Origin of the sequence: Marinobacter nanhaiticus D15-8W (assembly GCF_036511935.1) — a bacterium.
GTDB classification, from domain to species: domain Bacteria; phylum Pseudomonadota; class Gammaproteobacteria; order Pseudomonadales; family Oleiphilaceae; genus Marinobacter_A; species Marinobacter_A nanhaiticus.
The window spans coordinates 3568254-3681809 of sequence record NZ_AP028878.1 but is presented as its reverse complement, the minus strand read 5'-3'; the positions used below and the strand labels follow the sequence as shown (position 1 = coordinate 3681809).

The 113556-nt window shown below is 58.8% G+C and carries 106 protein-coding genes and 1 pseudogene (2 of these 107 running past the window's edge); 48 read left to right on the top strand and 59 right to left on the bottom strand.

The annotated features are described in order from the left end of the window. Positions 1-4411: the 5' portion of an EAL domain-containing protein gene (locus RE428_RS16505; protein ID WP_004583040.1), read on the bottom strand. The gene continues 404 nt to the left of window position 1, outside the view; only the first 4411 of its 4815 coding nucleotides appear in the window; the start codon lies at positions 4409-4411; the stop codon falls past the left edge of the window. 430 nt (positions 4412-4841) lie between these two features. Here RE428_RS16505 and RE428_RS16500 point away from each other — a divergent pair, with 430 nt between their 5' ends. From RE428_RS16500 to RE428_RS16490, 3 genes are all read left to right on the top strand, one after another. Beyond that, on the top strand, positions 4842-5480 hold the full coding sequence (locus tag RE428_RS16500; protein ID WP_004583039.1) for an SDR family oxidoreductase: 639 nt from the start codon (positions 4842-4844) through the stop codon (positions 5478-5480). Between the two features lie 35 nt (positions 5481-5515). Then, positions 5516-6580 carry a Gfo/Idh/MocA family oxidoreductase gene (locus tag RE428_RS16495; RefSeq protein WP_004583038.1) on the top strand — a complete coding sequence of 355 codons (1065 nt, stop codon included), beginning with the start codon at positions 5516-5518 and terminating at the stop codon, positions 6578-6580. Between the two features lie 202 nt (positions 6581-6782). Continuing rightward, entirely contained in the window at positions 6783-7844 is a 1062-nt protein-coding gene (locus RE428_RS16490; protein WP_004583037.1) for an endonuclease/exonuclease/phosphatase family protein, read from the top strand. 78 nt (positions 7845-7922) lie between these two features. Here RE428_RS16490 and RE428_RS16485 read toward each other — a convergent pair whose 3' ends face one another. Continuing rightward, the gene (locus RE428_RS16485; RefSeq protein WP_004583036.1) at positions 7923-9599 is read right to left on the bottom strand and encodes a methyl-accepting chemotaxis protein; all 1677 of its coding nucleotides are present in this window, start codon (positions 9597-9599) and stop codon (positions 7923-7925) included. A gap of 542 nt (positions 9600-10141) precedes the next feature. On the opposite strand from RE428_RS16485, the gene RE428_RS16480 reads away from it, so the two are divergent. Then, entirely contained in the window at positions 10142-10498 is a 357-nt protein-coding gene (locus tag RE428_RS16480) for a DUF488 domain-containing protein (RefSeq protein WP_004583035.1), read from the top strand. 93 nt (positions 10499-10591) lie between these two features. On the opposite strand, the gene RE428_RS16475 is transcribed toward RE428_RS16480, so the two are convergent. The 4 genes from RE428_RS16475 to RE428_RS16460 all read right to left on the bottom strand — a co-directional run bounded on the left by RE428_RS16475 (position 10592) and on the right by RE428_RS16460 (position 14277). After that, the gene (locus RE428_RS16475) at positions 10592-10918 is read right to left on the bottom strand and encodes a rhodanese-like domain-containing protein (RefSeq protein ID WP_004583034.1); all 327 of its coding nucleotides are present in this window, start codon (positions 10916-10918) and stop codon (positions 10592-10594) included. Between the two features lie 297 nt (positions 10919-11215). Continuing rightward, complete coding sequence (locus RE428_RS16470) at positions 11216-12244, bottom strand: ArsA family ATPase (protein ID WP_004583033.1); 1029 nt, start codon at positions 12242-12244, stop codon at positions 11216-11218. A 7-nt stretch (positions 12245-12251) separates the two neighbouring features. Beyond that, entirely contained in the window at positions 12252-12530 is a 279-nt protein-coding gene (locus RE428_RS16465; RefSeq protein WP_004583032.1) for a cory-CC-star protein, read from the bottom strand. Between the two features lie 67 nt (positions 12531-12597). Then, a complete protein-coding gene (locus RE428_RS16460; protein ID WP_004583031.1) occupies positions 12598-14277 on the bottom strand; it encodes a carbon starvation CstA family protein in 1680 nt (559 codons plus the stop codon). 463 nt (positions 14278-14740) lie between these two features. Here RE428_RS16460 and RE428_RS16455 point away from each other — a divergent pair, with 463 nt between their 5' ends. Continuing rightward, positions 14741-15556: a hypothetical protein gene (locus tag RE428_RS16455; protein ID WP_004583030.1), complete on the top strand. Its 816-nt coding sequence runs from the start codon at positions 14741-14743 to the stop codon at positions 15554-15556. A gap of 1 nt (position 15557) precedes the next feature. Here RE428_RS16455 and RE428_RS16450 read toward each other — a convergent pair whose 3' ends face one another. Beyond that, a complete protein-coding gene (locus RE428_RS16450; RefSeq protein WP_004583029.1) occupies positions 15558-16640 on the bottom strand; it encodes a GGDEF domain-containing protein in 1083 nt (360 codons plus the stop codon). 239 nt (positions 16641-16879) lie between these two features. Then, on the bottom strand, positions 16880-17845 hold the full coding sequence (locus RE428_RS16445; RefSeq protein ID WP_004583028.1) for a calcium/sodium antiporter: 966 nt from the start codon (positions 17843-17845) through the stop codon (positions 16880-16882). Between the two features lie 418 nt (positions 17846-18263). On the opposite strand from RE428_RS16445, the gene RE428_RS16440 reads away from it, so the two are divergent. Further along, a complete protein-coding gene (locus RE428_RS16440) occupies positions 18264-18671 on the top strand; it encodes a VOC family protein (RefSeq protein ID WP_004583027.1) in 408 nt (135 codons plus the stop codon). A 48-nt stretch (positions 18672-18719) separates the two neighbouring features. Here RE428_RS16440 and RE428_RS16435 read toward each other — a convergent pair whose 3' ends face one another. Further along, positions 18720-20000, bottom strand: coding sequence for an O-acetylhomoserine aminocarboxypropyltransferase/cysteine synthase family protein (locus RE428_RS16435; RefSeq protein WP_004583026.1), 1281 nt, complete (start codon positions 19998-20000; stop codon positions 18720-18722). A gap of 464 nt (positions 20001-20464) precedes the next feature. Between RE428_RS16435 and RE428_RS16430 the strand changes: the two genes are divergently transcribed. Next, a complete protein-coding gene (locus RE428_RS16430) occupies positions 20465-20986 on the top strand; it encodes a hemerythrin domain-containing protein (RefSeq protein ID WP_004583025.1) in 522 nt (173 codons plus the stop codon). A gap of 129 nt (positions 20987-21115) precedes the next feature. Here the strand turns inward: RE428_RS16430 and RE428_RS16425 are convergent, their stop codons facing one another. After that, positions 21116-21538: a CBS domain-containing protein gene (locus RE428_RS16425; RefSeq protein ID WP_004583024.1), complete on the bottom strand. Its 423-nt coding sequence runs from the start codon at positions 21536-21538 to the stop codon at positions 21116-21118. Positions 21539-22158: 620 nt separating this feature from the next. Between RE428_RS16425 and RE428_RS16420 the strand changes: the two genes are divergently transcribed. Next, positions 22159-23613 carry a sigma-54-dependent transcriptional regulator gene (locus tag RE428_RS16420; protein WP_004583023.1) on the top strand — a complete coding sequence of 485 codons (1455 nt, stop codon included), beginning with the start codon at positions 22159-22161 and terminating at the stop codon, positions 23611-23613. 19 nt (positions 23614-23632) lie between these two features. Here RE428_RS16420 and RE428_RS16415 read toward each other — a convergent pair whose 3' ends face one another. Next, complete coding sequence (locus RE428_RS16415; protein ID WP_004583022.1) at positions 23633-24526, bottom strand: SDR family oxidoreductase; 894 nt, start codon at positions 24524-24526, stop codon at positions 23633-23635. Between the two features lie 276 nt (positions 24527-24802). Between RE428_RS16415 and RE428_RS16410 the strand changes: the two genes are divergently transcribed. Continuing rightward, complete coding sequence (locus tag RE428_RS16410) at positions 24803-25363, top strand: peroxiredoxin (RefSeq protein WP_004583021.1); 561 nt, start codon at positions 24803-24805, stop codon at positions 25361-25363. A 104-nt stretch (positions 25364-25467) separates the two neighbouring features. Here RE428_RS16410 and RE428_RS16405 read toward each other — a convergent pair whose 3' ends face one another. From RE428_RS16405 to RE428_RS16380, 6 genes are all read right to left on the bottom strand, one after another. Further along, a complete protein-coding gene (locus RE428_RS16405; RefSeq protein WP_004583020.1) occupies positions 25468-26520 on the bottom strand; it encodes a carboxysome shell carbonic anhydrase domain-containg protein in 1053 nt (350 codons plus the stop codon). 133 nt (positions 26521-26653) lie between these two features. Then, positions 26654-27334, bottom strand: coding sequence for a PEP-CTERM sorting domain-containing protein (locus tag RE428_RS16400; RefSeq protein WP_004583019.1), 681 nt, complete (start codon positions 27332-27334; stop codon positions 26654-26656). 810 nt (positions 27335-28144) lie between these two features. After that, positions 28145-29668: a tripartite tricarboxylate transporter permease gene (locus tag RE428_RS16395; RefSeq protein WP_004583018.1), complete on the bottom strand. Its 1524-nt coding sequence runs from the start codon at positions 29666-29668 to the stop codon at positions 28145-28147. Beyond that, positions 29668-30123, bottom strand: a complete 456-nt coding sequence (locus RE428_RS16390) for a tripartite tricarboxylate transporter TctB family protein (protein ID WP_004583017.1) — start codon at positions 30121-30123, stop codon at positions 29668-29670. The genes RE428_RS16395 and RE428_RS16390 overlap by 1 nt, the downstream gene beginning before the upstream one ends. Then, positions 30123-31100: a Bug family tripartite tricarboxylate transporter substrate binding protein gene (locus tag RE428_RS16385; protein ID WP_004583016.1), complete on the bottom strand. Its 978-nt coding sequence runs from the start codon at positions 31098-31100 to the stop codon at positions 30123-30125. Before RE428_RS16385 ends, RE428_RS16390 begins: the two co-directional genes overlap by 1 nt. A gap of 61 nt (positions 31101-31161) precedes the next feature. Beyond that, on the bottom strand, positions 31162-31353 hold the full coding sequence (locus tag RE428_RS16380; RefSeq protein ID WP_154660782.1) for a hypothetical protein: 192 nt from the start codon (positions 31351-31353) through the stop codon (positions 31162-31164). On the opposite strand from RE428_RS16380, the gene RE428_RS16375 reads away from it, so the two are divergent. The 6 genes from RE428_RS16375 to RE428_RS16350 all read left to right on the top strand — a co-directional run bounded on the left by RE428_RS16375 (position 31352) and on the right by RE428_RS16350 (position 39425). Then, the gene (locus RE428_RS16375; protein WP_040883862.1) at positions 31352-33004 is read left to right on the top strand and encodes an ATP-binding protein; all 1653 of its coding nucleotides are present in this window, start codon (positions 31352-31354) and stop codon (positions 33002-33004) included. The genes RE428_RS16380 and RE428_RS16375 overlap by 2 nt on opposite strands. Continuing rightward, positions 33001-33684 (top strand): response regulator, encoded by a 684-nt coding sequence (locus RE428_RS16370; protein ID WP_004583014.1) that lies wholly within the window; start codon positions 33001-33003, stop codon positions 33682-33684. The genes RE428_RS16375 and RE428_RS16370 overlap by 4 nt, the downstream gene beginning before the upstream one ends. A 1050-nt stretch (positions 33685-34734) precedes the next feature. Beyond that, positions 34735-36306: an IS1182 family transposase gene (locus RE428_RS16365; protein WP_004579270.1), complete on the top strand. Its 1572-nt coding sequence runs from the start codon at positions 34735-34737 to the stop codon at positions 36304-36306. A 211-nt stretch (positions 36307-36517) separates the two neighbouring features. Continuing rightward, on the top strand, positions 36518-37243 hold the full coding sequence (locus RE428_RS16360) for a TRADD-N-associated membrane domain-containing protein (RefSeq protein ID WP_004583011.1): 726 nt from the start codon (positions 36518-36520) through the stop codon (positions 37241-37243). Between the two features lie 143 nt (positions 37244-37386). After that, a complete protein-coding gene (locus RE428_RS16355; protein ID WP_004583010.1) occupies positions 37387-38958 on the top strand; it encodes an IS1182 family transposase in 1572 nt (523 codons plus the stop codon). Positions 38959-39185: 227 nt separating this feature from the next. After that, positions 39186-39425, top strand: a complete 240-nt coding sequence (locus RE428_RS16350; protein ID WP_154660781.1) for a hypothetical protein — start codon at positions 39186-39188, stop codon at positions 39423-39425. A 252-nt stretch (positions 39426-39677) separates the two neighbouring features. On the opposite strand, the gene RE428_RS16345 is transcribed toward RE428_RS16350, so the two are convergent. Genes RE428_RS16345 through RE428_RS16335 form a run of 3 tightly spaced genes read right to left on the bottom strand, consistent with a single transcriptional unit; the run spans position 39678 to position 40241 of the window. After that, positions 39678-39845, bottom strand: coding sequence for a CcdB family protein (locus RE428_RS16345; protein ID WP_004583009.1), 168 nt, complete (start codon positions 39843-39845; stop codon positions 39678-39680). Continuing rightward, positions 39820-39996 carry a CcdB family protein gene (locus tag RE428_RS16340; protein WP_264673123.1) on the bottom strand — a complete coding sequence of 59 codons (177 nt, stop codon included), beginning with the start codon at positions 39994-39996 and terminating at the stop codon, positions 39820-39822. Before RE428_RS16340 ends, RE428_RS16345 begins: the two co-directional genes overlap by 26 nt. Beyond that, positions 39996-40241 (bottom strand): type II toxin-antitoxin system CcdA family antitoxin, encoded by a 246-nt coding sequence (locus tag RE428_RS16335; protein ID WP_004583008.1) that lies wholly within the window; start codon positions 40239-40241, stop codon positions 39996-39998. The genes RE428_RS16340 and RE428_RS16335 overlap by 1 nt, the downstream gene beginning before the upstream one ends. A gap of 218 nt (positions 40242-40459) precedes the next feature. Here RE428_RS16335 and RE428_RS16330 point away from each other — a divergent pair, with 218 nt between their 5' ends. From RE428_RS16330 to RE428_RS16290, 9 genes are all read left to right on the top strand, one after another. Further along, a complete protein-coding gene (locus RE428_RS16330) occupies positions 40460-41383 on the top strand; it encodes a M14 family metallopeptidase (protein ID WP_004583007.1) in 924 nt (307 codons plus the stop codon). A gap of 461 nt (positions 41384-41844) precedes the next feature. Further along, positions 41845-42591, top strand: coding sequence for a glycosyltransferase family 2 protein (locus tag RE428_RS16325; RefSeq protein ID WP_004583006.1), 747 nt, complete (start codon positions 41845-41847; stop codon positions 42589-42591). 1 nt (position 42592) lies between these two features. Next, complete coding sequence (locus RE428_RS16320) at positions 42593-43261, top strand: TVP38/TMEM64 family protein (protein ID WP_004583005.1); 669 nt, start codon at positions 42593-42595, stop codon at positions 43259-43261. Positions 43262-43265: 4 nt separating this feature from the next. Continuing rightward, positions 43266-45023, top strand: coding sequence for an ArnT family glycosyltransferase (locus RE428_RS16315; protein ID WP_004583004.1), 1758 nt, complete (start codon positions 43266-43268; stop codon positions 45021-45023). 353 nt (positions 45024-45376) lie between these two features. After that, a complete protein-coding gene (locus tag RE428_RS16310; protein WP_004583003.1) occupies positions 45377-45775 on the top strand; it encodes a GtrA family protein in 399 nt (132 codons plus the stop codon). Between the two features lie 11 nt (positions 45776-45786). Beyond that, positions 45787-46815, top strand: a complete 1029-nt coding sequence (locus RE428_RS16305) for a glycosyltransferase family 2 protein (RefSeq protein WP_004583002.1) — start codon at positions 45787-45789, stop codon at positions 46813-46815. Next, entirely contained in the window at positions 46799-48274 is a 1476-nt protein-coding gene (locus RE428_RS16300; RefSeq protein ID WP_004583001.1) for an ArnT family glycosyltransferase, read from the top strand. The genes RE428_RS16305 and RE428_RS16300 overlap by 17 nt, the downstream gene beginning before the upstream one ends. A gap of 4 nt (positions 48275-48278) precedes the next feature. Next, positions 48279-49016 (top strand): response regulator transcription factor, encoded by a 738-nt coding sequence (locus RE428_RS16295; protein ID WP_004583000.1) that lies wholly within the window; start codon positions 48279-48281, stop codon positions 49014-49016. After that, positions 49013-50284: a sensor histidine kinase gene (locus tag RE428_RS16290; RefSeq protein WP_004582999.1), complete on the top strand. Its 1272-nt coding sequence runs from the start codon at positions 49013-49015 to the stop codon at positions 50282-50284. Before RE428_RS16295 ends, RE428_RS16290 begins: the two co-directional genes overlap by 4 nt. 92 nt (positions 50285-50376) lie before the next feature. Here the strand turns inward: RE428_RS16290 and RE428_RS16285 are convergent, their stop codons facing one another. After that, positions 50377-50628 carry a YkoF family thiamine/hydroxymethylpyrimidine-binding protein gene (locus RE428_RS16285; protein WP_004582998.1) on the bottom strand — a complete coding sequence of 84 codons (252 nt, stop codon included), beginning with the start codon at positions 50626-50628 and terminating at the stop codon, positions 50377-50379. 167 nt (positions 50629-50795) lie between these two features. Here RE428_RS16285 and RE428_RS16280 point away from each other — a divergent pair, with 167 nt between their 5' ends. From RE428_RS16280 to RE428_RS16270, 3 genes are all read left to right on the top strand, one after another. After that, positions 50796-51485, top strand: coding sequence for an MgtC/SapB family protein (locus tag RE428_RS16280; protein ID WP_004582997.1), 690 nt, complete (start codon positions 50796-50798; stop codon positions 51483-51485). A 68-nt stretch (positions 51486-51553) separates the two neighbouring features. Continuing rightward, positions 51554-53161: an alkaline phosphatase family protein gene (locus tag RE428_RS16275; RefSeq protein ID WP_040883779.1), complete on the top strand. Its 1608-nt coding sequence runs from the start codon at positions 51554-51556 to the stop codon at positions 53159-53161. 40 nt (positions 53162-53201) lie between these two features. Next, on the top strand, positions 53202-54941 hold the full coding sequence (locus tag RE428_RS16270) for a DUF3592 domain-containing protein (RefSeq protein ID WP_004582995.1): 1740 nt from the start codon (positions 53202-53204) through the stop codon (positions 54939-54941). Positions 54942-54959: 18 nt separating this feature from the next. Here RE428_RS16270 and thpR read toward each other — a convergent pair whose 3' ends face one another. Continuing rightward, complete coding sequence (gene thpR, locus RE428_RS16265; RefSeq protein WP_004582994.1) at positions 54960-55556, bottom strand: RNA 2',3'-cyclic phosphodiesterase; 597 nt, start codon at positions 55554-55556, stop codon at positions 54960-54962. A 286-nt stretch (positions 55557-55842) separates the two neighbouring features. Between thpR and RE428_RS16260 the strand changes: the two genes are divergently transcribed. Then, positions 55843-56415 (top strand): outer membrane beta-barrel protein, encoded by a 573-nt coding sequence (locus RE428_RS16260; RefSeq protein ID WP_040883852.1) that lies wholly within the window; start codon positions 55843-55845, stop codon positions 56413-56415. Positions 56416-56690: 275 nt separating this feature from the next. Continuing rightward, the gene (locus RE428_RS16255) at positions 56691-57272 is read left to right on the top strand and encodes a CAP domain-containing protein (RefSeq protein ID WP_004582992.1); all 582 of its coding nucleotides are present in this window, start codon (positions 56691-56693) and stop codon (positions 57270-57272) included. Here RE428_RS16255 and RE428_RS16250 read toward each other — a convergent pair. The 11 genes from RE428_RS16250 to RE428_RS16200 all read right to left on the bottom strand — a co-directional run bounded on the left by RE428_RS16250 (position 57269) and on the right by RE428_RS16200 (position 67784). Next, complete coding sequence (locus RE428_RS16250; protein ID WP_004582990.1) at positions 57269-58681, bottom strand: NADH-quinone oxidoreductase subunit N; 1413 nt, start codon at positions 58679-58681, stop codon at positions 57269-57271. The two genes, RE428_RS16255 and RE428_RS16250, sit on opposite strands and share 4 nt — an antisense overlap. Continuing rightward, a complete protein-coding gene (locus RE428_RS16245) occupies positions 58681-60168 on the bottom strand; it encodes a complex I subunit 4 family protein (protein WP_004582989.1) in 1488 nt (495 codons plus the stop codon). The genes RE428_RS16250 and RE428_RS16245 overlap by 1 nt, the downstream gene beginning before the upstream one ends. Next, entirely contained in the window at positions 60165-62036 is a 1872-nt protein-coding gene (locus RE428_RS16240) for an NADH-quinone oxidoreductase subunit 5 family protein (protein WP_004582988.1), read from the bottom strand. Before RE428_RS16240 ends, RE428_RS16245 begins: the two co-directional genes overlap by 4 nt. Further along, positions 62036-62341 carry an NADH-quinone oxidoreductase subunit NuoK gene (nuoK, locus tag RE428_RS16235; protein ID WP_004582987.1) on the bottom strand — a complete coding sequence of 102 codons (306 nt, stop codon included), beginning with the start codon at positions 62339-62341 and terminating at the stop codon, positions 62036-62038. Before nuoK ends, RE428_RS16240 begins: the two co-directional genes overlap by 1 nt. Positions 62342-62386: 45 nt before the next feature. Beyond that, positions 62387-62995 (bottom strand): NADH-quinone oxidoreductase subunit J family protein, encoded by a 609-nt coding sequence (locus RE428_RS16230; RefSeq protein ID WP_004582986.1) that lies wholly within the window; start codon positions 62993-62995, stop codon positions 62387-62389. Next, positions 62992-63672 (bottom strand): complex I subunit 1 family protein, encoded by a 681-nt coding sequence (locus tag RE428_RS16225; RefSeq protein WP_338381151.1) that lies wholly within the window; start codon positions 63670-63672, stop codon positions 62992-62994. The genes RE428_RS16230 and RE428_RS16225 overlap by 4 nt, the downstream gene beginning before the upstream one ends. Beyond that, positions 63627-63917, bottom strand: a complete 291-nt coding sequence (locus RE428_RS16220; protein ID WP_338381150.1) for a hypothetical protein — start codon at positions 63915-63917, stop codon at positions 63627-63629. The genes RE428_RS16225 and RE428_RS16220 overlap by 46 nt, the downstream gene beginning before the upstream one ends. After that, a complete protein-coding gene (locus RE428_RS16215) occupies positions 63914-65215 on the bottom strand; it encodes a hypothetical protein (protein WP_004582984.1) in 1302 nt (433 codons plus the stop codon). Before RE428_RS16215 ends, RE428_RS16220 begins: the two co-directional genes overlap by 4 nt. Continuing rightward, positions 65206-65562: an NADH-quinone oxidoreductase subunit A gene (locus tag RE428_RS16210; RefSeq protein WP_004582983.1), complete on the bottom strand. Its 357-nt coding sequence runs from the start codon at positions 65560-65562 to the stop codon at positions 65206-65208. The genes RE428_RS16215 and RE428_RS16210 overlap by 10 nt, the downstream gene beginning before the upstream one ends. A gap of 199 nt (positions 65563-65761) precedes the next feature. Beyond that, the gene (locus RE428_RS16205) at positions 65762-67132 is read right to left on the bottom strand and encodes a sensor histidine kinase (protein ID WP_004582982.1); all 1371 of its coding nucleotides are present in this window, start codon (positions 67130-67132) and stop codon (positions 65762-65764) included. Next, positions 67119-67784, bottom strand: coding sequence for a response regulator (locus RE428_RS16200; RefSeq protein WP_004582981.1), 666 nt, complete (start codon positions 67782-67784; stop codon positions 67119-67121). The genes RE428_RS16205 and RE428_RS16200 overlap by 14 nt, the downstream gene beginning before the upstream one ends. Positions 67785-68005: 221 nt before the next feature. Between RE428_RS16200 and RE428_RS16195 the strand changes: the two genes are divergently transcribed. From RE428_RS16195 to RE428_RS16180, 4 genes are all read left to right on the top strand, one after another. Then, complete coding sequence (locus tag RE428_RS16195) at positions 68006-68560, top strand: cupredoxin domain-containing protein (RefSeq protein WP_004582980.1); 555 nt, start codon at positions 68006-68008, stop codon at positions 68558-68560. Between the two features lie 57 nt (positions 68561-68617). Further along, the gene (locus tag RE428_RS16190) at positions 68618-70516 is read left to right on the top strand and encodes a copper resistance system multicopper oxidase (RefSeq protein ID WP_004582979.1); all 1899 of its coding nucleotides are present in this window, start codon (positions 68618-68620) and stop codon (positions 70514-70516) included. Continuing rightward, positions 70513-71247: a copper resistance protein B gene (locus tag RE428_RS16185; RefSeq protein WP_004582978.1), complete on the top strand. Its 735-nt coding sequence runs from the start codon at positions 70513-70515 to the stop codon at positions 71245-71247. Before RE428_RS16190 ends, RE428_RS16185 begins: the two co-directional genes overlap by 4 nt. An 80-nt stretch (positions 71248-71327) precedes the next feature. Next, entirely contained in the window at positions 71328-72062 is a 735-nt protein-coding gene (locus RE428_RS16180) for a c-type cytochrome (protein WP_004582977.1), read from the top strand. Positions 72063-72070: 8 nt separating this feature from the next. Here RE428_RS16180 and RE428_RS16175 read toward each other — a convergent pair whose 3' ends face one another. The 3 genes from RE428_RS16175 to RE428_RS16165 all read right to left on the bottom strand — a co-directional run bounded on the left by RE428_RS16175 (position 72071) and on the right by RE428_RS16165 (position 75571). Continuing rightward, a complete protein-coding gene (locus RE428_RS16175; RefSeq protein WP_004582976.1) occupies positions 72071-72694 on the bottom strand; it encodes a transglycosylase SLT domain-containing protein in 624 nt (207 codons plus the stop codon). A gap of 146 nt (positions 72695-72840) precedes the next feature. After that, on the bottom strand, positions 72841-73836 hold the full coding sequence (locus RE428_RS16170; RefSeq protein WP_004582975.1) for an aldo/keto reductase: 996 nt from the start codon (positions 73834-73836) through the stop codon (positions 72841-72843). Between the two features lie 325 nt (positions 73837-74161). Continuing rightward, positions 74162-75571, bottom strand: coding sequence for an SPFH domain-containing protein (locus RE428_RS16165; protein WP_004582974.1), 1410 nt, complete (start codon positions 75569-75571; stop codon positions 74162-74164). Positions 75572-75895: 324 nt separating this feature from the next. On the opposite strand from RE428_RS16165, the gene RE428_RS16160 reads away from it, so the two are divergent. Together RE428_RS16160 and RE428_RS16155 are read left to right on the top strand one after the other, a co-directional pair. Beyond that, on the top strand, positions 75896-77320 hold the full coding sequence (locus tag RE428_RS16160) for a YjgN family protein (RefSeq protein WP_004582973.1): 1425 nt from the start codon (positions 75896-75898) through the stop codon (positions 77318-77320). After that, entirely contained in the window at positions 77307-78392 is a 1086-nt protein-coding gene (locus RE428_RS16155; RefSeq protein WP_227500304.1) for a M48 family metallopeptidase, read from the top strand. The genes RE428_RS16160 and RE428_RS16155 overlap by 14 nt, the downstream gene beginning before the upstream one ends. A 101-nt stretch (positions 78393-78493) precedes the next feature. Here RE428_RS16155 and RE428_RS24475 read toward each other — a convergent pair whose 3' ends face one another. The 5 genes from RE428_RS24475 to RE428_RS16135 all read right to left on the bottom strand — a co-directional run bounded on the left by RE428_RS24475 (position 78494) and on the right by RE428_RS16135 (position 83010). Continuing rightward, positions 78494-78664: a PEP-CTERM sorting domain-containing protein gene (locus RE428_RS24475; RefSeq protein WP_081614661.1), complete on the bottom strand. Its 171-nt coding sequence runs from the start codon at positions 78662-78664 to the stop codon at positions 78494-78496. 219 nt (positions 78665-78883) lie between these two features. Further along, positions 78884-80167 (bottom strand): MgtC/SapB family protein, encoded by a 1284-nt coding sequence (locus RE428_RS16150; protein WP_004582971.1) that lies wholly within the window; start codon positions 80165-80167, stop codon positions 78884-78886. 113 nt (positions 80168-80280) lie between these two features. Continuing rightward, on the bottom strand, positions 80281-80634 hold the full coding sequence (locus RE428_RS16145) for an FHA domain-containing protein (RefSeq protein ID WP_004582970.1): 354 nt from the start codon (positions 80632-80634) through the stop codon (positions 80281-80283). Position 80635: 1 nt separating this feature from the next. After that, positions 80636-81382, bottom strand: coding sequence for a PP2C family protein-serine/threonine phosphatase (locus RE428_RS16140; protein WP_004582969.1), 747 nt, complete (start codon positions 81380-81382; stop codon positions 80636-80638). Beyond that, a complete protein-coding gene (locus RE428_RS16135) occupies positions 81382-83010 on the bottom strand; it encodes a serine/threonine-protein kinase (RefSeq protein ID WP_040883776.1) in 1629 nt (542 codons plus the stop codon). The genes RE428_RS16140 and RE428_RS16135 overlap by 1 nt, the downstream gene beginning before the upstream one ends. Positions 83011-83284: 274 nt before the next feature. On the opposite strand from RE428_RS16135, the pseudogene RE428_RS24470 reads away from it, so the two are divergent. Further along, positions 83285-83480: pseudogene (locus tag RE428_RS24470) on the top strand (TetR/AcrR family transcriptional regulator); the annotation flags it as partial. 388 nt (positions 83481-83868) lie between these two features. On the opposite strand, the gene RE428_RS16125 reads toward RE428_RS24470, so the two are convergent. Further along, on the bottom strand, positions 83869-85236 hold the full coding sequence (locus RE428_RS16125) for a substrate-binding domain-containing protein (RefSeq protein ID WP_227500303.1): 1368 nt from the start codon (positions 85234-85236) through the stop codon (positions 83869-83871). A gap of 372 nt (positions 85237-85608) precedes the next feature. On the opposite strand from RE428_RS16125, the gene RE428_RS16120 reads away from it, so the two are divergent. Further along, a complete protein-coding gene (locus tag RE428_RS16120) occupies positions 85609-86583 on the top strand; it encodes an acyl-ACP desaturase (RefSeq protein WP_115840362.1) in 975 nt (324 codons plus the stop codon). A 175-nt stretch (positions 86584-86758) separates the two neighbouring features. After that, entirely contained in the window at positions 86759-87808 is a 1050-nt protein-coding gene (locus RE428_RS16115; RefSeq protein ID WP_040883843.1) for an NAD(P)H-dependent flavin oxidoreductase, read from the top strand. Here the strand turns inward: RE428_RS16115 and RE428_RS16110 are convergent. Continuing rightward, positions 87795-88670, bottom strand: a complete 876-nt coding sequence (locus tag RE428_RS16110; protein WP_004582961.1) for a LysR substrate-binding domain-containing protein — start codon at positions 88668-88670, stop codon at positions 87795-87797. The genes RE428_RS16115 and RE428_RS16110 overlap by 14 nt on opposite strands. A gap of 104 nt (positions 88671-88774) precedes the next feature. On the opposite strand from RE428_RS16110, the gene RE428_RS16105 reads away from it, so the two are divergent. Beyond that, positions 88775-90004, top strand: coding sequence for an MFS transporter (locus RE428_RS16105; RefSeq protein ID WP_004582960.1), 1230 nt, complete (start codon positions 88775-88777; stop codon positions 90002-90004). A gap of 167 nt (positions 90005-90171) precedes the next feature. Here RE428_RS16105 and RE428_RS16100 read toward each other — a convergent pair whose 3' ends face one another. Beyond that, entirely contained in the window at positions 90172-91353 is a 1182-nt protein-coding gene (locus RE428_RS16100) for a BaiN/RdsA family NAD(P)/FAD-dependent oxidoreductase (RefSeq protein ID WP_004582959.1), read from the bottom strand. A 231-nt stretch (positions 91354-91584) separates the two neighbouring features. Between RE428_RS16100 and RE428_RS16095 the strand changes: the two genes are divergently transcribed. The 3 genes from RE428_RS16095 to RE428_RS16085 all read left to right on the top strand — a co-directional run bounded on the left by RE428_RS16095 (position 91585) and on the right by RE428_RS16085 (position 95564). Further along, on the top strand, positions 91585-92547 hold the full coding sequence (locus RE428_RS16095; RefSeq protein WP_004582958.1) for a pirin family protein: 963 nt from the start codon (positions 91585-91587) through the stop codon (positions 92545-92547). Positions 92548-92703: 156 nt separating this feature from the next. Continuing rightward, entirely contained in the window at positions 92704-93789 is a 1086-nt protein-coding gene (locus RE428_RS16090) for an ABC transporter substrate-binding protein (RefSeq protein WP_004582957.1), read from the top strand. Then, positions 93789-95564 (top strand): sensor domain-containing diguanylate cyclase, encoded by a 1776-nt coding sequence (locus tag RE428_RS16085; RefSeq protein WP_004582956.1) that lies wholly within the window; start codon positions 93789-93791, stop codon positions 95562-95564. The genes RE428_RS16090 and RE428_RS16085 overlap by 1 nt, the downstream gene beginning before the upstream one ends. A 28-nt stretch (positions 95565-95592) precedes the next feature. Here the strand turns inward: RE428_RS16085 and RE428_RS16080 are convergent, their stop codons facing one another. Together RE428_RS16080 and RE428_RS16075 are read right to left on the bottom strand one after the other, a co-directional pair. Next, positions 95593-96648, bottom strand: a complete 1056-nt coding sequence (locus RE428_RS16080; protein ID WP_004582955.1) for an NAD(P)-dependent alcohol dehydrogenase — start codon at positions 96646-96648, stop codon at positions 95593-95595. Between the two features lie 41 nt (positions 96649-96689). Continuing rightward, the gene (locus tag RE428_RS16075; protein WP_264673122.1) at positions 96690-96815 is read right to left on the bottom strand and encodes a hypothetical protein; all 126 of its coding nucleotides are present in this window, start codon (positions 96813-96815) and stop codon (positions 96690-96692) included. An 86-nt stretch (positions 96816-96901) separates the two neighbouring features. Here RE428_RS16075 and RE428_RS16070 point away from each other — a divergent pair, with 86 nt between their 5' ends. After that, positions 96902-97837 carry an AraC family transcriptional regulator gene (locus tag RE428_RS16070; RefSeq protein WP_004582954.1) on the top strand — a complete coding sequence of 312 codons (936 nt, stop codon included), beginning with the start codon at positions 96902-96904 and terminating at the stop codon, positions 97835-97837. Between the two features lie 7 nt (positions 97838-97844). Here the strand turns inward: RE428_RS16070 and RE428_RS16065 are convergent, their stop codons facing one another. Next, entirely contained in the window at positions 97845-98669 is an 825-nt protein-coding gene (locus tag RE428_RS16065) for a PhzF family phenazine biosynthesis protein (RefSeq protein WP_004582953.1), read from the bottom strand. Further along, the gene (locus RE428_RS16060) at positions 98666-98965 is read right to left on the bottom strand and encodes a nucleotidyltransferase family protein (protein WP_004582952.1); all 300 of its coding nucleotides are present in this window, start codon (positions 98963-98965) and stop codon (positions 98666-98668) included. Before RE428_RS16060 ends, RE428_RS16065 begins: the two co-directional genes overlap by 4 nt. 238 nt (positions 98966-99203) lie before the next feature. Here RE428_RS16060 and RE428_RS16055 point away from each other — a divergent pair, with 238 nt between their 5' ends. Both RE428_RS16055 and RE428_RS16050 read left to right on the top strand, forming a co-directional pair. Further along, the gene (locus RE428_RS16055; protein ID WP_040883835.1) at positions 99204-100619 is read left to right on the top strand and encodes an aminotransferase-like domain-containing protein; all 1416 of its coding nucleotides are present in this window, start codon (positions 99204-99206) and stop codon (positions 100617-100619) included. A gap of 117 nt (positions 100620-100736) precedes the next feature. Then, entirely contained in the window at positions 100737-102365 is a 1629-nt protein-coding gene (locus tag RE428_RS16050; protein WP_004582950.1) for an acyl-CoA synthetase, read from the top strand. A 21-nt stretch (positions 102366-102386) separates the two neighbouring features. Here the strand turns inward: RE428_RS16050 and RE428_RS16045 are convergent, their stop codons facing one another. Beyond that, positions 102387-103094, bottom strand: a complete 708-nt coding sequence (locus RE428_RS16045; protein WP_040883774.1) for an SGNH/GDSL hydrolase family protein — start codon at positions 103092-103094, stop codon at positions 102387-102389. 290 nt (positions 103095-103384) lie between these two features. Between RE428_RS16045 and RE428_RS16040 the strand changes: the two genes are divergently transcribed. The 3 genes from RE428_RS16040 (at position 103385) to RE428_RS16030 (ending at position 106140) form a co-directional block, all read left to right on the top strand. Next, entirely contained in the window at positions 103385-104236 is an 852-nt protein-coding gene (locus RE428_RS16040; RefSeq protein ID WP_004582947.1) for a metal-dependent hydrolase, read from the top strand. Positions 104237-104445: 209 nt separating this feature from the next. Beyond that, positions 104446-105477, top strand: coding sequence for a hypothetical protein (locus RE428_RS16035; RefSeq protein ID WP_004582946.1), 1032 nt, complete (start codon positions 104446-104448; stop codon positions 105475-105477). A gap of 9 nt (positions 105478-105486) precedes the next feature. After that, entirely contained in the window at positions 105487-106140 is a 654-nt protein-coding gene (locus RE428_RS16030) for a LysE family translocator (protein ID WP_004582945.1), read from the top strand. 348 nt (positions 106141-106488) lie between these two features. On the opposite strand, the gene fdxA is transcribed toward RE428_RS16030, so the two are convergent. From fdxA to RE428_RS15980, 10 genes are all read right to left on the bottom strand, one after another. Next, positions 106489-106812 (bottom strand): ferredoxin FdxA, encoded by a 324-nt coding sequence (fdxA, locus tag RE428_RS16025; RefSeq protein WP_004582944.1) that lies wholly within the window; start codon positions 106810-106812, stop codon positions 106489-106491. Positions 106813-107034: 222 nt separating this feature from the next. Further along, positions 107035-109650: a DNA mismatch repair protein MutS gene (gene mutS / locus RE428_RS16020; RefSeq protein ID WP_338381149.1), complete on the bottom strand. Its 2616-nt coding sequence runs from the start codon at positions 109648-109650 to the stop codon at positions 107035-107037. Continuing rightward, the gene (locus tag RE428_RS16015) at positions 109647-110909 is read right to left on the bottom strand and encodes a site-specific integrase (RefSeq protein ID WP_004582937.1); all 1263 of its coding nucleotides are present in this window, start codon (positions 110907-110909) and stop codon (positions 109647-109649) included. Before RE428_RS16015 ends, mutS begins: the two co-directional genes overlap by 4 nt. Continuing rightward, positions 110882-111067 carry an excisionase family protein gene (xisR, locus tag RE428_RS16010; RefSeq protein ID WP_004582936.1) on the bottom strand — a complete coding sequence of 62 codons (186 nt, stop codon included), beginning with the start codon at positions 111065-111067 and terminating at the stop codon, positions 110882-110884. Before xisR ends, RE428_RS16015 begins: the two co-directional genes overlap by 28 nt. A 2-nt stretch (positions 111068-111069) precedes the next feature. After that, positions 111070-111375, bottom strand: a complete 306-nt coding sequence (locus RE428_RS16005; protein ID WP_004582935.1) for a hypothetical protein — start codon at positions 111373-111375, stop codon at positions 111070-111072. Further along, positions 111368-111526, bottom strand: a complete 159-nt coding sequence (locus RE428_RS16000; protein WP_154660780.1) for a hypothetical protein — start codon at positions 111524-111526, stop codon at positions 111368-111370. The genes RE428_RS16005 and RE428_RS16000 overlap by 8 nt, the downstream gene beginning before the upstream one ends. A gap of 1 nt (position 111527) precedes the next feature. Further along, a complete protein-coding gene (locus tag RE428_RS15995) occupies positions 111528-112229 on the bottom strand; it encodes a hypothetical protein (RefSeq protein WP_004582934.1) in 702 nt (233 codons plus the stop codon). Positions 112230-112245: 16 nt separating this feature from the next. Beyond that, the gene (locus RE428_RS15990) at positions 112246-112863 is read right to left on the bottom strand and encodes a J domain-containing protein (protein WP_004582933.1); all 618 of its coding nucleotides are present in this window, start codon (positions 112861-112863) and stop codon (positions 112246-112248) included. Beyond that, a complete protein-coding gene (locus tag RE428_RS15985) occupies positions 112860-113132 on the bottom strand; it encodes a DUF3850 domain-containing protein (RefSeq protein ID WP_004582932.1) in 273 nt (90 codons plus the stop codon). Before RE428_RS15985 ends, RE428_RS15990 begins: the two co-directional genes overlap by 4 nt. Positions 113133-113169: 37 nt before the next feature. Further along, a protein-coding gene (locus tag RE428_RS15980) for an HNH endonuclease (RefSeq protein WP_004582931.1) crosses the window boundary here: on the bottom strand, positions 113170-113556 show its 3' portion. It continues 183 nt past the right edge of the window; the window shows 387 of its 570 coding nt (coding positions 184-570); its start codon lies beyond the right edge, outside the window; its stop codon occupies positions 113170-113172.

The following is a 113556-nucleotide window of genomic DNA, read 5'->3' as shown; positions in this document are numbered from 1 at the left end:
CCATGGTTTCGGTGATCTCGAAGCACACCTTGTGACTGGGCACGTGGTATTGCTTGCGCAGGTCGTTGAGGAAATCCGGGAATCGATCGTCGCCCAGGGTGCTCACCGACAGGTTGATCGAACAGATATCCAGCGACTCTATGATGGCCGGATTCTCCGAAAGCCATTGGAACACCTTCCGCACCACGTGGCGGTCCAGGCGTGGCATCAGGTTGTAGCGCTCGGCCGCGTTGATGAACTTGGAGGGCGGGATGGTTTCCCCCTCGTCGCCCTTGAGGCGTGACAGGACCTCGAAGTGATTGCCCCGGGTCTGCCCATCCTCCAGCGCCACGATCGGCTGGGCGACGAGCTCGATATCGTCATCCTCGAGCGCCTGGGACACCTTGGTCACCCAATACATGTAGGTTTTATGGTGCAGGTCGTCCTCGTTTTCCTGATTGAAGATATAGGCTCGGTCCCGGCCACCTTCCTTGGCCATGTAACAGGCGTTGTCGGCGTTATGGACCACTTGCCGTACCGATGCGGCGTGCTCGTCGATCAGGGCAATACCGATGCTCATGCCCACCTGGAATGTCTTGTCCTCCCAGGTGAAACGGAAGTTGTGCATGAAGGCCAGCATATCGTCCGCGACACGGAAGACCTGCTCGGCATTGCAGTTTTCCAGGATCAGTGCGAACTCGTCGCCACCCATCCGTGCCAGGGTATCCCGCTGGCGGACATGGACTTGCAGTTCCCCCGCGATTTGCCGGAGCAGTTCGTCCCCGGCCAGATGGCCGCAGGTATCGTTGACAATCTTGAAGCGGTCCAGGTCCATGAACAGCAGGGCGTGTACCTTGCCATCGTCCCGGGCGCTGGCGACGACCGTGGCCAGGCGGTTCTCGAATTCACCGCGATTGACCAGTCCGGTGAGGTCGTCGTGGCAGGCCCGGTGGCGAACCCGCTTGGTGAGTTCCCGTGCATAGCTGACATCGAAGAATACGGCGACGGCGCCCAGCAGGTCGCCCTTGTTGTTGTAGACCGGTGACACGGAGGCATCGACGTGGATACTCGCCCCGTCCTTACGAACCAGCAGGGCGGGTTCGGGAACGGCGACGGTCCGGTTCTCCACCAGCGCTGTGGACACAGGTTCTTCCAGACGCTCATCGGTATCTTCGTTGCGGAGCTCCAGGACCTCGTTGATGTCCCGATTTAACGATTCGCTCGCAGAGTGCCCGGTGAGACGTTCGGCAACCGGGTTCATACTGGTAACCCGACCGTGGATATCCGTAGTGATGAGGGCTTCGCCAATGGACATCAGGGTCACGTGAGCCAGTTCTTTTTCCGCCTGTAGCTGCTGGGTCCGCTGGCGCACCTGTTTTTCCAGCTCTTCCTGGGCGCGTTGGACCGCATGGGCGGATTGGACCCGCTCGGACACGTCACGTACCACGCCAAGCATCGTTTCGTTCTCGCCGCGCTGGATCTCCCACTCAAGCCAGTGGTAACTGCCATCCCGAGCGCAGAATCTTGCCGGCGTATTCGCGGATTCCCTATTATCGCGCACGGCCTTGAGGTCGGCCCTGAAGTTTTCCAGGTCTTCGGCATGGATGAAGTCGAGGTACGGACGCTCGTACAACTCGTTGAGATGCCAATTGAAGATACGGCTCCATGCTGGGTTCAGGCGCGAGAAATAGCCGTCGTCCCCCATCACGAAGAACGGCACCGCTGAAAGCTCGAAGAAGACATCCCGTTCACGGACGGCCTTTTCCTGTTCCCGAAGGTGTTCCCGAGCTTCCTGCGTCTGTTCCTCTACGCGCCGTTCGAGCGTCTGTGCCATTTCGCTCAGTTCGCCCTGGGCGTTTTTCAAGCGGGTGATATCGGTATAGGTGATAACGACTCCGTCGATCCGGTCTTCGTGCGTGCGGTAGGGTGATATCCGCCGAAGGTGCCAATAATTGCCGTTTGCCGTGACTTCGCTTTCGAGCGATTCAAGCGTTTCCAGGCAGGTGGCGGCATCCTGGAGAAGGTAGTCATCCTGGACCTTGAACTTGATCTCATCCAACGGCCGACCGACATCGGTATCCACCAGGTTGAACAGCTGTTTGCAGTTGGGGGTAAACAGGCGGATATGGAAAGACGAGTCGATAAAGAGTGTGGCCGAGGTAATGCTGCGTAGCAGGTTATCCAGGTCGCCATAGGCCTGGTCGAGCTGGTCCACCTTGGCCTGCAACTCGGTATTGACCGTGGACATTTCCTCGTTGAGCGACTGGAGTTCCTCCTTCGAGGTCTCCAGTTCCTCGTTGGTGCTTTGCAGTTCCTCGTTCATGGACACGGCTTCCTCGTGGGAAACCTTCAGGTCCTGATTCGAGGATTCCAGATCGTCGATGGTGGCCTGCAGTTCGGCGCGGGTGGCGTGTAGCTCTTCCTCGAGATGTTCGATCAGCGCCGACTCGGCCTCTTTGCCTGTAGTCGCCGGATGCTCGGCGCGGGGTTCCGCCGCCCCCGGCGATTCGCGATGGGGCTCGAATGCGATCAGGTAGTGGGTGGCTTCGTTGATCTTCAGCGGCGTAATCGCCAGCTTCAGTTGCTTGGCCGGGGACGAGCTGCCGATGAAGAAGGGCGCAGACTCAACATGGCTCTGCTGCTCGACGGCTGTGCGAAAGAGGCTGCGAAGCTTGTTCTTGACGTTGTCCCGGGCGAGATCGAACAGTCGGTGGCTTGGTTCGCCCGATGGGTGTCTCAGGTAGTTCGATGTTTCGCCAACGAAATAGAGTGCTTCGCCATCCTTGCTCACGAGCACTGCCGGGGGCGCGTACCGACCCAACATCAGGTGCTGTACGCGGTCGCCCATCCGTGTGCGATAGGGGCGGCGTTGGCTGCGCGTCGTCAGGGATGGCGTCGACACCGGAACCTGGGTGGTTACATTGGTTGGCCGACCTTCGGAGAAGGGGAGGTTGATGCCCTGGCGGTCATTGGGCTTGCGCCGGTAAATGCGATGGCGGCGATCGACAAGGTGGAACAGGTCGTCCTTGCGGCCGACGGTTTCCGACGTACCCAAAAACAGGACGCCCTCGTCTTTCAACGCAAAATGAAACAGGCCCATGAGCTGGTTCTGCACATCGATCTTGAGATAGATCAACAGGTTGCGGCAGGTTATCAGGTCGAGCTGGGAAAAGGGCGCACTGGTGATGACGTTCTGGTAGGCGAAGACGATCTCTTCGCGGATTTCCTTGATCACGCGGTAGTAGTCGCCTTCGCGACGGAAATAGCGTTTTAGCAGCTCGCTGGATAACGTGCTCTTGATACTGTCGGGATAGAGCCCGCTGCGGGCAATGCGCAAGGCATCCTCGTCGATATCCGTGGCGAAGATCTGGAGTTTCGCCCGCTTGCCGCTCTCCCGCATGCGCTCATGGAGCATAATGGCCAGGGTGTAGGCTTCCTCCCCGGTTGCACAGCCTGGTACCCAGGCCCGGATCGACTGATCGGGTTCCGAGCTGTCGACCAGCGGCTTCAGTATCTGTTGGTCGAGTTTTGCCATGCTGGCTTCGTCACGGAAAAAGCCGGTGACGGAGATAAGCATGTCCCGGTAGAGCAGGTTGCGCTCCTCCTCGGATTGTTCCAGCAGCTTGAGGTAGGCGTCCTCATTGTCCGCCTGGCTCATACCCATGCGGCGAAATATCCGGCGGGCGAGGGTCTTTTCCTTGTACCGGGTAAAATCGTTGGGGCTATTGTGGGAAATCAGTTCGATGATCTTACGGATCGTGTTGGGTAGCGGGCGATCCGTGCTGTCTTCACGCTCACTGGGAAATCTCGACTGGCGTGCGATAAAGTCCAGGAGGGCTGCAGGCATCTGTTCGGCCCGCACGATGGCATCGCTTGCGCCGGCATGGATAGCGGCAGCCGGCATACCGTCGAACTCGGCCTCGTCGGGGTCCTGGGTGAGCACCAGCCCGCCGGCTTCCCGGATGTCCCGGGCCCCTTCTGCGCCGTCGGTGCCCGCACCGGAGAGGATTACCCCAAAAGATCGCTCACCTTGCTGCTGTGCCAGCGAGGTGAAGAATTCGTTGATAATCAGGTCTGGGTGTCGGGCTTCGAGGGTCTGCATCCTGAAGACGGAACCGTCGAGTTGAAGGCTGGCGTTCGGCGGTAAGACATAAACCCGGTCCGCCTCGACACTCATGCCGTCGGTAATGGCCTCGACAGGCATGACGGAAAAATTCGTGGGTATTTCGGTGAGTGCACTGTCCCCGCTGGGAGGCAAGTGCTGTATCACAACGAAGGCAAGACCCATATCCCCCGTACACTTGGAGATAAAGGTTTGCAGCGGCTCGATGCCTCCTGCTGAGGCGCCTATCGCAACGATGGGGATGGTGGGCTGGGCTTCGGATTCGTTTGCGGAGGATCGAACATCCTGCTTTTGTGTTTGGTCGTCCATAATCGCGCTATAACTCGCTTGGCTTCCCGTTATTTAATGTGCTGCGCTCCAGCGCCTGACGTTACTCCTGACGAGGATGCCTTAACAGACAGATACTTGCGCGGGGCTTGACGCGTTTACAAGCACTTATGTTGATTAGACCGGGAGCTTCAGCGGTATGGGCTGGCGGGGTGCCCTGGTCCGCCATGGTGGCCTGCCGTGTATTCAGTAAAGAGATATTGAGACTGGCCCAAGGCTCCTAGAGCGTCTCACGTCTGCCTCGGTATGTCAGGGGTTTCGACGTATCTGACCAAAGTTTCATTTAAACCTCCGCTCGAAGGGATGACACGGGACGCACGCGACTTGTAGGTTTGTAGGTTAGATAGGGAGCCAGCATCCAGGTCAGGTTGTTGGTCGCCAAATCAGGTACTGGAACAAGGGAGACTGGACTATGCGCGTATTGATCGCCGGGGCCAACGGTAAGATTGGCCAACATCTGATCAAGAAAATGGCCCACAGTCCCCACGAGGCGGTGGCGATGGTCCGCGACCCCGACCAGGCAGAAAAACTGCGCGAGCTGGGAGCGCCGAAGACCGTATTGGGCGATCTCGAACGCGATTGCACCGAGCAGTTGAAGGGCTGCGATGCGGTGGTGTTTACCGCCGGTTCCGGTCCCCACACCGGACCCGAAAAGACCATCGACGTAGATCAGGATGGCGCGATTCGGCTGATCGACAGCGCCAAGGCGGCAGGTGTGAAGCGCTTCATCATGGTCAGCGCCATGCGGGCGGAGGAGCCCGACAAGGGGCCGGAAAAGATTCGCCACTATCTGCGCGCCAAACACCGGGCCGATGAGCATTTGCGGGCCGGAGGTATCAGCTACACCATTGTACGCCCTGGACCGCTGACCCAGTCTGCGGGTGCTGGAAAGGTCGAGATCAGCGAAAAGCTGGATCGTACCGGTGACATTTCGCGGGAGGACGTCGCCGAGGTATTGCTGAAGGTCCTTGATGCACCGAATGCAGAGAACCGTACGCTGGATGTGTTGTCCGGAGATGCATCCATCGATGAGGCGGTGAAAGGTTTTTAAACCGGGTCGAAATGAGTCCTGAGGAAAAGGGATCGATGTCTGAAAACAACGAAGTCAGGGTAGGGATCATTGGCTACGGGTTGGCCGGTTCCGTGTTCCATGCACCGCTGATCGATGCCGCGCGAGGTTTGCGGTTATCGGCGATCGTCACCTCCAATCCCGACCGGGCTGGGGAGGCGAAACAGGCCTACCCGAACGCTACCCTTTACGACACCGCGGGCCAGCTCTGGCACGATGCCGACAAGCTGGACCTGGTCGTTATCGCGTCTCCCAACCGGACCCACAAACCGTTGGCCATGGCGGCGCTCCATGCCGGGTTGGGTGTGGTGGTCGACAAGCCCCTTGCTGCCCACGCGGACGATGCCCGTGAGCTCGCTGACGAAGCCGAACGGCTGGGGCTGTTCCTCACCGTGTTCCAGAACCGTCGTTGGGACAGCGACTTCCTGACCCTGCAACAGTTGATGGTTGACGGCGAGCTCGGCGAGGTGCGCCGCTTCGAGTCTCGCTTCGAGCGCTGGCGGCCCGAACCAAAACCGGGCTGGCGACAGTCCGGAGCGCCGGAGGAAGCCGGCGGCGTACTATACGACCTGGGTGCTCACCTGATCGACCAGGCGCTGGTGCTGTTCGGCCCGGTGAAGTCGGTCTACGCGGAGCTGGAGCATCGGTACCCGGATGCCGAGGTCGACGACGATTCTTTCGTCGCCCTGACCCATCACAATGGCGTGCGCTCACACCTCTGGATGAGTAGCGTGGCGGCGCAGTGCGGTCCGCGAATGCGGGTCCTCGGCAGCCGGGCAGCCTATACCAGCTTCGGCCTGGATGGACAGGAAAACGCCCTGAAGGCCGGGGCTCGGCCCGATCAGTCCGATTGGCTCGACAATGTCGAGGATGGCCAGGGTTACCTGACGGCGGGCAGCGAAGAGCGTGCGATCCAGAACGTGCCAGGTGGATACTTGCGCTTTTACGAACGGGTTGCCGAGACCTTTCGCAAGGGCGAGAAACCGCCTGTCGATCCTCGGGAGGCGATCGCCGGACTCGAAATCGTGGCCGCGGCCCAGCATGCTTCAGCCGAACGTCGGGTTATCGAATTGCCGGAATAGCGCGTCGCCTGAAAACATGAAGCCAGGGGCTCGGGGAAAAGGTGTCGGCTGCAAGAAAGCCGTTCCCAAACGTCTAAAATCAACGTGTGTTTTTTGCAGTCCATCCTTGTCGCTGGCAAGCTAAGCCCAAGCCTTCGGATGGTATGGAATCCGGATTACGAATGGACAAAGGGTGTCATGCCGCTGACTGGAGCATGAATTGTTGAGTATCGGTCTTTTCATCGCCTCGCTCGTGGTTACGACACTCACGGTATTCGCGCGCTTACCGTTCTATGATTGGTGGATTCGGGCTTGCGACTTCCCGCGCCTGCAGATCGCCGCCATCGCGCTACTCATCCTGCTGCTTTCCCCCCTGGCCGCCCCGCCGCTGTTATGGCCTACCGTTATCCTTTCTGCTGCCGTCCTGGGTTGGCAAACCTACCGGATCCTTCCGTATACCCGGTTGTGGCCAAAACAGGTCAAAGATGCGCAGGACGGCTTCGAGGAGCGCTGTGTCAGTCTACTGGTTGCAAACGTGCTCACGCCCAACCGCAATGCCGAAGGACTGACCCGGCAAATCCTGCAACACAAGCCGGATGTCGTGCTCACGCTCGAGAGTGACCAGTGGTGGGGGGATGCGCTGGATTCAGCGTTAGGGGAAGACTATCCATACGCGGTCAGGATCCCGCTGGACAACCTCTACGGCATGCACCTTTATTCCCGGCTCAAGCTCGAGGATACCGATGTGTCGTGGCTGATCCAGAAGGATATTCCATCCGTCCACACGTGGTTGCGTCTCGCCAACGGCTCCAGGGTGCGTCTGCATGCGCTTCATCCGCGTCCACCCGCGCCAAGCGAGAGTGATGAATCCCTGTGGCGTGACGCCGAGTTGTTGCTGGTCGGCAAGGGAATCCACCGGGACGGCGACCCGACGCTGGTGGCCGGCGACCTGAACGATGTCGCCTGGTCACGCACCACACGGATGTTCTGTCGCGTCAGTGGCATGCTGGACCCACGGCGGGGAAGAGGCATGTTCAGTACCTTCCACGCCAACTACCGTCTAATGCGTTGGCCACTGGACCATATCTTCGTAAGCGAGGAATTTACGCTCAGGAACATGAGCCGGCTGGAGGCCTTTGGTTCCGATCATTTCCCGATCCTGGCAACGTTCTGTTTCCGTCCCAGTCGGGCCGATGAGCACGAGAACCCCGAGGCGGACGAAGAGGATTGGGAGCAGGCCGAGGATGCGATCGAGGAGGCCAGGTCCCGGGACCAGGACGGATAGAAACGGGATCGCCGCAGGAACGGAACGGAGCGGAAACGAAGCAGCAACGGCGAGCCGGCCATCCCTGGCCGGACTCGGTTAGACCTGGAACTGTGCGACCAGACCGCGTAGATCGGACGCCATACGTGTCAGGTCCCGGCTGGCGTTTGCCGTCTCCTCGGCGCCCTGGGCGGTCTGGTAAGTCATCTCGTTGATCCGGGCGATATTGGTATTGATCTCTTCCGCGACGCCCACCTGTTCTTCTGATGCACTGGCAATCTGTGTGGCCATATCGTTGATGCGGGCCATCGCCTGATCTATGGTCCTCAAAGCCTGCCCGGCCTGACCCGCCAACGTCACCGTGGCTCCTACCTGGGTCTTGTTGCTCATCATCGATTCGACAGCCTTATGCGAAACCGTCTGCAGCTTGGAGATCATGTCGTTGATCTCGTTGGTCGAATGCTGTGTCCGGCTCGCCAGTGCCCGCACTTCGTCGGCGACGACCGCAAAGCCCCGTCCCTGGTCACCGGCGCGAGCCGCCTCGATGGCAGCGTTCAACGCCAGCAGGTTGGTCTGTTCGGCGATGGCCTGGATGACCTCGATCACTGTGCTGATAGTTTTGCTGTATTCCTCTACCTCGCTGATGGCCTTTGCAGATGCATCGACATCATGAGCCAGCGTTTGGATCTGGTCGATCGTGTCCTGGACCGTCCGACTGCCCTGGTTGGAATGCTCGCTTGCCTCCGTGACCGCAGTTGCCGTCTGGTTGACGCTGATGGCGATTTCCTGGGCGGTGGCGGACATTTCGTTCATGGCAGTGGCTACCTGCTCGGTCTCCGAACGCTGCTCGTCGATCGTGCGGCTGGTCTGGTCGGTGACCACTGACATTTCTTCCGACGCGGCCGCCAGTTGCGCTGTCGTGCCGGAGATCTGCGAAATCATGTTCAGCAGCTTCTGACGCAGTCCGTTCATGGCCCCGAGCAGTTCACCGATCTCGTCGCTGCTATCCACCTGGATCTCCTGGGTAAGGTCGCCTGATGCGGTTACGATGGCTCGTTTGACGCCGCGAACGATGGACCGGGAGACGTACCAACTGACCAGCAGGCCGAACAGGGTACTTACCGTGACGACTGTGACGATTACGGACAAGGCGTCCTGTTCGTGCTCGAGAGCAGTCATGGCGCTGGCTTCGGTAAAGGTGCCGATATCGTCGAGCAGGGCGGTCAGGCTTTGGTCCAGTTCATCGGCTTCGCGTTTGACCTGAGCCACCAGGGTGTCGATATTCCCGGCACGGCCTTCGGACAACGCGGAGAAAACACGTTGAGCCTGGTTGGCGAATTCCTCATGGGCGACATCGATCTGTTTCAACCGACGAGCAACGGCGCTGAACTCCCGCTGTGTACGTTCGTCCGTTGACTGCAAACTATCGATTACCTTGCCCGCGGAGCGAAGCTGCTGGTCGACGAGCTCACCCTCCTTGTCGAATCTGGCTATAGCGTCCTGGAATTCGCGGCGAGCGCCATTGTCCTGCGGAATATCGGAGCTGAAGCGCAGCGCGCGTTCGAACTCGATGGTCTGTCTGAGCTGGTGGGCGGTAATGGCAGCTACGTGTTCGGTGAGAGGAATATCCCGCTTCGAGACTGTAGTGAGTTCCCGCTCGATGCTGTTCATGGCATACACGGTATAGCCGGCGCACAGGACAAATAGCGACAGGAGAACGACAGCGTTGCCAATGATCTTGGTGCCCAGGGACAACCGGTTGAGTACTGCGTTCATGCTCTTAACTCCGTTGGTTCAGTGATTGCTCGGGTTTGGATTCCCTCCCGGTTGGGTCAGAGACTGAACCAACAGATCGCACCCTTCCTCGAGTGCACCTGTAACGACGAGCCCGGCGTTTGCGTAGGGGGCAAAGGACGTCCGGTCGTTAGCCGCATTTCATAGTTATAGATTAAAAGTTACGTGAGTTTTGTCTAATAAGTGTTTGTAGCAATTATTTGTAAAATCAAATTTTACGTTGTTGCTACAAGCTTTTCTGTGCGCCAGGCGATCTCCCAGCAGATCCCGACCAATCCAGGGTGCCACCCGGGTTGTGGGCGCTGCTTGATGTGGATCAACAGATAGCGCATGAACTGTTAAATAGTTTTAAATGCGAAGTAGTTGTTTGCTGAGGCAATCCTAATGCTTCGTATGGCTTTGGCTATGCCACGAACGGGGTATTAACATGGTTCTTTAGTAGCCTGTTTAGTCGAGCACGTTTCACAGTTGGTTGATTCAGAATCGAACGGACACACGTCTACGTTTACAACAGGAGGTGCCCAATGACGCTCGCCCTAAAACGTGCCTATGACTCTCCATCCAGTGAGGACGGCGATCGCATTCTCGTCGACCGTATGTGGCCGCGAGGCGTATCGAAAGAAAAGCTTGAGATCCGGGAATGGCTCAAGGATGTGGCACCTTCGAACGAATTGCGGAAGGCCTTCCATGCGGGGGAGGTGACCTGGAGTGAGTTCCGTAAATCCTATCTGAGCGAGCTCAAACCGTATCGGGATACGCTTCGGCGCATCGCGCAAGATTCACGGGACCATACAGTCACGTTGGTGTTCAGTGCGTCGGAAAAGGAACGGAATAATGCCGTAGTGCTAAAACAGTACTTGAAGATGCTGGGCGGGAAATAGGCTGTTCCGGTAAGCCCGGTATGCTATCGGTAAAGGTTAAACGAAGTATGAAGAAAAGGAGGGGCATCGCCCCTCCGCCTGCGCGAGCGGCTGTCAGGCTGCCTGCTTCTTCTCGAACCAGTCCTTGGTGCCGCCCTCATAATCGAACACCCGGGTAAAGCCGGCATCCTCCAATTCCTTGGCGGCTTTCGGTGAGGCAGGGCAATCGAAACTCGCGCAGTAGACCACGACCTTGCGGTCCTTGCTGCCGACCACCTCTTTCACCCTCCTGGTAAAGTCGTCGTCACCGACCGGTATGTTGATCGATGTGCGAATGTGCTGTTCGTTGAATGCTTCGGGATCGAGCACGTTGATCAGGACAAAGTCCTCATGCTCGGTTTCGTTCATGGTTTTCAGTTCGTCACGGCTAATCGGTTTCATAATGTGCCTCCTTGGCATTGCACGCTGAATGGCACGACTGAAAACTGCGTCGCTTTTAGTTCCTAAGAATACGAATAGGGTTAATTCGCTTGGTCGACTGCCGGAAAGCCCAAGTCTCTTAAAGACCTATCCGGCCCTACTATTGAGCTGCAGCCAGGAGATCCTGATTTCAACCGTCAATAAACTAGCCGCATTTGAGTGACCGACGTTTGGAAAGAAGACCGCCGAAGGGGAAGGGCATTTTTGGCGGTAACCACGGTTCGCGTTTGTGTCGTACCTGTCGATGGCCTGGACTTACTAGGGCTTGGACATGAGGTGCCGTGAAAACGCCAGGAGGTTATCCAGCCCCTGGATATCGTCTTCGAGCAACGGTAAGCGCAGCTGGGGCATAGTGCCCAGGCGCTGGTCGATATCGTCGAGATGCCGCTGTTGGCGCTCCCGACGATGGGCCCAGAAACGGCTGTCTTCATTGTCCGGCAATAGCCGGTTGACGATGGCGCCGGCGACCGGAACCGAGGCGCCCCTGAGAGAATTCACCGCCCGCTCCGTTTCCAGGATGGGCAGCCGCTCCGGCGTTAAGACGAACAGGAAGGCCGTGTGTTCGGCGTTGTTGAGTACCCGACGTGTCCGCTGGAACAGCCGCTGGCGGGCCAGCAGGGTTTCTGTCAGTTCCCGGCTGCGCGGATCCATGTCTTCCAGGGCATGCTCCTTGGGATCGGTCAGCGGGTTGTCGACGCTACGTCCCGGCGTCAGGTGAGCCAGGGCCTTGCCCAGTTTTTCCGACCGCTTGTTGTGCTTGAGCAGGCCATCCGTCCATGCCGCCATAACCTCCGGCAGGCTCAGCAATCTGAGCGTGTGACCGGTGGGTGCGGTGTCGAAGATCAGTAGATCGTAATCCTTTTCGCTTTCGCCGATGAGACGGGACATGCGCTCAAGCAGGGCGGCTTCCTGGGCGCCGGGGGATTGGCTGCTAAGGCGGAGTTGGCGCTGAAGTTCGTTGACCTGGTCCGGGCCAACGTAGCGGCGCATCTGGCCAAATACCCGTTCCAGGTAGGCGTCCACTTCCGTATCCGGGTCGAGCTCCAGGGCGGTCAGGTTGGGCCAGAGCGTGGTGGGCATGCCGCCGATAGCACGGTCGAATGCATCCGCCAGACTATGGGCAGGATCGGTGGAGACCAACAGCACTCGCCGACCGGCCTCGGCCGCAGCCACAGCCAACGCAGCGGAAACCGTGGTCTTGCCGACTCCGCCTTTCCCGCCAACCATCAACAGGCGTTTGCTGCCTATCAGTTTCTGGATATCGAGTAATCGTTGGGTATCGAGCATGCGACCCTCAGCAGCAGCGCATGTTGTCCAGCGGCGAGCGTTCCATGCCCATACGCTTGTGCCAGTCGTGGAAACGTTCGAGCAGCAGTGGCTGCAGTTCCAGGGTGTACCAGCTGGCAGGATTGGGAATGCCCATCATCTCGCCGAAGACCAGTAACATGAACAGGTCGTCCTCATCACGCTTGGCGCGGGCAATGGCGGCACGGTAGGGCGCATTGTAGTATTCCGCTCCGGCAGCGCTGGCGCGCTGGTACCAGTATTTCAGGCGGGTCAGGGTGTCTTTCATTATGATCTCCCGGGCGCCACGACCTCGCGACAAACCTGACGACGAGGAGCGTGGCGCCGGTTCAGTTTCAGGATGCGCCGGACTGCTGGCGCTCCTGCTTGAGACGACGCAACGAAGCAATACATTCCAGACTCACCAGGATCGCCGCCACCAATACGACCAGATCGAGCGTCAACAGGAACCAGTCGCCCTTGGTGTAGAAACCCTTGAGTTGGATCAGCAGCGCATAGAGCGTCATCACCAGTAGGAAGATGAGCGGCACTACGGTGTAGATCGTGGGTGTGCCGCGACGAACCAGCATGACGGTCACGACCAGCAAGGTCAGCCCAGCCAGCAACTGGTTGGAGGTGCCGAACAGCGGCCAGATCAGCAGACCGCCGGAGCCGTCTGCGCCGCCAGCGCCGAAGGCCAGCAGCAGGCAGGTCCCGACAGACAGCAGGGTGGCCGGCGCGGCCTTGGACATCCACTTGACGTTATAGATCTCGCCCCATTCCTGAAAGATATAGCGCTGCAGGCGCAGGCCGGTGTCCATGGTGGTGCCGGCAAAAAGCGCGGCCATGACCGTTAGCATGGTGCCGGCGACTTCGGCATCCAGGCCGGTACCCTGGCTGAGGATGGTTGCGCCCCCGTTGACGAAAGCCAGTACGCCGCCCTGGCCAAAGGAGGTGTAGACCGCCTGCCAGTCGGCAAGGGAAGCAAAACCCGCAGTCGCTGCAATGATGGCCGCCAACGCCAGTGCACCTTCCCCGGTGGCACCGAAATAGCCGACGAAACGGGCGTCGGGCTCACGGCGCAGCTGTTTGGACGTTGTCCCGGAGGCCACCAGGCCATGAAAGCCCGAAATCGCGCCGCAGGCGATGGTGACGAACAGTAGGGGAATCATCGATGGCGTTCCGGCAGGAACGTCCTGGTTGATCATCGGTGCGACGACCGTCGGGTTGCCGATGAGAACTGCGGCATACAGAGCAATCAAACCCACGAAAAGCTGCAGCCCATTGATGTAATCCCGGGGCTGCAGCAGCACCCAGACCGGCAGCAACGAGGCAATCGCCGCATAGCCGAACAGGATCAGGATCCAGGCGGCATTATCCGACAGGCCACCGACCTGCTCGGGCAGTGAAACCGGTACCGACGGCCCGATATAGATGAGGAAGTAGAGGGCCACAACGCCGACCAGGGACACCAACGGCAGACTCATCTTGCCCCGGTAGATCAACTGGCCGATAACCAGCGCCACAGCGATAGCGCCCCAAACCGGAACTACCGAGCCGGGATTGTTGATCAGCAGTCTGGCGATGACCACGCCGAATACCGCGTTCACCATCAGCAGGACCAGGAAGATAACGATGGTAAAGATCGACCGGGCGCGGGTACCGACGACCTCGCCGGTCAGCGTGCCGATCGACTTGGCCTTATTGCGCACGCTGGCCCAGATTGCGCCGAAGTCGTGGACGCCAGCAAAGAAGATGGTGCCGATGGTCACCCAGAGGAAGGCGGGCAGCCAGCCCCAGATAACGGCAATCGCCGGCCCGACAATCGGCGCAGCGCCGGCGACAGACGTGAAGTGGTGGCCCCAGAGTACGAACTTGTTGGTGGGTACGAAATCAACGCCATCCTCGAATTCGTTGGCCGGCGTGCGGAAGTTCTCATCGACCTTGTAGATGACCTTCGCAATAAAGCGGGAGTAGAGGAAATAGCCCAGAGCCATTCCACCCAGCCCCAGTACAAGCAGCAATATGGCACTCATCGTCAGTTCCTGATTTCTGGCTTGTTTTATGACCGATTGTCCATGAACCTCTGACAAGTCTGTCAGCGATGCTGCCGAAGGCCGCGGCGGTGATACGCCTTGGATGGCCGGGAATGCCAGAACCGCTGACGGACGTCCCCCGGAGTCATACCGCGGACAAACAGAGGAACCTTAATGGTCGGCCGTCAGTCTTTGATTTTCAATAGACTTTCTGCTCCCTGATCAATTCAGGCCCCGGCTATCGCGTTTTTAGCTTGACTGGCGTGCAAATGTGAGAATTATGAATTCTTCTTCACTCTAATGTTAATGGTGGCGCCTCTGGAGCCGTCTACACTGGTGATATGACGCCCTTGAAAAGTCTTTTTGACATGGACCTAGGGGGCGTTGGGTGCTGTTGCGACTTTGAGTCGTGTTCCCGCTCTTGGTTAGGCAGCCCGTTTTCTGAACAATAAGGTGGTGAATCATGGGTAGTAGTAGTCGGGGTTTCGTATCTTGGGGTTTGGTGGGTTTGAGCATCGTTGCCCTCGCGGGTTGCGGAGGCGGCGGTGGAGGCGGTAGCGACGATGGGGACGGAGGTTCCGATTCGGCTACCGAGATAAAGGCCGGCGCTTTCAATACGACGATTACTTATCCGGACTCCGACAACGAAGTTGCTGGTGTAGCTTTCGTCAGTCCGACTGGTCGATTTGCTTCTGTCGTTGTTCGAACGTCTGTCTATTCAGGTGGCCAGCTGAATTTCGACTCATCGGGTAAAGTATCTGGTCCGGTTCAGGACGTTGCATATAGCACCGGTGAGAAGAAGTGGGTTACGAATACGGGTTCGCTTGAGGGGCAGGTGAATAGCAGTTCGAACATGGTGCTCACTGGTCGGGGCGTGGAATTCGAATCGCAGATTGAGTTTAAGCGCGAATCTTACTTGAGTGACCGCGGTGTCAAGTTCTCCCAGATGGCCGGAGTTTATTCAATGGCCGAGACGACCGGTGGCACGGTTACGCTGACGGTCTACGAAGATGGGGAATTGGATGGGTCCGACGAAACAAAATGCCAATTTAACGGTCAAGTGACGATACCAAACACCTCCGTCAACTCGTATGAAGTCGATTTCACTGTGACACAGTGCCAAGACGACAGTAGAGGTGTGAAAGGCAGCCTTCGCAACGGTACATACAGTGGTGTGGGGTCGCTTATCCCGGACGATGCCGGGGGCACACTTAGCTTTGGCAGCAGTGACGGTGAAGTCGCTTTGATCTTCGTCGGTGGCCGCGGCACCAACAACTAATTTAGGTGTCGAGCATTGCCGGCGGTGCGGGCCGTTCATCTGCAACGGCCGGCTGCTCGGGTCCGACGACCCGGTTCCGGCCCATCGCCTTCGCCTCATAAAGTCGATGGTCGGCGCTAGCTAACAAAGCCCGCAGGGTGCGGCCATCCGCACCCAGTTCCGCGATCCCTAGACTCATGGTGAGCGGTATTTCGATGCTGCCCACCCTGAGGGGATGACCTTCCAGCGCGGCGCGCAAATCCTCGCAGAGTGAATAGGCCTGCCTGCTGTCGGTCGATGGCAGCAGGATCCCAAACTCCTCACCTCCCAAGCGGCAGCCCAGGTCGGTTTTGCGTAACCGCTTGCGAATCAGTTCCGCAACGAAGATCAGCGCCTGGTCGCCGACGTCGTGACCGTGCTGGTCGTTCACATCCTTGAAATGATCCAGGTCCAACACGACCACCGCTAACGGCGTGGCTTCCCGTCGGGCGCGGGCCTCTTCCCTTTCGAAAACATCCTGCAGCATGGCGCGATTGTTCAGCCCGGTCAGCACATCGGTATTGGCCATGTGTAACAGCTTGAGTTCCGAGCGTTCCCGGCTGACCTCATAGACATGGGAGAAAGTTACCAGGCACAGGGTGAGAATCACCATGTTCAATATGGGCGCAGGTTGCATCAACGCCGGTGCGTCATGGTACTTGACGAGGAAGATGGTCGCTGCGACCCCCACATAGAACACCGAGATGGCCAATCCCATACGCCGGCCGTGGAGCAGGTGCGAGAGCAGCGGAATCAGCAGTACCCAGCCAAACACCGTGATCGTGGCCCGTTCGGTGGTCAGGGCAAACATCATCGTGGTGAAGAACGGGATGGAGTAAGCGTAGATCCAGCGTTGGAGAACGGCAGTGCGACGAACCCGGGCCAACAGGAAGAGGGAATAAGCCGACATGGCAAGTTCCGCCAGGGCCAGGGGCATATTGGCGCGCTGGAGATTTACGATGCCGAAGAGAATGCCGGAAATGGCAGTAATGCAAAGCAAGGCAACCAGCACCGCCTTGCGATGGGGTTGGGCCAACTTTCGCCGGGTTTCTCGCGTGTTATGCATCGCAGATCGTTAACGTGTACAAGAATTGTTCAGGAGAGCGGTTTTGAACCCTATCGGACGGCGGGCGCAAAAACAACAAAAACTGCGATCTGAATTGTCATAAGTTGTTGAAAGGCGCGATCATACGGCCACGTTTCACAACGCTCAGGGGCGAAGCAACCGCTAACAGGTCAGGCTTTGAACCCGGGCTGCACGCTATAGCTGCGAATGCAGCCCGTCACTCCTTGCACCTGTCGATGCTAGAACGCCGTCGTTACCAGGTATGCGGTATAGGCAATGTAGGCGGCGATCAGCGCGGCGCCCTCGAAACGGTTGACCCGGCCCTGCCCACGGAAGCCGTAGCCGATTACGAACAGCGAGAGGGTCAGCGCCGCCATCACCATGATGTCGCGCCAGAACACTTCCGGTCCGACGGACATGGGGTGGATGACGCCGGCGATGCCCACCACGGCCAGGGTGTTGAACAGGTTGGAACCGAGCACGTTGCCGAGGGCCAGGTCATGTTCGCCCTTGCGGGTTGCGATGATCGAGGACGCCAACTCCGGCAATGACGTGCCCACCGCAATAATCGTGAGGCCGATGATCAGGTCTGTCACCCCGAATCCGCGGGCGATTTCCACCGCGCCCCAGACGAGGATGCGGGAGCTGATGATCAGCAGTACCAATCCCACGATAAGCCAGAGCAGGGAGCGGTTCAGCGGCATGGGGCTGGCGTTTAGCTCCTGCTCCATCTCGCTGCCGAGAGGGTCGTCCTTCTGACGCATCCCCTGCACGATAGTCCAGCCCATTAGCCCGGCAAACACGACCAGCAGGATAATCGCTTCCAACCGCGTCACTGTGCCGTCCCAGAGTTGCCAGGCTGCGAGCACCGTCACCAGGGTAAGTAGCGGCAGTTCCTTGCGTAGGATCTGTGAGTGCACGGCGATGGGCGCAATGACTGCTGTCAGCCCCAGGATCAGTGCGATATTGGTGATGTTCGAACCATAGGCGTTCCCCAGGGCAATGCCCGGGTTGCCTTGTGAGGCTGCCAGGGCAGAAACCACCATCTCCGGCGCCGAGGTACCGAAGCCCACGACGACCATGCCGATCAGCAGCGCCGGCATACCGAAGTGTCGCGCGGTTGCGGCTGCGCCATCCACAAAACGATCGGCGCTCCACACAAGAAGCGCCAGTCCTGCAATAACAGCGATGAAAGCGAGGGTCATAAACCGGGTCCAGTTCCTGTTTTGTTAATGAAGTAATTTTTGGTGAAACGGTTATTCATGAAATGGCTTTCAGAGGAATAGTTGGCGATTGAAGGGTGGCCGATCAAACCGTTATTGATCAAACCGTTATCGATCAAACCATGGTGCCATCGAATCCGGAATGATGAGAGCAAGTTCGCCTCTTGGGCTATCGAGCCCGGCAAGGTGCGACTTTAGCGATGTACGGTAAAAATTCCATAGCTGTTTTCGAATCCTGTCGATTTTCATCCCTGCTGTTCGATCAGATCAAACCAGCCGACTGGAAAGTGGGTTTGAGTGCTTTTCCGTTTCGATACAACGTCCCTGCAATGACAGCTTGCAGGAGAGACAGTTTATAGACCCTGTTGTTCATACAACGACGCAAATTGGAGACTCCCGTATGTCCAGTGCCATCTTCGTCAACATGACCGTGTCGGATCTCAAGCAGTCCATGGGCTTCTTCGAGGCCCTGGGTTATCGCTTCAATCCCCAGTTCACCAATGACGAGGCCGCGTCCCTCGTCATTTCGGATACGATCTACGCCATGCTGCACACACCCGACAGTATTCGGCGCTTCACGCAGAAAGAAATTGTCGACGCCCATAAAGCAACGGAAGTGCTGCTCGCGTTACAGGAAGATAGCCGGGAGGCCGTCGATGCGCTGACCGAAAAGGCGCTGGCGGCCGGCGGAAAGATCGCACGGGAGACGGAGGACCATGGCTTCATGTACTGCCGGTCGTTCGAGGATCTGGATGGCCACATCTGGGAGATATTCTGGATGGATCCCAGTCAGATGCCTTCGGCCTAGGCCGATTCCGGCGCCTGCCGACCTGTGCAGCGAGCGCCGGATAAAAATTTACTTCCCGCAGGCGGTTTCGAGGGCCTGTTCGATATCCTCGATAATATCGTCCACATGCTCGATACCGATGGACAGGCGCACCAGGTCTTCGCTGACCCCGGCGCTCTTGAGTTCTTCGGCATTGAGCTGGCGGTGGGTGGTGGAGGCCGGGTGACACGCCAGTGACTTGGCGTCGCCGATGTTCACCAGGCGGTAGATCAGCTTGAGCGCGTCGATAAAGCGGGCACCGGCCTCAAACCCACCCTGGATGCCGAAACTGAGGATGCCCGATGCTTTCCCACCGCAGATCTTCTCGCAGGTTTCGTTGTACGGGCTGCTTCTCAGGGCGGCGTAATTGACCCATTCCACTTTTGGATGTTGCTCCAGGAACGCGGCCACCTTTTCGGCATTCTCGCAGTGACGCTCCATGCGCAGTGCCAGGGTTTCCAGTCCCTGCATGATCAGGAAAGCATTGAACGGCGACAGCGCCGCCCCGGTATTGCGCAGGGGCACGACACGGCAGCGGCCGATAAACGCGGCCTCGCCCAGGGCCTCGGTGTAGATCACGCCGTGATAGGACGGATCGGGCTCGTTGAGCATGGGGAACTTCGCGGCGTTGGCTTTCCAGTCGAAGATGCCCGAATCCACGATTACACCCGCGACGGTCGTACCGTGACCGCCAATGTACTTGGTCAGCGAGTGAATCACGATATCCGCCCCGTGCTCGAACGGACGACACAGGAAAGGCGTGGCCACCGTATTGTCGACGATCAGCGGGATGCCGTGGCTATGGGCGATCTCCGCCCAGCGCTCGATATCCACCACGTTGCCGGCCGGATTGCCGATGGATTCGCAGAAAAGGGCGCGGGTGTTGTCGTCGATGGCCTTTTCCACCGCATCGAAATCATCGTGCTGGGTAAAGCGGGTTTCGATGCCCTGGTTGGGTAGCGAGTGCGCAAACAGGTTATAGGTGCCGCCGTAGAGTTGGCTGGTGCTGACGATATTGTGACCGACGCGGCAAATGGTTTGCAGCGCGTAGGTGATCGCGGCCATGCCTGAAGCTACGGCCAGCGCGCCAACCCCGCCTTCGAGTTTGGCCATGCGCTCTTCCAGTACGGCATTGGTGGGATTCATGATCCGCGTATAGATGTTGCCCTGGACCTTGAGGTCAAACAGGTCGGCGCCGTGCTGGGTGTCGTCGAATGTGTACGAGGTGGTCTGATAGATCGGTGTCGTGGCTGCATGGGTCGTCGGATCGCCGCTGAACCCTGCGTGGAGTGCCAGTGTTTCTGGTTTCATCGTTATGCTTCCATTCTTTGCGTCTTTTTATAGGTTAACTGTCTGGTGTCTTTATCGGCCGAAATGAATTTCGAGAGGCCTCAAGGAACCTGAGTATAGACCGGGGCTGCGAAGGTCGTCATTGCCTATGATCAGTCGTAACGACCTTCTTCCCTCAATGTGTCCTCGTCGATGGGCCGAACCTTGATCGTGCCGATTCGCCGATAGCAGCTCCCGGCGATCTTCATAGCCTGCTCGAAGTCCTCCGCTTCGATCAGGACGTAGCCGCCGATCTGCTGGTTTCACTATAGTTCATAGCTGATCACACTTTTATTGCGGCTTTGTCGGTCTGACGATTTGAGACGCCGGCGCCCGCCTGTTCATCGACGCACTGTGCCCGGATCGGGAGTTGGCGTGTCTCTTGCTGCGTTAAGGGGAGTAACAGGTATTCAAAGCGCGGAACAATGGCGAAGCGAGGGCATGCAATGGGATATGCCTCAGGCAAGGCGGCTATCCAGGGAAAAACCATCCATCCGATGGATGCGATGAGTCAATTACAGGCTGAACACCGGCACATCCGGCGCTTGTTCGATCGTATTGGCCATCACCAGCAGCAGAACGATTTGACCGTCCTGCTACAGGCCATCTGTGACCAGCTCACGATCTACCTGGTCCTGAAGGAGGAGGTCTTCTATCCGGGGATGCGGACCGCCGCGACACCCGGCCAGCGGGCGCAACTCGATGAGTCGCTTGTTGAGCATTACACCCTCAAGGTAATCATGGACACGCTCGACGGCCAGGCCCCTGGCGACCCGTTATTTGGCGCCAAAGTGAAGACCCTCCAACGGCATTTCACGCAACAGGCAAACTACGAGGAGGAGATCCTGTTCCCTGAGTTGCAGGCCCTGACGACAGTGGATTTTAGCCAGCGGCTGTACGATCGTCGTCGCGAACTGGTGGAAGACATGCGAGAGCATCGCCTCGACGAAACCAGCGGTATCCGTTAGATACGTCCCTTCTGCCGTCCGGAGCGTGATGTTTTCCTGTTTCCAATCCCTTATGTTTTCCTTTCTTCCATAAGAAAGCCCGGCTGGGAGCCGGGCTTTGACTTCGTGTTCCCCTGCCAAGGATGTCTATCAGGCCGCCTTGCTGTGGGCGGTGATCCCGGCGAACACGTTCTTGCAGGTGTCGGCTTGCAGGTGTGGCACCATGTCGCCAATACTGACGATGCCGACGAGGCGCTTGTCCGCGTCGACCACTGGCATGCGGCGCACCTGCTTCTCGCCCATATTCTTGGCCACGGCTTCCACATCGGTGTCGTCGAAACAGTAGAGCACGTTATCCGTCATGATGTCTGCGACGGTGGTAACACTGACATCGAGACCCTGGGCGACGCCACGGAGCGCAATGTCCCGGTCGGTAATGGTTCCGGCCAGCTTATCTTCACCGATCGGCAAGAAGCCGATACCGCGCTGTGCCATCTGTGCTGCGGCGTCCTTGAGCGTGGTGGACGGCGTGACCAATTTTACGTCTGCATTCATGATTTCCCTGATATCCATAGCAACGCTCCTTCTCTGCTTGGTTGTGGATCATTCACCTGAGGACGATTGGCGTCCTCGACACTAAGAGCAGACTTCACTTTTAGTAGAAGCGAAGACTGGGCCAGGTCGTAATCCCATGAACGTGTTTTTAGATACCCGGCCGGTAAATGCCGCCAACGGCCGGGTTGCGCGGAGCAAGATGTTAGCTCTGTTTAATCCTGATGCGGACGTACGGTCGCAGTGGTCGTCCACCCGAGGCGTTTTACTGCCAGGGCAGCGCCCCGGCATGGTTTTCGGTCGGTAAATCCTACAAGTCGTGTTGCAAAGTTTGCCGTTGGAGCGCTATCGGTTGTTAGGTACAGAGAATGGGGGTGGACCTATCGAACCCTCCCCAACGGATCCGTTAAAGAGGCTTCAACCTGGGTTAATGCGGGACTGGAAGCGGGCGCTATAGGGTAGAGGTGAAGTCTTTACCTCGCGGCCAATCGGTGCTCTTAAGTCACGAAAAAAGGTTGGTCGAAGGTGTTTCAAGGATCGAAAACTACATTCTCCACCATAAAGCAGTTTCGTTTGACCGCCTCGTTTTCAGTCGAATGAAACCCGCCGTCAGTTGAATGTGACTGCAAGGAGCGTGAAGGATGAGCGTGATAGAGGATTCAAAAACCTCCTGTTCCGCCGGATACCCTTCCGACGACGCGCCTCCCGTCGCCGCGAACCACATGCTGGTTCTGGGCCATGCCGATACCTCCCTCAACCTGTCCGAAATACCCGATACGCGTAACTGCACGGCCACCTTTACGCAGAATGCAGGCTATGCATTGCAGGTACTACGGGAGCTAAAACCGGGCCTGGCCGTGCTGGACGTGGGGCGCGGAACGGCAAGCGATCTGTCGCTGGTCGAAGAAGCTGCGAAGCAGGGGGCCAGGGTCGTGGTCATCGGCCAGGACGAGCGAGGTCTGTTTGCCCAGCAGGCGAGGGCTCGCGGCGCCTCGGCTTATCTGGAGAATCCGGTTCGCACCGAACATCTCTGGGCGACCCTGCGCGGGCCAGCGCATGAGGAACAATCGACTCGGCTCGACCCCGAAACCGAGCCTTCGGATAGCCGTCATCCACGTAATACCGAGGCCGACGAACCCGAAGCCAGCGCCTGGGATCTGGTGCTGAGCGATTCCCCAACCATGCGGTCCATCGCCGAACAGATCCGCCGGGTAGCGCCTACGTCCGCAGCGGTGCTCGTTACGGGCGATAGCGGAACGGGTAAAGAAGTGGTGGCGCGCGCCATCCATGAACAGAGTAACCGCAGGGACAAGCCGTTCCTGCCGGTCAATTGCGGGGCGATCTCCCCGCAGCTTATCGAGAGCGAACTGTTTGGCCATGACAAGGGCAGCTTTACCGGCGCCGTAAAGGATCATCAGGGTGTGTTCGAACGCGCCCATGGCGGCACCCTGTTCCTGGACGAAATTACCGAGATGCCCCTGGAGCTTCAGGTGAAACTGCTTCGCGTGCTGGAAACCCACGAGTTCGTGCGCGTCGGGAGCAGCCGTGCCCAGCAGGCGGATGTGCGGGTCGTTTGTGCCTCCAACAGGATGCCGGAACAGGAAGTCGAAGCCGGCAATTTGCGCGCGGACCTGCTCTACCGTATCCAGGTTTTTCCCATCAGGCTGCCGCCGCTTCGTGAGCGTGAAGGGGATATCCCGTTACTGGCGGCCCGATTCCTTGAAGAGTTGAATGCCGAGGCGGACTGCAATACCCAGCTCGCTCCTGAAGCATTAAGGGTGCTTGAAGACTACCACTGGCCGGGCAATCTGCGGGAACTCCGGAACGTCATCCAGCGTGCCCACATCATGGCGGATGGCACTATCCGAATAGACGACCTGCCGGCCGAGATCCGTGAACCCGCGAGTACACACGGCGAGAGTGGCCCGAGTCTGACCGTCAATATCGGCACCTCGGTGGCAGAAATGGAGAAGAACCTCATCCTGGCGACGCTGAAGGAAACCGGTGGTCGCAAGGATCGCGCAGCACAGGTGCTCGGGGTCAGCCTGAAGACCCTCTACAACCGGCTGCGCGATTACGAGCGGGAAGACGCATAGCGTCTCCCGCGCTGGACGCCTAGAGCTGCTTGCTGCCGCCAGTGACGCCGTAAATCTCGCCAGCTACGAAACTGGCAGCGGGAGAGGCGAGGAAGACATACAGCGGCGCGACTTCCGCAGGCTGTGCCGGACGTCCAAACAGCGTGTTGCCACCAAAGCCTTCCACCTTTTCAGGCGGGAAGGTGGACGGGATTAACGGCGTCCAGACGGGTCCAGGTGCCACGCCATTGACCCGAACACCTTGCTCAATGGCCTCCTCCGCCAGGGCCAGCGTGAAGTTGGCGATGGCAGCCTTGGTTGCCGCATAGGGCGCGAGATTCACGCTTGGCTTGAACGCCTGGATCGAAGTCGTATTGATGATGCTGCCCCCTGGCGGGATATGCTTCAGGGCCGCGCGGCAGAGGTAGAACAGGGCTTCGATGTTGGTGCTGAACGCCCATTTGATCTCCTCGTCGGGAATATCCGCCATCTTCTCATAGCTCATCTGGAAGGCGGCGTTGTTTACGAGGATATCCAGACCATCGAACTCATCGACGACTCGCTGTATAACGTGGTCGCAGGCTTTGCGATCGGTTTGGTCCATCTTGATTACCAGCGCCTTGCGGCCCTCGGCATGGATCAGTTCAGCGGTGTTCCGCGCGTCCTGGTCCTCGGTCAAATAGGTAAAGGCGACATCGGCGCCCTCGCGGGCATACGCCAATGCCACTGCCTTACCGATGCCGCTGTCTGCGCCGGTTACCAGCGCTGTACAACCTTCCAGCTTCCCGGTGCCGCGATAACTATCCTCTCCGTGGTCCGGTACCGGGCGCATCTTGTCCTCGCGGCCAGGTATGGGCTGCTGCTGGCTTGGGAATTCGGGCTTGGGGTATAGGGTTCTCGGATCCTTGAGTGGCGAGCCTTTGGATGGGGTCATAACTCGATAGCCTCCGTTCTGAAGATGATTTATCGAGCCTGTAGTCGGTCTCTGCCAGATCGTTGCATGTGCCGACAAACAGGCTTATCGACGCCGCAGGAATGACCGCTTGCTATTCCGGGTCGGGGTGGTCTTCATGAAGAGATACGAACAGGGGCCGCCAGCAACGCCTCGCGGATAGGGCTTGCGCTCGGTGATTGCTGCCAGCCTTCGTATCGCCAATAATCATCATGAATCCTCATCATGACACCGTTCGCGAACCCGGAAGAATAACCCATGACAAGACAAACCCCGTTCTCTGAAGGCCTGCCCGTGCCGGTCGACGATGGCGCCTGCGACCACCTCGAAGGCATGAGGTTGCCCTCCGTACCCATGCCCAGCACCGAAGGCGACGTTGTCGACCTTTCCCGCTTGTCCGGCGTCGTGGTGGTCTATTTCTACCCGCGCATCGGTAGTCCCGACAGACCGACGGCTGCAGGGTGGGGGGATATTCCCGGTGCCAAGGGCTGCACGCCCCAGGCCTGCGATTTCCGCGACCACTACGGCGAGCTCAAGGCTCTCGGCGCTACCGTGTTTGGCGCCAGTGCCCAATCGACGGACGAGCAGAAAGAAGCGGCCGGACGGCTGGAGCTGACGTTCCCGCTATTGCACGACGAGGGGTTCGCGCTCGCCGGGGCGTTGAAACTGCCGACCTTCGAGTTTGAAGGGAACCGCCTGATCAAGCGTCTGACGCTGATCGCCGTCGATGGAACCATTCGCAAGGTGTTCTATCCGGTTTTCCCACCCGATGGGCATGCAGAGGAAGTCATTGAGTGGATCCAGTCGAATAGCCGCTGACTCGAAGTAGGCGTAAGGAGTCCCGGTAAGTAGTGGCGGCAACAGCCGGGGCGTGTTCGTGCAAGCGCCGGCCTACAGGAGTTCCAGCTTACGTTCGTACCAGTTCAGTACGGCGCTCTTCGCAACCATCCTGTTCCCCATTTCGGGAAGGCGTGGGTAATCACGTCAGCGGCAAATTCCATCAGGAAGTGGGATTTCAGGCTCGCACGGGCTTTCTGTGTACCGGGCTCAAGATAGGGCGACGACGACAAGAGCAGGAAGCCGTCATCGGGAATGCGGCCGCTGTCCATGTTGTTGCGGATGATGGTGGCGGCGGTGCGTATCGGGTGGGCAAGGTCGGGGCTATAGGGACCGATGATGAGAGCCACGTTCGGTACGTGCAGGAAATCGAAGCCACGACCCACGCAGATAACCCACTCCCGGTGCTCGATATCCAGCTCACGCGCCGTATCGCGCATCTTGGCAATATGGCGGACATTGCCTTCTACCAGGGGCAACAGGTCGCGCAGGACTTCCGGCGGCATATCATGGAGCAGGGCGGTGATCCGGGGCTGCAGGGTGTCTGTTTCCGATACGCCGACCGAAGCCAGGTCGAGCACCTCGGTATCTGGTCCGTGGAGAATCAGGGCATCTTCATCGGTCTCGAAGCCGCAAACCAGCGGATAGACGGTCTGGTGGGTGGTACCGAACAGGACTTCAAGCTGTTTCCTGATCTCGTAGGCGTGGGCGATGGCTGCGGCCTTGTCGCAATTGAAGCCTGCACAACCCCGTGCTTTCTCGCCCCGCGAGAAGTGGTAGGTGATGATGATCAGCACGCGCCGGCCTTCCTGGATGGCCTCCTGGACCGTATCGGATACCATATCCCCGAGATAGGGCCACCCCAGGTTGAAAATTCCGCCAAGGTTACGGAACGGGTTGATCACGCCTATGGGCGTCTGCGTCGCATAGGGCAGATGGATGCGCCCGTCCATGCATTTCAGGGCGACGATCAGGGTGTTGTGCTCTGCCAGGTAACGCCGGCGGGCAAGATGGTTATCCGGACTGCAGAAACTGGCGGAATGCTTGCGGCTCAGGTCCATCAACCACTCGATACGAGCATCGATAGGTTGCGAGTGAATCGACGGTTGAGCTGAGAGGAAAGGCTTGGTCTGGTCCATGTCACTGGCGCCCTGCGGCAGGAGAGGTGACTACCAGTTTCGCGCATCGGCTGCGGAAGTAGAATCGGCTTTTTGGCGAGCTGAACGAAAAACGCCCCGCTTGGTGGCGGGGCGCTCGGTGCTCTAGCCGACTTCAGCTGGCCTTACGGCGCAGGATCAGACCGGCAAGTCCAAGGCCCAATAGGCCAAGGGTGGCGGGCTCGGGGACGGATGCGAAGCTAATGCCGGCAACCGCAAAGTCGGTATTGCGCGGGGAAGCGATGCGGGCCGTATCAGCGAAGAATACGATCGAAGTCACGTCGGTGTAACCCAGGTTACCGGTTTCGGCGTAGCCGCTGTTCAGGTAGCCGTCGAGGACCTGGCCAACACTGGTGCCGTTAACGACCCACTGGGCTTTCTCGGTTTGCGAGTCGCCTGAGTTGGCCGTGCTTGGGAACAGGTCGAAAAAGTGCAGGTTCGTAACGTCCAGCGCCTGGGAGAAAGTGACCAGGATGCGCTCGACATTGTTCATTCCGCCTACGCCAAAGGTAACTTCGTCGTCGCCGTTGCCGGCACCATCGGTGTCGCAGGCCAGAATGGTGCCGCAAGGTGCATCGTCCGAACCGTCGAAATCAGTGAAGGTCAGCGTACCCTGGCCGCCAATGGCGGTAATGGTAACGTCGATGCCTTCGATCGTACGGGTTTTACTGGAAGACGTGTCGCCGCTCAGGTTGCTCTGCCAGAGGGCGTCGGTGAAGTCGATGATGCCAGCCTGTGCTGTACTTACGGTCAGGCACAACAGGGCACCCAGGGCCAGACTGCGAGAACCTCTCATACTACTCTCCTTGACTTGACTACATTCCTTGATTTCCAGTCCCGACTCCGCTGAATGGGCTAGGTGCGGGATACTGCTCTAGTCCGCAGCAATAAGCACAAAACGCTCCAAGTATGGAATTTTATTTCTAATCATTAGCTTATGTTTATTTGGAGAGGTTTCGAACCGGGTGCTATGTAAAGAAAATCAACAGAGCGCTTCGGGCAGGCGGGAATGGGTGTCTATTTTCCTGACGCTGTTCCGGAATTGATACAGTTCTTCAGTGAAGGGCCGATGAGGCGGTCGTCGGCGCAAGGGAAGATGATCACTCAATCGGAGGCCGCAAAAATGCGGCCAGAAAAAGGTGCATCGTACTTTAGCGGGAATATGCCTAACGGAAAGCATTCCGGGAACAGGCAGCCCGCCGGAACGCCCTGAGCCTCTGGCGACGGGCTGGGGCGCGGAGCGGAGGTTTGGAGAGAGGGGGACGAGGCGAAAGCCTCGCTCGAAGTCGGATCTGGCAACGATGGGCGCCTGACGACGCTGCCCCCTCTCCCCGGCCCTCTCCCGCGAGGGGAGAGGGAGTTTATGCCGGTACTTTGGAGATACGGCTACTTTTGCAACACCCTCTAAAGCGTCGGCTACATTTTCCAGATAACTCGAGCATGTAGCAGATGCTTCAGCTTCTGAGGCGCCGAAGGTGCCCACGTTGTCACGACTCGTGCAGGGGGGCCATCACACTAATCCGCTATGAACCAAAAAAAAGGGGGTATCTGGCAAAGCCGGATACCCCAAGCACCGATGACAGATCATCGTAGAAGGTGATTTGACTTAGTCGGAGGTGGGCATCTCCTTGACTGCCGAGTTCATCCGGCGGCGCAGGATCGGGCCGATGATGTACGGCAGGATCAGCCCGAGACCGGCAAAGACCCAGAGGCCGATAGCCAACCCGCTTTCCCACAGTACCGTCCAGTCGCCGTCTGAAATATCCAGCGCGTGACGCAGGTTCTTTTCCATCTCCGGTCCTAACAACAGACCAAGGATAATGGGCACCAGCGGGATCTCGAGTTTGCGGAAAATGTAGCCGGCAACTCCGAAAGCAACCATGAAATAGAGGTCGAAGGTGGTATTGCTGATCGAGTAGATACCAACGAAGGCCACCATGGTCACGATCGGCAGCAGGTACATCGGCGGAACCGACAGCAGCTTCACGAATATGCCGACCAGCGGAATGTTCAGCACCAGAAGCAGGAAGTTGCCAATCAGCAGCGCAGCAATGACACCCCAGACAATGTCGGCGTTCTGGGTGAACATCAGCGGGCCTGGCGTGATGTTCATCGAGATCAGCAGGGCCAGCAGCACGGCTGTAGTACCGCTACCGGGTACGCCCAGCGTCAGCATGGGAACGAGTGCACCACTTGAAGCCCCGTTGTTGCCGGCTTCGGGGCCAGCCACACCACGCGGATCACCCTCGCCGAAGTAGCCTTTCTTGCCGACCACTTTCTTTTCCAGGGTGTAGCCGATGAAGCTGCCCAGGGAGGCGCCAGCGCCGGGAAGGACCCCCGCGATAAAGCCGAGGACACCGCCGCGGAAACACGAAGGCATGATGCCCCGAATATCTGAGAAGCTCAGCTTGAGCTTGTTGACGGTCATCTTCTCCTTGCCGCCACCGGCCTTGTCCTCGATGAAGAACAGCAGTTCGGAGATGGCGAAGAGACCGACGATGGCGATGATGAAGTCCACGCCTTCATAGAGTTCCAGCGTGCCAAAGGTGAAACGCTGTACGCCGGTATTGTCGATGCCGACAGTGGCGATCATCAGGCCGATAGCCGCAGCGACCACCGTCTTCATGGGATTCTTGCCAGTAATGCCGCCAAGGGTGGCAAACGCCAGCAGGAAGAGCGCGAAATACTCCGCCGGGCCGAACGTCAGTGCGAACCGGGCCAGGATCGGCGCCAGCAGGATCAGGCCTATGGTGGCAATCAGGCTGCCCATAAAGGAGGCGATAGCAGAGATGGCCAGTGCTTCGGCAGCCTTGCCCTTCTTTGCCATGGGATAGCCGTCAAGGCAGGTCATCATCGCCGGTTCGTCACCGGGAATATTCAGCAGGATCGACGATATCCGTCCGCCGTACATCGCGCCGGCATAGACCGCCGTAAGCATGATCAGGGCGGTTTCCGGACGCAGGCCCAGGGTGAAGGCCAGCGGGATCAGGATCGCCACGCCGTTTGCGGGGCCAAGTCCCGGCAGGGCGCCGATCAGTGTGCCGAGGAATGCACCCAGCAGGGCAAACATCAGGTTTTCAGGCTGCAGCGCGACGGCGAAGCCGTCCATCAGGAAGCTAAGGGTTTCCATCAGTTGGCCTCCATGAAATCAAGCAGGCCCAACGGTAGCGCCAGGTCGAGCGCAAAGTTGAACAGGAGGAACACCACGACACCAGCCACGCCGCCGGTAATAAATGCCTTAACCGGACGCGCGCCCATGCGCCAGCACAGCGTGCCAACGGCGAGTGTGGTGCTGATGATGAAACCCAGCGGCTGCAGGAGCATGGCATAGAGCACCAGCACGACCACGGCGATGACCAGCTCTACCCCCGTGCGGCTCCAGGGCCACGCGTTATCGGGATCGGGACGGACCACCATGTACAGGCTGGAGAGTCCCAGCACCACGGCCAACAGCAGCGGGAAGGTTTCGGGTCCGACGGCCTCGGACCCACCGAAAGGTTCGGGCAGCTGAGTCGCGCCCCAGCCATACGCGATGGCCAGGACGATCATCAGAACGCCGAAGATACGGTCGTTCAAGGTAGTCATCAGCGGATCAGCCCAATGTCCTTGGACAGGTCTTCGATAGACTGGATCTGCTCCTTAACGAAGCTCTCGAACTCGTCAGCGCTCATGTGGAAAGGCATCAGGCCGTTCTGGGTCATGACTTTCTTCCACTCGTCGCTTTCGTAGATGGTGTCCATCGACTTGATCCAGTATTGCTTGGCGTCGTCGGAGATATCCGTCGGCATGTAGAAGCCGCGCCAGTTAGGACCGAGGGCATCGATACCCTGTTCACGTGCGGTCGGGATGTCGGAGTACTTGCCCGGCAGGCGTTCTTCGGAAAGAACGGCCAGCACGCGCAGGTCGCCGGACTCCATGAAGCCCTGGGCTTCGCTGATGTCACCGGTGAAGGCGTCAACATGTCCGCCGACCACTTGGGTCATGGCTTCGCCGCCGTTGTTATACGATAGGTAGGGAATGCGCGGCAGGGCGTCCACGTCGGCTGCCTTGGCTGCGATCAGGACCTTGAGGTGGTCCCATCCGCCTTTGGCGCTACCGCCGGCAAACTTCACGCTGCGCGGATCTTCTTTCAGTGCGTCCATCAGCGCGGGCAGATCTTTGTACTCAGAGTCCTTGGAAACAGCGATAACGCCGTAGTCGGCACCCAATGCACCGATCCAGTTGACCATGTCGGCATCCATACCCGGGAACTGGCCCTGGGCGAGGCGGGTCGTAGTTGCGGTGGACGCAGCAACCAGCACCTGCTCTTCACCTGCACGCTTGCTCACGGTGTGGGCGTAGGCGACACCGCCGCCGGCGCCGGCCATGTTAATGGTCTGGACGCTGCCGGGTACGATGTCCAGCTGTTCCATGACGTTACCTACGCTACGGCAGGTGAAGTCCCATCCGCCGCCCGGATCCGCAGGCGCGATACATTCGACTTTGCCGGAAGGTTCCCATGCAAGGGCAGACAAACTGAAAGTGGCCATTGCCACCAAAGACAGGCATCGTTTGATAAACATCATTGTCACCTCTGTTTTGTTGTTGTGCCGTCCAGGGGTGACTCGTTGCGAGATGTTCCCCTTAGGCGCCAGGCATGGCGGCAGCGGACGACTCAGCTCGCAGCGTAGGGAAATAAGGAATTTCCCTGAAGTTTGTGATCGTAAAGCTTTTTAAAAACTTTAAACGCGTTTTGTTCATAAAGTTCACGGGCAAAACCGCAGCCCGTGATTTAACCTCTTTCAACAACATAGAAGAAATCTGCTGTTTGTTCATGCCGTTTGCCTACCGAAAGCTCAAACTCAAAACCCGGATGATCATCGTCCTGGGGCTGGTCAGTGCGCTCCAGACCGGATTGATCGGCGGTTTCGCCGGTTACTACCTGAGCGAATCCCTGTACGACGAGATCGGCCAGCGTGCGCTGATGGTGTCCAAGACCGTTGCTGCCATGCCCGCGGTCATCCAAGGCGTCCGCGAGCGCGATACCGAGTCGTTGATGGCCCTCAGCGAGCGTCTGGCGGAGACCAACGAAGCGCTGTTTATCGTCATCGGCGACCACAACGCCATCCGCCTGGCCCATCCTGACCCGGACCGTCTTGGCCATTCCATGGCGGACGACGATGGCGACAGCGGTACGCTGGCCTTGGAACAAGGGCAGGCCTACGTCGCCAAGGCACTCGGAAGTCTGGGGCTGTCCATGCGCGGCAAGGCGCCGATCGTCGATGTGAGCAACGGCGAGATTATCGGCATCGTCTCGGTGGGCTACTCGCTGGACCAAGTTTTTTCCGTGATCCAGCGCTACAACAGGGTGCTCTACACGGTTATGGGCATGATGCTACTGGGCAGCGTGCTCGCGGCGATCATCATTGCCGGGCGCTTCAAGCGGGCGATCTTCGGTCTGGAGCCTGAAGAGATTGCCGCGCTGTTCCAGGAAAGGGACGCCACCCTGCAGTCGGTACGGGAGGGCATCATCGCCATCAATCGCGACGGCATCGTCACCACGTTCAACCGCACGGCCATCGAGACCCTGGGTCTGGACCCGGATACCCGTTTGGCTGGCCAGCCAATCGAGCGCATTCTGCCCGAGAACAACCTGATGACGGCATTGGAAACCGGCGAGTCCGCGTTCGATCAGGAAGTGTGGCTCCAGGGGCAGCAGATGATCGTCAACCGTTTGCCGGTGAAGCAGGGCGACGAAACTATTGGTGTGGTGGCCAGTTTCCGCCTGCGTGACGAACTGGACCAGGTCAGCCGACAGCTCACCCGCATCCAGCAATACGCCGACACCCTGCGCAGTCAGACCCACGAATATTCCAACAAGCTGCATACCATCGCCGGGCTGATCCAGATCGGTGCCAACGAAGAGGCCCTGGCCCTGATCGGCAACGAAGTCAGCGATCACCAGGCCCTCATCCACCTGCTGCTGGAAGCAGTGCCCGACCCGGTTCTTGCAGGCTGCCTGCTGGGCAAGTACAACCGCGCCCGGGAGATGGGCCTCAAGCTTGTCATCGACCCGGACAGCCAGATGGCGGACGTGCCGCCAAAACTGCCGCGGGACCAGCTGGTCAGCGTGCTCGGTAACCTGATCGACAACGCCCTGGAAGCGACCCGCCAGTTCCACGGCGAAGGCGGCCTCGTACACCTGAGCATGACCGACCTCGGCCACGACCTGATTTTTGAAGTGGAGGATCAGGGTCCCGGCATCCCGCCGGATCAGCACGAACGCATCTTCGAGCGCGGCGTCACCAACAAACAGGATGGCGATCATGGCATCGGCCTTTATCTGGTGCGCCAGTTCGTCGATCGCTGGGGCGGATCGGTGACTGTCGAATCCCTGCAGCCCTCAGGCAGTCGGTTTACACTGTATCTTTCGAAGACACCCAAACCGTCGCCATCTCCCGGACAATCGGAGGTAAACGCGTCTTGAAGTCCATTCGCCTGTTGATTGTCGAAGACGATCGCCAGATCGCCGAAATCCAGCGCCGTTTCGTCGAGCGTCTGGACGCCGTAGAACTCTGCGGCATCGCCCACACCCTGGCTGACGCCCGGGACCAGATCGACGTACTCCAGCCCGACCTGGTGTTGCTGGACGTCTATTTCCCGGACGGCAGCGGCCTGGAACTGCTGCGCGAACTACGCGCCGGGGATAGCCCCAGCGACGTCATCCTCATCACCGCCGCCAAGGAAGTCGATACCCTACGCAGCGCCCTTCGCGGCGGCGTCTTCGACTACATCCTCAAGCCCCTCGTCTTCGAGCGCCTGCAAGCCGCCATCCAGCGCTATCGCCAGCATCTCGAAACCCTCGACAGCCTGAATAATGTGGCCCAGGAAGAAGTGGACGCCCTCCTGCCACGCAGCCAACCCGAACCCACCAGCGAATCCGCATCGCGCCTACCCAAGGGCATCGATCCACTCACCCTCGACAAGATCCGCGACGTCGTTAAAGCGCCCGGCGACTGGAGTGCCGAAGCGGTAGGGCAGGAGATCGGCGCGTCACGCACAACCGCCCGACGCTACCTGGAGTACCTGGTGAGCTCAGAGGAGCTGACGGCTGAAGTAACCTACGGCTCCGTCGGGCGGCCTGAGCGTCGGTATCGGGCGCTCTAGCCCGCCCTTCACCTCTGCTCCTATTCCGCCGTGCAGGCCGGAGTTATACGAACGCGTTCGCAAAACTCCGGGATCTCCATGATTTAGCGGTGTAACCATTTGATACGTTTGGAAAGTGGACACACTTGGATTGGAGTTATACGTTTCAAATATAGGTGGCGGAGAGGCTTCCGGCGGGCGTATAACTCCGGCTGCGTTTGCGTGGAATGCCCTTAGGGCTCTGATTTCATAGGTGAATTTCGTTGATTATCAGAGCGTTTTCTTTGGAGTTATACGAATGGGTGTTATACGAACGCGTTCGTATAATTGGCTGTTGGGTGTTGAAAATGTCCTCATGTTTGGAATGAGTTCTTGTGGATTGGAAGCGGGAAATTGGCATTGCCCATCTGATAAAGCAGAAAATTGCTGAGGTGGATGAGGAACGCCTGTGGGAGCACTGCTACCCAGAGATGGCCGCCTCTCCGCGAGCTATTGAGGATGCGGAGGCCCCAATTGGGATCAAGGCTCGACCAAGCTCACAGGGATTTTCTGGCTCACGTTGATGGCTGGCGTAGTTTCTTCCAAGCGGTGGACGTTTTTGGAACAAAAGATCTAGTCGCGGGAACGAAACATGCCCGGGCTGTAGTCTTGCTGGAGTCCTTAGGGGATACACGCCCTCTTTGCGGGGCCAAGTCTGCTGAGCTGCTCCCATTCGCAGCGTCTTCTATAGATATTGATGTGTTTGCAATTGGGCGCTCAGAGTCGGAACAGCCCGGTGTCGTGTATTGGTTCGCTGGAGGGCTCGTAGAGCAGTTCCCGTCTTTTGAAGAGTGGTTTCTCGCGATGAATGACTACAATCGAGAAGAATACGAAGCGCTAAGAGCTTTATCATGATTTCTATCTACCAGTCGTCGACATCCAACAATACGCTGTTGCCGGACAATTTCTCCGCCGCTTCGCGGCTCCAAAATTGCCGCAAAGCTCCGCGTTGAGGCTGTAGAAAAAGTCCCGGAATCGCCGCTCGTGCTTTGGTAGCATCGAGTCATCGCTGGCCGACAAGGACCGTCTTTCATGCCCCGCTTCAAGCACTACAACTACGACCAGGACGCGATGGTCGTTATCAACTACCAGGATCAGCTCCAGCCCGGCACCTTCGAACATGCGATCCACTACCTGATCGAACACAGGCTGGACCTATCGGTGTTTCACCCCAAGTACCGCAACGAAGACACCGGTCGGCTGGCCTACGATCCCGCCATCCTGCTGAAGATCATCCTGTTCGCCTACTCCAAGGGCATCACCTCCAGCCGCGAGATGCAGTGGTGCTGCGAGACCAACATCATCTTCAAGGCACTGTCCTGCGATACGGTGCCGCACTTCACCACACTGGCAAAGTTCGTCAGCGGCCATGCCGATGAGATCGAGGATTTGTTCGAGCAAGTGCTGCTGGTGTGTCACGAGCAGGGCCTGTTGGGCAACGAACTCTTTGCCATCGACGGTTGCAAGATGTCCTCCAACGCCAGCAAGGAGTGGTCCGGCACCTTCAAGGAGCTCGGCGAGAAGCGGGAGAAGCTGCGGCGCCTGATCCGCCACCACCTGCGTGAACACTACGCGCGGGACGAAGCGGAGACCGAAGCCGAACTGGACCGGGATATCCGCCGGGCCAAAACCATTCTCTCGCTGGATGAGGCCATGACCAAAGTGGACCGCTTCCTAAAGACGAACCGCCCACGGAGGGGCCGGGGGAAGCGGAACAAGGAAGTGAAGAGCAACCTGACCGATAAGGAGAGTGCCAAGATGACCACGGGCAAGGGCACGATCCAGGGCTACAATGGTGTCGCCACGGTGGATAAGAAACACCAGGTCATCATCGACGCCCAGGCCTTCGGCGAAGGCCAGGAGCATCACACGCTGCAACCGGTCCTGGAAACCGTCGAAGCTCGCTATAAGAAGCTGGGTATTGCCGACAGCATCTATCAACACGGTACGGTCATCACCGCCGATACCGGCTTCGCCAACGAAGCCAATATGCAGTACCTGCATGAGCGTCAGATCAACGGCTATATCCCGGACAACCAGTTCCGCAGCCGGGACCCGAAGTTCCAGCACCAGAAAGCCAAGTACGGCAAGCGCCATCAAGACCGACCGGCCACAGGGTGGAAGAAGACCATCCCCGCGAGCGAATTCCAGTTCGACCCGGTGGACCTCACCTGTATCTGTCCCGCCGGCGAATCCCTCCAATACCACGGAACCAAGGTCGATCAGAACGGCCAGCGCCGAACCTACTTCCAGGGCCGTTTACTGCAGTGCCGACACTGCCCGAAGAAGCACCGCTGCATGCAGAACCCGGAGGCGGCCAACGATCGGAAAGGCAAAGGAAGACAGGTCTCGTTCACCATCGAGACCCAGCGCCGACCGAACTACACCGACTGGATGAAGCACCGGGTGGATAGCCCCCAAGGCAAAGAAATTTACAGCCATCGAATGTCGGTGGTGGAGCCGGTGTTCGGCAATATCGGCACCACCAAACGGCTGAACCGCTTCAGTCTGCGGGGTAAACGGAAAGTGCAAGGCCAGTGGCAGCTTTACTGTCTGGTTCATAATATTGAGAAGTTGGCCAATTACGGGCAGTTGGCAGCCTGACCGAAGGGCAGGTGGGAGAGCCATGCTATAGCGCCGCTGAATGCGCTATAGCTGACTAAGCGGCAAAAAACTTGGAGTGCGCGGCTATTGTCGGAAATAAAACAACGCATCCGCCAATGGCGGGTAAACAAAAGAACAACTGAAACAGCGGGTGGAAACGACTCAGAATTGGGTTTTTCTACAGCCTCGTTATGAGTAACGGAGATTTATCTTGGAAGTAGAGTCTAAAAAAGACCGTATGGAAGAGCGCCTCGCGGAACGCAAAGTTCGGCGCAGGAAGGTTCAAGGCTCCTTTTATATTGCAATTTTTATCTCGCTAACTTTGTCCGTAATTGTGCCAGCCTTTGCGTGGACGTCGGATATTCCTACAAGAATATTACCTTTAGTGCTGGCCTATATTGTGATTCCGGTGGGCATGATTCCGATCCTTCGCGGGCGAGTTAGAGATATAGAACAGGAGATAAGGGAGCTTGAGTTTGAGGTCGATTTACAGCAATTTGAACGGACTCAGATTGAAACGAAAGCTGAGAAGACGCTCCGGCTAAATGATGCTCAACTGCAAAGATATTATGGCCTAAATCTTAGTCAGAACTCTTGGATATTTTTAGTTGGCATTGGCTGTATGCTTATTGGCTTAGGGCTAATATTGGCAACGCTCTACGCGGTAATTAACTATGCATCTACATTAGACGCGAAGATAATTACGGCCGTTCTCGGAGCTATCGGTACTTTCCTGACGAGCTACGTAGCTGCAATTTTTCTAAAGATGCATGCATCAGCGACGCAGCACCTGGGTGGGTTTCATTCGAGATTAGTCGATACCCATCAGATATTGCTCGCCAGTGTAGTTGCATCGCGAATTGCTGACGATGCACTTCGTGAAAAAACTCTTTCTGAGCTTGCTCTAAAAGTAGCGGGAAATGATGAGCTCTCATAACCATTGGCTGTTGGCGGACGTACCTACGCTGCCGCTCCGGCACGCCGCAAAGCCAAAGCGTTGAGGCTGTAGAAAAAGTCCCGGAATCGCCGCTCGTGCTTTGGTAGCATCGAGTCATCGCTGGCCGACAAGGACCGTCTTTCATGCCCCGCTTCAAGCACTACAACTACGACCAGGACGCGATGGTCGTTATCAACTACCAGGATCAGCTCCAGCCCGGCACCTTCGAACATGCGATCCACTACCTGATCGAACACAGGCTGGACCTATCGGTGTTTCACCCCAAGTACCGCAACGAAGACACCGGTCGGCTGGCCTACGATCCCGCCATCCTGCTGAAGATCATCCTGTTCGCCTACTCCAAGGGCATCACCTCCAGCCGCGAGATGCAGTGGTGCTGCGAGACCAACATCATCTTCAAGGCACTGTCCTGCGATACGGTGCCGCACTTCACCACACTGGCAAAGTTCGTCAGCGGCCATGCCGATGAGATCGAGGATTTGTTCGAGCAAGTGCTGCTGGTGTGTCACGAGCAGGGCCTGTTGGGCAACGAACTCTTTGCCATCGACGGTTGCAAGATGTCCTCCAACGCCAGCAAGGAGTGGTCCGGCACCTTCAAGGAGCTCGGCGAGAAGCGGGAGAAGCTGCGGCGCCTGATCCGCCACCACCTGCGTGAACACTACGCGCGGGACGAAGCGGAGACCGAAGCCGAACTGGACCGGGATATCCGCCGGGCCAAAACCATTCTCTCGCTGGATGAGGCCATGACCAAAGTGGACCGCTTCCTAAAGACGAACCGCCCAAGGAGGGGCCGGGGGAAGCGGAACAAGGAAGTGAAGAGCAACCTGACCGATAACGAGAGTGCCAAGATGACCACCGGTAAGGGCACGATCCAGGGCTATAACGGTGTGGCCACCGTGGATAAGAAACACCAGGTCATCATCGACGCCCAGGCCTTCGGCGAAGGCCAGGAACATCACACCCTGCAACCGGTGCTGGAGACAGTCGAAGCCCGTTATAGGAAGCTGGGTATTGCCGACAGCATCTACCAGCAAGGCACCATCGTCACCGCCGACACCGGCTTCGCCAACGAAGACAACATGCGGTACCTGCATGAGCGTCAGATCAACGGCTATATCCCGGACAATCAGTTCCGCAGCCGGGACCCGAAGTTCGCCCACCAGAAGGACAAGTACGGCAAGCGCCACCAGGACCTACTGGCCACAGGGAGGAAGAAGACCATCCCGGCGAGCGAATTCCAGTTCGACCCGGTGAACCTGACGTGCATCTGCCCCGCGGGTAACGCGATCAGTTACCAGGGCACCCGCGAGGCTGAGAGTGGCAAAAGCCGGGTGCACTTCGAAGGTCGTTTGCTGCAATGTCGGCATTGCCCGAAGAAGCATCAGTGCATGCAGAATCCGGCGTCTGCCGACCATCGCAAAGGCTCGGGAAGGCAGGTCTCGTTCACCATCGAGACCAAGCGCCTGCCGAACTACACCGACTGGATGAAGCATCGGGTGGATAGCCCGCAGGGTAAAGCGATCTACAGTCACCGGATGTCGGTGGTGGAGCCGGTGTTCGGCAACATCGGTACGACCAAACGGCTGAACCGCTTCAGTCTGCGCGGTAAGCGAAAGGTACAGGGCCAGTGGCAGCTTTACTGTCTGGTTCACAATATCGAGAAGCTGGCGAATTATGGGCGATTGGCGGCCTGACTGGGGAGGGCAGAAGACCCACCAAACCGCGCTGCTGAATGCGCTATAGGTGACGCAGCGGCGAAACTTGGGACTAAACGGCTACTTCCGACAAATAAGAACAACGCATTCGCCAATGGCGGGTAAACAAAAGAACAACTGAAACGGCGGGTGGAAACGACTCAGAATTGGGTTTTTCTACAGCCTCGTTAAAAGTCTGCTAGGCAGGCCCAGGGAGGGATAGATTTATGAAATGGTTTTTGATCTATGCGGCAGCCCTTTGGTGTCTCTGGCATGTCATTGACCTCAAATCAGGCTCCATACTCACCGGTTTTCTCGCCCCATTCGTTTTCGGTTTTCTTCTTCTGGCCTTTGTAATTTGGCTCTCAACCAGAATCAGTGGACGTTCATCCTCATCAGGTGGGGATGTATCGTTCGGCGGTTTCTTTGGAGGTGGTGACTCCGGGGGAGGTGATGGTGGCTGCTGACTTTTTAACAGCTTGTTGTAGTTTGTTCCGGCCTGCGGATTCCACCGGACGCTCCGGTCGGGGCGCCGCTAAACAAAAAGCGTTATAAGCACCAAGGAAGTACGCATGATCAAGAAGGCAGTGAACTTCCCCTGGTGCAGTAGCACTGAAAGAGTGTGATATAGATGAAGTGGATGTTGGGAAAAAGCGCTGACGATAGCAGGTATAGCGATGCCTTTTCCCCAAGCTTTGCCTCGATTCCAAAGCCGGGCGTTAAATACCCGTGATTGCAAGGTCCAGAGCTCCAACAATCTGATCCCTAAAGTGCGAGAGGGAACCCACAGGCCTTTTGAGATACTTCTCGGGCACGGAGGAAACTTGTGGGGTTAATAGCAAAAGTTCTTGGTCGGCAAAACTAATTTCCGGCGTGAGTCCTTGCATGGTTTCGCCACCAAACGCCGCGCGTTTTCCTAAGGGGGATAACGATGCGAGCTGCCGGTTCGCTCAGCAGGCTGCTCTGAATATCGACAAGGTAAGGATAGTGCGCTTTGCTAGTTTTGCTTGGGTTCGGATACACGTCGAACTGTGCCATCAAAACTCCCTGAATTCGTCGCCGAAGCATCCATGTTTTTCTACAAAATCATTGTAACTTTTGATCGCAGCGCGATTTTCTTCGACCCACTGGGCTGCTTCGCGCTTGGAAAGCTCTTCTTTTAATGCTCGCTCCAGAGTAGCGGCCAAGTTAATGTTCAGCTCTCGGGCCTTACGCAGCAGATCGCTATTAATCGAGAGATTGGCTGCTTTTTTGGGTGCGTCTGCGTTGTAGAGTTCGGCCATTGGCCCCCCGTGGCTGATCAATTGATCGCGTCAACTTATGCGCATAATAATGCGCATTCAAGCGCGATAAAGAGATACTCACACCAAGACTTTGGCGTTCGAGTAGTCACTCGATCTAGGGCGGGAGTCGTCCTTCCGGGCGGTCTTTGTCCTGATTGCGAGCTCAGGCCCGAATGCTAGAATGCCCCTCCTTTGGCCATCACCGGAGAATACAGAATATGACGACTGCTCCCGCACCTTATCCAATCGGCACCCCCGGTCTTCCCTGGGGCGACGAGGAACGCGCCGAGTGGTTGTCACGACAGACCCGTCAACGCAGTTATGCCTCTGATGTGCTGAGTGTGGTCGATCGGCTGCGTTCGCGCTTTGACGTCGAAGAATATGGCCACCTGGACTATGGCTCCGAGAGTTATCCGTTGATGACGATCCGCAGCCGCGAGTGGCGAGATGATCGGCCGGTCGTGCTGGTGACGGGTGGGGTGCACGGCTATGAAACCAGCGGTGTTCATGGCGCCCTGCAGTTCGTCGACCAGTATGCGGCGGACTACGCGGACCGCGTCAACCTGCTGGTCGCGCCTTGCGTCAGCCCCTGGGCTTACGAGCGTATCCATCGGTGGAACCCGAACGCGGTCGACCCGAACCGGTCGTTCCGCGATGACGGTTCTGCTGGGGAGTCGGCGGCACTCGTGCGGCTCTTGGCACCCCTCCGCGATCGTGTACTGATGCATATCGACCTGCACGAGACCACCGATACCGACGAGACTGAGTTTCGCCCGGCGCTGGCTGCCCGCGACGGTAAGCCGTTCGAACCGGGCGGGATTCCCGACGGCTTCTACCTGGTCGATGACATGGAGAAGCCGAGTCCTGAATTCCAGCAGGCGGTGATTGAGGCGGTGGAGCGAGTGACCCATATCGCTCCGGCCGATGACAGCGGCGAACTCTTCGGCTCACCGATGGTTGCTCGGGGCGTCATCCAGTATCCGCTTAAGCAGATGGGATTGTGCGCCGGTATCACCGATGCCCCCTACCGAACGACCACCGAGGTCTATCCCGACAGCCCCCAAGTAACTCCCGAACAGTGTAATGCCTCGCAGGTTGCCGCGGTGTGTGCGGCGATCAACTACGCGCTTGCCCACCGTTAGGAAAGTGCCGTTGGCACCACCCAGACTGTTGCTTGAATCTCCCGGTACGAGGTGTCCGGTGCTTAATCGGACACCTTCGCCACTATCCAACCAACACTGAACTTCTCTGGCTACTTTGACTTACAACGGGATTAGTCCTGTTATCTGCTTTCCAGTGCCTGCCTACGTCAGGTGAGCCTGTCACTGCCTATCAACCTCAAGGCGTCGTTTGTCGTCGACACCGTGGTTTGACTATTTTCTGACATTTCCTGAACGCTCGTTTTACACCCCTTTGGTTACCTTTGCGGCTGTGAACGCAGAGACTTTCGTTCTTGGCGCCGTCGACGGGTCCTTTTGGCCATAAATTTAGGGCTGTCCTAAACTTATAAGTGGCCAGCAATTGAGTGTCGTACCCAGGCCAGATGTGATGTTTTTCTGCGCTACTCCTATAGGCGGTATTAACTAATCTCTGGTCGCTCGTTATGGATTCATGCCCATCCGTTTCCGTCGTTATTCCTGCCAAAGACGAACAGGGCAGTATCGGCCCGCTCATCGCTGAAACCCATCGGATACTGCGCGAGCATACAAACTTCGAAATTGTCGTTGTCGACGATGGGAGTAACGATCTCACGTCGGGTGCAGCGCTAGTGGCAGCCAGAGAGGCCGGGTGCGCCATACAGGTTGTCCGGCATGCGCAGAGCATTGGGCAGAGTGGCGCGATACAGACCGGCATCCGTGCCGCTCGGGGCGAACTGATCGTCACGATGGATGGCGACGGCCAGAACGATCCTGCCGATATTCCGACCCTCTTGAGCCAAGCCGCCAACCTTCAGGGTAAGGATTTCTGTATTGCAGGTTTCAGGCACAAGCGCAAGGACACCGCATGGAAGCGATTCCAGTCACGGCTGGCCAACCGGATTCGCAGTGCGCTGTTGAAAGATGGCGTACCGGATACCGGCTGCGGTCTGAAGCTCTTCCCGAAGTCGACATTCCTCAAACTGCCCTGGTTTAACCACGGTCACCGGTTTATCCCGGCGCTGGTGAAAGGCATCGGCGGCGATATCGAAATCGTCCAGGTTAACCATCGCGACCGAACCCGGGGGAACTCCAAATACAATGTCTGGAATCGGGCGTGGGCCGGCCTGATTGATCTGGCGGGTGTGATGTGGCTGCTACACCGAACGCGTGTTGCCCAGATCGTGGAGCCACGGGATATGGGGCCTGGTTAATATGCGCAACTGGCCCCGATGGCTGGCGTTCGCCGTAATGGGCGGTCTGGCGTTGATTGCCGTCAGGCAAGGCTGGCTGGATTTCCTCTCCGATGAAAAGCAGGTTGCGGGCTTCATACAGGCGAGGGGCCTTTCTGGTCTTGTTGCTGTGATGGGGGCAGGGACGCTGTATACGGCGCTGGGTGGGCCGCGACAACTGCTGGCCTTTGTTCTCGGATTTGCCCTCTCTCCGGTGTATGGCACGGTGATCTCAACCGCCGTAACCGTGCTCGGAGCGACCCTTTGCTTCTTCGTTGCGCGCATTCTTCTGCAACGCTCGCTGGCGGACCGCTTCGGTCAGCGGATGGAGCGCTTCGACCGTCTCTTTCAGCAAAAGACGATGACCAAGATCCTGGTCGTCCGCTTGCTGCCGATAGGCAGCAACCTGGCGACCAATCTCATTGCCGGGTGCTCTCACATCCGGTTTTTACCTTTTCTGATGGGGAGTGGACTCGGTTACCTGCCGCAGATGCTGGTGTTCGCACTGGCGGGCGCCGGCATTGGTAACGCCGATCACTACCAGTTCGCCCTGAGCGTGGCCCTGTTCATCGTCGCATCGCTCCTGGGGGGCTATCTGCTGCAACAGCACCGCAATCGTCTGCTAACCACCCCGCTGTCCGAGGATTCCTGAGTTTATGTCGTCTCACCCGATCTCCGGCGCTATGCAGCACCAAGCACTGAAACTGTCCCAGCAGCGGCTATTGGTGCTCCTGCTGGCGGTCGCCAGCGTGCTTATTTTTGTAGGCATTGGCCTGCGCTCGCCCTGGCCAGCCGATGAGCCGCGATTTGCGGAAATTGCCCGGGAGATGGTCGACTCAGGCCAATGGCTGATTCCCATGCGGGGCGGAGAGTTCTACCCGGATAAACCGCCGGTCTTCATGTGGACTATTGCCGCCGTGTATTGGCTGACGGGCAATCTGAAGCTTGCTTTCCTGCTGCCCAACGCGATCTGCGGGTTGATCACGCTGGTCGCGGTCTACGATCTCGGGTGTCGACTGTGGAACCAGCGGGTCGCCGTTCTCGCCGCATTTCTTCTGATGCTGGCGCCCCAGTTCCTGATGCAGGCCAAGTCCGCCCAGATCGACGCCATGGTGGCGTGTTGGATCACGCTCGGCTGCTACGGGCTGGTCCGTCATTTTTTCGCGGGCCCGGCCTGGGGATGGTATTTCTCGGCCTGGGGTTTCATGGGTTTAGGCATCATCACCAAGGGGGTTGGTTTTCTCCCCGCGCTCATGATGCTGCCCCTGCTGTTTATCCGTTGGCGGCAACAGGGGGGCTTCGAAAAGAGCTTGCGTTGGCGGGCAGCACTCGGACCGGTGGTTATGTTGGCTGTCGCTGCAGTCTGGGTGATACCGATGATGCTGTATGTGGACGCGGTGAACACGCCGGAGGCCATTGCCTACCGGGACAATATCCTGTTCAAGCAGACCGGTGAGCGTTACGCCGATTCCTGGGGGCATATCCAGCCCTGGTACTACTTTATCGTCAACGTTATTCCAGCGCTCTGGTTCCCCCTGCCGCTGCTTTTTTTGGCGCACCTGCGATCGACGCGCGAGTCGCTTCGACGGTACCCGGAGGTGGTGGTGCTACTGGCGTGGGTAGCGCTGGTTATCGTCTTTTTCAGTCTGAGTCCGGGTAAGCGTGGCGTCTACGTTCTACCGGCCTTGCCCATGTTCGCCCTGGCGCTCGCGGCGATCACCGATGCCCGTGAGCCAGCGCGATGGTTCTCGCCGGTAATAACCGCCATTCAACTACTATTGTCGCTTGCGCTGGTCGTCGTGGGTGTCCTCGCCTGGAATAACTATCCCGCATTGGTGACAAAAGTGGCCCGCTACAGCCAGGATTCGGGCGCACTCCACGCGGCTGGTCTTTTTGTCGCTACGGTGGGCGTCGTATGGGCCTTGGCGCTAGCCATACTCTGGCGACGGCCCCCGTTGGAGCGGCTGTTCGCAGCGCTGATGGTGACCTGGTTGCTGTACTCGACGTGGGGCTACACCTTGCTCGAACCGCTACGCACCCCTCGCAATATACTCGCTGCTGCAGAAGCAAGGCTTGGACCGGACGCCTCCCTGGGCATTATCGACTTCAGGGAGCAGTACATTCTGTTTTCACGACTCGACATCACGCATTTCGGGTTTGGAGCCGAGTACGAACAGGATGAACGCAACGCCTGGCAATGGATGACCGAAGGACAACAGCGGTTCGTTCTGGTCTCGAAAGACAAACCTTTGAACTGTTTCACCCAGGCAGGTGCAGTGGATCTGGGTGTGGCGCACGGAGAACGCTGGCTGTTGCTGGGCCCCGAGCAGCAGGCGGAGGACTGTACCGCACCCGAGCGGAAGCGACAGTTCTATACACCCAAACCCGGGCGCTGGATTCCCCAGCGCGGCTGACCCGGATTGTCGACCCCATCGGCCTGTGCCCGATAATTTTCAGTTCATCGCACTTTAGCGGGGACCCGCGTAACGCAAAGCATTCCGCGAATGGGCAGCCCGGCGGGCTGCTCCGAAGCTGAAGCGTCGGCTACATTTTCCAGCTAACTCGAGCATGTAGCAGATGTTTCAGCTTCTGAGGCGCCGAAGGTGCCCATGGTCTTACGACTGGTGCGGAGGACTCCCGGCTCCACGTCACGCTAATCCGCCATGAACCTGATTTTTACCATTGACGGCCTGATTGGGCGCGGTTTGATCTTTTTCTGACATTTCCTGAACACCCGCCTCACCACCCCTTCGTTAAGGTGTCGGCCATGAGAATTGAGATTCCGGGGCAGGGACCTGCCATCTACCGCGTAGTGCGTTTTGCATGTTGTGGCGGTTTTTCCACAGCGATGCACTGGGCAACGATGGCACTGCTCATCCAGACCGGTGTAAGTGCGATATGGGCAACGACGGCAGGTGCTGTGACCGGAGCAGCAATCAATTACGGATTGCAGCGTCGGGTGACCTTTCGCAGCGATGCGCCCCATGGACGAGCCCTTTGGCTTTATCTGAACGCATGCGCTGCAAGCTGGCTGGCCAATCTTGGCGTGTTCGCAGTGCTCCACCACTTGCTGGGGCTCGATGTCATACCCGCACAGGTTGTGACGACAGCGTTGGTTACCGGAATGAACTACCTCCTATACGAGAGGCTCGTGTTCAACGATTGAGGTTTGTTTCCATGAATAAAGTGCATCCCCATCCACACCTGGCCCGTTCCAAAAGCCTGCTGTCGATCGTAATTCCGTTCTTCAATGAGCGCGCGATGCTGCCGCTGCTGCTGGAACGTCTGCTGCCCGTCGTCTCCAATCTGGAGATGAGCTGGGAGCTGGTATTTGTGGACGATGGCAGCGATGACGGGAGCGCGGAATTTCTCATCGACACGATTCGCCGCGAAAAACGGATTCGCCTGGTCCGGTTGAGCCGCAACTTCGGCAAGGAAGCAGCGCTCACCGCAGGCCTGGAGCATGCGAGAGGTGAGGGCGTGCTCATTATGGACGCAGACCTGCAGGATCCGCCTGAACTGGTTCCGGATATGGTGGCGCGCTGGCGAGAGGGCGTCGATGTCGTGCTCATGCAGCGTCGTTCGCGGCGAGGGGAAGGTTGGTTCAAACGTTTCAGCGCATACATGTTCTATCGCTTGCTCAACCGTGCCTGCCGCTCCCCGATTCCGGTAGACACCGGTGACTTCCGGCTGATGAGTCGTCGGGCGGTCAACGCCCTGCTTAGCCTGAACGAACGTAATCGCTATATGAAAGGGTTGTTTGCCTGGGTTGGTATGCCGACCGTGGTTGTTCCCTATGACCGGGAGCCGCGAGCCGCGGGAACCACCAAGTGGGACTTCCTCGGTTTGCTTGGACTTGCGCTGGAGGGGCTCACCTCATTTTCCGCCGCGCCCCTGCGGTGGGCTACCGCAACCGGGCTGATTGCCGCCACGCTGGGAGCGGTGTTCGGGCTCTGGATCGTGGTCAAGGCCACGATCCTGGGGGATATCACGAGCGGTTATCCGTCACTGGTAGCCATCATCACCTTCCTGGGCGGCATCCAGCTTCTTGGCATCGGGATCGTGGGTGAATACGTCGGCAAGACGTACGTCGAATCAAAACAACGACCGATCTACCTCACGCGGGACATTATCGAAAACACGGCGGTCGCTGGCTCGTCTCAGAGAACCAGGCGCGAGGAGCTGCAGTATGTCGAGCTGGGCTAGACGACCCGGTACATGGGTTGCCGTTCTGGTTGCGATTCTGGCCAGCCGTCTGCTGAGCATGGCCATCTTCCCTTTCGTGGACACGACAGAGCCTCGCTACGCCGAGATTGCCCGGTTAATGGTGGAAACGAACGACTGGATCACGCCGTGGTTTGAAGCTGGTGTGCCTTTCTGGGGAAAACCGCCGTTGTCGTTCTGGGCACAAGCTGGGGCCATCAAGCTGTTTGGGCTTAATGAGTTTGCCCTGCGGCTGCCCTCCTGGCTTTGTATCGTTGCCATCGTCTGGCTGACCTGGCGTTATGCGCTGGTTGCGTATAACGAGAGAATTGCGCGCTGGTCCGCGCTGATCCTGTCCACCATGGCGCTTACCTATATCAGTGCGGGTGCGGTGATGACCGATCCGTTCCTCGCGCTGGGGACAACCTTGAGCCTGGTCAGCTTCGGGATGGTGGTGGCCCAACGGGGCGCTGTGTGGCGCTGGTTGTTCTTCGTTGGGCTGGTCATCGGTATGCTTGCGAAAGGGCCTCTCGCGGTGGTGCTGGTCGGCCTCCCGGTTGCGTTGTGGAGTGTCTTTCGCTGTCGCTGGTATTTCCATCTGCGCGACCTGCCATGGTTCCGTGGCACCCTGCTGACCCTGGCGCTCGTTCTGCCCTGGTACATCGCGGCGGAATTCAAGACGCCCGGATTTCTGGACTACTTCATCGTGGGCGAGCACATCAAACGCTTTATCGATCCGGGCTGGGCGGGCGATATGTATGGTAGCGCCCATGTGCGCCCCAAAGGGATGATTTGGGTCTTCTGGTTATGGGCTTCATTTCCCTGGGGAATTATCGTGGCGGTCGGCTTGCTGGCGGGGTTGGTCAAGGGTTACCGCCGGACACTGTGCAAGTTCCTGGATTTCGACAAATACATGCAGTTCATCGTGCTCTCCGCGCTGGCGCCTCTGCTGTTCTTTACGATGGCCAGTAACACGCTGTGGACCTATGTGCTGCCCTCGTTACCGTTTTCGGCCATCGTCATGGCCAATGGCATCGCGTTCTATGAGCGGAGACGCCGCGAAGCCGACAAGCTCGCGTTTCCGGCCATGGTTGCTGTTCCCTTCCTGACAACGGTATTTGCTATCATCATGACAGCGAGCCAGGCGGCACTGAAAACAGAGCAGGTGATTGCGGAGTATTACGCCTCGCAAAGCCGCCCGGGCGATAGCCAACTCTTTTACCTCGATGACTTGCCGTTTTCCGCGGGGTTCTATTCCCGTGGAAATGCGGTACAAGCCTCGCTAGATGACGTATTGCGTATGCGCGAAAGCGGTCAGTTCCAGCGGTACTTTCTTGCAGTGCCAAAACAGGAGGAACCGGTTGTCCTCCAACAATTACCGGCGTCCACTCAGGTGGCCACGGAAAACCGGCGTTACGTGCTGCTCCAGTTTGGTGAACAGATGAGCCGAACGGAGGGATGAATACATGACCCATAGTGCCGGTGCTTACCCTGAAACGACAGGCCCGTTACGGATACTGGTGGTGGAAGACCAGGTTGATCTTGCCGAGAACCTTTTTGAGTTTCTCGGTGAGGAGCGATATGCACTCGATTTTGCCGCGGACGGCCTGACCGCGCTGCACCTGCTGGCGACCAATCAGTATGACGTTATCGTGCTCGATCTCATGCTACCGGGCGTTTCCGGCTTTGATATCTGTGAGCGAATACGGCGGGACCTGCAATGCGCCACACCTATTATCCTGATGACGGCCAGGGGAGCCATCGCCGACAAGGAGCGAGGGTTCACGTGCGGTGCCGATGACTACCTGGTGAAGCCCTTCGAACTGCGCGAACTTCAACTGCGGATCGAGGCGTTGCACCGACGGTTCAGGCCACGAACCCCCGGCCTGCAGGCCGGTCCGGTTCATTTCGATCCCGGGACGCTCCAGGTCGAGCTGAATGGCCTCAAGGCTGAGCTGACGGGTATACCGGCCCGTTTGTTCGAGTTGCTGATACGGGCCTACCCGAATTTCCTCGGACATGAGGTATTGAACGAGTCCATCTGGGGTGACAGCTCCGGTGAAGAGGGGCACACGCTGCGTACCCATATCTACTCGTTGCGCCAGGCCCTGCAAAAGTCGCTCGGCCATGGCCTCATCAAAACGGTGTATGGACGGGGGTACCGGCTCGATCCACCCACCGAAGAGGAACTATCCGCAAGGTGAAACAATCCCTCGCACGGCGCCTTTTTCGGTACCTGTTCGGTGTCAGCCTGGTGACAGCGCTGCTATCCATCGTCGCCATCGAGCTCTTCTACGAAGATATGGAAGACACCATCCTCAACCTCGAGCTAACGGAGGAACAGGCCTTTTTCCTTAACCAGATCGAGCGCCCTGTTTCCCAGAGTTGGCGTACTGCGCGACTGCGTGCGTTTTATCTGCCAGAAGGAGAGAGTGAGGCACTACTGCCGGACTATTTGCGCGACAAACCGGTACCGTACTCAGCTGAGCTCGAACTTCCCGATGCCACCTACCTCGTACTGGTTCGGGACGTCGATGAGCCGGCCGGACGCCTGTACCTGTCGCAGGACATCTCCATCATGGAAGATCAGGAGCTGCTGTCGCAACTGACGGTGCTTGGCGTGCTCCTGGGTATGGCGGTTGTCGGTTTCGTCATTTCCAGACTGAGTGCCAAGCACCTGGTCAATCCATTGCACAGGCTTACATCGCAGATCCAGGCGACTGAACCTGCCAAATCCATGCGTCGGCTGGATACACGCTATGCCGACACGGAATTTGCCGATATTGCCAATGCGTTCAACCGGTTCCTGGATGCCATCGAGGCGTTCGTCGAACGCGAGAAGTCATTCGTCAAACTGGCCAGTCACGAATTGCGGACACCGCTGGCCGTGATGACGGGGGCGCTGGATATAATCGAAAAACGGGGCACGCTTTCCGAGGCGGATCGCCGTACCCTCGGTCGCATCCGACGTGCGACGGATGGTATGCACAGCGATGTGGATATCCTGCTGAAACTGGCGCGGGGCAGTATCGATAGCGACGAGTACCGAAAACTGAGCTTGAACAACAGCATCGAGGATACGCTTGAAGAACTGGAGAGTAGCCAGGGCGATTACCGGGAGAGACTCCGATTTGTTCCCAAACAGCCCGATCAGACCGTCACGACCGACCCGGCGCTATTGCGGATGCTACTGCGAAATCTCCTGTTGAATGCGCTGAAACACACACGGTATGGCGTAGACATCGAAACCTTCCCTGGGCGCTTGCGTATCCGCGATTACGGTGATGGTCTTCCCCATCATATTACTGAACGCCTTACCCAGCCGGTTCTGACTTCCAGAAGCAGCTTTCAGGAAAGCAGTTTTGGACTACTAATCGTCCAACTGATCTGTGAGCGCCAGGGCTGGCAGCTCAACGTTGTCCAGAGTGGGGAATCTGGAACTGAAATCGACGTCGACTTGAACCCGCAATAGAAGTGCTTCAGCCTATGATCGGCGGGGTACGAACCATACCGCGGTCCGCGCAGGGCAGTTTGACGCAAGCGTATTAACGGTATGAACTGGCCTTAGCGCTTGGGCCGCCGATCACCCTCCAGGAAATTAACCGTAAACACCGCCTTCCCATGTGCCTCGAAAGACCACTTCATGGTATCGGACAGCACCTGCATCACTTGATCGAATTCCCCGAAAACCTGTGTGCTCATCTGGTTGGGGTAAACCTCAAGGCCACTCTTCGAGAGCCGTTGGATCACTTCCTTGATACTCGGTTTGTAATCGTCCTTGAGCGGGTAATGGCTGATCTGTACCGATAGAAACATAGCACTTTCTCCTTGTGTAGATGCCAATAGCCGGTTCGGAATAGTCCTGGCTCGATAATCACCAGCGTACTCCCGTACCTCGGTATCCTGCTACAGGGTGAACGCTTCGATGGTCTTTTTCTTTGCTACTCTGAAATTCAGGGATAGGTCATCAGGGAGAGAGTGGATTGAGCGGAGACCAACTGGAAATTGCATTACGTCTGCTGGTCGCATTGGCGGCTGGTGCCATCGTTGGCTACGAGCGCTCATTCCACGGTCGGCCTGCAGGCTTCAGAACACACACACTCGTTTGTCTCGCCTCCAGCCTGCTGATGCTGGTTACCGTCTACGAATCCTACTGGGTACCCGATTCCATGGACGGCGTCCGCCTCGACCCGACTCGCATGGCTCAGGGCATCATGACCGGTATCGGCTTCCTCGGCGCGGGGGTGATCGTCAAGGAGGGGCTGACGGTTCGTGGACTCACCACGGCCGCATCCATCTGGATAACCTCTTCTATCGGCATACTCGCGGGTATCGGCTTCTACTACCCGTTGGTGTTGTCGCTGGTAATGGCAGTGATGGTCCTTGCGCTGTTTCGTTGGGTGGAGAGCCGGATGCCGACGCAGGTGTTCTATCACTTCGATGTGCAGTTCGCCTATGGGGCGGACATGAATGAAACCCTGGTCCGGGAGCTGATCGAGCGGCATGGGTTCAGCATCGCCAACTTCAGCTACCGGGTCTATGCGGAGAAGCAGGTGCGCCGACACAAGATGGTGCTGTGTTCAATCGACGAAACCAGCGCCGCGCGGCTCGCTGAGACGCTGGAGATCACCCAGCCGATCATAGAGTTTCGCATCGCGCCCATCAGTGCCTGATGATCCAGCCTTTGTGAATCCCGCCTGACTCTGCCAACGTATTCTGTAGAAACCTCTCCATCGATAGGATGTCCGCGTTGCGTGTCCTGACCATCTTATTCGTCCTGAATGCCCTTTTCATCGGTTTGCAGTTGCCGGGTGCGGGACGGCTACCTTGGGTTGCGCTTGAGGCCCTGGTGCTCGTCGGGCTATTCGCGTTGATTCCGAGTAGCCGTTGGAGCCATCGGCTGGCCTGGGTGGTCGGCGCGGCCTACGCGACCCTAACCCTCCTCGCCATTGCCAGCGCCTTGCTGCTGCAAACCCTGGGGCGCCCGCTGAATCTCTACCTGGATGCAGGACTTTTGCAGAAGAGCCTCAACCTGATGGTGACCAATCTTGGCATCGCGCTCACCGTTCTTGTGGGTGTCCTGATAGTCGGTTGGGTGATTGGGGCGGCCTGGCTGGTGCGGACGCTCCTGGTCCGGGTCATGCGTCGCCCGCCGCCCTTGAAGCATGCCTGGGCTGTGCTTGGCGGTGCTGCTGTCGGGCTTGTCCTGGTACCGGTCAACGCGGTTCCGGTAACGCTGGGCGGTGGCGAGCTGCTGGTGCGGCAGATCACTCTGGCCATGGAAACCCACGAGGCAACGCAAACTTTCGATCAGCGGGTGGGCTCGCCGCAGGCGGTCGATCTGCAGGGCGGTCCGGTGGCATTGGATCGCCTGGACGGTCATGATGTGATGCTGGGGTTTATCGAGTCCTACGGTGTTTCGACACTGACCGACCCGCGTTACCGTGACGTGCTAAATAAGCGGCTCGCGGCCATGGATAGCGCCTTTGCAAAGGCTGGGTTGCACGTGGTCAGCGGTCGCCTGCGTTCACCGGTTCAAGGCGGGCAGTCCTGGCTGGCGCACGCCACGTTGCTTAGCGGACTTTGGGTGGACAGTCAGTTGGATTACGAGATTCTCCTTTCCAGCAACTATCCCACCCTGATCGACGATTTCCGCCAGACCGGGCATGACGCCGTGGCGGTGATGCCCGCCATTACCAAGCCCTGGCCGGAAGGTCGTCAACTGCGCTACAGCCGCATCTACGACGCCGGTCGTATGGGCTACACCGGACCGCCACTGAACTGGGTGACCATGCCCGACCAATACACCTGGTCCTGGTTCGAGCGGCAGGTGCGGAAGCCTGCGAAGGGGCCCGTGTTTGCTGAATTGGCGCTGATCAGTAGCCATGCGCCCTGGGTACCCATCCTGCCGGTACTGGACGACTGGCAGCGGATCGGCAGCGGCGAGGTGTTCGAATCCTGGCGCGATGCCGGCGAGACGCCGGCCAGCCTGTGGCGGGATCCGGAGCGCGTGCGCCAGCACTACATCCAGGCCGTGGACTACGCGTTGGCCGTCGCCGCGGACTACGCTGTCCGTCATCTCGACGACAATGCGTTGCTGGTCTTGTTGGGTGATCACCAGGCGGCACCGTTAGTGACCGGAGACAATACCAGCCGCGATGTGCCTGTCCACCTGATCAGCGGAAACCTTGAGTTGCTTGAGCCGTTTGTGGCAACGGGCGATACGATCCTACCGGGTTTTCGTAGGGGCATCCGTCCGGACGTGACGTCGGCAGCGGCCGGTATGGATGCGTTCCGCCCATTCCTTCATCAACATTTTGCTACACATATCTCCACCACTAGCCGCTAGACTCTGTCCGTAAAACAACCAAAACATGGACAGGCACTGGATGGATAGTACGGTCAAAAACAGCGGAAAGAGTGGCCTTTCACACGGGGAAGGAAACGAGGACGAACGCCAGAAGAAGAAAGGACGGCTGGCACTGAACCTATTCGGGCTGGCATTCCTGCTGGCGGGTCTCGCCGTTATCGTGTTCAGTCCGCTATCGACCCTGTATGAGCATTTCACCAGCGCCGGCTGGCAACGGGTGCCGGCGACTCTCGAACATATCGAACTGCGTACCCATTACGGCGATGACAGTACGACCTGGTCGGTAGAGACTCGTTATCGCTACCGGTTCAACGGGCGCGACTATATGGGTGATCGGGCGGGGTACGACACTGGCAGCGACAATATCGGTGACTACCACTCCAATCTCGTCTACCGCATGAAACGGGCAGGGCAGCAGGGGCCGGTCAATATCTGGGTGAACCCCAACGATCCGGCCCAGAGCCTACTGGTGCGGGAGCTCCGTTGCGACAAGCTGTTTTTTACCGTGCTTTTCGGTGGCCTGTTCGTGGCCGTCGGTGTCGGCATCATGCTGTTAGGCCGAATCCGCAATCGGGGTAAGGTGAACGGGGAGGACGTCATTTTCTCGTCTGAACGCCATGGCCACTGGTTATTCGCCTTTATGGCCATCATGTTCCTTGGTATGAGCCTGCCCGGCGTGTTGGCCATCCCCAAGGAAGTCGACCAGGACAATTGGCTGGTCCTGTTGGTGCTGGTATTTCCACTGGCAGGTCTCTGGCTGGCGCGCATGGCCTGGACCACGCGCCGCAATTGGCGTTATTACGGCCCGGTGCCGCTGGTCCTCGATCCCAGTCCCGGCCAAGTGGGCGGCGATATCGGCGGTCGTATCCGTCTGTCGCGACCTGACGTGGATGTGCCCTGGCAGGTAACCCTGCAATGCGTGCGTGTGCGCACCAGTTCCGGTAAGAATAGCAGAAGGAGCGAATCCATTATCTGGCAGGAGCAGCAGACGCCCCATGCCTATAACGAAGGCACCGGCGCCGTGGTCAGCTTCTGCTTCTGTCCGCCGACGGATCTTCCGGCGACGGATGCCTCAGGCCGCAACCGGGTGCTCTGGCGCGTCATTATCGATGGCCCCCAGAAACCGGTGCCGCTGGAACGCACCTACCAGGTTCCGGTTGAGCGCGGCACGAATACCTCTGTCGTGACCTTGCCGAAGGAGCACATTGAACGTGCGGCGCGCAAGGCCGAGGTTGAAGCGGCCAGTGCGGCTGCCGAGCAAATCGATGTGGAGCCCTTTGGTGCGGGTATGCTCATCCGCAGTCGTGCAGGACGTAACCCTGGGATGACCCTGGCCCTGCTTGTTGCCGGCATTGCATTTTCCGGCGGGTCGGTTGGGCTGTTTATCGCTGCGGCTGAGGAAGGCGTCATGCTGTACCTGATGTCTCTTGTGTTCGGGTTGTTTGGGTTCCCCATGGCGGTTGGTGCGTTATTTATGGCCGGGCGCTCCCTCGAAGCAAAGGTGGCGAACAACCGGGTGCAGACGGTTCGCTATTGGTGTGGATTGGCGTTATGGAAGCGTCAGGGCGCGCTGCAGAGCCGGGATCAACTGGTGCTGACGAATGCCGGCTCGATGACCCAGGGCCATCGGATGACCGAGTTCTTTCACTTGGACGTCAAGTCTGGCGACAAGAAAATCCGCGTCGCCGAAGGCCTGGCCGGACGTGAGGTTGCTGAGGCCATGCGCGACAACCTGGCACGCATGCTCCGCCTGGAATGATGCCGGATTGGAAGATGCTCACTTCAGCGGATCGTTTGGTCCGTCGGAAGGGAAGCGGCCGATAATCTGGTAATGGGAGCCTTCAGGCCGCTGGGTGCTACTAAACAGACTGATATGACTCACCTGGAATTCGGGCAATTCGAGATTGTCGTTCTGCGAGAGAAACTGGTTAATGGCGGGGGATTCCACCTTCTTGTCCTGCCGGACCACCAGTTGACGCGAACGCCGGCGGCGGAATCGGGCGAGGGTGATATGCGGTCGGTAGGCATTCTCCCAGGGTTCCAGACCGATGCCTGCCAGACATCGAACGATATCCTCATGCAGCTGCACCACCGGTGCTTCCGGTGACACACCCGCCCAGAGCGTCTTGGGATGCATCCGCGAGCCGAACATGCCCAGCCTGTCTACGGCCAGGGTGAAGGGCTCCACGGTAGCGCCATAGAGTGCGTCATAGATGGCATCCAGACGCTCGTCATCCACATTGCCGATGAAGCAGAGGGTGAGGTGCATCTGTTCCGGCGTCTGCCACTTGGCGCCCGATATCTCGGTGCGCAGGGTGGCGAGTTGGTGCTTGATACTGTTCGGTAGTTCCAGGCCGACAAACAGGCGGAGCATGGCATTCTCCAACGGTTAGCCTTTCAATATCGTCTTTCCTGCCGGGTATTATTTCATTCTAGACAGCCTTGGGGCGTCTGACGGCGGTTTTTACACATCGCTTGCCACCCAATACCCGAAAGATGGCGCTTAATTAATCTAACGTGATGATTAATAAAACGTATTCCCGTTTTAACCCATACGCTCCGTGAGTTCCGGTACCGTGAATTCACATCGCTCGGAATTGTTATCCAACGGGATATGCCGGGTAGATTCCATGGACGAAACCTACGGGGTAAGAATCGTTATGAACCATAAGGCTAATCTTGCATGTGTCACGCTTTTCAGTGCAGCAGTGTTCACCGCGCCGGCGGTCATGGCGCAGGAGCGTGATAACTCAGGGTTGTACATCGGGGGGAGTTACGGTGGCTTCAAATCCCACGGTGGCGAATTCGACGATGAAAACGACCTATTCGCCGGCACAGTGGGTTACCAGTTCAACCAGTACTTCGCACTGGAAGGGGATTACCTCGATTTCGGCGAGTTTGGCGAAGACGATGAGGTCAACGGTGATCTGAAGGGCTTGGCCCTTTCCGCGAAAGGCCGTTTTCCATTGACTGAGAGCTTTGGTATCTACGGTAAGGCAGGTGCCTTCGTCTACTCCTATGACGTGGATGCCTTCGATGAAGATGAAACCTATGATGAGGTCAGCCCCGTAGTGGGTGCCGGTGTGGACTTCCGTGTTACGGAGAGTCTGACCGCGTACGCTGAATATGACCGTTACAACGTCGACATCGATGAAGATGATTTCAATGGTCAGGTCACCAACGATGGGCCCGATTTCGACACCGCCCGTGTGGGTCTGAACTATATGTTCTGATCACGGGGTCGCAACCCGTCGGCCATCGACCGCATGAAAAAGGCGTTTTCAGCGAACGGCCGACAGCAAGTCTAAAGTCAGGAAAGGGTGCCGGTTGCCGGTACCCTTTTCTTATGCTCGGTGGTTTGGCTCGAAATAGAGTGTCTGTCATGCAACGTGGCCCAACAAAGGGTCTGCAACGCCGACAGAAGTACATTCTTCGTGTTTGCGCTATATTTTGGGCCCGAACCACTATTGTCCTCCCCGACCCAAGTACAGGTGAAATGATGCGCTCGATGTTGCCCACGGTATCGGTGTTGTTCTTCGCGGGATTATTGGCAGGCTGTGGTGGCTCTGACGGGGGCGACGTTGCTTCTGTTGCTGAAGAAAACCAGGACGCCAGTGGATCGGCAGATGAGGGCGGAAGCGCCAACGGGCCTGACGGTAACTGCGAACCGGAAGCATACCAGGCGGAACTGTTGAGGTTGGTGAATGCGGCCCGTTCGGAGGCGCGGATGTGCGGTGATCAGAGCTACGCTGCAGCCGGTTCTCTAACCTATTCTTGCGGCCTGGAGCAGGCGGCCTCGACTCACAGCGAAGACATGGCGACCAACAATTTCATCAGCCATACCGGCTCCAACGGATTGGGCGTCTCCGATCGAGTTGAGGCGGCTGGGTACGCCTGGAGTGCGGTTGGAGAAAATATCGCTGGCGGCTATGCGTCGCCGGACGAGGTGACTGCCGGCTGGCTGTCCAGCGCCGGACATTGCGCCAATATTATGAACCCGAGGTTCACCGAGTTCGGTGCAGCACGAGTGGAATCGGAGAATGCAGACTACCCGCGCTATTGGACCGAGGTTTTCGCCGCTCCCCGTTAACGAAGCAGGAGAAGGGTTCCGTCTCGGGCGAGTCCTATCAGGCTTTCGATTCCCAGGCCCAGAAACACCACCATTAGGCCGGTGATCACCATGGTGACCGCTGACGGCCAACCCAGTTGAGCAGACGTATCTTCCGGCGTGCCAAATACCATTGGCGCGATCACCCGAAGGTAATAGAACAGGGATACCACGGTGTTGATCACTGCTGCCACCGCTAGCCAGGTATAACCGCCATCAATAGCGGCCCCGAATACGAGAAGCTTGCCAAAGAACCCTACGAGCGGTGGTAGACCCAGAAACGAGAGCAGCGCCAGGATAAGTACGGCCGCCGCCCAAGGCCGCTGTTGAGCAAGGCCGCGGTAGTCAGCAAGTTCGGTCCGGCCGCGTAGGTGGGTCACAACCGAGAAGGCGGCCAGGTTGGCGATGGCGTAGGCGGTCAGGATGACCATGAGGGCCGGCAATGCCTGTTCAGTCGCTCCCAGAACAGCGATTGCGACCAGCGCGTAGCCCGACTGGGAGATGGCCGACCATCCCAGAAGCCGTCTGAGATTCGATTGCCAGAGCGCTGCCAGGTTACCCCAGGTCATCGTCACTACCGCCATCAGTGCGATCGCCCAACGCCAGGGAATGGCTTCCGGCAGAACGGCTGCCAGGCGGGCGAGGGCGACGGCGGCACCCACCTTGGTAATCACCGTGACCAGCGCAGCGACCGGCGCAGGCGCCCCCTGGGCCACATCGGGCATCCACATGTGTGCAGGGCTGGCACCTAACTTGAACCCAAGCCCGATCAGGATGAGCACCAGCGCAGTGATCACCACCCAGGGGTCGGGATTCTCTGCCAATCGGCCAGCCATTTCGGTATAGCCGGTGGCCCCCGTCAGACCAAACAATAGAACGACACCAATCACCAGCAGCGCGTTGGCCAGCGCGCCCACCAGGAAATACTTCATGGCGGCTTCCTGCGCCGGGCTCCACTGCCGGTGATAGCCCACCAGTGCATATCCCGTCACCGAAGACAGCAGGACACCCACGACGAGTTCCATGGTGTCGGCGGCCGATGCCATCATGATCGCGCCCAGCACCGCGAATAGCAGGAGGCCGTAATATTCCCCGTGTCGGCGGTCCGTGGCCATCCAGTGGGGAGAAAGTGCCGCCGAGGCAACGCCGCTAGAGATAATCAGCAGCTTGGCGAACCGGGCTGCACCATCCAGTGCCCAGACGCCGGCAAATGTCAGGTGGTCTGGCCTCGACCAGCCGGTCACCACCAGCCCCGCGCTGGCGACCAGTACGCCAGTTGCCAGCAGGGCGCAAAGCCCATGCAGACGATGGGGCAGGAAAGCCGCCGTGACGATGATGACAGCGGCGCCGATCAGCAGGACCAGTTCCGGCAAGAGATCAGCGACAGGCATCAGCCGCCTCCCACGAGCCAGCGCGCGGATGTATTGATGATGTCGAGCAGGAACGCCGGATAGACGCCGATCAAGACGACCAGCACCATGAATACGCCCAAGACGGCGATTTCGCTGGTCTTCAGGTCAGCCATCGTATTCCAGCGTTCGGGCAGTTGGCCGAAGAACAACGACTGCAACATCCGCAGGAACAGCGCGGCCGTAATCAGGATGCCCAGCAGCCCGATAGCAGCCAGCCATGGATACACGCCGAATGTCCCCACGAAAATATGGAACTCGGCGACGAACCCGGCCAACCCGGGAAGGCCCAGGCTGGCGAAGGCTGCCACGGTGGTCATCCCGGCCAGTTTAGGCGTTCGTCCGGAGAGACCTCCGTAATCCGCCAGACGATAGGTCTCGCCACGCTGCCAGAAGGACCCGGCGATCAGGAAGAGCGCACCGGTGATCAGACCGTGGGCCACCATCTCGACCGTCGCGCCGATCAGCGCCATGGAGCGGGCGGTCTCGCTACCATCGAGCAGGGCGCCTGCCGCCGCAATACCCAGCACCGCATAGCCCATGTGGTTGATCGAGGTATAGGCAATGCGCTGTTTGATGTCCTTCTGTCCCAGAGCCACCAGGGCGCCATAGAGAATGGAGACCAGTGCGAGGATGCCGAGCGGCAAGGCCCAGGCAGCAAAGGTCTCAGCCATCATGCTGTAGGGAATCCTGATCAGACCGTAGGTGCCCATTTTCAGCAGGACGCCGGCCAGGATGGCGGAGGCCGGGGCTGGGGCATCCACGTGGGCCCGCGGCAGCCAGGTATGGAATGGCACCAGCGGTGTCTTGATGATGAAGCCCAGCAGGAAGGCGGCCATCACCACACCGGCAAACGTGCCTGCGCCGGCCAGCGGTTGCTGTTGGATCAGCTCGCGCATGTCGAAGGTCAGCGGGTCCGCGGAAAGGTAGAGGCCGAGAATCGCCAGTAGCAGGAACAATGAGCCAAACAGCGTATACAGGAAGAACTTCAGCGCTGCGGACTGGGGCTCGCCGTGGCCCCAGCGGCCGATCAGGAAGTACATGCCTACCAGGGTGAGGTCGAAGAAGACGTAGAAGAGCAGCAGGTCCAAGGCAAGGAACACACCGAGGGAGGCCATTTCCAGGAACAGGATCCAGGCATAGTACTGGCGTGCGGCACCCCGGGTGTCGACCGGATAGGCTGCGGCACCGGTGAAAAGCAGCGCCGTCATGGCGGCCACGGCCAGGGCGATGCCATCGACGCCCAGGCGGAACCCCATCCCCAGTGAGGGTACCCAGTCGACCTCCTCGACCAACTGGAACATGCTGCCGCCCGTGTCGAACCGACTCCAGGCGATAACCATCAGCAGCAGCGGTACCAGCGTGGTGACCACCGCAAAGGCCCGCGCCGCCGATCGCGACCAACCGGGCCAAAGGGCGAGGGCCAATGCGCCAAGTAAGGGTACGACCAGTGCGGCGGTCAGAATCAAGATAATCCTCCTGTGATCATGCCCAGAATCAGGATAAGAACCATGGCGGCAATGCCAATGGCGATCAGGCTGTAGTAGTGGTGCAGCATGCCGGACTGCAGCTGGCGTGTGCTCTCGCCGGCCTTGCCGGAAAGCTGGGCCAGGCCCTCAGGCAGTCCGTCGAACAGCCACTCGATCGATCGGCTGCCCACGTTGGATAGCCAGAGCGTCAGGCGAGCCGTTACGCGAATACCGGCATCGACCACGCGTGTATCAAACGAGGCCAGCGCGTTCGCCAGACCATCGACGGGTTTTACGACGAACAATCGGGCCGCCCGGGGCAGCAGCATCCATTGGGTCAGGAAACGGCGAATGGCGCCGGATTGCGACTGGCCAGTCAACTCGCGGGTGGCCAGGCGCCGGCCAAGGTAAAGACCGGCCAGCACAAGCAGCAGGGAAACGGCAAACTCCCAAAGCTTGGTCGATGGAAAGGCGGTCACCAGCCATTGACCTACCGTGCTATGCACTGCTGGCAGCCAGATTGCGCTGCTCAGGAGCACCAGCACGACAAGGAAATAGATCGGCGCACGTTGTAACCCGCCGTGGGACTCGTGGGCCGGGTCGGGGCCTGTTTTTACGTCGACTAAACGGGGAAAGAGACACCCCTGAAAGCGCGCAGCATAAAGCGCGCTGAGGCCGCCCGCGAGAGCGACGAGAATGGCCAGCCACGGAGCAGCCAGGCCTGCGGATGTGACGACTGCCTCCTTACTCCAGGCCGGGCCGAGCGGTACGAGGCCGGCAAGGGCAAGTACGGCGACCAGGGAAGCGGGCCGAAGTCCCTTGGGTAGTGATGTGCCTGCTATTTCGCCAAGTTCATAGGAGCCCGCTCTCTGGCCGGCTATACCTGCAGTCAGGAACAGAGGCGCTTTCATCAGCGCATGCATGGCAAAGTGGGTCAAGGCGATTGCGGGGTAGCCCGCGCCGATGGCGATAAACATCAGCCCGTAGTGGGCGGATGTGGAGCCTGCCAGTAGACGTTTGGCGTGAGGCGATGCGGCCGCCACGAGACCGCCGGCCAGCGCCGTGGTCAGACCGGCCGCGATCAGCAGCGGTCCGAGCCAGGCTACACTCGCCAGGATAGGCTGGAATTGCGCCAGCAGGATAACCCCGGCGGCCACCATGGTTGCCGCATGGAGCAGGGCTGAGACCGGCGCCGGGCCGGACATCGCTGAGAACAGCCAGGGCGCGAACGGCACCTGAGCCGATTTGCTCAGCGCCGCCAGGGTGACACCGGCGGCAAATAGGCTCATGGCCTCCGGACTCATTTGCGCGAGATCGGCGTAGGCCAGGCTGCCGGTTTGTGAGAAAGCGATGAACGCCGCCAGGTAGAGGCCCAGATCGCCGGTGCGGGTGGTCATGAACGCCTGTGAGGCGTTACGGGCTTTTCCGCGGTCGTTAAAGTCATGGCCAATCAGCGCCCAGGACAAAGCCCCGACGATTTCCCAGGCAATCAATAGGCTCAGCAGATCACGGGCGAGGATGATCAACTCCATCGCGCCGGTGAAGGCCACCAGCAGCGCAACGAGCCGGCCCAGGCGTTGCGCCGGTTCGTGAACAGCAGCGTAGAAAATGATAGGCGCGGCCACCAGTGGTACGACCAGTGCCGCCAGGTGCGTCATCGGCGTGAAGCCGATCTGCAGGCTGAGCGTATCGCTCCAGGTCAGTGTTCCTGTCCAACCTGACGCTTCCGCGAATATCACCAATGCGAGCGTAACCGCGACCACGCCGGCGGCCGACCCCGCAAGCGCCGGGCGAGAGGATGTCCGTTGCCACCAACCATACAGCAGCAGGCTGGCAACGATAGGGAAAAGTGGAACCAACCAGAGCATCACTGTTTCAATCCGTCCAGGGCTTCGGTCATGTCAGCCTGCTTGGCGCGATAGACGGAGATTACCAGGGCGAAGCCCATGGCCATCTCGATCGCCATCACCGCCATGACGATGATGGTCAACAGCTGTCCCTCGGGTGCGCCGCCACCGGTCAGCGCCCAGAAACTGACAGCGGCCAGCATGGCGCCATTGAGGATGAGTTCCAGCCCCATCATCAGCATGACGAAGGACTGCTGCGAGAACGCGCCATAGAGGCCGATGCCAATCAGCGCGGCGGCAAGGATCAGGAGTGTAGCCAGTGTCATGGAGCTCTCCTTGTCTCTGTATCGGCCAAACCTCGCGCCAGGAGGTCAATGGCAGTGATGATGGTGGTGTCCGCCGCCCTCGTCCTCGGGCGGCTTATCCGCCGGATCGCCACCGGGTTCCAGACCCGGCGGCTGGGAACCTTCGTTCGCGTCGCCGTAGCGACCTTTGTGACTGGTGAGCATGACCACCGCGATCATCGTCGCCAGCAGGGTCACGCCGGCGGATTCGAAGACGAGCATGGAATCCCCGAGCAGTTCGTGACCCAGTGAAACCACTGGCTCCAGGCCCTCTGGCACGGGGCGGCTGGGAAATTCACCGAACAGCGCGACGGCACCAAGTGCCACGAAAGCCACAACGCCCACGCCGATGGCCACCTTTTCCTGATGCACCATCTTCATCGGGTTCAAGCCGGCCGGATTCATCATGAACATGACCATGAATAGCGCCATCACCATCATTTCCACGGCCATCATGAAGAACAGCGCCACACCGAGGTAAATAGCCGCCAGCAGCAGCATGATCACGCCCACCGCCAGGAACGAGACCAGCAGGAAGAACGAGGCGCGCACCATGGAATCCGTGACGAACACGCGCCAACCGGCGTAGATGGCAATGGCGGCGTTGATAAAAAAGACGATATCGACGGCACTCATAACAAGGCCTCCACACCGGCCCAGGCCAGGTCCACGAAGGCCAGCGGCAGCAGGACCACCCAGGCAAGAGTCAGGAAACGTTCCGGTGACGGGCGCGGCAGATGGTGTCCGAGAAGGATTAGCGCGAATAGCACGGCCAGCGTCTTAAGGATCACCCACACGGGGCCAGGCAGCCACGGCCCCTGCCAACCGCCCAGGAAGGCGGAAGCACCGATGGCGGCGAAGGCGACGAGCATCGCCGCGCGTCCCATCTGCCAGAGCAGGCGAGTCCGGCCTGATGCTTCGGAGGATGCGCCGCCCGCCAGGTCGTCGGAATCTGCAAAGTTCAGTGGGCCCCAGAAGCTGATACCAAGCCCGACGAGCAGGAACAGCGGTAGTCCGAGCGGCTGGCGGATGACATTCCACAGTTCCGCCTGAGACTCGACGACGGCACTGACCTGCAGGGATTCCGCAGGCAACGCAACGCCGATCAATACGAACATGCTTACCAGGATGTAGGACAGCCCCAGAGAGACATATCGATAGGCGCCAATCAGCGGAAAGTGGGCGTTCGGGGCCCAGCCCTGCAGGAATATAACCACGGTGGCCAAAGGCTCCAACGCGCCCCAGAGAACGATGCCCGTGGTCAGGTCTACCGGCACGAAGTCGGCGGTCCAGGGCACGAGGGCCAGTCCCATGGCGGCCAATACCAGATATAGGACGGGAGCGAGTCTCCAGGCAGCGCGATCGGGTGCTTCAGTCTGGTTTTCGGGGCGTACCAGAGGCTCGCCGCATCCTGCAGCGGCGCCATCAGGCTATTGCGGCCATAGGCGCCGGTGATACGTGTATACACGGCGCTATCCATCGCCGCGACACAATAGATACCGATGAACAGCGCCGCGAGTACCGTGCATACGGAGCCGAGAAGAAGATCTACCGTCATGATATGGCCCCTCCTTCATCGGCAGTCCCTGTTTCATTGGGAGCCGCGCCCTCATCGACAGCCGCCAGGTCCAGGCTGGCGATGACCGACATGGCCTCGCTCCATTCCAGGCCGACAAGCAGTGACGGCAGGAGGTCGCTACAGTCCACAGGCGGGTCAGACTTCGTCAGCGGTCCCAGCGGGGATTCCACGATATGGGACGGCGAACTCAAGGCTTCGTTCTTATGCGCGGAGAGGGCCAGCTTCAGGGCTTGGTCTGCTTCGTCGAGCCACTGTTTCCAGCGTGCGCCACAGGTGCCAGAGTGTTGGACCACTGGCTGGAACCCCAGGGAGGTATAGGCTGGGTCCTGGCTGCGACTGTCGGTGTTCGCACCTGCAGCCCGGGCTGCGGAGCCGCGCAGTCTCGCCACGCTGTCGCCGGTCACGACGCCTTGATGGGCGCCGGCCGACCTGAATAGCGAACGCCACACGGAAGCCGGCGCCAGCTCGCCCTTGGGCTGGTCCGGACGCAGGTGCGCGGCACGCCGGCGCAGACGTGTGGCATAGGCGCCGAGACCGTTGATTTGCAAGGCATGGCTCAACCGGCGCAGGTGATACCCGGCACGGGCCAGCTCCAGGTCGGCCAGTGGTACCGGGCGTCGCTGTGCTTGATAGAACACGTCCGGGAGCGTACGTGGATAGGGCTTGGAAATAACCTCGAAGTCAGCAATGACGTCACCGTGAAGTTTGATGCGAGCGCTCATGCCTGGCGGTAATAGGGACGAAAACGGACCCAGGGTGAAATCCAGCGGGTCGAGCTGCAGGCCGTCGCGCAGGTCGTCCTCCGGCATAGCCATGGGGCGTCCGTAGGGCTTGCCGCCCATCATGCCTTCTCCACCGTGACCGTCCCCCAGCCCCTTCCAGGGCGCCGGGGGCTCGTCGAGGCAGAGGTTGATGTCGCCGGCATGTTCGCCACTGATCAGCTTCCGGTAGGCGACCCTGGCGCGTTCCACGAGTTCTTCCGGCGCTGTTGTCTTGATGGCCGAGCTGCGTAGCTCCTCCGGGACCGGCGTGTTGCCGCACCAGAGGCTGATCCGCGGGACAGGCACCTGGTCGTGAACCCGCTTGAGGGCATCATGGTCGTAGGGTTCGACGGTACCCAGCACCACCAAGGCCCTGGCGTGTCTGGGGGAAGCTGTGATCTCGACGCCCGGAGAAAGATGCAGTGCATCGAGCGTCGCCTCACCGCCGCGGCCGATGATCGGAAACACCGGCAAGGGCGCGCGTCCGGCCTGCTTTTGCAGCCATTTCATTGCCATTTGAATGCCCCCTCGCGCCAGCCGTAGAGGATGCCGATGGAGAGGATGCCGAGGAACATGCCCATTTCGGACAGGGCCTTGATGCCCTCTGACACGTAGACCACGGCCCAGGGATACATGAACATCATCTCCATTTCGAAGGCGATGAGCAGCAGCGTCATGGGGTAGTAGCGCACGTGGAACCGCGACCAGGCATGCGTGTCCGGCTGCCCGCCGCCCAGGAAGGGTGCCCGCTGGGGCCAGGTGATGGGGTGTTTCGATGGTCTGGGGGTACGCTGGATCCAGAGACCGAAGGCGGCGGTAATAAGCGCAACGATCAGCAGGACCAGTAATTGTTTCAGTTCCATGCCAGTGTCCGTGTATCCGTACGCGAGTTCGGCGATGTCGGGAAACAAACTCTTTTGTATTTGAGGGATTGGCGACCGTCTGGGTTAGCCATTCCTAGAAACGACTCTCCTTAAACGCGTTTACATTCCGTAACATGAGTGTAGTTAGCCAAACTGAACTGAAAATGAAAATAACCTAGGTGTAATCGAATGGGAGTCGTCATGCGTTCGGCAATCCCCGACCGAAGCCGGGACGGGGGAGTTCCAATGTCACTACCAGCCCGCCCACATCGCCCTGCCTGAAACCCAAGCGTCCCTCGTATCGGGCGATGAGGTCACGAACAATCGCAAGCCCCAGCCCGTGACCGGGTTTTTGCTGGTCGAGTCTCAGGCCGCGGGTTCCGAGTGTAGGGAGTTCTTCGGCGGCTACGCCGGGCCCATCGTCAGTGACCGTGATAGCGAGGATATTCTGGCGCTGGATGATAGTCACGCTGACATGTCGGTTGGCCCATTTGCCCGCGTTGTCCAGCAGGTTGCCAAGCATCTCGCTCAGGTCATGTTCTTCCACGGACCACGTGAACTCGTTTGGCAGATCGGTATTGAGCTCGAAGTTCTTTTCGGGGTGGAGCCGGCCCAGCATCCAGACGAGATCGTGCGCCTGTTGAACCGGATGTGCCTGTTTGCCGACATCCGGCCCCGCGAACCGGGTACGGCGCATCTCCGCTTCGAGTTGGTGGTCTATGTCCGATAAGCGGGCCGCCAGCCGTCGACGATAATCGTCGTCCAGCGGGCGTTGGGTATCTTCCAGCGCTTGCTGGATCGCCGCTATAGGCGTCTTGATGCTGTGGGACAGGTTTGCGAGGGCTTGACGCGAGCGCTCCAACCGCTGATCGAGTCGGTCAAGGAGGTGGTTTATCTGGCGGATCAATGGCAAAAATTCGCGAGGCGCCGTCAGTTCCAGCCGCGCCTGGCGACCTTCCTGAAAGGCCTGCAGGGAACCCTGTAGGGAGCGAACCGGCTTAAGTGCAAGGTAGACGGCCAACAGTACGAGAACGATCAATACGCCGAGCAGACCAATGGCGACCGCCGCCGTCCAGGCGTGGAGCTCGGATTGACTGTCGCGTAATGTCGTCAGGTCTTCGGCGACCACGATCACCAGAGGCTCGTCACCCATCCTTGCGACGTGACGGAAAAGCAGGAGTTCTGGCATCGACCCACCACCGGCTCGAAGAAAGCGGGTGCCTTGTTCCTCAAGGGCCGGCTCGAGAACCGATGCCAGTTGGGTCGACGACAAGTAGGTTCGGTGCCCCAGGCGAATGGCGAAGGCGTGGTGGAAAACGTCTTCGAAGTAGCGTCCAGCGGTGTACGCCAAGTCCTCTGACGGCGCTGCTTCCTCAAGTTGGCGCTCCAGAAACCGGGCTTCCTGGCGAAGACGCGACTCTACGAAATCGGCTGTCATGCGATCGAGCAATGCGCCGTGGATCAGCCATGCTCCCCACATGAACACCACCATCAGTGGCAACAGCCAGAGCAGGAGTTTTGCACGCAGGGAATAGCCTGCCCGGTTCACTATGCCGTCAGGATTTGGCATTGAAGCTGTAGCCCTGTCCGCGTTGTGTCGAAATGGCATCACGGCCGACAATCAGTCGCAGGCGCCGAATGTACGCTTCGATCGTATTGTGTGCCGGCTCGTCTTTCAGACTGTAGAGCTGTTCCATTAACTCGTCTTTCGAGAGTAACCGGCCCGGGCGCGTCATCAGGCACCGTAACAGACGAAATTCGGTGCCCGTCAGGGTGTGCCATTCTCCATCCGTGGTCTGTACCTGTTGGCGGTCTTCATCCAGGGCATAGTCTCCGACACGGATGCGGGAGTCGCTGCGCCCTTCGCTTCGTCTTACCAACGCATGAATACGGGCGACCAACTCTTCGGTATGGAAGGGCTTGGCCAAGTAGTCATCGGCGCCGGCCTTCAGGCCGTTGACCTTGTCCTGCCAATCGCTGCGTGCAGTCAGAATAAGGACGGGGACGTTGTTGTGATGCTGGCGCCAGTAACGCAGCACCTGCAATCCGTCTCCGTCGGGCAACCCCATATCCAGTATGACCGCGCGGTATTGTTCCTGTAGACCCAACGATTTGGCGTGAGACACGGTCCCAACCCAGTCGACGGCAAAACCGGCATCGGCCAACCCCTTCTTCAGGGTCTCCACAAGCATTGCATCATCTTCTACCAGAAGCAGTCTCATGGCTCTCCTTGGCTCCGCGTTCTCAGACTTTTCATAAAGTTAGATGGTTTTACAAGTCTAGTGCATATAACTGAAACCGGACTGAACCGGGCGCAAAAATAAAAATCAGGAATTCAGCATGGTTTCAGCTTGGGCGCGCATATTAAAGACCGATTCAGGCAGCGGTACCGTCGCTTTGGGTAATGGCGCTGTCTCGTTATGAGCGTATTCGAGGATAGGAAATGAACCAATTCAAGTCACGACAGGCACTTGTAGGCGTCATGGTTATGGCTCTCTCCATTTTGCCGGTCGCGTCCCACGCCGCCGGCGCCCATGGTGGTCACTCCGGTCACGCCAACTTCGGTAGTCCGGCGCAAGTGTCGGCCGCCGGGCGAACCATCAATGTGGTGATGCACGATAACTACTTCGAGCCGGAAAGCTTGTCTGTGGAGCCCGGAGAAACAGTGCTGTTCAGGATTTCCAACAAGGGCAACCTCGTCCACGAATTCAGTCTCGGTACGCCGGAAACCCACGCTGCATCCGATGATGAGATGCAGATGTTCGTGGCCCATGGCGTCATCCAGGGCAATAAGCTGAATCGCTCGATGATGACTGAGGGAATGGGCAACGGTCATTCGATGTCGCATGCGGCGCCGCACCGGGTTCTGCTGGCACCGGGCGAAGAGGCCGAGATCGCCTGGACATTCGCTCAAGCCGGGGCCCAGCCCATTGAGTTTGCCTGCAACGTACCGGGTCACTACGCAGCTGGCATGGTGGGCGACGTCGCTGTCGAATAAACGACGACCCGTCTCACAGACAACGCTGTACTGGAAGACTATTACTGAGGTTCTGATATGAGGTTTCTATTGCGACTGACAGCCACGCTGGGTGTGCTGTTGGCGCCGCTGGCGCTTGAGGCTGGTGAGTATGACATTACAGTCGACCGGGTCATGATTGATACCGGCGACTTCGCCCGTGAAGGTATCGGCTATAACGGGCAGTCGCCGGGACCGACCCTGCGCTTCAAAGAAGGCGAGACGGTCACCATCAACGTCACCAATAACCTGGATGTCACCACCTCGATTCACTGGCATGGACTTATCCTGCCCTATGAACAGGACGGCGTCCCCGGGATCAGCTATCCGGGGATCGCGCCGGGCGAGACGTTCACCTATCGGTTCCCCATCGTCCAAAGTGGCACCTACTGGTTCCACAGCCATTCTGGCTTCCAGGAGCCCAACGGTGCGTATGGCGCCATCGTGATCGAGCCTGAAGGGCGTGAGCCGTTCCGTTACGACCGGGAATATGTCGTGCAGTTGACCGACAAACATCCCCATAGCGGCGAGCGCATCATGCGCAACCTTAAGATGATGCCGGATTATTACAACCGCCATCAGCAAACCGTTGGGGATTTCTTTGCAGAGTCGGACCAAAAGGGGTTCTGGGCAACGCTGCAGGACCGTCTGATGTGGGGCGACATGCGAATGATGAAAGCAGATATCGAGGACGTGCAGGGTTTCACTGGCCTGATTAACGGCAAAGGGCCGGCCCAGAACTGGACCGGCCTGTTCCAGCCCGGTGAGCGGATTCGGCTGCGCTTTATCAACTCATCAGCCATGACCTACTTCGACATCCGTATTCCCGGACTGGAAATGACTGTTGTGGAAGCGGACGGCAACAATGTTCAGCCGGTAACCGTCGATGAGTTCCGCATCGGCGTGGCCGAAACCTACGATGTGATCGTTCGGCCGCGCGAAGAACGTGCCTACACGATTTTTGCCGAATCCATGGGGCGGTCCGGTTATGCCCGCGGAACGCTGGCGCCGAAAGAAGGCATGGTTGCCGATGTTCCCGAACGGCGCGCTCCTCCGTTACTGACGATGGCGGATATGTCAGGTATGCCCGGTATGGATCATGGTAACCATGGTGGGCACGTGATGGATGCCGGGATGACCGGGCACAGTGCAACGGATCACGGCGCGATGAAACACAGTGAGATGGCGCATGCCGATATGAACCAGGCCGTGATGGACCCGGCTGTGATGGACCATAGCACCATGGGTCACGGGGCGAATCACGGAATGAGTCATGGTACGGCCAACGATCATCAACCCATGCCAGCCGGTGACCATTCCGGGCATGACGGGCCTATGGCGCATGGGGAACCGGCGCAGGCTTCGATGAATCACGACGCTATGGGGCACAGCGCGATGGTTTCCACGGAAGCCGCGACCGATCCTTTCTATGCGCCGGGTAGCGGCCTGATACCGACGGCGGCCAACGGCGGAAAGTTCCTGTCCTACGCCGACCTGCGGGCGCAGAAACCACTCTACGACGATCGTGAACCCACGCGGGAGATCGAGTTGCGGCTGACCGGTAACATGGAGCGCTATAGCTGGAGCATCAACGGCATCAAATACGAGGACGCCGAGCCCATCCGTCTGACATACGGTGAACGGGTACGCTTCAAATTCGTCAACGAAACCATGATGACGCACCCGATGCACCTGCACGGCATGTGGTCGATCCTCGATGTTGGGGCGGGCCAGTGGAACCCGGTTAAACACGTGATCAGCGTACAGCCGGGGACCACCGTCTTTATGGAGACGGAAGTCGATGCGCCGGGCCAATGGGCATTCCATTGCCATCTTTCGTACCACGCCGCGTCAGGCATGTTCCGCAAAGTGATCGTCGAAGGCGGGCCGGATCAGGTGACCGGCGCAGATGAAGTCAGCCAGGGAGGTGATGCATGAAGAAGCAGGTTGTTACGCTGTCCCTGCTTATAGGCTCGATGATGCTGCTACCCGGACTTGTCACCGCGCAAGAGCGGGGCGGACACACCTACAGCCATTTCTGGGGTGTCCAGGTGGAGGAACTTGAATACCGCTACAGCGATGACGACGCCGAGCTGGGCGTCTGGGATGCCGACGCATTCTATGGTTCCGATGAACTCAAGTTCCGCTGGTTGACCAAGGGCGAGTATGAGATTGAGGAGCAGGCCTACGAATCCCTGGAAAACCAGCTTCTGCTGCAGAAACCGATTTCGGATTTCTTCGATGCCAAACTGGGTATCAGGGTCGACACGCCGGAAGGGCCAGACCGCACATACGGTGTGCTGGGTATCGCCGGGCTTGCTCCATACTGGTTTGAAGTCGATGCCAGTGTCTATGTGAGTGATGAAGGGGATGCTTCGGCGGAACTTGATGCCGAGTACGAACTCCTGCTCACCAATCATCTAATCCTGAATCTGGGATTGGATACAACAGTGGCCTTTTCCGAGGACAAGGAGATTGGCCTGGGACAGGGACTTGCGAGTACCGAGCTTGGGGCCCGTCTGTCCTATGATGTTATCGATCGTTTGTTCTCACCTTATATCGGCGTGGTACATGAGCGTAAGTATGGCGATACGAAGGACCTTGCTGAAGTTGGCGGTGGAAGTACGGAAGACTGGTTTGTCGTAGTCGGGACGCGGCTGGTTTTCTGACGGTCCAGGACATTGTCGAACGATGGAGCCGGGTTCACTGGGCCTGGCCATTCCAAAAATAAAACCGACTGGAGAGATCAATGAAATTCTTTCTTGGCGTGCTCACGACGCTGGCTGTTCTTGTCCTGGGTGTGGTGTCGTTTGTTTTTAGCGGCATGTACAACGTTGCGGCCACTGAGGATCATACAGCGGCTGGACGATGGGCGCTGCATCAGGCCATGCATAGCTCAGTCGCTGCTCGCTCGGACGGGATCGACGTGCCAAATCTGGATGATGAGTCGATGGTTCGACGTGGGGCGCAGGCGTACGACGCGCTCTGTGCTGCGTGCCACCTGAAGCCGGGGCTGGATTCCAGTCTGATCCGCACCGGACTGAACCCGACGCCCCCGGCCCTGGCCGAGGGAGGCCACCACGACTCGGCGCGACAGTTCTGGATCATCAAGAACGGTATTCGCATGACGGGCATGCCGGCGTGGGGCCCCACCCACGACGATGAGGCCCTGTGGGAAATCGTTGCCTTCCTGAAAGAGCTACCCGGTCTTTCCGAGGATGAGTATGCGCAGCTGGTCCAGCCGACGAAAGGCCAGGATGGGATGGCGAACGATGGCCATGATCACGACCACGGGAATATGCGGGCGATGATGGACGGTGGTGGGCACCACGATTCAACGCCGGCTTCTGGCCATGCCGGTGACGACTCTGAAGGTCATGGCGAGCCGGGCCATCACGATAGTCAGGGGGAGGCGTCGCAGAAGGCAACGAAGGCTGCATCAGCGGAAGAGGACGACCACTACGCCGATGGCCACACGCACTGATCATCGGCTCATTCGCAGAACGGCCAGAATTGGTAGAAATGCCGGCAGCGAAGTTCTGCCTCGCACTGCTCAAGTTGCGCTGTATAGGTCAAGGCATGGCTGGTAACGCGGTTCGCCACCCGCTGGACCCATGGGCGTTGCTTGTAGGTTTGCCGCCTGAAACCGGTCGGTCCTTCGTGGTAGGCAAGGTAGAGATCACGGGTGTTGTCGAGCGGTAATTCCAGCTGTTTGTGGGTTCGGTGGTTATACCAGCCGATGAAATCGAGGGCATGTTTCATCTGTGACCGCTCGGCGAAAACGCTGCCGGCGTCGGCCATGTATTCCGACCAGGCCGGATCCAGGGCCTGGGCATATCCAAACGCCGTGGATGGGCGGGTCCAGGGAATAATGCCGAACAGGCGGGTGCGCTCAGGCCGGATATAGCTCTGGAAGGCTGATTCCTGACGCACGAACGCGATCTGGGTCGGGATCGGCGTACCCCAGCGATCGCGAGATTCCGCTGCGTAGTCGTACCACTCGGGGTACTCCTCGAAGACATCGCAGATATTGTCGGGATTGGCGGGTGGGTTGGGTACCAGCACCCTGTAGCCACTGATGAGCCAGGCGAGCACGGCCACCACGACCAGCGGCATGGCGAATTCCAGGGTCAACTTCAGCAGGGTCTTGGCGCGGGCTCGGATGGGATGCTCCGTGAAAGCTAACGTACATCTCGCGCCAGTATAGCCGGTCCGCCTATGGCAGGGGACCGGCTGACAAATCCGTCATATTGCTCAGACGGCTATCGCTCCTCGCGGCTCGGCGGTGCCATGAATTCGGGGCCGACCGGATCCTTGATGTGCTGATCGAGGATGCCGTCGATCGCTTTCATGTCTTCGTCTGACAGGGACCAGCCTTCGACATTGCTGACCGGGTCCAGTTGATCGGGACGGCGGGCGCCCCAGAGAGCCGTTGTTACACCCTTGCGGTCGATCAGCCAGCGAAGCGCTAGGGCGAGCACGGATTTGCCATAGTTGCTTTCGGCGTAATCCTGAAGCGCGGACACTGCGTTAAGGTACTGCTCGAACCGTTCCCCCTGGAACTTGGGATCGTTATTGCGCAGGTCGTCACCTTCGAATTCGCTATCCTTACTCATCTTGCCGGACAGCAGGCCGCGACAGAGACCGCCGTAGGTGATCGTCGCGATGCCCTTGTCCACGCAGTAGGGCAGGACATCATCCTCGATGCCTCGCTCGAACAGGTTATAGGGTGGCTGCAGGCTATGCAGCGGCGCGAACTTCTGGAACTCGTCCATGTCCTGCGGCGTAAAGTTGCTGACCCCGATTGCCCGGATCTTGCCATCCTTGAGCAGCTTCTCCATCGCCTTGGCGGTTTCCTCCATCGGCGTGACCGGATCGGGCCAGTGAATCTGGTATATGTCGATGGTGTCTGTCTGCAGGCGGCGGAGCGAGTCTTCCACCTCCTTCTGGATACGCTCGGCGCGGGCATCACGCCAGACGCTTTCGTCGTCGTTCCAGTTCATGGCGACTTTGGTGGCCAACACGACCTGGTCGCGTCGACCGCCGGCCAGCGCCTTACCGACGATCTCTTCGGAGCGGCCGAAGCCGTAGACCGGCGCGGTATCGATCAGCTTGATGCCTTTATCGATCGCGGCGTGAATAGTGTCGATGGACTGGGCCTCATCCGTGCCGCCCCACATCCAGCCGCCGATAGCCCAGGTGCCCAGGCCGACAGGTGTGACTTCGATATCCGTATTGCCAAACTTCCGGGTTTTCATGGCGCCTCCATTGTCCGTTGTCAGTCATTCGAAATACGTCATTCGGAACATGCGGATCTCGCAGCCGGCAAAAATAACGGCTGCTTCCATGCGGAACCGAGCTTTTTAGAAAATGCGGGCAAACCTGAATGCGGGCAGGTGAGTCCGGCCAGGGGAATTATTATCGGTGTGTCATTGATTCTGGACAGAGGGCGACGTCAATTCAATGACATCGAGGTGAACGTCAGGAAAGGTTTGTCAGGGGGCGGTATGACTTGGCACTGAATTTCGTCCTGCGGAGGGCCCGCAGGACGTTTGCACTATCGGTCGGTGGCCGTAGCCGCTATCAGTTGGTGGGTGTAGCGGCCATGGTCTTCTTGAGATGATCCATGGCGCCCAGGCTGGTAAACACGTCGAGGCTGCTGACCGGCGTGGCACTGCCGTCGCCGACGTAGTATTCAGGCATCTTGATCTGGGTTTCCTTCAGCGCCGGATACATGACACCTGCGATATCGCGCTGGATTTCAGCCATGTAGATATCCTTTGCCGCCTGTTTGGCCAAGAGGTGGGCCTTGGCGACTTCCGCTTCTGCCAGGCCTTTCTCGCGGATTGCTTTGGCGGCGTAGGTTGCGGCTTCCGCATTGGCTTTCTGGATATCACGCTCAGCCGTGGCGATTTCCAGTTGGGTTTCCTTCTCAAGCACGGCGACGGCCTGTTCCTTTTCCTTGCGGACCCGTTCCAACTCGGCTTGCTGTCGCTCCATTTCAACTTCTTTCTGCTTTGAAATGATCGCCAGTTCCTTGGCGCGCTGGGCATCCTGGATCGCGCGGGCTTTCTCGATTTCCTTTTCCAGCTGGGCCGTCTTGGCTTCAGCCCTGGCGGTTTCCTGGGCCTGGATGGCGGTAATACGCTTGGCGACCAGGTCTTTCTTCTTCACCAGCAGCTCGTCCAGGCGTTTTTCCGGAATCGGGCGACCGATGGTGACCTGACGAACCTGGATACCATAGGAATCCAGGGGGTTGGCCAGTCGCATCGCCTGACCGGAATTGTCTTGCAGGATAATATTCTTCCAGACCAGCTGTATCTTGCGCTCCAGCCGGTCGGCATCATCGTTATCAGACGAAACGGCAGCCAAATCGGTCTGCTCGACTTCCACCTGGCGGCGCTCGGTCTGGTAAAGGCCGTTTTGCAGTTGGTCTTCGAGTTGCACCTTGAATTTGTTCAGTCCGCCCTGGAAAAATTCTTCGCCGGTGTACTGGGTGGCGGTCACGACGGTGACGTTCTTGGCATTTTTCAGCAACAGCGAGTCGATCAGATTATCGTAGCTGCGGAACTCCCGGTGCATGGCGACGACCTTTTCCGGATCGCCCGAGAGCTTGAAACGGAAAGTGGCCGGAATACGCGCGGTGTAGGTGTCGGCAAACTGGACTTCCACTTCAGTCAGCTGGCGAGTCGCGCGAATGACTTCGCCGTTCTCCTGATTACCGAAATTCAGCGTCATCGCCTGGTTGTAGGTGTACACGTTGGAGAACATCGGCACCTTGAAATGCACGCCGGGTTCGGTGAATACCCGGATGGTGCCGAACAGGGTGTCCTGCACGACATAGGTGTAACCGAGTTCGGTCGTGAAGAATGACGACATGGCGAGCATCAGCGCGACCAGCGCGCCCACGATACCCATGAAGTACTTCTTCAGGCCGCTGAAAAGCGAAGTGGAGAGGGTGGAGATAAGGGGGGTCTTTACTGCCTGGTCCATGTTTTCGGTTCCTGTTGGTCTTCCTTGGCGCGGGCAAAAATACACCGCTTTGCTTTAGCGTGCCACCTTTATCGACAGTTACCGGAATTTCATGTACTTGGTGCCATAAAATACAGAGGGTTAGCTATTAAAAGGTGAATATTTTAAGTTTTTTAACAGTTCTGTAGCCAAACTTTACCCACAAATCATGAAGTTCTGTTAACTTTCGATCATGCAGCCGCTGCGGAAGCAGGGAAGCACGTGCGGCGCGTGGAGTCGCAATGACTGGCGCGTCATCATGGAAATGATAAGGAGTCCATCAGAGACTCCGTAGCAGGGTGAAGCATGACTACAGAGTTATACCGCATCCAGTTTGCCGGCGAGACGCTCGACGGTTTCGAGGCGACTGACGTCAAGAACAACCTCCAGGGGTTGTTCCGTATCTCCGATGAGCGCGTCGAGTCCCTGTTCGACGGCACCATCCGCACGCTCAAGACCGATCTTTCCTTCGACGACGCCAATCGCTACAGGGATCGCCTGATCAAGGCGGGAGCCGACGTCGAGATCGTTCCGGTCGCGGCGCCGCAAATGGTGGCCGAACCTGAGTCCAAGCGCTCGGTTGAAGCACCCAGGGCCGCGTCGCTGTCGGTAGAGCCGATGGAGGCGAAGGCGGAGGAGGCCGAGGAAGCCGCGCCCACTCCCGAGTCGACACAGCCCGCAGCGGTATCCAAGTCCGCGAACCGAGTGCCGCCGAAACGTCCTGTTGCCAAACCTGCTGAAACCGGCCACTTGCGGGAAGCCCCCATCGAGTTTACTGGTAACGGCGGCGAGTATTTCGGTATCTGGATCATCAATATCCTGCTGACCATCGTGACCCTGGGGATCTATTCCGCCTGGGCTACGGTACGCAACAACCAGTATTTCTACGGCAACACGCGCCTCGATAACGCCAGCTTCCAGTACCTGGCCGATCCGATCACGATACTCAAGGGGCGTTTGCTCGCGCTGGCCATCCTGGTGGTGTTCGTGGTGCTTTCAAATCTCTACGTCGAGGCGTCGATCCTCCTGGGTATCGGCTTTATCTTCGCCATGCCCTGGATAGTAATTCGTTCCCTGCGGTTCCAGTCGATCAACAGTGCGTATCGCAACGTCCGTTTCGACTTTGAAGGTAAGTATGTCGAAGCCCTAATGGCGCTGTTCGTGTGGCCACTGCTGAACCTCTTTACCTTTATGCTGCTCACGCCTTTCGTGACACTGAAGACTCACCGGTTCATTGCCAACGGTAGTCGTTTCGGCACCACGCCATTCCTGCTGAACTCTACAGCCGGTCAGTACTACAGCTTTTTTGGCAAGGGCATCCTGATGGGGCTGGTCTTTGGCCTGGTGGCCTGGATCGGCGGCGAACTGTTCCACGTGGTGTTGGGCACGCTGATTGCGGTGGTCGGCTATATTGCGGTGATCGGGTACTTCATGGCAGGTATGACCAACCTCTACGTAAACAGCTTGTCGCTTGAAGGGCACACCTTCTCCTCGGATCTGCAGCCGGGCCGCATGATCTGGATCTATATCAGCAACAGCTTCCTGGTCATGCTCACCGCGGGCCTGTTCACGCCTTGGGCAAAGGTGCGCATGGCTCGCTATCGGGCCTCCTGTACCGCAATGATCGTCGACGGCGACCTGGATCATTTCGTCGCAGCCGAAGATAAGCGCACTAGTGCCCTGGGCCAGGAACTGGGCGACGCCTTCGACGTTGGCATTGCCGCGTTCTGATATGCGCTTGGAGGGCGATTTCTACACGGGCGCCGACTCCCGCCGGCAAACGGCCCAACTGGCCGTTGCCGGCGATGCGCTCTGCCTGGTGTCCGGCGGCGGCGAGCAGGCAATGAGTTGGAACAGCATCAAGGTGTCCCCTCGGGTGGGCAATACGCCGCGTTATGTCTACCTGCCGGATGACGGGGTCTTCGAGACCTCGGACAACGACGGCGTGGATCGGTTGGTCCTGCACTTCAAACCCGGCCGTCTGAATGGCTTCATCCATCGGCTCGAGAACCACCTGGGACTGATCCTGGTCGCGGCGGTCATTACAGTTGCGGTCACCCTTTTCACCTTTTTCTACGGCGTGCCTTGGACCTCCAGGGTTGTTGCCGACCTGATGCCCCAGTCGGTCAAGGCGACGGTCAGCGCATCTACCCTGAGATCCATGGATATGCAGTTGTTCTCGCCTTCCGAGCTGCCCGAGCACGTGCAGGAACGAGTGCATGATCACTTCGCACCGTTGCTTCTTCTGCACCCCGAGCTTCCCTTGAACGTGGAGTTTCGCAGCAGCGAATCGATCGGCGCTAATGCCATGGCGTTGCCGGACGGCACCATCATTTTCACCGATGCGTTGGTCGTAATGGCCGAGAATGATGAGGAACTGGCGGCTGTTCTGGCACATGAGATTGGCCACGTCGTCCACAACCATGGTATGACGGGCGTTGTACAGTCATCGCTGGTCTTCTGGGTGATCGTGATGATGACCGGCGATCTCTCGGCCTTTGCCGATACTACGGTGTCCGTCCCCGCGGTACTGATGTCGCTGGCCTATTCACGGGATATGGAGCGCGAAGCGGATACCTACGCCCTCGGTCTCATGCAGGCCCAGAACATCGAACCCATGTACTTCATCAGCATTATGCAGCGTCTGGAAGACAGTCACGGACAAGGTCTGGATGAGGCCGGGCATCAGGAAGGGAGCGTATCGGCCGAGAAGGATAACGGTTGGCTTTCGCACCTGGAAGGGCTGGTCTCTTCACATCCGCTGACCGAAGAGCGTATCCGCCGGTTTGAGGCAGCGCGGTAGGTTAAAATAACACTGAGCTAGGCGTCGGGCGGCGCGTTGGAGGGTCGCCCGTGATGCGGTGGCTTCCGGGGGGGGCTGTTGTCTATTTCGTCTCTCTAGTCCTACCGCCGTTTATGTGATTTCTTGAATCGATGGACGAGGTAGATAGCGACAACGGCCGTAACCAGTAAGCCCAAAGTCCCCGGTTCCGGAACCTCCACAGGTGTGCTGTCCTGTGCTAGTGCGTAGAAAGGCGCAAGGGACGGGATAACAAACAACCATAGCCTGTTCATGACAGCATTCCTCGATGACGGCTCGTCTTAAGGGCTGCATATTCCAGGCCCGGAAAAAACCGATACCGAATGAACGGCTTGGAATAGCGACCGGACAGAGCCGTAAAATAATCTGACGCCCCGACAGCGCCGCAATCCCAGTGATGTGCCACAAAGGCGCGACTGCCAGAGCTTGGAGACATTCAGGCAATCTGTACCAGAAAGTTTACAATGAAGACGCTACACCAACGCCCAGGCCGTCGCTAGCCCCGCAACCAGCGACAGTAGCATCGGCACGATCACCCGCAGTCCCAGAGCGCGGGTGCCGATAGACAGGGCGATACCCGATTTCACGATATTGTTAACGGAGGCAGCCAGCACGATGCCAATCACGGCTGTCTGAGCGTCGATGGAAATCTGTGACATCCGGGTGAGCGACAGGGTTATCGCGTCGACGTCCGCAACGCCCGAAGTCGCCGCAAGCACATAGATCCCGGCATCGCCCAGCCACGCCCGCAGCCATTCGCCCAGTGCGAGAATGACCGTCAGCAAAACCCCGAATACCAGCGCCGATTTCAGGTCCAGCGGGTTCTTGGTCAGAGACGGCTGGGCCACCGTCAGGCCTTCACGGTGCATGCGCCAGATCACCAGCGCGGGGACCACCAGCATCATGGCCATAACCACCACCGGCCACAGCAAAGCCGGTAACAGGTCCCGGTTGATGAGGGCGCAATAGACCAGGATACGGGGAAACATGGTGCCACAGGCCAGCAGGATACCCGCAGCGAGCACCGGGCTGATGTCCCGGGCTTCACGGGACTGGCGGGAAAAGTGGAGCGTCAGTGCCGTGGAGGAGCTGAGCCCGGCGAACAGACTGGTAAACAGCAAGCCCTTTTCGGTGCCCCCGAGTCGGATTGCGAAGTAGCCTACGAACGAGACCGAAGCAATGAGTACCACCATCCACCAGATCTCGTAAGGATTCAGTGCGCCCCCCGGACCCATGGGCTCGTTGGGTAATAGCGGCAGCATGACCACGGAAATCAGCAGCAGCTTCAGGGCGGCATCCAGCTCGTGGGACTGGAGTTGATTGACCAGGCCGTGAATCTCTCGCTTGTTGTCGAGGATGATTGCCGTGACCACCGCCGCGGCAGTGGCCAGGGCAAGATCCACAGCGACGGCGACAGCGCCATAGCAGAAGGTGAGCAACAGCCCGATGATGCCGGTAATACTGTAGTCCCGAACATCGGCAGTACGGGTCCGGTAAGCTACCAGGCAAATGCCGATCAACCCAAGGAACATGATCGGGAAAATCCAGGGGCTCAGGGTTTGTGAAAGCAGCGCGCCAATCCCACCCAGCAGACCGGTCAGGGCATGGGTCCGGATGCCGGCAATGCGCTCGCCGGCCTTCTTCTCCCGGGCTTCCCAGCCGCGTTCCAGTCCGATCAACGCACCCAGTAACAGGGCGACGGCTAGATTGATTGCGGTCTGGTTGGTCGCAAGGAAAGTCTGGGTCAGTTCGTCCACGGCCCGGTCCCGGTTCGATTGTCGATCGTATTCAGGTCTATTCGCTGCAGCCGGACAGAGTATAGCGCGCCATAGGCGGGATGTGGCGCGCTATCCTACGGAATTCTGGAGGATTATTCTTCGAGGATAAAAGCGGTCTTCTCCAGCGTGTTCTCGTCCTCGTCGACGAAGCGGAAGATATTCCAGCCAATGCGTACCACGTCGTTATTGTTCAGGCGCTGGCGCTCGGTCAGGCGGATGTCGTTGACGAAGGTGCCGTTGGTGCTGTTGTTGTCGCTGATGAAGTAGTCCGTCGTGCCTTCGAGATAGGCGTTGGGCTCCACGTCGATGAAGGCATGGCGGCTGCTGACGGAAATTTCGTCGATCTGGACATCGTTCTCCGGATGGCGGCCTATGCGAACACGGGGCCCATCCAGTTCAAAGGTCGTTGCCACCAGGTTATCGACCAATTGGGAAAGCGTTGCCATGTCATGACTCCTTGAGAATAAGTACGACGGACACATTGTCCGCTGCCTGGTTGTCGAGGCTGATGTTCACCAGTGACTGGGCCTGTTGGCGCAGGGGCTGGCCGCTGTTCATCACGTGTGGCCAGTCGGTTTCGGGTACGGCGTCGGTGAGGCCGTCGGAACAGAGGATAAGACGATCGCCACGCTGCATCCTGACGCGGGTGAGGCTGGGCTCGGCTTTTTCGGTAGAGCCCAGGGCCTGGGTCAGCACGTTGCGAAACGGCATACGGGGCGCTTCGGCCTCGGTAATGCTGCCGTCGTCGATCATGTTCTGGACAACCGTATCGTCGCGGGTTTTTCGGGTCAGTCCGTCGTCGCTGAGCTGATAGCAGCGCGAATCGCCGATGTGGGCGATTAGTGCACTGTCGCCCTGGACCCAACTGACCACGACAGTGGTTCCCATGCTGCCGAGGGCCGCGTCTTCCTCCCGCAGGGCATGAATCTGTTCGTTGGCATCGTCGATGGCCTCGCGCACGGCGGCCACCTGGACATCATCCGGTACGGGCTGGTTCACCAAGGGCGCCAGTGTCTGGGTAATCACGTTGACGGCGACTTGGCTGGCGATCTCACCACCTTTGTAGCCTCCCATACCGTCAGCCACGATGCCCATGGCTCGGGTGCCGTCGGGAGAAACGTGCCAGGCGATGGCGTCCTGGTTGCTGACCCTGCGAGTACCGATATCGGTCATTCCGGTTGCGATTAGCGTCATCAGGAAGCCTCCTTGCTACCTTCGCGCACAGCGGCCCTACGCAGGGCTTCGGCCATGGCCCCAGCGCTGGCGAAGCGCTTGGATGGCTCCCGCTGGATTGCCTTGTTGATGAGTCGTACTACACCGTCCGGCAGCTCCGGATTGAACTCTCGGACACTGCGGGGGCGTTTGTTGAGAATCTGGTAGGTCAGGTTGGCGAGCGTATCGGCGTTGAAAGGTGTTTCGCCGGAGACCAGTTTGTAGAGTGTGACGCCGAGACTATAGACGTCAGAGGTGCCGCTGATCCGTTGCCCCTTGAGTTGTTCCGGCGACATGTAGAGCGGGCTGCCCATGACATTGCCGGTTCGTGTGCGGGAGTCGTCGGCGATTTTGGCAATACCGAAGTCGGTGATCTTCACATCTCCGCTCCTGGCGTCGTAGATGATGTTGCCCGGCTTGATGTCGCGATGGACGATTTTCTGTTTGTGCGCGTAATCGAGTGCCTCGGCGACCCGTGCCAGCACGTCGAGTACGACAGGTAACTTCAGCAACCTGTCGCGGCGGCCGTAGGCGCTTAGCGGTTTGCCCTCGGCATAGTCCATTGCGATGAAAGCCAGGTCCGCTTCCTCGCCTACATCGTAGACCGTGACGATGGCGGGGTGGTTCAGACGGCCTGCGGCTTCCGCTTCGCGATAGAAGCGGCTCTTGAGTTCCTTCAGCTCGGCGCCGTCGAATTGGGCGTAGCTGAAGGTCTTGATGGCGACCCTGCGCGCGATCTTGGGATCCTGCCCGAGGTATACGACCCCCATTGCGCCCCGGCCTATTTCGCGCTCGATTTCGTAGCGGCCCAGGGTAGGCTTGGATACGGACTGATCCGGCAGGACAAGCGTGCTGGTGGCATCGAACACGGTCGGTGGCGTGGTGCCTGTGCTGCCGGCGTTGATTTTCTCCAGCGCCTGCAGGCGATTCTTGACATCCCGGAAGCCTTTGCGCTGATCCATGATCTGCTCGTAGGTTCGTGCCGCAGCATCGTACTGGCGCTTTCGCTCCTGCTGGATGGCAATGTCGTACTGCAGTTCCAGGGTCTGTTGCGACGGTGGACAATCGGCCAGCACGTCCAACGCATCGTCGGGCTGGCCCTGCTGGAGTAGCAGGCGACCCAAGTGATAGCGGGCTTCCCGCACATTCTCTCTCAGGTCGCGGATTTCCCGGTGCGGCTGCATCCAGAACAGCATAACGACAAACCCGGGAATCAGTAGTGCATAGATCTCACCCAGTGGTATCCATGTCTCCTGGTAAAGCAGCATGACAGCTTGGCCTACGACCAGCGCCGCGCCGATCAGCCCCATGACAGCAACCGTCAGGCCAGTCCCCAACGCGGGTACGCCGAGGGTCAGTAACAACACGCCGCCGAACAGCAAACCATCGATTAGGTAATTCAGCCAGGCAGGCTGGTGTAGGTCATGGGCTTGGAGATAACTGTCGAACGCGGGGCCGGGGAGGGGAACTTCGGCGTCCTTGGCGTTGGCGGGAACATCCCAGAGGGTCTGGAAGAGCGCGTGGTCAATCCAGTCAATCAGGGGCAAGTGAGCGCTCCAAAAAGCGATCACCAGACCCAGCGCCACGACGATCAGGCGCAGACTGAACATATGGGAAAGCAGGAAGCGAATGACAAGCACTCCATTGAAAGATGTAAGCCGCCTGATCGGAGTTTAGGAACCGAAATGTCTAGGGAATATAGGAACTTCTTGGTTTTTTGTAAGTGAATGTTGCGACGCCGGGGCGATGGTGGGGGTCGAATGAGTAACCAGCGCGGGACGCGTTGCTCAAACGCGTCGGCGGCTGATGCTAAATGATACCTTGAATCCAAATATGCCCGCCGAGGACCCGGCGGATAGGTTCTGGTTCTGGAGTTGATCGAGTATGCGGTATCCCGAAGACCACAAGGAAAAGACGCACCAGTGCATCATCGAGGAAGCTGCCCGACGCTTCCGCCAGGACGGGGTTGGTGCCACGGGCGGGCAACCGCTTATGAAATCGCTGGGTTTGACCCGCGGTGGCTTCTATGCCCATTTCAAATCCAAGGATGCGCTCGTGGAGGCAGCCCTAAAGCAGGCGTCCGAGGAGGCGAATGCCAACGCCGCAGCAGCCTTTGCCAATGACGACGCGTTAAGGGCATTCATTTCCACCTGCCTGTCGTCTGTTCATCGCGAAAAGCCGGAGGTGGGATGTCCACTGCCCACCATGGCGGCCGAGCTTGGCCAGAAGGGCAAGCCCAGCACCACCACGGACGCGCTGGTCGAATCGAGGCTGGATGAGATTGCCAAACCCCTGCCGGACGAGAACGCCGATGAACAGGCCGTACTGCTGTTCTCTGCGCTGGTCGGGGCGTTAACGCCATCCCGCGGTGTAAGCGATGCGGCGTTGTCGGACCGTGTGCTGGGACGACCCGTCGACTCTCGCTGGAGCGTTACGTGCCTGCTGCTGAATAGGCGGCATTGCGCGCGTTATTCTGCTTTACGGAACCAAACCTCAACGCGTCCATTGCGGCTGGCTCCTTCCGACCCCCCGCTGCCGCCGACGGGCACGTAGTGGCCGTATCCGGTGTAGGCCTGCACGTTCACGGCCTGTTCGTCGCGCAGGGCCTTCTTCACTGCCAGTGCCCGCAATTCCGAAATCATCTGCGCTCGTAGTTCGTTCGACTGTTTGTCCGCGTAGCCGATCAGCATGAGATCGCTGCCCTTGGCTTCGTGATCGTCCAGGAACTGTTTGAGCCGCTCCAGGTCCCGGTGCGCCTTGTTGTCCAGCTTGGTGCGGCCTTCGGTAAAGCGGAAGTTGACGCTCAGTCGCCGGTAGTGGGCGGTCAACGTCTTAAGGCTTTGCGGCACACTGTCGCCGAGGCTGTCTTCCACTGACTGGATGTTCTGCGATACGTAGCCCGTTTCCTGGACGATATCCTGCCCGGCGCTGCCCTGGACGAATTCCAGGAACGCTGTAGTCGTATGGTTGTCCGCAGCACCCAGGGAGTAGAGATAGAGGCGGCGGGATAGAGGATAATCCTCGGTGGCGACATTCAGGCGAGTCGGTAGCAAGGCTGCGGATTCGCCGTCGGAAATGGCCACTACCTTACTGTCACGGACCGAAGCAAGACCAGCAAAGCCGATGCCGGCGGGATCTTTGCTCACATCGTCGGAAAGCTGGTCGTTGGATTCGTAGCGCTTGGCTTCAGCGGTCAGTGAATAGTTATCGCCCAGTACCAGGCTGGCGAAAGTGTCCCAGGTGCCCGAACGCTCGTCACGGGCATAGACATGGATGGGCAGGTTGCGGCCGCCGAGGGCCTGCCAGTTGTCGATCTGGCCGGCAAAGATCCTGGCCAGCGTAACCTTGTCCAGCTTGGCCAATGGATTGGACGGGTGCACCAGGATGGCCAGGCCGTCGATGGCGATGATGTGCTCGCTTTTGCGTGCGCGCAGGTCGGTCTGCGACGCCATCAGATCCACTTCTTTCTGCTTGGCTGGTCGGGACGCCGCCGCGATCTGTGCCGCGCCGGATGCCAGTCCCTTGAAGCCGGTGCTGGAGCCATGGGCCGCAACCCTGGCCTCGAAACGATCCCCGCTGAGTTGGGCTGTTATCTGCTTCTCATTCTCCTGGGTAGCGTCCTGTATCTGCACATCGCTTGCGCCCTGTTGTTTGAGGAAGCCGGAGATCAGGGCCGGTGCGAGGGCCGCCCCGACCGTGTTGGAACCGTGAATTTCAAGGTCGTTCGCCGCGACTATGCCCGGGACGGTCAGTAAAGCGGCAATAAAAAAAAGCGTGAACAACTCTCTAAGGCGGCGTACGACAGCATTCTGCACGGCGGATACTCTCTGGCTCACAAACACTTGCTGGGTGAAAAACCCTTGTTGGACGACAAATAACTGATGGACTGACAGGGCCTTTGGTCGGCCTGCGAAGCGCCGATTCTATCTCCGCAATATGACAGTTAAATGAAATTTGTATGACATTATTATGATGGGTTAATTAAGTTTTAGCGTACATTTGTACTCTGTATATTCTTTCCCGTACGTAAGCTGTGCCAAGAGCCGAAAGCAGTTACCCTGTTATGGATATAGGTGCTGGTAGGGTTTGCTGACGTATACCCGCGAATGCTAGTTTGCATATATGGCCGTAACAATTGTGCGCCGATGGGTAGGGAGCGACTTTTCCTTATCGGCTTCAGGTCCAAGCAACGAATTGAGGTAAGGGCAATGAACGTAGCAATGGTCCCGAGCAAGAAAACCGAAGCGTTGGCTTCCCTCGAGCCGCTGGTCGAGGAGCTGATGGACCGCCACCTGAAGGAACGCAAGCTCTGGATGCCCAGTGAGTTTGTTCCGGCGAGTGAGCAAATGACCGGCGAAGAACTCAAGGGGCTCGATGAACTCCGTGACCGGGCGCGTGGTTTGCCGGATTCGGTTCGGGTTTCCCTGGCGCTTAACCTGCTGACCGAAGAGGGGCTGCCGCACTTCCATCGATTGATTGCCGTCCATCTGGGGAGCGAGAATGCCTGGTCCCGTTGGAACTTTCTCTGGACCGCCGAGGAAGATCGCCATGGATGTGCATTGCACGATTACGTACGGGATGCGCGACTGTTCGACATGAAGGCCTTTGAATACCTCCAGTACCAGTACATCGAAGCCGGCTTCGACCCGCAATGGCATGGCGACCCTTACCAGTTGCTTGCCTATACCAGCTTGCAGGAGCGTGCCACCCAGGCAGCTCACGCCAATACCGGCAAATTGGCGGCCAAGTACGATCCCACCATCCAGCGTCTGCTCGGCCATATCGCGGCCGACGAGTCCCGGCATTTCCGCTTCTATCGCGATGCGTTCCGTGGCCTGTTGGAGATCGACAGCACGGGTGCCATGGAGTCCGCATTGAAGGTGATGCCGCGCCTTGCGATGCCGGGCCACAATATCGCTGGCTATGATGACATGGCGGACGTGGTTCATCGCTCTGGTATCTACGGCCCGCGGGATTACCGCAAGGTGGTACAGGAATGCCTGGACAACTGGGGGATTGCGGATTTGAAGCCGGTTGATGCCGCAGGTCGCGAGGCGCAGGACAAGATGATGGCTGTACCGGCCCGGTTGGACAAGCTCGCAGGTCTGCTCGAACGCCGCATGCGTAGCAAGAGCTTCTCCTTCGACATCATCTATCAGCGGGTTATGGAATTCGACGCCTGATAGGGGCCAACTATAGCAATCACAACACGCAGACCCGATATTCACCGGGTCAATAATGAAGATAAGCCACGTGAGCTCACTGTCTGGTCTCTTGCGGTGTTAGCTTAGGCATAAGCTTGAGCCGAGGCTCCTTCAACTTCAGGAAACAGGAGGGCGTGTTGTGGTTGATTTCAGTATGGCTATTGGGGGCGTGCGCGTGCCGCAACCCATTATCCAGGCGCCAATGGTGGGCGTATCGACGCCGAAGCTGGCTGCGGCCGTATCCAATGCTGGCGGTCTGGGGTCGATCGGTATTGGGGCGAGCAGCGTCGATGCAGCGCGGTCGATGATCGACGAGGCCTTCCAACTGACCTCAAAACCCTTCAACGTCAACGTTTTCTGTCACCAGCCAGCCCAACCGGACCCTGAGCGCGAAGCCCGCTGGCTCGACCATCTCCAGCCGTTCTTCGATGAGTTCGATGCCGAGCCACCCGCTGCGCTGGATCTACCGTACCCCAGCTTCATCGAAAACCACGCCATGCTGGAAATGCTATTGGAAACCCAGCCAGCGGTGGTGAGTTTTCACTTTGGCCTGCCGGAGCAGGACTGGATCGACCAGTTGAAGGCCTCTGGCATTACGCTACTGGCTACGGCGACCACGCTCGCCGAGGCCTACCAGGTCCAGAATGCCGGATTGGCGGGCATCGTAGCCCAGGGGCGTGAAGCCGGTGGCCATAGTGGCGTATTCGAGCCAGGTCGGGGTAACCCGGATATGGGCACCTTGCCGCTGACGCGGCTGATCAAGGCACAGTGCAAACTGCCGGTAATCGCTGCCGGCGGTATCATGGACGGTCGAGGTATCCGGGCGGCGCGTCAGCTAGGCGCTGTCGGCGTCCAGATGGGAACGGCGTTCGTCCTGTGTCCAGAATCCTCGGCAGATGCCGAGTACCGGGCGCTGTTCAAGCACGGTCCCGACGTGGATACGCGGATCACCTCCGTCATTTCCGGTCGTCCCGCCCGAGGCTTCGTCGACCGCTGGTGGGCCGAGGTCGACAGTGACCAGGCACCGGATTTGCCTGACTACCCCATCACCTATGTAGCGGGTAAGGCGTTGAAGGCGGCCGCCCGCAGCGCAGGTCAGCACACGTTCAATGCCTGTTGGGCCGGGCAGGGCGCCGCGTTGGCCCGGGAGCTGCCCGCGGGCGACCTGATGAAGCGATTGGCTGACGAACTCAAGGCGTTGTGAAGCGATCCAGGATCCACCGCTTGGCTGCCGTTGCCGAGGCGCTAAGCGCCGTATTCCGGTTATGAACCAGGAAAAGGTGGCGGCGTGCTGGCAAACTGACGTCGAAAAGCGGTGCCAGCCTCCCGGCTTCAAGCAGTAAACCACTCAGCATCCTGTCCGTCAGCCAGACGCCCAGATCACTTTCCGCCGCCTGCTGCGCCATCGTTGCGTGGTCGAAGTAGAGATTTTCAGTATGTCTTGCATCGAGGTTGGCGTGGCTGATCAAGCGCTGCCAATCCTGATGGAGGTGGTCGTGGATCAGCGTGCAGCCTGAAAGATCCCGGTCTCCCAGTCGGGGATGTCGGCGTAGGTACTCGGGACTGCTGACCGCAAGGACTTCCAGTGAAGCCAGTCGCGTGCAGTCGTACTGCAGGTCCTCCTCCGGCAGGTAGCGGATGGCGAGGTCGTGGTCCGATCCGTCCAGGGACGAAAGCAGCGTCGAAGCATGCAATTGCAGTTCGATGTCTGGATGGTTCTGCCGGAAATGAGCCAGCTGCGGCCCAAACCGAATCATGGCAAAGGCCGGAGGCAGGGTGATGCGTACGGTCTTGGAACGGTTGATCCGCTGCATTGACTGGCTAACGCCCAGCAATTCCGACATCAGCGGCCAGATCCTCCGGTAGAACGTACTGCCTGTTTCGGTGAGCGTTACTTGCCGCGCGTTACGCACGAAAAGAGGGATTCCCAGCCAGCTTTCGAGATATTTTACTTGCTGACTCACCGCCCCGGGTGTGACGAACAGTTCGTCCGCGGCATGCTTGAAACTCAGGTGCCGGGCGGCGACACAGAAGTAGTGGAGCGCTTTCAGGGGCGGCTGGCTCATGGTTTAGTAAATCTATTGTGAAGTGGGCGAAAAACTCGTTTGTAGCGCTATAGGGCTCTGTTGAGAATAGCGAAAGTACGTCTCACTCGAAAAGGAACACTTCAGTGAAAGCATCTCGCCTGACACCTGCAACGTGTACGATTGTCGTTGCCGGTTCGATCATTCTCATGCTTGCTTTTGGCTTTCGGGCCAGCTTCGGGTTGTTCGTCCAACCCATTACCGAGGCGAACGGTTGGGGACGGGACACGCTGGGCCTCGCGCTGGCCATACAGAACCTGGCCTGGGGCGTGATTGCCGTGCTCGCCGGCGGTCTGGCGGACCGTTTCGGCAACGTGGCCGTCATCGTGGGCGGCGCCTTGCTCTATGCGTTGGGGCTCTGGATGACAGCCGACGTATCGTCGGTCTGGTCGCTGCATATGGGTGCCGGATTGATCGTGGGGGCGGGTATTGCCGGCACGGGGTTCGGTATCGTGCTGCCGCTGATGGCGAAATCGGTCAGCGAGGATAACCGCCAGTGGGTGTTGGGCGTGGGCACGGCCGCCGGTTCCATGGGGCAGTTTTTAATGGCGCCTCTGGCGCAGCAGTTTATCGACCTGTTCGGCTGGGCCGGCGCGCTTAACGCCATGGCACTAATGGCCTTCGTCATGATTGCGCTGGCCATGCCCCTTGCGAAGCTGGCCCAGCCCGTTGCCACAAGCACTCTGGCGCTGGGTGAAGAGGATAGCCTGGGTCGGACCATCGCACTGGCGCGAGGCCACGCATCGTATTGGCTGTTGACGGTCGGCTTCTTCGTCTGCGGTTTCCACCTGGCCTTCATCACCGTGCATTTTCCCGGTTACCTGACCGACCACGGCTTCGACCCGGAAGTGGCCGCCTGGTCCATCGGACTGATCGGGCTGTGCAACGTTGTGGGCGCGATGGTGTCCGGTTATGTGTCGGGCCGGATGTCGATGAAGAAAGTCCTCATGTTCATCTATGTGAGCCGGGCGATCGTCACCGTGGGTTTGCTCCTCCTACCGCTATCACTCACGTCTGTGCTCGCCTTCAGTTGCTTGACCGGCTTCCTCTGGCTGGCGACTGTCCCACCCACCACCGGCTTGGTCGCCACCATGTTCGGTACCCGTTATATGGCCACCCTTTATGGCGTCGTCTTCCTGGGCCATCAGTTGGGAAGCTTCACCGGTGTGTGGTTAGGGGGCTGGATCTACGAGCGGACCGGGTCTTATGACAGCGTCTGGTGGATGGGGGTAGCACTCAGTCTGGTTGCCGTCGCTTTGCATTGGCCGATTCGGGAGAGCCGGGTGATGGGTTTGCGGCCGGCGACGAGTGGTTGATTAAGTCTGGTTGCCTGGGTGAGGCTTGGCCGAAGGAGATCGATACTATCGCTGGAGAGGGACACCCGGTCGTCAACGCTGGCAAGGGACGGACGACCATTACAGCGGAAGTGATAAAATCCATCCCCTTCGGCCGCCATTGCGCGCAGTCAACGCTATCGTTTCCTTCAAGCTTCGTTCCCAGCCGCAATCCCCGAAGCCCAGGCCCACTGGAAGTTATGCCCACCCAGGTGCCCGGTCACATCCACCACTTCACCGATGAAGAACAGGTTCGGGCGGTCGTTGACGGCCATGGTCTTCGATGACAATTGACGGGTATCAACGCCACCGAGGGTCACCTCCGCCGTTCGGTAGCCTTCGGTGCCAGCGGGTTTAATAGTCCAGCGGTTGAGGGTCTGGCCAACCTGTTCGATGTCACTGTTCCTGTAGCCCTGCAACGGTCCCTGCCAACCTTGTAGATCGTTGAAAGCTTGGGCAAAGCGCTTGGGCAGATGATTGTTCAGGTAATGGCCGACGCTGGACTGGGGCTTGTCCTTGCGCAGGTGCATCAAGGCCTGCTTGGCGTCTTCGCCTGGCAGCAGGTCGATCTGCAGTTCGTCGCCCGGGTGCCAGAAGCTTGAAATCTGCAGCATCGACGGGCCGCTTAACCCGCGATGGGTGACCAGCATGGGTTCGCGGAAATGCTCACTGTTGCAGTGTACGTCCACGGGGCAGCTGATACCGGACAGCGGCGCCAACTGGTCTTTCAGTTCCGGATGCAGGGTGAAGGGAACCAGACCTGCCCGCGTGGGCAGAACCTCCAGGTCAAACTGCCGGGCCAGTTCGTAACCGAAGCCTGTGGCGCCCAGGGTGGGTATCGACAGACCGCCACAGGCGACGACCAGCGAGCCGCACTCGAGCACGCCGCCCCCGGTTCTGACCTCATAGCCGCCGGTGGTTTCGCGCACGCCGGTCACGCTGGTCTTGAGCCGAACCTCGGCGCCGGCCCATTCGCACTCGGTGAGCAACAGGTTAAGGATGTCCTTGCTGCTCTCCCGGCAGAAAAGCTGTCCGGCAGCCTTTTCCTCATGCTCGATACCATGGCGCTCCACCAACTCCAGGAAATGCTGGGGTGTGTAGCGCTTGAGCGCGGAAATACAGAAATGGGGATTGGCCGACAGGAAGTTGGCCGGCGTACTGTTCAGGTTGGTGAAATTGCAGCGCCCGCCACCGGACATGAGGATCTTCTTGCCGGCTTTGTTGGCGTGATCGATGACCAGCACCCGACGTCCGCGATAGCCCGCAGTGGCAGCACACATAAGCCCGGCCGCTCCGGCTCCGATGATGATGACGTCGTATTTGGCAGGCATGCGTTTCCGTCGGGGTTGATGGCTCTCCAGGAGTTGACGACTCTCTCTAGGAGTGGACGACTCTCTGTGCGTTGACGACTCTCTGGGCTGCGGATTATACGGCTTTGGGCGGGCGACGTCTTTCCGGCATATCTTTTTGCATCAAGGACGTGGTTATAATCAAGGACATGGGAGCTGGCAGTATCTTCTCGGGCTTGTATCTCCATGGCGCCGCACGGCAAAGGAGTTGTCATGAGCAATACGGATTCGAATTCCTCGCTTTCGTCTTCCCGGGACTGTCCGGTCGTCAGCGGTAAACGGCTGGTCCAACACGTGGAGGCGCGAAAGACGGATGTCGGCGGCATTCCAGTGGCCCGGGCGCTGCCCACCCGCGGGCGACGCACCATTGGCGCCTGGTGTTTCCTGGATCATGCCGGTCCGGTGGTCTTTCGTGGCAATTCGCGCGGCATGCGGGTGGGACCTCATCCACACATCGGCCTGCAGACATTTACCTGGATGATTGCCGGCGAAGTGCTACACCGGGACAGCCTGGGCTCCGAACAGGTGATCCGCCCCGGCGAGGTCAACCTGATGACTGCCGGTAACGGCATCTGCCATACGGAGGAATCGGTGGAGGCTTCGGGGCAGCTCCATGCTGCCCAGCTCTGGATCGCCCTGCCTTATGCCGACCGCGAGACTGCGCCCCGCTTCGACCACTATCCCTACCTGCCAAGGTGGGAAGAGCAGGGTGCCGATATGACCCTACTGATGGGCCACTTCCGAGACCATAATGCGCCCACACTCGCGTTCTCGCCGTTGATCGGTATCGACCTGGCCCATCGCAACGGGGGGGCCATGCGCATTCCGCTCCGGACGGATTACGAGTACGGTCTGCTGCCGTTGGAAGGAACCTTCGATATTGGCGGCGAAACATTCCGCACTAACGAGTTGGCCTATTTCGGTACGGGCCGCAGTGATGTCGAGTTCCACGCACCGCCGGGTGGTCGCGCCATACTTTTAGGCGGAGAGCCGGTGGAGGACGAGATCCTGATGTGGTGGAATTTCGTCGGCTACAGCAAGAGCGAGATCGCGCAAGCCCAACGGGAGTGGGAGCAGGGTAGTGATCGCTTTGGGAGCGTGCCCGCCTACGAGGGGGAGCGTTTAATGCCTCCACCTATTCCCTGGAAGGTCGATCCTCCGGCTTCCCATTCATGAAGCATGGCCCCGCAAGCTCAGTTTCGGTAGATATGGGTACGGGAACTGCCGCCTGAACAATAAACATTTGTGAATTGAACTTTCAGAAAATAGCGAGCGCGACGGTTGCACTTTATAATCGGCGGCGATTTTTTGCACTGCTTACAGGATGTTGCCGTGTTTCGCACCGGTCTGATATTACTTCTTAGCCTGTTCCCCGTGGTGTCCTGGGCGTTTTCCGTCACTTTTATCAATCCGGGTCATGCAGATGAGCCCTATTGGCGGGATGCGGCCCAGGGGATGCGTGCTGTCGCGTCAAGTCTGGGTATCGAGCTGGAAATCCTCTATGCCAATCGCGACCTGATCCAACAGATTGAGCTGACCGAAGCAGTGACTCTCCGTCCGAAAGATCTGCGGCCGGACTACCTGCTGTTTTCGGTGGAGAAGCGAACATTTGCTGCACAAATGAAATTGGCTGACGCCGCCGATATTCCGGTCTTCCTGGCGTTCAGCGGGCTGAGGCCAGAGGAGCGTGAACTCTATGGCGCTCCACGGAAAAAGCTACCGCGTCTGCTGGGTTCCTTGACGCCACGGGCAGAAGACGCGGGTTACCTTACAGCCCAGACGCTGATTGAAGCGGGGTGGAAAAAAGGACTGGCCGCTTCCGATGGAAAGATTCATATGCTTGCGCTTTCCGGAGATCGCTCAACGGACACGTCAGTCCGCCGCAATGAAGGTCTGATGCAAGCCATCGACGAAGCCGGTGATGTGGTGCTTGACCAAATGGTTCATGCCGACTGGCGGCGGGACGTTGCCGAATTCAAGGCCCGGCAACTCTACGTGAGGTATCCGGAGGCTCGACTGGTCTGGAGTGGAAGCGACCTGATCGCCTTTGGCGCGATGGACGCGCTGCGCTCGCGCAAGCCCGGTGAGGACGTATTGTTCTCGGGAATCAATTCGTCGGCGGCAGCCATGAATAGTCTAATCGATGGACGTTTGACCGCCCTGGCCGGTGGGCACTTCATGGCGGGTGGCTGGTCACTGGTGCTGCTCTACGATTATCACCACGGCCGAGATTTTGCCGAAGAAGGTGTCGAACTTGAGCGCCCGATGTTTACCCTGTTCGACTCATCGAAGGCCAGGCAATACCTGGAACGGTTCGGTAACGGTGTACCGAATATGGATTTCAGCCGTTTCAGTAAGATCCTCAATCCATCCCTGAAGCGTTACAACTTCGAATTCGGACAGCTGCTGGAGCCTTAATGCGCGTTGTCACCCGGCCATTCCATTCCATAGCCAGGACTGTGCTACGTAACGTTATCGTTGCGGCGGCGGTCCTTGCTCTGGTGATCGGGGCGGCTCATTCCTGGTACACCTACCAGAAAGAACAGCAGCGAGTGGAGGCCCTGACTTCAACCTTCGCCCTGGGGCACGTGCCCTTGCTGATGGTGGGAATATGGGATCTGGAAGCCAACGCGCTGCAGCGTCAGGTAGACCTGATGGCGGCTTATCCGGAGATCGCCGAAGCGCGAGTCCAGGCCGCAACCGGGATGGCGTTTTCTGCGGGACCGGAGGTTGCCAATCGTAGGCCGGATGTTCGTCTCCCGATACCTCACCCGACGGAGCCTGGCGAGGTACTGGGCGAATTACAGGTCTGGTATGACAATGACTACATCCGTCGCGAGATCGTCAGCGCCATTGTTCCGGGTTTTATCGAGTTTGTCCTGTTCGCGCTGGTTGTCAGCTTCATCACTTACCGCATTATATTTGCCGGACTCAACAGGCCTTTACGCGCTATTGACGATTACAGCCGACAGCTCACACCCGGGCGGCGCAACCCACCCCTTGAACTGGGTCGCAGGCAGCGCCATTGGGAAGACGAGATCGACCTGATGGTGGATGGTTTCAACACGTTGAGAGATGGAATCGCGCGGTTCAGCGAGGAGCGTGACCAGGCGGTCAAAACACTTTCCCGCGAACGGGACATGTTGGATGAGCGGGTTCGCGAACGGACGCAGGAAATGCGGCAGATCAATGAAGTGCTCGAGTCCCTGTCGCGTCTGTCGGTCAGCCTGATTGATGTCCCCTATGAATCGCAGCACAGCGCAATGGTCGATGCACTCGCTCGTTGCGGGAAACTGATCGAGGCCTCGGCTGTTGGCATTGCGGTTTGCCATGAGGCGGGCGACTGGGAGTGGCGTTATTGCTGGCCAGTTTCGACGGATACACGTGCCTTTCCCGATAGCCGGGTGCTACACAACCTGTCCTGGGCCCAGGGCTGGTACGTGGGCGATACGCCCTGGTCACCACACGGCCTGGTGTGTACCCGTGTGGTGGACAGCGAACGTTACCTGCTGACCTTCCACGAGCCGAAGGCTCGCACCTATACGCCGTTGGAAGAGCGGTTGGTACGTATGGCTGCCGAAGTGCTGTTCAAGGTGATCGAGCGCTGGGAAAACCAGCATGAACTGGAGAATAGCCGTCGTGAACTCTATCGACTGTCACGCACGGACCCATTGACCGGCCTCGCCAACCGACGCTATTTCAATGAGGTTCGCGACACCGAGGGACGGCGTATCCAGCGTACCGGAGAACCGCTTTCGGTATTGATGATCGATGTGGATTTCTTCAAGGCCTACAACGATCAATACGGGCATTCCAAAGGGGACCGTTGCCTGGTACGTCTGGCGGAGGTTTTTCGTCAGCAGTGTGCCCGCGCGGGCGAGTTGTCAGCGCGGTTGGGCGGTGAAGAGTTTGCTATCCTGCTGCCGGGACATGATGAAGCCGAAGCGCTTGAGATGGCTGAAAGGGTTCGATCTGCAGTGTACGACCTCGCCGTACCACATGAGCATTCACCGATGGATTGGGTCACGGTCAGCATCGGCTGCGCGACGTGGTTCGGGGATCGAGGGGCGGAACCCCTGGACGCCGTCTTTGATCACCTCATGCGCAACGCCGACCGCTGTCTCTACAAGGCCAAGGCACTCGGCCGCAACCGGGTGGTGGGAGAGGCCAGCCTGTCCACCGCCAACGAATGACGGCGGCAGGCTGCTTCGGGCGACGGGCTCAGTCGTCTTTCAATGTCTTCATATCGATCACGAAGCGGTATTTCACATCGCCTTTCTTCATGCGCTCGTACGCTGTGTTGATGTTCTTCATGTCGAGCATTTCGATATCGCAGCTGATGTCGTGCTCGGCACAGAAATCCAGCACCTCCTGGGTTTCCGGCATACCGCCGATCAATGACCCTGCCAGCACGCGACGCTTGAACACCAGGTTGCCGGCTTCCAGGGCGGGGTCCACCGGCTCCAGCAGGCCAACGATGACATGGGTGCCGTCGACTTTCAGGCAATTGAGATACGGGTTGAGGTCGTGCTGGACCGGAACGGTGTCGAGCATGAAGTCGAAGCTTTCCGCGGCGGCTTCCATCTGACTCTCATCCGTGGAAATGACCACGTGATCCGCACCCTGCTTCTTCGCCTCGCCGACCTTGCTCTCGGAACGGGTGAAGATGGTCACTTCCGCGCCGAGGGCCTTGGCGAATTTCACGCCCATATGGCCAAGACCACCCATGCCGATCACGCCGACCTTGTCGCCGGCTTTCACGCCATAGTGACGCAGCGGTGAATAGGTGGTGATGCCTGCACAGAGGATGGGCGCCGCAGCCGCTGGATCGAGTTTCTCGGGTACCTTCACCACGAACCGCTCGCTGACGACGACCTTGTCGGAGTAGCCGCCGAAGGTGATCGTTCCGTCGTGACGGTCCTCGCCGTTGTAGGTTGCCGTCATACCCTCGATACAGTACTGCTCAAGTCCGGCTTCGCAGGCCTTGCACGAGCGGCAGGAATCGACCATGCAGCCAACGCCCACGACGTCGCCTTCCTTGAAGTTCTTGACGTCGCTGCCGACAGCGGTGACGCGGCCTATGATCTCATGACCCGGTACGACGGGATATTCGGTCACGCCCCAGTCGTTTTGGACGAAGTGGATGTCCGTATGGCAGACACCACAGTAGTCGATTTCGATGGAAACATCGTCGGGCCGCGGAGTACGGCGGTCAAAGCTGATCGGAGCCAGGCCCGAGGTTTCGTTCTGTGCTGCGTAACCCTTAGCGCTTGCCATTGGTTGGGTGACCTCCCTTCTGTCTTCAAAAACGCCTGTCTTCAAAAACGGTGAGTTAAGAACGCGCTCTGTAAAAACGCGATATCAACGGGTTTGCCGCTGGTGAAGCCAGTTTGGGAGTTCAGCGCCGCATCGGCCATCAACAATCCTTCATCGTTTTTGCCCATTCCTCCGAAATCGTCGCCTGTGCTGATACGAATCGTTCTGAGACAGGCATAATGACGGTATGAGTTATCGTCTTGCGGGAGAAGGCATGAACACTGACAGCTTTAGATCGCCGGCCATGCAGGAGCTGATCCAGCCTTTGGATCCCTGTGACGGATTCTCCGAAACGCCGTTGAGCGGGGTAAAGCTGATCTGCTGCAACGAAGCGGTGGGGCGCACGCCGATCCTCTACGAGCCGAGCCTGATCATCATTGCCCAAGGGCGGAAAATCGGCTATCTCGGCGAACGCGAGATTCACTACAACGCTGGGCAGTACCTGGTGCAGACGCTCCCCCTGCCGTTCGAATGCGAGACTTTCGCGTCGGCTGAAGAGCCATTGCTCGGGTTATCGGTACGAATCGATCCGGCGGTATTGGGGGAACTGGTCGTGGAGAGCGGCGCCGCACCGCGCAAAGAGGGCCAGGACGCGCCAAGGCCGATGGATTCCGTCGCCATGACCGGCAGTATGCACGAAGCGGTCATCCGCCTGCTGAGGGCGTTGCATGATCCACAGGACATGCGGATCGTGGGCCGGCAGCGTGTACGTGAGGTCATCTACGAAGCGCTCAAGGGGGAGCAGGGGCCTGCGCTTCGGGCTCTGATCCTCAACCAGGGCAATTACTCCCGTATTGTACGGGTGCTGACCCAGATGCACCGGGATTTTACCGGCGAGCTGTCTGTCGATGACCTTGCACGGGAAGCCAATATGAGTCCGTCGACCTTTCACCAGCATTTCAAGCAGATCACGCAATCTTCTCCGCTGCAATACGTCAAGCGGCTGCGGCTGCTCAAGGCGCGCATGCTACTCAGCCACGACGACCTGAACGTCAACCAGGCCGCTTCTGAAACCGGCTACCGCAGCGTCCACCAGTTCAGCCGAGACTATAAGCGCTATTTCGGGGTAAGCCCGGTGAACGATCGGCGTCCGGACTCAGCCGTGTTGCAGCCTCATCCGTCCGCCGCGGGGGTCGCCTCTAGAGTTTGAGTCGCCTTCAGAGTTTGACCTGACCTTCCATAAAGGGGACCGCCTGGCCCGCAATGTGGACGCGATCTCCATGCAGTTCGCAGCGCAGTTCGCCGCCGCGGGAAGACACCTGGTGGGCCTGAAGTTTTGACTTGCCCAGACGCTCGGCCCAGTAGGGGGTAAGAATGCTGTGGATCGAACCCGTCACGGGGTCTTCGTCGATGCCGCCGCCTGGCGCGAAGTAGCGGCTGACAAAGTCGCCGTTATCGCCGGGCGCCGTCACGATGACGCCCAGGTTACCCAATGTCTTGAGCGCTTTCATGTCCGGTCGCAACGAACGGACCTGGGTCTCGTTCTGGAAAACAAGCATGTAGTTCGTATCGGAGGCAACGTAGAACGCGTTTTCAGGGGCTTCCGGAATGCCCTCAAGAATAGCTTTGGGCGTCTCCCTCGGCTCGAAGGCTAACCTGGGGAAATCTAATTCCAGCCATCCATTCTCCAGTTGACGTACGCCGAGAGATCCACTTTTTGACCGAAACCGGACGTGTTCCTGTCCCCAGCCCAATTTATTAAAGATGACCCAGGCTGAAGCAAGGGTTGCATGGCCGCAAAGAGGGACCTCGACTTCCGGCGTAAACCAACGAATATGGAAGTCATCCTCGGCCTGTTCCGGTTCGCGCACAAAAAAGGCGGTTTCGGAAAGGTTGTTCTCCAATGCGATGGCCTGCATCAGGTCGTCTTCCAGCCATTCCTCCAACGGCATCACTGCCGCGGGATTACCGGTGAAGGGACGGGTTGCAAAGGCATCCACCTGGTATAGGGGCAGGGCTTGGTTTAACGCGACGGTCGTCATGATATGTCCTCCATAGGGCGTTGTGTTACGCAGGGCGAGGCCGCCATGGCACCGACATGGATGGCAAACGCCGATAATTCCTGCTCACTGTAGATATGGACCTTCACGCTGGCACGGCTCAGCACCCAATGCTCCGGCTCAGGATGGGATTCATGGTACCCCATGGCTGCCAATTGGCAGATGACGCTTTCGGCACGCTTGCCATCAGGTTTAACGCAGCTATTGTAGAGGTCTAGCACGTCGTTACGCGGACGCCCTAAGGCGTTGTTCCGCTTGAACCGGATCGGGGGATTCATGGCGTTTCTCCTCATCGAGTGAGCGATGTAGCCATTCTGGGTCCTCGCCCATAACCATCACAGATTCAGCTCAGCTATAATTGAACCGGTACAGCGTGTTTCCTCTCGCATCTGTACTGCCTGTTTAACCGCGTATCTGTACCGCCCGGAGAAACGGTATTTCTGGGAGGATAAGATAGGGAGCTAGCCGGTTTCCCGAGACCATAAGGCCAGTCCAGGGATGGAGGAGGAAAACACCATGACCATTCTCTACGCGCAACTTGCCGACCAAATCCAACAGCTCATCAATGACGGCGTCTACCGCGAGGGCGAGCGATTGCCCGGTGTGCGTGTGCTTAGCCGTCAATTCGGAGTGAGTATCTCCACCGTACTCCAGGCCCACCAGACCCTGGAGAGCCGCGGTTACCTGGAAGCCCGCGAGCGCAGCGGCTATTTTGCCCGCATGCCGCGCCAGGACGCGCCGGTCCCGGTGATGCAGCGCCCCAAGGCCAAGCCGGCTCCGGTCACCGCGCGAGATATGGCGCTCGACCTGTGCTCGGTCGAACGTAAACATATGGTGCCGTTCGGGCCAGCCGTGCCCCATGCGGATTTCCTGCCGTTACGCCAGATCCAGCACGCGACCCTGTGGGCCGCGCGTCAGGGCCTGGAAACCCTGGATTATGCCTTTCCCGGCAAGGAAATCTTCCGTCGCCAGATCGCCCAGCGCATGACCAACCTGGGCGTAGTCACGACCCATGAAGACGTGATTGCAACGAATGGTGCCCAAGAGGCGATTATCCTGGCGCTGCGGGCGGTGACCCAGCCGGGCGATATTGTCGCGGTCGAGTCGCCGTCTTTCCCCGGTATCCTGCAAGCATTGGAAGTCGTGGGGCTTCGGGCGCTGGAGATCCCCACCCATCCGCTGGAAGGCCTGAGCCTGGAAGGGTTGGAATTGGCCCTGGAACAATGGCCGATCAAGGCGTGTGTGGTGGTGGCGAACCACAGCAATCCGCTCGGGGTGCAGATGCCGGACGAGCAGAAGAAGCGCCTGGTGCGCCTGCTGGACACGGCCGGCGTGCCACTGATCGAGGATGATATCTATGGTGACCTGCCTCACGAGGGGGAGCGTCCGCGGCCCGCAAAGTCCTTCGACGAGACCGGCAACGTCATCTATTGCTCGTCGTTCTCCAAGACCGTTTCGCCGGGTTTGCGGCTGGGTTGGGTCGTACCTGGCAAGCGCTTTGCCGAACTGAGCCAGCAGAAATACTTCAATAACCTGGCCACAGCATCCATTCCCCAGATCGCCGTAGCCCACTTCCTGGAGCAGGGCGGCTATGACCGGTACCTGCGTGCCGCCCGACAGCGCTACCGGGAAGCAACGGGTCGCCTGCGTGCGGCCATTGCCCGGGAATTTCCCGAAGGCACGGCCGTCAGCCGGCCCATGGGTGGATTTGTGCTCTGGGTCCAGTTGCCCAACCGGGTGTCCGGTACGCAGGTCTTTCAGGACGCCCGGACACACGGCATCAACGTGGCCCCAGGCAGGATGTTCTCGACCACGGATAAGTACGAAGACTATATCCGGCTGAACTGCGCAAACCCCTGGAACGAGCGGATCGAGCGGGCTGTGCGTACCCTGGGAGAGTTGGTCGACGCGCAGATGCGTCGGGCGGCCTGAGGCCGGGGGCCAATGGGAAGGGCAGAACCCCACGCAGGATTGGTCGTATAGACCCATTTGGTTCTATGCTAAGTGAACTAACAAAACCAATCGCATTCTTGTCGGGGAGCCCGTCCCATGCCGTCTATCTACGAAGAGGGCCTAGGGCCCGTAAACGCCAACTACGATAACCTGTCGCCGGTCGACTTTATTGCCCGTACGGCGAGGGTTTATCCCGAATATCCGGCCGTGATCCACGGCGCTGCCCGCTACACCTGGCAGCAGACCTACGAGCGTTGTTGTCGCCTGGCTTCGGCCCTGCACAACAAGGGTATCCGCCGTGGCGACACGGTGGCAGCGATGCTGCCCAATATTCCCGCCATGCTCGAGTGCCATTTCGGCATCCCCATGATCGGTGCCGTGCTCAATGCCCTGAATATCCGCCTGGACGCCGAGACCATCTCATTCATGCTCAAGCATGGTGAGGCGAAGGTGTTGATCGTCGACCGGGAATTCGGCCCGGTTATCCAGGATGCGGTCTCCCGTCTCGACAATCCACCCCTCATCATCGACGTCAACGACCCGGAGTATGGGGAAGGCCAGGCCACCAGCGATCTGGACTATGAAGACTTCATTGCCGATGGAGATCCCGCGTTCGAATGGCAGCCGCCCCAGGACGAATGGGATGCGATTTCTCTGAACTATACGTCCGGCACAACGGGCAATCCCAAAGGCGTGGTCTATCATCACCGCGGCGCCTTTCTGAACGCGCTGGGGAACTCGGAAATCTGGTCCATGGGCATGCATCCGGTCTATCTGTGGACCTTGCCGATGTTCCACTGCAACGGTTGGTGTTTCCCCTGGACAGTCACCGCGGTCGCCGGCACGCACGTCTGTCTGCGCAAGGTGGACCCGGAAAAGATCCTGCGGCTGATCGAGGAGCATGGTGTCACGCATTTATGCGGTGCGCCGATCGTGCTCAATGGCTTGCTCAACGTGCCCAAGGACAAGCGTATCGAGATCGGCCATCCGGTGAATGCCATGACCGCAGGCGCCGCGCCTCCGGCCAAGGTTATCGGAGCCGTGGAAGAAATGGGGATTCGAATCACCCACGTTTACGGGCTGACGGAGAGCTACGGCCCGGTAACGGTCTGCGCCTGGAAATCCCGCTGGGACGACCTGCCCCTGGATGAACGTGCCGACATGAAAGCCCGGCAGGGCGTCCGTTACCCAACGCTTGCAGGCATGATGGTGGGCGATCCCGAGAGCATGGAGCCGGTGCCGAAGGATGGTAGGACCATCGGTGAGATTTTCCTGCGCGGCAATACCATCATGAAGGGCTACCTGAAGAATCCGAAGGCCACTGAAGCCGCCTTCCGTGGCGGCTGGTTCCATACCGGGGACCTGGGCGTCTGTCACGAAGATGGCTACGTGGAGATCAAGGACCGGCTCAAGGACATCATAATTTCCGGCGGGGAGAACATCTCGACGATTGAAGTCGAAGATGCCCTCTATCGGCATCCGGCCGTTCTGGAAGCCGCTGTGGTGGCGCGTCCTGACGAGAAGTGGGGCGAAACCCCTTGCGCCTTCGTGACGCTCAAGACCGACGCAGAGGATGTGTCCGAGGAAGACATTATCCGCTTCTGCCGGGAAAGGCTGGCTGGCTATAAGGTTCCGAAAACCGTGGTCTTCCAGGAACTGCCAAAAACCTCCACGGGTAAGATCCAGAAGTTTGTGCTGCGCGATACGGCTAAAGCCATCAAATAGCGGTCAATGGGCACCGTCACCTCAATCCGGGAACCGGGCGCGGATCTGGGTATAGGCCTGGTTGGCCCAGACCCGGTACCCCGCCGGTCCCGGGTGGAAACCATCGCTGGCCATCATTGACGGGTCGTTCTCGAACAGCACGCTGACTCGCTGCACATCCCGCTGGTGCCGCAACAGGCCGCCCAGCCCGTTATTGAAACTGCGCGCCCTGGAGCCCAGGTACCAGCGCAGAGGCTGCGGCAGCGCGGGGAAATGATCCATCGGCGGTACGTCGGTAAACAGGATCAGCTTCGGGTGATAGCGCTCACGCAGCAGATCCAGGAGCGCCTGCACCTGAGTCAGCCAACGCTTCGCCGAGATTGAAGACGTCACGTCGTTTACCCCCAGTGATACCAGGATCACGTCTGGTGCGCATGCTGGCATCACGCTGTCGTGGGGTGGCAGATAGTCTGCAACCTTGCGACCGGTCAGTGCTTCCAGCCGCCATTTCACGCTGTAATGCGTGGTCAGCCGTTGCACCACCTGGCCTGACAGCGCCTCGTCCTGACTGGCTGCGCCCACACCGGCCGCGGCCGAATCGCCGACGATCAGCAACTCAAGTTCGGGCCCGGAGCCGGCTTCGCCGGAGCGCGCGCCCGGCGGCTCGGGCAGGCGAGGTGTGATCTTGCGCACATATCGACCTTCCAATAGCAGGGCGGGCGCGAGGGGGAGCAACAGCAGTCGATGCATCGCGATGTGACCTTTTTCTGTTAGTCGTTGATTTTGCATTTGTCCCTTGAAGACCGCAACGCGCATACCGATAAAGGTGACTTGTTCCCTTGGCCTGATCGGACACGCTGCAGTTTGCCAGTGGCTGTGCAAATCCCGATCAACGGCGTATGCTAGGCTCCATGTTTGAAGCGATCGCTTTAATTTTATGATCGTCGAATTGACAGTCTGTCAGAGTAAGCGATCCACCACAAAAACAATAATGTCTGGTCACCAGACGAAGTTTGGTGACCAATCTATGGGAGGCCCTTATGTCCATCAGCTCCACGCCGGAAGGTGTCCAGGTGGCGCCGCGCCACGTCAGCTTTGACATCCGCGATGAATTGAGGACCCTTTGGCACGGCAACAACCTGTTCCGAACCGCTTTCTTCAATGCTCTATCACTGCAGTTCCCGGATGGTGAGCAGCAATTCATCAACTCGGTGCGACTCTACCGCGACCGTATCGACGATCCCAAACTGCAACAGGAAGTGAGAGGGTTTATCGGTCAGGAAGCGCTGCATGGACGGGAGCACCGACTCTATAACGAGGCGCTGAAAGCCCGCGGTTACGATATCGATGCCATTGACGCCCGTTTTCAAAAGCACATGAAATGGGTCGGGAACCTGCCGCCAAGTCGTCAACTGGCAGGTACCTGCGCCGCCGAGCACTACACAGCGGTGATGGCCAACGCGATCCTGGGGCATCCTGAGTGGATGGAGGGCGTCACGCCGCAGATGCGTGAGCTCTGGCGATGGCACGCAGTGGAGGAGACCGAGCACAAGGCCGTCGCCTTTGACGTCTACCGCCACTGCATCGGCAACGAACGCCTACGCAAGATCGTGTTCCTGTTCGTTACCTACAACTTCTTCAAGTTTACGTTCCTCAACACCTGCAGCATGCTGAAGGCGGAAGGCAAGCTCTGGAGCCTGCGCACCTGGATCGACGGCATCAACTTCCTATGGGGCAAGCCGGGTGTGATCCGCAAGTGCCTGCCGGACTTCCTGGCCTACCTTAAAACCGGGTTCCATCCCTGGGCGCAGGACAACCGTGACTTGCTCAAGCGCAGTCTCGAGGAGCTTGATACAGGCTATTTGGGTGGTAAGGCCAACAAAACGGCCTAATCTTCAAATAGCCTGCTTCGTCGAGAACGGTGCCGGGTCAGAGCTACCACGTATCTATGGTGTTCAGCGCCTGCCTGAAATGAATGCCAAGGAGATTGTGCGGAACATGACCTGATTTCCCGATCTTGTCGGCCTTCCGGGCTAATCCGAAAGGCCGCGCCGCCATGTTAACCTGCCTGCATATTTCCCACGTCCACCGGATAACCAACATGGCCAAGGAAGCAACAGTGGTTCCAGACCAGCTCCTGGAACTGCATATCAAGCATGAGCTGGCGGCGCTCAAGGGCGCCAAGTTACGCAAGTTTATCGCCAACGAGGTCAAGGAGCTGTTCAGCCTTGCCGAGCAAGTCACCCTGCGCCAGGCGGTCAGCGAGGATCAGATCCTGGGTGTCATCCGCCGTCAGGTGGTAGAGATGGATCTGGATGGCGGAATTCCGGAACTGGCCGGCGATATGGCCAGCGAAGTGCTATCTGCCGGCGTGCAGTCCGACACCCGTCTCCGGGACATCCTCAGCCGTGAACAGGCCACAGCCTTCGTCGAGGAATTCCTGGAGCTGCGTCACCACCGGGAGCGCCTGATCAGCGAAGTGATGGCTCACCCGGTCTACCAGGAACTGGTGTCGAACATCGTCTACCACGGTCTGGTGAACTATCTCTACGAGGACAACCTGATATCCCGCAATGTGCCGGGTGTGGGGTCCATGATGAAGTTCGGTAAGCGTGTGGCCAACCGTGCCGTGCCCGGGCTCGATGAAACCTTCGAGCGGCGCATCAAGGCCTATCTCAGCGACAACCTGCCGGCGCTGATCCGCCGCAGCGAACAGTTCCTGCAGAAAGCGCTGTCCGACGACGAGCTGCGCGACACCATCATGGCCGCCTGGAACGGGGTTGAGGACCGCACCTTGGCGGACCTTCAATCCGGGCTGGGGGAACTGGAGCTTCAGGAATTCGTGGTGCTGGGCTACGAATTCTGGCTGGAATTCCGTCAGACTGCCTACTTCGAAGGCTGCTATACCGTGGTCGTGAACCGCCTGTTCGAGAAGTACGGCGATGTGCCGCTCACCGAATTGCTGAGTGATGTCGGTGTCGACCAGGCTGTCGTAATGGCCGAGGTTGATACTTTCGCCCAGCCGACACTCGATCTGCTGCGTGAACAGGGGTATCTTGAGGCCCTGTTGCGTCGCCGGCTGGCGCCGTTCTATCGGTCGTCAGCGGTGAAGAAAGTGCTCTCTGAATCCTGAGGTTGCTTTATGCCCAGCGCTGAACTCCTGTGGGCCTATCTGCTGGCCATTTCCCTGCTCACGGTGACGCCCGGTGTCGATACGCTACTGGTTATGCGCAACACGGCGCGCGGCGGTCTCCGGGATGGCGTTGTCAGTAGTCTCGGGATTTGCAGCGGTCTGTTCGTTCACGCCACCTTGTCGGCGGTGGGCATCTCACTGATCCTGCTCCAGACCGCCTGGGCGTTTACGCTGCTTAAATGGGTCGGCGCCGCCTATCTGGTGTGGCTGGGGGTGGCCAGTCTGCGACAGGCCTTCCGCTCATCCAGGGGCAGGGACGTAGCCGAGCAAACATTGCTGGCCAAGGTCAGCCGGAGCGACTACCGCATGGGCCGATCCCTGCGGGAAGGTTTGTTGTCCAACGTGCTCAACCCCAAGACAGCCCTGTTCTACATGGCCTTCCTGCCGCAATTCATCGACCCCGCGGGCCCGGCATTTGCGCAATCCATCGCCTTGGCGGCCATTCACTTTGTCCTGGCGATGATCTGGCAAACGCTGGTAGCGATGATGATCGTGCGGTCCCGCCAGTGGAGTGTTAAGCCCATGGCGAAACGGGTGCTTCATGGTTTGACCGGCGGGGTGTTTATGGCGATAGGGGCGAAGTTGGCCGTCACACAGCCTTAAACAGTTGCCAGGGGAGCCAATGTAGCCGACGCTTTAGAGGGTGTTGCAAAAGTAGCCGTATCTCAAAAGTACCGGCATAAACTCCCTCACCCCTCGCGGGAGAGGGCCGGGGAGAGGGGGTAGCGCCCTCAGGCGCTCATCGTTGCCAGAGCCGACTTCGAGCGAGGCTTTGCCTCGTCCCCCTCTCTCCAAACCTCTCTCCCGCCAGGGGAGAGAGGCTTCAAGCCGCAAGCTTTTGCAACACCCGCCAAAGCGTCGGCTACACAAGATCGTAACCTCTGGCCAATGCCCACAAAAAAGGGAGCAACCTTGCGGTGCTCCCTTTTTTAATCAGACGCTCAGGCCAGCCTACTTTTCCAGATACTGGAACTTGTCCGGCTTGCCGTCCCACTCGGCCGCGTCCGGCAGGGGATCTTTCTTTTCGGTGATGTTTTCCCACTTGCCAGCGAGTTCGGCGTTGATCTCGATATACTTTTCCTGACCGGGCGGTAACTCGTCTTCCGAGAATATGGCTTCCGCCGGGCACTCCGGTTCACACAGGGCGCAGTCGATGCACTCGTCCGGATCGATGACCAGGAAGTTAGGGCCTTCGTAGAAGCAGTCTACAGGGCAGACTTCCACACAGTCGGTGTATTTGCATTTGATGCAGTTGTCAGTGACGACAAAAGTCATGTTGGTATCCCTGGTTTCTCAGTCAATCTCATCAGTTGGCGGAGCCCGAAGCGCGCCATTCGCCAGCTTGCGATGCGCAAGAGGCATCGGTGGGTCCGCATTATTCGGGACCTCGGCTGGACATATTTATCGTGCGAGGCCGGTATTGTAGGGAGCGCCCCAGCAACTGGCAAGCGTACACGCTGCCTGCCTCAAGGCTCTTTGATTATAACCTTATGTATGTCACGAACCTGCTAACAGTTCCTTGAGTTCATAAAGCCGATTGAGCGCGTCCCGGGGTGTCAGGCCGTCGATATCCAGCTCGGACAGGGCTTTTTCCACGTCGCTTGGCTCAAAACTGGCGAACATATCCCCCTGGAAAGCGGGCGGTTCATGGACCGCTGGTTTCGTGGCGGGTGCCGTCGGGGCCGGCGTTGCGCTGCCTTCCAGGCGCTGCAATTGATGCTTGGCGTTGTTGATCACGTCCTGCGGCACACCGGCCAACTTGGCCACCTGCAGGCCGTAGCTCTGGCTGGCAGGACCTTCGTGAACGTTGTGCAGGAAGACGATGCTGTCGTCATGTTCGGTGGCCGTCAGGTGCACGTTGACGGCGTGCTTGAGCTGATCCGCCAGTTGGGTAAGCTCGAAATAATGGGTGGCGAACAGGGTGTAGCAACGAACATTCTGCGCCAGCTGCTCGGCGGTCGCCCAGGCCAGGGAGAGACCGTCGAAGGTGCTGGTGCCGCGACCGATCTCGTCCATCAATACCAGGCTGGATTCGGTGGCGTTATGCAGGATGTTGGCGGTCTCGGTCATTTCCACCATGAAGGTGGAGCGCCCGCCTGCGATATCGTCTGAGGACCCCATACGGGTAAAGATACGGTCCACCGGCCCCAGGATCGCCCGATCCGCGGGTACAAAACTGCCGGTGTAGGCCAAGAGAGCAATAAGGGCCGCCTGGCGCATATAGGTGGACTTACCCCCCATGTTCGGGCCGGTGATCACCAGCATGCGCCGCTCATTGTCGATCAGCAGGTCGTTGGGCACGAAAGGCTCGTCCAGCAACTGCTCGACCACCGGATGACGGCCCGACTGGATATCCAGGCCCGGCTCGTCGGAAAACTCCGGCGGATTCAGCCGCAGGGTGGTTGCCCGCTCGGCGAAGTTGCTGAGGACATCCAGCTCGGCCAGGGCCTGGGCCGTGTCCTGTAGCGGGGACAGTTGTTCTGCCAGGGTCTCCAGTAATTCATCGTAGAGCCCTTTTTCCCGAGCCAGTGCGCGGCTCTTGGCGCTGAGCGCCTTGTCCTCGAATTCCTTCAGTTCCGGCGTAATGAACCGTTCGGCATTCTTCAGGGTCTGGCGGCGGATATAGTCCACTGGTGCCTGGTCGGATTGGGCGCGACTAATCTCGATGTAGTAGCCGTGGACCCGGTTGTAGCCGACTTTCAGGGTACTGATGCCGGTGCGCTCCTTCTCGCGGGTTTCCACGTCCAGCAGGAACTGGCCGGCGTTCTCGCTGATATTGCGCAGGTCATCCAGCTCGCTATCGTAACCCTCGGCGATGACCCCTCCATCACGGATCACAACTGGTGGATTGTCGACGACCGCCCGGGTCAACAGGTCGGCCAGTTCCGGATAGGTGCTGGCGGTTTCACATAGGGTGGCGATGCGATCAGACGCGACCTGTTCGAGTACGTCTTGCAGCTCTGGCAACAGGTTGAACGCGTCGCGCAGGCGCGCCAGATCCCGGGGGCGCGCGGAGCGCAGGGCGACCCGGGAAAGGATGCGTTCGATATCGCCCACGGACTTGAGCAGGTCATGCAGCGGCTCGTAATGGAAACCGTCCAACAAGGCGGCAACCGCAGCTTGCCGCTCTTTCACGATATCAACATTGCGCAACGGCCGATTCAGCCAGCGGCGCACCAGGCGCCCGCCCATGGCTGTCGCCGTACGATCCATGACCCAGGCCAGGGTGTAATGGGTGCCGCCGGCCAGGTTGGTATCGATCTCCAGGTTGCGGCGACTGGTAGCGTCCAGCAGCACGCCATCCTCGCGTCTCTCGCGAGTCAATTTGCGGATATGGGGGAGGGCCGTGCGTTGGGTTTCGCGGGCATACTGGAGCAGGCAGCCGGCGGCGCAGACGGCGAGGGTCAGATCCTCACAGCCGAAACCGGTGAGATCTCTCACCTGTAATTGCTGGGTGATGATGCGCTGGGCGGAGTCCCGCTCGAACAGCCAGGGCCCCTGGCGGCGAACACCGGTGTACTCTTCCAGCAGGTCGGCGTACGGGAAGTCTTCACTGATCAGTATTTCCGCGGGCCGAAGACGTTGCAGCTCGCCCTGCAGTGATTCAATGCCCGCGAATTCGGACACCGAAAAACGGCCGCTGGAAATATCGAGGCAGGCGATACCGAAGGTTTCGCGCTGACTGCAGATGGATACCAGCAGGTTATCCCGCCGGTCCTCCAGGAAGGCCTCGTCACTTAGGGTGCCGGGCGTGACGATGCGCACCACCTTGCGCTCTACAGGCCCCTTGCTGGTTGCCGGATCGCCGATCTGTTCGCAGATTGCGATGGAGTGGCCACCCCGCACCAGTCGGGCGATGTAGTTTTCCGCCGAATGGTAGGGCACACCGGCCATGGGAATGGGTTGTCCGCCAGACTGGCCGCGGGCGGTCAACGTAATGTCCAGCAGGTCGGCCGCCTTCTTCGCGTCGTCGTAGAACAGCTCGTAGAAATCCCCCATACGGTAGAACACCAACTCGTTCGGATGCTCCACCTTGATCTTGAGGTATTGCTGCATCATGGGCGTGTGCTTGGTCATGTCGCTGTGAGCGGCGACTGAAGCGGCTTTCGTCATTCTTCCTCGGATTCTTGGGGCATCAGTGGGGCAAAAGCACCTGCTTTTTTCATCTGCGACCAGACGAATTCAGCTTCATTTTCAGACTCCGAAGGCATCCACCGGCCGTACACTTTGACCAGCATGGAATAGTCCTTGTGACCGAGCTGGTTCGCGATAAACGCTATATTGCCGTGAGCGGTCAGGCTCCAGCAAGCGAACGTGTGCCGTGTCTGGTACACGCGACGATACCGGATGCCGGCTCGAGCAACCAGCTTCATCCACTTTGTTGTCCACGACTGCGGCATCAGGCGCCGATTCTTTATCGCCACATGGCGGGCCTGTAGCGGCACCACAAGCGGTGTCAGCGTTTCGAGCCTGGATTCATGTCTGTTGATCGCCACCGCTTCTTCCCGCGCTTCCTGATCCTTGCAGAGCTCGAGCAGCGATTCGACGGCTTTCCTGGCCGGGGGCATCAAGATCACGGTGCGCTCCTGGCCGGTCTTGGTCACCTTGAGCTCGCCCTTGTCAGTGATCGACCGGCGAATGTGTAGGAGATTGCCGTCTACGTCCTCTCGAGCAAGCGCACAGAGCTCCCCTGGACGGATACCGGAGTACACCGCCAAGGTGACCAGCGCCACGTCTTGGGGGTGCAGGCAACCCTTGTTGATGACCGTCTTGAATTCATCGATGGTAAGCGGGTCAGGCTCCTGGCCTGCCTTGTCGAAAAACGCCACGGACAGGTCGCACTTCAGATAGCCATTCTTCTTTCCCCACTCGGCCAGGCCGTTCCAAGTCGCCATGTAGTTGTTGGCCGTGCTCGGCCTTCGGGTAGCAATCAACTTCGAGCGCAGCCGGTCGCCGTCCTCTGGCATCAGCGTATCGGTGTAGAGGTCTTCGCCGACAATCTCTACACATTTCCTCAGCGCCACATCGTAACGCCGTTCTGTGCCTGGGGTGATGTCTGCGACCTTGATGTTCCAATAACGTTCTTTGAGGTCCGAGAGTTTGATCGATCTCGAGACTTCCGAGGCGCGAGCCCGCGGCGAATTCGGGAAGTACCTGCCGTAGTCGAAAGCCCCGAGCTTGATGTCGTGAAGGATCGCCGCCCGCTTGTGGGCCGCCTGTTTGATGTTCGCCTTGGTAATATCAACCCCGAGCGTTTCCCGGCAGCGCTGGCCCTGGTACATGAACCAGATGCGCAGCGTCTTGCCGTGGATCTCTACGCCGGGGTGCTTCCTGATCTCGTCCTCTAAGCTGCCCAGCCCTTTTCTACCCACCGTTCTATTTCCTCAAGGTTGTACCACAGGCATCCGTCAGTGGCCTTCCTATACTGACGGCCTTCAACCCAAAGCTTCCTTCGGATCTTGATCTGATCCTTGGTCAGACCGGTGAGCTCCGTCAAGCGGCGCTCAAGCACCCATTTTGGTTGGTTCATAGCTACCACTCCGTTCTAACTTCCACCGGCCAGGCCAGCTTCAAATCAACAAGCGCTTCGCTGACATGGCGCATCAGGTCGATACTGCCCGGCGCCGCTTCCTCGATCAGCACATCAAATGAGCCGTTGCCTTCCTCATCAATGCAGAATCGAGCATCAACGCATCCGAGGTCGCCCCAGTTGATCGCACCGGTTACTCCTGCTTCCTGAGCCGTGTCACAGGCCTTGTCGGCGGCTTCCCGAATGGCCTTCAGGGTTTCGCACATCATGCTCAGGTTCGGCTCTGCCTTCTTCGCTGCATCACCCATTGCTTATCTCCATCTGCCCCTTGACGAGCTTTGCGAACTCGTAACTGCATCCAACGCGCTTGGCCGCCTGGCTTACCGAAGCGCCTGAGCGTAGGATCGCTTCAATCTCTTTCCGGCGTAGTTGCTGGCGGTTCTTGCGGTGTTCGCTCATTTCACCCCTCCCGCTTGCGTAGCATTCCGGCGTCGTAGAGTGTTCCTAGAACTTCCCAATGATCTACGACCTTCGCGTTAAGCTGGCCAAGCGATGCGATAGCAACGTCTATTGTCGCCGCCCGCTCCCGATCTTCCTTAGCCGACTTAAACTCTTTGGCTGTCAGCATTACGGCCGCAGATTCGTCATCCTCATCTGCCGGGATATAAACGATAGCCTCGCCACCCCTGTGCGCCACCACTTCCCAGACATGCGGCTGCGGGTTGATGCTGTCGATGTACAGGTCGCTGTTGCGATTCGTGGTACCGACTGGCGGCAGATCGCTCTTTACCTCGTGCGCCTGTTTGATCGTTTCTTCTTTCTCCCGCTCGGCGGCGGATTTGATTGGCTTAACAGCCTGCAGGACAACGACGCCAAGTTCGCCGTCGCACCACTGCACGGCAACCCGCTTTCTTATCGCGTCATACCCAACAACCACGCATCGGCCACCTGATGTCTGCGCTAACTGGCCATAAGCCGGATCTGACTCCCCATCCCACTGCTTTGTGGTGGGGCGGGGGATGAGATGCCATACAGGATCAGGCCAAGTCGTCTTCGTGTTTGTCCACGCGACGAAAACCCCGTCATGGGATATAACGGCAAACCTCTGCCCATCCGGCCACAAGCTCTCATCCACTTTCAGCTTCTCGATATCAACTCCCATAATCACCACTCCGTTATCAGTTCTGGTCCTGCCATGCCTTCCAGGCAGCCTGAACCCTGTTGAATTCGTCATCCGAACCGCCACGATCTGGATGCGCCTTGGCCCGCGCCGCTTTGTAGGCGGACTGAACCTCTGCTGGGCTGGCGGAAGGGGAGCACCCGAGAACGTCGTACCACTCTTGTTGCGGCTGGTGCTCCAATTGGGCAAAGCCCGCGAAGTGCGTGCGTAGGTCACCGACGCCCCAACGCTCCATGCCGCGCATTGCGCCCAAGTGCGCAGCGATAGCTGCCATGTTGTCGGCAACGCGGTCCCAGGTATCGCAGGGCAGGCAGTAGTGTTCGCCGCCCAGTTGGAAGTACAGGGCGACGGCAGGATCGTCAGGCATCCTGCGGCCGCTGGCGGGCAGTCCATCCTGTCGCAGAGGAACATCGGAGCTGATTACCACCTGGTCTGGATCGATTCGCCAGGGCTTCCCGGCACGCGTGAAAAGGGTTATTTCTTCCAGAATCCGGTCACGGCCCGCGGCAATAGTCAGCGGCTGGCCGCCCCGGTTGAATCTGGCCCGCTGGCGATCGCTCTCCGGAGTGCGTGGGAAGTTCGCCGGCCAGTGCAATGGATATGCGTCTACCGTCATTCCCCACCTCCGCTCTGCTCAGGTACGTGAGCGAACACCACGAAGCCCGGCTTCTGCTCGAACGCAGTGACATAGGTAATCTTCCGCAGCAGGACGCGCCCGGTGTATTGCTGTGACTCAATGGTTCGAGCTTTTGAGTCGAACTCATGCAGGGCCACCGTGTCACCAGCCTGAAACCCGCGATCCCGGTCGTCCCGGATCTCGAATGTCTTGTCGCCGCGCTCTACGGCATGGAAATAACAAGGCAAAATCTTCAGATCGTGGTGCACTATTCCCCACCTCCGCGCAGTTGTTGGGCATAGTTGCTCATGTTCCGTACCTAATCGTGAATCCGTGCTCCGACTCTGCATCAGCTCTTGCTCTTGCGGCGTCTTTAATATTCTCGAAAGTCCCGAGGTGCTTTCTAACGCCGTTTATGCGAATCGTTGCGGACCATTTATTAGCTGCCTTGCTCCAGCAGACGCCGACAATCCCGGAGGTGTTGTTCGATTTCGGACTCAGGTTCCTATAATTCAAAACCGTCCCGTCTCTAAGATTGCTCCAAGAGTTGTTCAGCGCATTGCCGTCGATGTGGTCAATAGTCGGTGGCGGTTGCTCACCCGTTTGTATTGCCCAACAGATCCGATGCGCAAGATAGTTGTTGCGACCGACGCGAACGTAAATGAAGTGGTAATCTGTTTTGCGGCCCTTGTA

What these genes read in the sequence shown, in the direction of transcription:
- RE428_RS16500 (WP_004583039.1), top strand. Translation starts at nt 4,842, where the DNA reads ATGCGCGTATTGATCGCCGGGGCCAACGGTAAGATTGGCCAACATCTG.
- RE428_RS16495 (WP_004583038.1), top strand. Translation starts at nt 5,516, where the DNA reads ATGTCTGAAAACAACGAAGTCAGGGTAGGGATCATTGGCTACGGGTTG.
- RE428_RS16485 (WP_004583036.1), bottom strand. Translation starts at nt 9,599, where the DNA reads ATGAACGCAGTACTCAACCGGTTGTCCCTGGGCACCAAGATCATTGGC.
- RE428_RS16480 (WP_004583035.1), top strand. Translation starts at nt 10,142, where the DNA reads ATGACGCTCGCCCTAAAACGTGCCTATGACTCTCCATCCAGTGAGGAC.
- RE428_RS16475 (WP_004583034.1), bottom strand. Translation starts at nt 10,918, where the DNA reads ATGAAACCGATTAGCCGTGACGAACTGAAAACCATGAACGAAACCGAG.
- RE428_RS16470 (WP_004583033.1), bottom strand. Translation starts at nt 12,244, where the DNA reads ATGCTCGATACCCAACGATTACTCGATATCCAGAAACTGATAGGCAGC.
- RE428_RS16465 (WP_004583032.1), bottom strand. Translation starts at nt 12,530, where the DNA reads ATGAAAGACACCCTGACCCGCCTGAAATACTGGTACCAGCGCGCCAGC.
- RE428_RS16460 (WP_004583031.1), bottom strand. Translation starts at nt 14,277, where the DNA reads ATGAGTGCCATATTGCTGCTTGTACTGGGGCTGGGTGGAATGGCTCTG.
- RE428_RS16455 (WP_004583030.1), top strand. Translation starts at nt 14,741, where the DNA reads ATGGGTAGTAGTAGTCGGGGTTTCGTATCTTGGGGTTTGGTGGGTTTG.
- RE428_RS16450 (WP_004583029.1), bottom strand. Translation starts at nt 16,640, where the DNA reads ATGCATAACACGCGAGAAACCCGGCGAAAGTTGGCCCAACCCCATCGC.
- RE428_RS16445 (WP_004583028.1), bottom strand. Translation starts at nt 17,845, where the DNA reads ATGACCCTCGCTTTCATCGCTGTTATTGCAGGACTGGCGCTTCTTGTG.
- RE428_RS16440 (WP_004583027.1), top strand. Translation starts at nt 18,264, where the DNA reads ATGTCCAGTGCCATCTTCGTCAACATGACCGTGTCGGATCTCAAGCAG.
- RE428_RS16435 (WP_004583026.1), bottom strand. Translation starts at nt 20,000, where the DNA reads ATGAAACCAGAAACACTGGCACTCCACGCAGGGTTCAGCGGCGATCCG.
- RE428_RS16430 (WP_004583025.1), top strand. Translation starts at nt 20,465, where the DNA reads ATGGGATATGCCTCAGGCAAGGCGGCTATCCAGGGAAAAACCATCCAT.
- RE428_RS16425 (WP_004583024.1), bottom strand. Translation starts at nt 21,538, where the DNA reads ATGGATATCAGGGAAATCATGAATGCAGACGTAAAATTGGTCACGCCG.
- RE428_RS16420 (WP_004583023.1), top strand. Translation starts at nt 22,159, where the DNA reads ATGAGCGTGATAGAGGATTCAAAAACCTCCTGTTCCGCCGGATACCCT.
- RE428_RS16415 (WP_004583022.1), bottom strand. Translation starts at nt 24,526, where the DNA reads ATGACCCCATCCAAAGGCTCGCCACTCAAGGATCCGAGAACCCTATAC.
- RE428_RS16410 (WP_004583021.1), top strand. Translation starts at nt 24,803, where the DNA reads ATGACAAGACAAACCCCGTTCTCTGAAGGCCTGCCCGTGCCGGTCGAC.
- RE428_RS16405 (WP_004583020.1), bottom strand. Translation starts at nt 26,520, where the DNA reads ATGGACCAGACCAAGCCTTTCCTCTCAGCTCAACCGTCGATTCACTCG.
- RE428_RS16400 (WP_004583019.1), bottom strand. Translation starts at nt 27,334, where the DNA reads ATGAGAGGTTCTCGCAGTCTGGCCCTGGGTGCCCTGTTGTGCCTGACC.
- RE428_RS16395 (WP_004583018.1), bottom strand. Translation starts at nt 29,668, where the DNA reads ATGGAAACCCTTAGCTTCCTGATGGACGGCTTCGCCGTCGCGCTGCAG.
- RE428_RS16390 (WP_004583017.1), bottom strand. Translation starts at nt 30,123, where the DNA reads ATGACTACCTTGAACGACCGTATCTTCGGCGTTCTGATGATCGTCCTG.
- RE428_RS16385 (WP_004583016.1), bottom strand. Translation starts at nt 31,100, where the DNA reads ATGTTTATCAAACGATGCCTGTCTTTGGTGGCAATGGCCACTTTCAGT.
- RE428_RS16375 (WP_040883862.1), top strand. Translation starts at nt 31,352, where the DNA reads ATGCCGTTTGCCTACCGAAAGCTCAAACTCAAAACCCGGATGATCATC.
- RE428_RS16380 (WP_154660782.1), bottom strand. Translation starts at nt 31,353, where the DNA reads ATGAACAAACAGCAGATTTCTTCTATGTTGTTGAAAGAGGTTAAATCA.
- RE428_RS16365 (WP_004579270.1), top strand. Translation starts at nt 34,735, where the DNA reads ATGCCCCGCTTCAAGCACTACAACTACGACCAGGACGCGATGGTCGTT.
- RE428_RS16355 (WP_004583010.1), top strand. Translation starts at nt 37,387, where the DNA reads ATGCCCCGCTTCAAGCACTACAACTACGACCAGGACGCGATGGTCGTT.
- RE428_RS16350 (WP_154660781.1), top strand. Translation starts at nt 39,186, where the DNA reads ATGAAATGGTTTTTGATCTATGCGGCAGCCCTTTGGTGTCTCTGGCAT.
- RE428_RS16345 (WP_004583009.1), bottom strand. Translation starts at nt 39,845, where the DNA reads ATGCAAGGACTCACGCCGGAAATTAGTTTTGCCGACCAAGAACTTTTG.
- RE428_RS16340 (WP_264673123.1), bottom strand. Translation starts at nt 39,996, where the DNA reads ATGGCACAGTTCGACGTGTATCCGAACCCAAGCAAAACTAGCAAAGCG.
- RE428_RS16335 (WP_004583008.1), bottom strand. Translation starts at nt 40,241, where the DNA reads ATGGCCGAACTCTACAACGCAGACGCACCCAAAAAAGCAGCCAATCTC.
- RE428_RS16330 (WP_004583007.1), top strand. Translation starts at nt 40,460, where the DNA reads ATGACGACTGCTCCCGCACCTTATCCAATCGGCACCCCCGGTCTTCCC.
- RE428_RS16325 (WP_004583006.1), top strand. Translation starts at nt 41,845, where the DNA reads ATGGATTCATGCCCATCCGTTTCCGTCGTTATTCCTGCCAAAGACGAA.
- RE428_RS16320 (WP_004583005.1), top strand. Translation starts at nt 42,593, where the DNA reads ATGCGCAACTGGCCCCGATGGCTGGCGTTCGCCGTAATGGGCGGTCTG.
- RE428_RS16315 (WP_004583004.1), top strand. Translation starts at nt 43,266, where the DNA reads ATGTCGTCTCACCCGATCTCCGGCGCTATGCAGCACCAAGCACTGAAA.
- RE428_RS16310 (WP_004583003.1), top strand. Translation starts at nt 45,377, where the DNA reads ATGAGAATTGAGATTCCGGGGCAGGGACCTGCCATCTACCGCGTAGTG.
- RE428_RS16305 (WP_004583002.1), top strand. Translation starts at nt 45,787, where the DNA reads ATGAATAAAGTGCATCCCCATCCACACCTGGCCCGTTCCAAAAGCCTG.
- RE428_RS16300 (WP_004583001.1), top strand. Translation starts at nt 46,799, where the DNA reads ATGTCGAGCTGGGCTAGACGACCCGGTACATGGGTTGCCGTTCTGGTT.
- RE428_RS16295 (WP_004583000.1), top strand. Translation starts at nt 48,279, where the DNA reads ATGACCCATAGTGCCGGTGCTTACCCTGAAACGACAGGCCCGTTACGG.
- RE428_RS16285 (WP_004582998.1), bottom strand. Translation starts at nt 50,628, where the DNA reads ATGTTTCTATCGGTACAGATCAGCCATTACCCGCTCAAGGACGATTAC.
- RE428_RS16275 (WP_040883779.1), top strand. Translation starts at nt 51,554, where the DNA reads ATGTCCGCGTTGCGTGTCCTGACCATCTTATTCGTCCTGAATGCCCTT.
- RE428_RS16270 (WP_004582995.1), top strand. Translation starts at nt 53,202, where the DNA reads ATGGATAGTACGGTCAAAAACAGCGGAAAGAGTGGCCTTTCACACGGG.
- thpR (WP_004582994.1), bottom strand. Translation starts at nt 55,556, where the DNA reads ATGCTCCGCCTGTTTGTCGGCCTGGAACTACCGAACAGTATCAAGCAC.
- RE428_RS16260 (WP_040883852.1), top strand. Translation starts at nt 55,843, where the DNA reads ATGAACCATAAGGCTAATCTTGCATGTGTCACGCTTTTCAGTGCAGCA.
- RE428_RS16255 (WP_004582992.1), top strand. Translation starts at nt 56,691, where the DNA reads ATGTTGCCCACGGTATCGGTGTTGTTCTTCGCGGGATTATTGGCAGGC.
- RE428_RS16250 (WP_004582990.1), bottom strand. Translation starts at nt 58,681, where the DNA reads ATGCCTGTCGCTGATCTCTTGCCGGAACTGGTCCTGCTGATCGGCGCC.
- RE428_RS16240 (WP_004582988.1), bottom strand. Translation starts at nt 62,036, where the DNA reads ATGCTCTGGTTGGTTCCACTTTTCCCTATCGTTGCCAGCCTGCTGCTG.
- nuoK (WP_004582987.1), bottom strand. Translation starts at nt 62,341, where the DNA reads ATGACACTGGCTACACTCCTGATCCTTGCCGCCGCGCTGATTGGCATC.
- RE428_RS16230 (WP_004582986.1), bottom strand. Translation starts at nt 62,995, where the DNA reads ATGAGTGCCGTCGATATCGTCTTTTTTATCAACGCCGCCATTGCCATC.
- RE428_RS16225 (WP_338381151.1), bottom strand. Translation starts at nt 63,672, where the DNA reads ATGGGACTGGCCCTCGTGCCCTGGACCGCCGACTTCGTGCCGGTAGAC.
- RE428_RS16220 (WP_338381150.1), bottom strand. Translation starts at nt 63,917, where the DNA reads ATGACGGTAGATCTTCTTCTCGGCTCCGTATGCACGGTACTCGCGGCG.
- RE428_RS16215 (WP_004582984.1), bottom strand. Translation starts at nt 65,215, where the DNA reads ATGGCAATGAAATGGCTGCAAAAGCAGGCCGGACGCGCGCCCTTGCCG.
- RE428_RS16210 (WP_004582983.1), bottom strand. Translation starts at nt 65,562, where the DNA reads ATGGAACTGAAACAATTACTGGTCCTGCTGATCGTTGCGCTTATTACC.
- RE428_RS16205 (WP_004582982.1), bottom strand. Translation starts at nt 67,132, where the DNA reads ATGCCAAATCCTGACGGCATAGTGAACCGGGCAGGCTATTCCCTGCGT.
- RE428_RS16200 (WP_004582981.1), bottom strand. Translation starts at nt 67,784, where the DNA reads ATGAGACTGCTTCTGGTAGAAGATGATGCAATGCTTGTGGAGACCCTG.
- RE428_RS16195 (WP_004582980.1), top strand. Translation starts at nt 68,006, where the DNA reads ATGAACCAATTCAAGTCACGACAGGCACTTGTAGGCGTCATGGTTATG.
- RE428_RS16190 (WP_004582979.1), top strand. Translation starts at nt 68,618, where the DNA reads ATGAGGTTTCTATTGCGACTGACAGCCACGCTGGGTGTGCTGTTGGCG.
- RE428_RS16185 (WP_004582978.1), top strand. Translation starts at nt 70,513, where the DNA reads ATGAAGAAGCAGGTTGTTACGCTGTCCCTGCTTATAGGCTCGATGATG.
- RE428_RS16180 (WP_004582977.1), top strand. Translation starts at nt 71,328, where the DNA reads ATGAAATTCTTTCTTGGCGTGCTCACGACGCTGGCTGTTCTTGTCCTG.
- RE428_RS16175 (WP_004582976.1), bottom strand. Translation starts at nt 72,694, where the DNA reads ATGCCGCTGGTCGTGGTGGCCGTGCTCGCCTGGCTCATCAGTGGCTAC.
- RE428_RS16170 (WP_004582975.1), bottom strand. Translation starts at nt 73,836, where the DNA reads ATGAAAACCCGGAAGTTTGGCAATACGGATATCGAAGTCACACCTGTC.
- RE428_RS16165 (WP_004582974.1), bottom strand. Translation starts at nt 75,571, where the DNA reads ATGGACCAGGCAGTAAAGACCCCCCTTATCTCCACCCTCTCCACTTCG.
- RE428_RS16160 (WP_004582973.1), top strand. Translation starts at nt 75,896, where the DNA reads ATGACTACAGAGTTATACCGCATCCAGTTTGCCGGCGAGACGCTCGAC.
- RE428_RS24475 (WP_081614661.1), bottom strand. Translation starts at nt 78,664, where the DNA reads ATGAACAGGCTATGGTTGTTTGTTATCCCGTCCCTTGCGCCTTTCTAC.
- RE428_RS16145 (WP_004582970.1), bottom strand. Translation starts at nt 80,634, where the DNA reads ATGGCAACGCTTTCCCAATTGGTCGATAACCTGGTGGCAACGACCTTT.
- RE428_RS16140 (WP_004582969.1), bottom strand. Translation starts at nt 81,382, where the DNA reads ATGACGCTAATCGCAACCGGAATGACCGATATCGGTACTCGCAGGGTC.
- RE428_RS16135 (WP_040883776.1), bottom strand. Translation starts at nt 83,010, where the DNA reads ATGTTCAGTCTGCGCCTGATCGTCGTGGCGCTGGGTCTGGTGATCGCT.
- RE428_RS16120 (WP_115840362.1), top strand. Translation starts at nt 85,609, where the DNA reads ATGAACGTAGCAATGGTCCCGAGCAAGAAAACCGAAGCGTTGGCTTCC.
- RE428_RS16115 (WP_040883843.1), top strand. Translation starts at nt 86,759, where the DNA reads ATGGCTATTGGGGGCGTGCGCGTGCCGCAACCCATTATCCAGGCGCCA.
- RE428_RS16110 (WP_004582961.1), bottom strand. Translation starts at nt 88,670, where the DNA reads ATGAGCCAGCCGCCCCTGAAAGCGCTCCACTACTTCTGTGTCGCCGCC.
- RE428_RS16100 (WP_004582959.1), bottom strand. Translation starts at nt 91,353, where the DNA reads ATGCCTGCCAAATACGACGTCATCATCATCGGAGCCGGAGCGGCCGGG.
- RE428_RS16095 (WP_004582958.1), top strand. Translation starts at nt 91,585, where the DNA reads ATGAGCAATACGGATTCGAATTCCTCGCTTTCGTCTTCCCGGGACTGT.
- RE428_RS16085 (WP_004582956.1), top strand. Translation starts at nt 93,789, where the DNA reads ATGCGCGTTGTCACCCGGCCATTCCATTCCATAGCCAGGACTGTGCTA.
- RE428_RS16080 (WP_004582955.1), bottom strand. Translation starts at nt 96,648, where the DNA reads ATGGCAAGCGCTAAGGGTTACGCAGCACAGAACGAAACCTCGGGCCTG.
- RE428_RS16075 (WP_264673122.1), bottom strand. Translation starts at nt 96,815, where the DNA reads ATGGGCAAAAACGATGAAGGATTGTTGATGGCCGATGCGGCGCTGAAC.
- RE428_RS16070 (WP_004582954.1), top strand. Translation starts at nt 96,902, where the DNA reads ATGAACACTGACAGCTTTAGATCGCCGGCCATGCAGGAGCTGATCCAG.
- RE428_RS16065 (WP_004582953.1), bottom strand. Translation starts at nt 98,669, where the DNA reads ATGACGACCGTCGCGTTAAACCAAGCCCTGCCCCTATACCAGGTGGAT.
- RE428_RS16060 (WP_004582952.1), bottom strand. Translation starts at nt 98,965, where the DNA reads ATGAATCCCCCGATCCGGTTCAAGCGGAACAACGCCTTAGGGCGTCCG.
- RE428_RS16055 (WP_040883835.1), top strand. Translation starts at nt 99,204, where the DNA reads ATGACCATTCTCTACGCGCAACTTGCCGACCAAATCCAACAGCTCATC.
- RE428_RS16050 (WP_004582950.1), top strand. Translation starts at nt 100,737, where the DNA reads ATGCCGTCTATCTACGAAGAGGGCCTAGGGCCCGTAAACGCCAACTAC.
- RE428_RS16045 (WP_040883774.1), bottom strand. Translation starts at nt 103,094, where the DNA reads ATGCATCGACTGCTGTTGCTCCCCCTCGCGCCCGCCCTGCTATTGGAA.
- RE428_RS16040 (WP_004582947.1), top strand. Translation starts at nt 103,385, where the DNA reads ATGTCCATCAGCTCCACGCCGGAAGGTGTCCAGGTGGCGCCGCGCCAC.
- RE428_RS16035 (WP_004582946.1), top strand. Translation starts at nt 104,446, where the DNA reads ATGGCCAAGGAAGCAACAGTGGTTCCAGACCAGCTCCTGGAACTGCAT.
- RE428_RS16030 (WP_004582945.1), top strand. Translation starts at nt 105,487, where the DNA reads ATGCCCAGCGCTGAACTCCTGTGGGCCTATCTGCTGGCCATTTCCCTG.
- fdxA (WP_004582944.1), bottom strand. Translation starts at nt 106,812, where the DNA reads ATGACTTTTGTCGTCACTGACAACTGCATCAAATGCAAATACACCGAC.
- mutS (WP_338381149.1), bottom strand. Translation starts at nt 109,650, where the DNA reads ATGACGAAAGCCGCTTCAGTCGCCGCTCACAGCGACATGACCAAGCAC.
- xisR (WP_004582936.1), bottom strand. Translation starts at nt 111,067, where the DNA reads ATGAACCAACCAAAATGGGTGCTTGAGCGCCGCTTGACGGAGCTCACC.
- RE428_RS16005 (WP_004582935.1), bottom strand. Translation starts at nt 111,375, where the DNA reads ATGGGTGATGCAGCGAAGAAGGCAGAGCCGAACCTGAGCATGATGTGC.
- RE428_RS16000 (WP_154660780.1), bottom strand. Translation starts at nt 111,526, where the DNA reads ATGAGCGAACACCGCAAGAACCGCCAGCAACTACGCCGGAAAGAGATT.
- RE428_RS15995 (WP_004582934.1), bottom strand. Translation starts at nt 112,229, where the DNA reads ATGGGAGTTGATATCGAGAAGCTGAAAGTGGATGAGAGCTTGTGGCCG.
- RE428_RS15990 (WP_004582933.1), bottom strand. Translation starts at nt 112,863, where the DNA reads ATGACGGTAGACGCATATCCATTGCACTGGCCGGCGAACTTCCCACGC.